108 protein-coding genes (1 of these 108 cut by a window edge) are annotated in these 113,778 nt (G+C 67.5%); 47 read left to right on the top strand and 61 right to left on the bottom strand.

Features of this window, described 5'->3' with window-relative positions; genetic code table 11:
- The 7 genes in view from AB0I19_RS21850 to AB0I19_RS21820 are tightly spaced (at most 7 nt apart) and all read right to left on the bottom strand, a layout consistent with a single transcriptional unit that may run on beyond the window.
- Positions 1-643 carry the 5' end (the start) of a chlorohydrolase family protein gene (locus AB0I19_RS21850; RefSeq protein ID WP_357150757.1) on the bottom strand. Its footprint begins 827 nt before the window's first position, so the window shows 643 of its 1,470 coding nt (coding positions 1-643); its start codon is at positions 641-643; its stop codon lies beyond the left edge, outside the window.
- 2 nt (positions 644-645) lie between these two features.
- On the bottom strand, positions 646-1,899 hold the full coding sequence (locus AB0I19_RS21845; RefSeq protein ID WP_357150756.1) for an amidohydrolase family protein: 1,254 nt from the start codon (positions 1,897-1,899) through the stop codon (positions 646-648).
- A gap of 4 nt (positions 1,900-1,903) precedes the next feature.
- On the bottom strand, positions 1,904-3,433 hold the full coding sequence (locus AB0I19_RS21840) for an ABC transporter substrate-binding protein (RefSeq protein WP_357150755.1): 1,530 nt from the start codon (positions 3,431-3,433) through the stop codon (positions 1,904-1,906).
- 7 nt (positions 3,434-3,440) lie between these two features.
- Entirely contained in the window at positions 3,441-4,433 is a 993-nt protein-coding gene (locus tag AB0I19_RS21835; protein ID WP_357150754.1) for an oligopeptide/dipeptide ABC transporter ATP-binding protein, read from the bottom strand.
- Positions 4,430-5,425 carry an ABC transporter ATP-binding protein gene (locus AB0I19_RS21830; RefSeq protein WP_357150753.1) on the bottom strand — a complete coding sequence of 332 codons (996 nt, stop codon included), beginning with the start codon at positions 5,423-5,425 and terminating at the stop codon, positions 4,430-4,432. The genes AB0I19_RS21835 and AB0I19_RS21830 overlap by 4 nt, the downstream gene beginning before the upstream one ends.
- Complete coding sequence (locus AB0I19_RS21825) at positions 5,422-6,282, bottom strand: ABC transporter permease (RefSeq protein WP_357150752.1); 861 nt, start codon at positions 6,280-6,282, stop codon at positions 5,422-5,424. The genes AB0I19_RS21830 and AB0I19_RS21825 overlap by 4 nt, the downstream gene beginning before the upstream one ends.
- Positions 6,279-7,202, bottom strand: coding sequence for an ABC transporter permease (locus AB0I19_RS21820; RefSeq protein WP_357150751.1), 924 nt, complete (start codon positions 7,200-7,202; stop codon positions 6,279-6,281). The genes AB0I19_RS21825 and AB0I19_RS21820 overlap by 4 nt, the downstream gene beginning before the upstream one ends.
- 280 nt (positions 7,203-7,482) lie before the next feature.
- Here AB0I19_RS21820 and AB0I19_RS21815 point away from each other — a divergent pair, with 280 nt between their 5' ends.
- A complete protein-coding gene (locus tag AB0I19_RS21815; protein WP_357150750.1) occupies positions 7,483-8,163 on the top strand; it encodes a GntR family transcriptional regulator in 681 nt (226 codons plus the stop codon).
- Between the two features lie 16 nt (positions 8,164-8,179).
- Here AB0I19_RS21815 and AB0I19_RS21810 read toward each other — a convergent pair whose 3' ends face one another.
- Complete coding sequence (locus AB0I19_RS21810; RefSeq protein WP_357150749.1) at positions 8,180-10,063, bottom strand: ABC transporter ATP-binding protein; 1,884 nt, start codon at positions 10,061-10,063, stop codon at positions 8,180-8,182.
- A gap of 147 nt (positions 10,064-10,210) precedes the next feature.
- Here AB0I19_RS21810 and AB0I19_RS21805 point away from each other — a divergent pair, with 147 nt between their 5' ends.
- The 5 genes from AB0I19_RS21805 (at position 10,211) to AB0I19_RS21785 (ending at position 15,673) form a co-directional block, all read left to right on the top strand.
- Entirely contained in the window at positions 10,211-13,123 is a 2,913-nt protein-coding gene (locus AB0I19_RS21805; protein ID WP_357150748.1) for an FAD-binding and (Fe-S)-binding domain-containing protein, read from the top strand.
- A 229-nt stretch (positions 13,124-13,352) separates the two neighbouring features.
- Positions 13,353-14,288, top strand: a complete 936-nt coding sequence (locus AB0I19_RS21800; protein WP_357150747.1) for a DNA-3-methyladenine glycosylase 2 family protein — start codon at positions 13,353-13,355, stop codon at positions 14,286-14,288.
- Positions 14,289-14,367: 79 nt separating this feature from the next.
- The gene (locus AB0I19_RS21795) at positions 14,368-15,267 is read left to right on the top strand and encodes a helix-turn-helix transcriptional regulator (RefSeq protein WP_356985431.1); all 900 of its coding nucleotides are present in this window, start codon (positions 14,368-14,370) and stop codon (positions 15,265-15,267) included.
- Positions 15,264-15,464, top strand: coding sequence for a DUF397 domain-containing protein (locus AB0I19_RS21790; RefSeq protein ID WP_067497279.1), 201 nt, complete (start codon positions 15,264-15,266; stop codon positions 15,462-15,464). The genes AB0I19_RS21795 and AB0I19_RS21790 overlap by 4 nt, the downstream gene beginning before the upstream one ends.
- Entirely contained in the window at positions 15,461-15,673 is a 213-nt protein-coding gene (locus AB0I19_RS21785; protein WP_357150746.1) for a DUF397 domain-containing protein, read from the top strand. Before AB0I19_RS21790 ends, AB0I19_RS21785 begins: the two co-directional genes overlap by 4 nt.
- 250 nt (positions 15,674-15,923) lie before the next feature.
- On the opposite strand, the gene AB0I19_RS21780 is transcribed toward AB0I19_RS21785, so the two are convergent.
- From AB0I19_RS21780 to AB0I19_RS21770, 3 genes are read right to left on the bottom strand one after another with little or no spacing between them, the layout of a single operon-like run.
- A complete protein-coding gene (locus tag AB0I19_RS21780) occupies positions 15,924-16,667 on the bottom strand; it encodes a succinate dehydrogenase/fumarate reductase iron-sulfur subunit (protein ID WP_357150745.1) in 744 nt (247 codons plus the stop codon).
- 2 nt (positions 16,668-16,669) lie between these two features.
- Positions 16,670-18,595, bottom strand: coding sequence for a fumarate reductase/succinate dehydrogenase flavoprotein subunit (locus AB0I19_RS21775; RefSeq protein WP_357150744.1), 1,926 nt, complete (start codon positions 18,593-18,595; stop codon positions 16,670-16,672).
- A gap of 29 nt (positions 18,596-18,624) precedes the next feature.
- Positions 18,625-19,455, bottom strand: coding sequence for a hypothetical protein (locus AB0I19_RS21770; protein ID WP_357150787.1), 831 nt, complete (start codon positions 19,453-19,455; stop codon positions 18,625-18,627).
- Between the two features lie 209 nt (positions 19,456-19,664).
- Here AB0I19_RS21770 and AB0I19_RS21765 point away from each other — a divergent pair, with 209 nt between their 5' ends.
- Positions 19,665-20,849, top strand: coding sequence for an acetyl-CoA acetyltransferase (locus AB0I19_RS21765; RefSeq protein WP_357150743.1), 1,185 nt, complete (start codon positions 19,665-19,667; stop codon positions 20,847-20,849).
- 101 nt (positions 20,850-20,950) lie between these two features.
- On the opposite strand, the gene AB0I19_RS21760 is transcribed toward AB0I19_RS21765, so the two are convergent.
- From AB0I19_RS21760 to AB0I19_RS21750, 3 genes are all read right to left on the bottom strand, one after another.
- Positions 20,951-21,241 (bottom strand): hypothetical protein, encoded by a 291-nt coding sequence (locus AB0I19_RS21760; protein ID WP_067497270.1) that lies wholly within the window; start codon positions 21,239-21,241, stop codon positions 20,951-20,953.
- A 192-nt stretch (positions 21,242-21,433) separates the two neighbouring features.
- Positions 21,434-22,357 (bottom strand): alpha/beta hydrolase, encoded by a 924-nt coding sequence (locus tag AB0I19_RS21755; RefSeq protein ID WP_357150742.1) that lies wholly within the window; start codon positions 22,355-22,357, stop codon positions 21,434-21,436.
- 253 nt (positions 22,358-22,610) lie between these two features.
- Positions 22,611-23,792, bottom strand: coding sequence for an AAA family ATPase (locus AB0I19_RS21750; protein ID WP_357150741.1), 1,182 nt, complete (start codon positions 23,790-23,792; stop codon positions 22,611-22,613).
- Between the two features lie 95 nt (positions 23,793-23,887).
- Here AB0I19_RS21750 and AB0I19_RS21745 point away from each other — a divergent pair, with 95 nt between their 5' ends.
- The 4 genes from AB0I19_RS21745 (at position 23,888) to AB0I19_RS21730 (ending at position 26,497) form a co-directional block, all read left to right on the top strand.
- Positions 23,888-24,199 carry a hypothetical protein gene (locus AB0I19_RS21745; protein WP_245655507.1) on the top strand — a complete coding sequence of 104 codons (312 nt, stop codon included), beginning with the start codon at positions 23,888-23,890 and terminating at the stop codon, positions 24,197-24,199.
- 315 nt (positions 24,200-24,514) lie between these two features.
- A complete protein-coding gene (locus AB0I19_RS21740; protein ID WP_067497265.1) occupies positions 24,515-25,078 on the top strand; it encodes a C40 family peptidase in 564 nt (187 codons plus the stop codon).
- A gap of 3 nt (positions 25,079-25,081) precedes the next feature.
- Positions 25,082-25,474 carry an RNA-binding S4 domain-containing protein gene (locus tag AB0I19_RS21735; RefSeq protein WP_357150740.1) on the top strand — a complete coding sequence of 131 codons (393 nt, stop codon included), beginning with the start codon at positions 25,082-25,084 and terminating at the stop codon, positions 25,472-25,474.
- Positions 25,475-25,552: 78 nt separating this feature from the next.
- Positions 25,553-26,497 (top strand): MBL fold metallo-hydrolase, encoded by a 945-nt coding sequence (locus tag AB0I19_RS21730; RefSeq protein ID WP_357150739.1) that lies wholly within the window; start codon positions 25,553-25,555, stop codon positions 26,495-26,497.
- Between the two features lie 13 nt (positions 26,498-26,510).
- Here AB0I19_RS21730 and AB0I19_RS21725 read toward each other — a convergent pair whose 3' ends face one another.
- Positions 26,511-27,437: an NAD(P)-dependent oxidoreductase gene (locus tag AB0I19_RS21725; RefSeq protein ID WP_357150738.1), complete on the bottom strand. Its 927-nt coding sequence runs from the start codon at positions 27,435-27,437 to the stop codon at positions 26,511-26,513.
- Between the two features lie 157 nt (positions 27,438-27,594).
- On the opposite strand from AB0I19_RS21725, the gene AB0I19_RS21720 reads away from it, so the two are divergent.
- Positions 27,595-29,967 (top strand): lysylphosphatidylglycerol synthase transmembrane domain-containing protein, encoded by a 2,373-nt coding sequence (locus AB0I19_RS21720; protein ID WP_357150737.1) that lies wholly within the window; start codon positions 27,595-27,597, stop codon positions 29,965-29,967.
- On the opposite strand, the gene AB0I19_RS21715 is transcribed toward AB0I19_RS21720, so the two are convergent.
- Positions 29,964-30,458 carry a hypothetical protein gene (locus AB0I19_RS21715; protein ID WP_357150736.1) on the bottom strand — a complete coding sequence of 165 codons (495 nt, stop codon included), beginning with the start codon at positions 30,456-30,458 and terminating at the stop codon, positions 29,964-29,966. The genes AB0I19_RS21720 and AB0I19_RS21715 overlap by 4 nt on opposite strands.
- A gap of 274 nt (positions 30,459-30,732) precedes the next feature.
- Here AB0I19_RS21715 and AB0I19_RS21710 point away from each other — a divergent pair, with 274 nt between their 5' ends.
- Positions 30,733-31,500: a GntR family transcriptional regulator gene (locus AB0I19_RS21710; protein ID WP_357150735.1), complete on the top strand. Its 768-nt coding sequence runs from the start codon at positions 30,733-30,735 to the stop codon at positions 31,498-31,500.
- On the opposite strand, the gene AB0I19_RS21705 is transcribed toward AB0I19_RS21710, so the two are convergent.
- The 5 genes from AB0I19_RS21705 to AB0I19_RS21685 form a co-directional block, all read right to left on the bottom strand.
- Positions 31,492-32,937, bottom strand: coding sequence for a threonine/serine exporter family protein (locus AB0I19_RS21705; protein WP_357150734.1), 1,446 nt, complete (start codon positions 32,935-32,937; stop codon positions 31,492-31,494). The genes AB0I19_RS21710 and AB0I19_RS21705 overlap by 9 nt on opposite strands.
- A 114-nt stretch (positions 32,938-33,051) precedes the next feature.
- Complete coding sequence (locus tag AB0I19_RS21700) at positions 33,052-34,170, bottom strand: nitronate monooxygenase family protein (protein ID WP_067497251.1); 1,119 nt, start codon at positions 34,168-34,170, stop codon at positions 33,052-33,054.
- Positions 34,171-34,214: 44 nt separating this feature from the next.
- Positions 34,215-35,564: a wax ester/triacylglycerol synthase family O-acyltransferase gene (locus AB0I19_RS21695; RefSeq protein WP_357150733.1), complete on the bottom strand. Its 1,350-nt coding sequence runs from the start codon at positions 35,562-35,564 to the stop codon at positions 34,215-34,217.
- Between the two features lie 258 nt (positions 35,565-35,822).
- Positions 35,823-36,695 carry a hypothetical protein gene (locus tag AB0I19_RS21690; RefSeq protein ID WP_357150732.1) on the bottom strand — a complete coding sequence of 291 codons (873 nt, stop codon included), beginning with the start codon at positions 36,693-36,695 and terminating at the stop codon, positions 35,823-35,825.
- A gap of 136 nt (positions 36,696-36,831) precedes the next feature.
- Positions 36,832-38,502, bottom strand: coding sequence for a cutinase family protein (locus tag AB0I19_RS21685; protein WP_357150731.1), 1,671 nt, complete (start codon positions 38,500-38,502; stop codon positions 36,832-36,834).
- A gap of 234 nt (positions 38,503-38,736) precedes the next feature.
- Here AB0I19_RS21685 and AB0I19_RS21680 point away from each other — a divergent pair, with 234 nt between their 5' ends.
- A complete protein-coding gene (locus tag AB0I19_RS21680) occupies positions 38,737-39,438 on the top strand; it encodes a VTT domain-containing protein (protein WP_357150730.1) in 702 nt (233 codons plus the stop codon).
- 42 nt (positions 39,439-39,480) lie between these two features.
- On the opposite strand, the gene AB0I19_RS21675 is transcribed toward AB0I19_RS21680, so the two are convergent.
- Entirely contained in the window at positions 39,481-40,236 is a 756-nt protein-coding gene (locus AB0I19_RS21675) for an alpha/beta hydrolase (protein ID WP_357150729.1), read from the bottom strand.
- 259 nt (positions 40,237-40,495) lie between these two features.
- On the opposite strand from AB0I19_RS21675, the gene AB0I19_RS21670 reads away from it, so the two are divergent.
- Positions 40,496-40,972 (top strand): DUF1772 domain-containing protein, encoded by a 477-nt coding sequence (locus AB0I19_RS21670; protein WP_357150728.1) that lies wholly within the window; start codon positions 40,496-40,498, stop codon positions 40,970-40,972.
- Between the two features lie 98 nt (positions 40,973-41,070).
- Entirely contained in the window at positions 41,071-41,535 is a 465-nt protein-coding gene (locus tag AB0I19_RS21665) for a DUF1772 domain-containing protein (RefSeq protein ID WP_357150727.1), read from the top strand.
- A 32-nt stretch (positions 41,536-41,567) separates the two neighbouring features.
- On the opposite strand, the gene dnaB is transcribed toward AB0I19_RS21665, so the two are convergent.
- From dnaB to rpsF, 5 genes are all read right to left on the bottom strand, one after another.
- Positions 41,568-42,950 (bottom strand): replicative DNA helicase, encoded by a 1,383-nt coding sequence (gene dnaB, locus AB0I19_RS21660; protein ID WP_157105125.1) that lies wholly within the window; start codon positions 42,948-42,950, stop codon positions 41,568-41,570.
- 588 nt (positions 42,951-43,538) lie between these two features.
- Complete coding sequence (gene rplI / locus AB0I19_RS21655) at positions 43,539-43,991, bottom strand: 50S ribosomal protein L9 (protein ID WP_067497239.1); 453 nt, start codon at positions 43,989-43,991, stop codon at positions 43,539-43,541.
- Positions 43,992-44,008: 17 nt separating this feature from the next.
- On the bottom strand, positions 44,009-44,260 hold the full coding sequence (gene rpsR, locus AB0I19_RS21650) for a 30S ribosomal protein S18 (protein ID WP_067497238.1): 252 nt from the start codon (positions 44,258-44,260) through the stop codon (positions 44,009-44,011).
- Positions 44,261-44,292: 32 nt separating this feature from the next.
- Positions 44,293-44,850 (bottom strand): single-stranded DNA-binding protein, encoded by a 558-nt coding sequence (locus AB0I19_RS21645; protein WP_067497236.1) that lies wholly within the window; start codon positions 44,848-44,850, stop codon positions 44,293-44,295.
- Positions 44,851-44,933: 83 nt separating this feature from the next.
- Positions 44,934-45,221, bottom strand: a complete 288-nt coding sequence (gene rpsF, locus AB0I19_RS21640) for a 30S ribosomal protein S6 (RefSeq protein ID WP_067497234.1) — start codon at positions 45,219-45,221, stop codon at positions 44,934-44,936.
- Positions 45,222-45,392: 171 nt separating this feature from the next.
- Between rpsF and AB0I19_RS21635 the strand changes: the two genes are divergently transcribed.
- Entirely contained in the window at positions 45,393-46,766 is a 1,374-nt protein-coding gene (locus AB0I19_RS21635; protein ID WP_357150726.1) for a hypothetical protein, read from the top strand.
- 54 nt (positions 46,767-46,820) lie between these two features.
- Here AB0I19_RS21635 and AB0I19_RS21630 read toward each other — a convergent pair whose 3' ends face one another.
- Positions 46,821-47,927 carry a DUF475 domain-containing protein gene (locus AB0I19_RS21630; RefSeq protein WP_357150725.1) on the bottom strand — a complete coding sequence of 369 codons (1,107 nt, stop codon included), beginning with the start codon at positions 47,925-47,927 and terminating at the stop codon, positions 46,821-46,823.
- 69 nt (positions 47,928-47,996) lie between these two features.
- Entirely contained in the window at positions 47,997-48,572 is a 576-nt protein-coding gene (locus AB0I19_RS21625; protein WP_067497229.1) for a TerD family protein, read from the bottom strand.
- A gap of 191 nt (positions 48,573-48,763) precedes the next feature.
- On the opposite strand from AB0I19_RS21625, the gene AB0I19_RS21620 reads away from it, so the two are divergent.
- Genes AB0I19_RS21620 through AB0I19_RS21605 form a run of 4 tightly spaced genes read left to right on the top strand, consistent with a single transcriptional unit; the run spans position 48,764 to position 54,634 of the window.
- Positions 48,764-49,981: a hypothetical protein gene (locus AB0I19_RS21620; RefSeq protein ID WP_357150724.1), complete on the top strand. Its 1,218-nt coding sequence runs from the start codon at positions 48,764-48,766 to the stop codon at positions 49,979-49,981.
- 44 nt (positions 49,982-50,025) lie between these two features.
- A complete protein-coding gene (locus AB0I19_RS21615) occupies positions 50,026-51,237 on the top strand; it encodes an HpcH/HpaI aldolase/citrate lyase family protein (RefSeq protein ID WP_181698600.1) in 1,212 nt (403 codons plus the stop codon).
- Positions 51,234-53,810: a phosphoribosyltransferase gene (locus tag AB0I19_RS21610; RefSeq protein ID WP_357150723.1), complete on the top strand. Its 2,577-nt coding sequence runs from the start codon at positions 51,234-51,236 to the stop codon at positions 53,808-53,810. The genes AB0I19_RS21615 and AB0I19_RS21610 overlap by 4 nt, the downstream gene beginning before the upstream one ends.
- 32 nt (positions 53,811-53,842) lie before the next feature.
- Entirely contained in the window at positions 53,843-54,634 is a 792-nt protein-coding gene (locus AB0I19_RS21605; protein WP_357150786.1) for an HAD family hydrolase, read from the top strand.
- On the opposite strand, the gene AB0I19_RS21600 is transcribed toward AB0I19_RS21605, so the two are convergent.
- From AB0I19_RS21600 to AB0I19_RS21590, 3 genes are read right to left on the bottom strand one after another with little or no spacing between them, the layout of a single operon-like run.
- Positions 54,631-55,392: an AIM24 family protein gene (locus tag AB0I19_RS21600; RefSeq protein ID WP_067643392.1), complete on the bottom strand. Its 762-nt coding sequence runs from the start codon at positions 55,390-55,392 to the stop codon at positions 54,631-54,633. The genes AB0I19_RS21605 and AB0I19_RS21600 overlap by 4 nt on opposite strands.
- A gap of 3 nt (positions 55,393-55,395) precedes the next feature.
- Positions 55,396-56,094 (bottom strand): AIM24 family protein, encoded by a 699-nt coding sequence (locus tag AB0I19_RS21595; protein WP_067643395.1) that lies wholly within the window; start codon positions 56,092-56,094, stop codon positions 55,396-55,398.
- 11 nt (positions 56,095-56,105) lie between these two features.
- Complete coding sequence (locus tag AB0I19_RS21590) at positions 56,106-56,729, bottom strand: AIM24 family protein (RefSeq protein ID WP_067497217.1); 624 nt, start codon at positions 56,727-56,729, stop codon at positions 56,106-56,108.
- A 137-nt stretch (positions 56,730-56,866) separates the two neighbouring features.
- Between AB0I19_RS21590 and AB0I19_RS21585 the strand changes: the two genes are divergently transcribed.
- Complete coding sequence (locus AB0I19_RS21585; RefSeq protein WP_357150722.1) at positions 56,867-58,213, top strand: TerD family protein; 1,347 nt, start codon at positions 56,867-56,869, stop codon at positions 58,211-58,213.
- 30 nt (positions 58,214-58,243) lie between these two features.
- A complete protein-coding gene (locus AB0I19_RS21580; protein WP_357150721.1) occupies positions 58,244-60,025 on the top strand; it encodes a TerD family protein in 1,782 nt (593 codons plus the stop codon).
- A gap of 6 nt (positions 60,026-60,031) precedes the next feature.
- Here the strand turns inward: AB0I19_RS21580 and AB0I19_RS21575 are convergent, their stop codons facing one another.
- The 3 genes from AB0I19_RS21575 to AB0I19_RS21565 form a co-directional block, all read right to left on the bottom strand.
- Positions 60,032-61,729: a glycosyltransferase 87 family protein gene (locus AB0I19_RS21575; protein WP_357150785.1), complete on the bottom strand. Its 1,698-nt coding sequence runs from the start codon at positions 61,727-61,729 to the stop codon at positions 60,032-60,034.
- 90 nt (positions 61,730-61,819) lie between these two features.
- Positions 61,820-63,985 (bottom strand): transglycosylase domain-containing protein, encoded by a 2,166-nt coding sequence (locus AB0I19_RS21570; RefSeq protein WP_357150784.1) that lies wholly within the window; start codon positions 63,983-63,985, stop codon positions 61,820-61,822.
- 801 nt (positions 63,986-64,786) lie between these two features.
- On the bottom strand, positions 64,787-65,206 hold the full coding sequence (locus AB0I19_RS21565) for a DUF5318 domain-containing protein (RefSeq protein ID WP_159372838.1): 420 nt from the start codon (positions 65,204-65,206) through the stop codon (positions 64,787-64,789).
- A gap of 123 nt (positions 65,207-65,329) precedes the next feature.
- On the opposite strand from AB0I19_RS21565, the gene AB0I19_RS21560 reads away from it, so the two are divergent.
- The 4 genes from AB0I19_RS21560 to AB0I19_RS21545 all read left to right on the top strand — a co-directional run bounded on the left by AB0I19_RS21560 (position 65,330) and on the right by AB0I19_RS21545 (position 69,001).
- Positions 65,330-66,394 (top strand): DUF1707 domain-containing protein, encoded by a 1,065-nt coding sequence (locus AB0I19_RS21560; RefSeq protein ID WP_357150720.1) that lies wholly within the window; start codon positions 65,330-65,332, stop codon positions 66,392-66,394.
- 4 nt (positions 66,395-66,398) lie between these two features.
- Positions 66,399-67,187, top strand: coding sequence for a DUF1707 domain-containing protein (locus AB0I19_RS21555; protein WP_357150719.1), 789 nt, complete (start codon positions 66,399-66,401; stop codon positions 67,185-67,187).
- Positions 67,188-67,341: 154 nt separating this feature from the next.
- A complete protein-coding gene (locus AB0I19_RS21550; RefSeq protein ID WP_067497596.1) occupies positions 67,342-67,899 on the top strand; it encodes a PadR family transcriptional regulator in 558 nt (185 codons plus the stop codon).
- Entirely contained in the window at positions 67,892-69,001 is a 1,110-nt protein-coding gene (locus tag AB0I19_RS21545) for an inositol-3-phosphate synthase (RefSeq protein ID WP_181699757.1), read from the top strand. Before AB0I19_RS21550 ends, AB0I19_RS21545 begins: the two co-directional genes overlap by 8 nt.
- 54 nt (positions 69,002-69,055) lie before the next feature.
- Here the strand turns inward: AB0I19_RS21545 and AB0I19_RS21540 are convergent, their stop codons facing one another.
- The 6 genes from AB0I19_RS21540 to AB0I19_RS21515 form a co-directional block, all read right to left on the bottom strand.
- On the bottom strand, positions 69,056-69,487 hold the full coding sequence (locus tag AB0I19_RS21540) for a GyrI-like domain-containing protein (protein WP_067643408.1): 432 nt from the start codon (positions 69,485-69,487) through the stop codon (positions 69,056-69,058).
- Positions 69,484-69,951 carry a GyrI-like domain-containing protein gene (locus tag AB0I19_RS21535; protein WP_357150718.1) on the bottom strand — a complete coding sequence of 156 codons (468 nt, stop codon included), beginning with the start codon at positions 69,949-69,951 and terminating at the stop codon, positions 69,484-69,486. Before AB0I19_RS21535 ends, AB0I19_RS21540 begins: the two co-directional genes overlap by 4 nt.
- A gap of 170 nt (positions 69,952-70,121) precedes the next feature.
- Complete coding sequence (locus AB0I19_RS21530; protein WP_357150717.1) at positions 70,122-72,383, bottom strand: transglycosylase domain-containing protein; 2,262 nt, start codon at positions 72,381-72,383, stop codon at positions 70,122-70,124.
- Positions 72,384-72,448: 65 nt separating this feature from the next.
- A complete protein-coding gene (locus tag AB0I19_RS21525) occupies positions 72,449-73,348 on the bottom strand; it encodes a carbohydrate ABC transporter permease (RefSeq protein WP_357150716.1) in 900 nt (299 codons plus the stop codon).
- Positions 73,348-74,325: a sugar ABC transporter permease gene (locus AB0I19_RS21520; protein WP_067643411.1), complete on the bottom strand. Its 978-nt coding sequence runs from the start codon at positions 74,323-74,325 to the stop codon at positions 73,348-73,350. Before AB0I19_RS21520 ends, AB0I19_RS21525 begins: the two co-directional genes overlap by 1 nt.
- 45 nt (positions 74,326-74,370) lie before the next feature.
- Positions 74,371-75,618 carry an ABC transporter substrate-binding protein gene (locus AB0I19_RS21515; RefSeq protein WP_357150715.1) on the bottom strand — a complete coding sequence of 416 codons (1,248 nt, stop codon included), beginning with the start codon at positions 75,616-75,618 and terminating at the stop codon, positions 74,371-74,373.
- A 227-nt stretch (positions 75,619-75,845) separates the two neighbouring features.
- Here AB0I19_RS21515 and AB0I19_RS21510 point away from each other — a divergent pair, with 227 nt between their 5' ends.
- Both AB0I19_RS21510 and AB0I19_RS21505 read left to right on the top strand, forming a co-directional pair.
- Positions 75,846-76,643 (top strand): DUF2786 domain-containing protein, encoded by a 798-nt coding sequence (locus AB0I19_RS21510; RefSeq protein ID WP_357150783.1) that lies wholly within the window; start codon positions 75,846-75,848, stop codon positions 76,641-76,643.
- A complete protein-coding gene (locus AB0I19_RS21505; protein WP_357150714.1) occupies positions 76,640-77,182 on the top strand; it encodes a TIGR04338 family metallohydrolase in 543 nt (180 codons plus the stop codon). Before AB0I19_RS21510 ends, AB0I19_RS21505 begins: the two co-directional genes overlap by 4 nt.
- 6 nt (positions 77,183-77,188) lie before the next feature.
- Here AB0I19_RS21505 and AB0I19_RS21500 read toward each other — a convergent pair whose 3' ends face one another.
- The 5 genes from AB0I19_RS21500 to AB0I19_RS21480 all read right to left on the bottom strand — a co-directional run bounded on the left by AB0I19_RS21500 (position 77,189) and on the right by AB0I19_RS21480 (position 80,726).
- Positions 77,189-77,434, bottom strand: a complete 246-nt coding sequence (locus AB0I19_RS21500) for a hypothetical protein (RefSeq protein WP_357150713.1) — start codon at positions 77,432-77,434, stop codon at positions 77,189-77,191.
- A gap of 131 nt (positions 77,435-77,565) precedes the next feature.
- The gene (locus AB0I19_RS21495) at positions 77,566-77,988 is read right to left on the bottom strand and encodes an organic hydroperoxide resistance protein (protein ID WP_357150712.1); all 423 of its coding nucleotides are present in this window, start codon (positions 77,986-77,988) and stop codon (positions 77,566-77,568) included.
- 8 nt (positions 77,989-77,996) lie between these two features.
- On the bottom strand, positions 77,997-78,428 hold the full coding sequence (locus AB0I19_RS21490) for a MarR family transcriptional regulator (protein WP_357150711.1): 432 nt from the start codon (positions 78,426-78,428) through the stop codon (positions 77,997-77,999).
- A 102-nt stretch (positions 78,429-78,530) separates the two neighbouring features.
- Entirely contained in the window at positions 78,531-79,517 is a 987-nt protein-coding gene (locus AB0I19_RS21485; protein ID WP_357150710.1) for an o-succinylbenzoate synthase, read from the bottom strand.
- Between the two features lie 39 nt (positions 79,518-79,556).
- Positions 79,557-80,726 carry a thiolase family protein gene (locus AB0I19_RS21480; protein ID WP_357150709.1) on the bottom strand — a complete coding sequence of 390 codons (1,170 nt, stop codon included), beginning with the start codon at positions 80,724-80,726 and terminating at the stop codon, positions 79,557-79,559.
- An 80-nt stretch (positions 80,727-80,806) separates the two neighbouring features.
- On the opposite strand from AB0I19_RS21480, the gene AB0I19_RS21475 reads away from it, so the two are divergent.
- Positions 80,807-81,343, top strand: coding sequence for a helix-turn-helix domain-containing protein (locus AB0I19_RS21475; RefSeq protein ID WP_357150708.1), 537 nt, complete (start codon positions 80,807-80,809; stop codon positions 81,341-81,343).
- 55 nt (positions 81,344-81,398) lie between these two features.
- On the opposite strand, the gene ugpC is transcribed toward AB0I19_RS21475, so the two are convergent.
- Entirely contained in the window at positions 81,399-82,481 is a 1,083-nt protein-coding gene (gene ugpC, locus AB0I19_RS21470; protein ID WP_357150707.1) for a sn-glycerol-3-phosphate ABC transporter ATP-binding protein UgpC, read from the bottom strand.
- A 141-nt stretch (positions 82,482-82,622) separates the two neighbouring features.
- Here ugpC and AB0I19_RS21465 point away from each other — a divergent pair, with 141 nt between their 5' ends.
- The 4 genes from AB0I19_RS21465 (at position 82,623) to AB0I19_RS21450 (ending at position 86,443) form a co-directional block, all read left to right on the top strand.
- On the top strand, positions 82,623-83,417 hold the full coding sequence (locus AB0I19_RS21465; RefSeq protein WP_357150706.1) for an LLM class F420-dependent oxidoreductase: 795 nt from the start codon (positions 82,623-82,625) through the stop codon (positions 83,415-83,417).
- A gap of 79 nt (positions 83,418-83,496) precedes the next feature.
- The gene (locus AB0I19_RS21460) at positions 83,497-85,296 is read left to right on the top strand and encodes an ABC transporter substrate-binding protein/permease (protein WP_357150705.1); all 1,800 of its coding nucleotides are present in this window, start codon (positions 83,497-83,499) and stop codon (positions 85,294-85,296) included.
- A 40-nt stretch (positions 85,297-85,336) separates the two neighbouring features.
- The gene (locus AB0I19_RS21455) at positions 85,337-86,062 is read left to right on the top strand and encodes an amino acid ABC transporter ATP-binding protein (RefSeq protein WP_357150704.1); all 726 of its coding nucleotides are present in this window, start codon (positions 85,337-85,339) and stop codon (positions 86,060-86,062) included.
- Positions 86,063-86,146: 84 nt separating this feature from the next.
- Positions 86,147-86,443, top strand: coding sequence for a hypothetical protein (locus tag AB0I19_RS21450; RefSeq protein WP_067497651.1), 297 nt, complete (start codon positions 86,147-86,149; stop codon positions 86,441-86,443).
- A gap of 74 nt (positions 86,444-86,517) precedes the next feature.
- Here AB0I19_RS21450 and AB0I19_RS21445 read toward each other — a convergent pair whose 3' ends face one another.
- The 4 genes from AB0I19_RS21445 to AB0I19_RS21430 are packed head-to-tail and all read right to left on the bottom strand — an operon-like array spanning position 86,518 to position 91,921.
- On the bottom strand, positions 86,518-87,735 hold the full coding sequence (locus AB0I19_RS21445) for a CHAT domain-containing protein (protein WP_357150782.1): 1,218 nt from the start codon (positions 87,733-87,735) through the stop codon (positions 86,518-86,520).
- A gap of 26 nt (positions 87,736-87,761) precedes the next feature.
- Positions 87,762-89,273 carry a tetratricopeptide repeat protein gene (locus tag AB0I19_RS21440; RefSeq protein ID WP_357150703.1) on the bottom strand — a complete coding sequence of 504 codons (1,512 nt, stop codon included), beginning with the start codon at positions 89,271-89,273 and terminating at the stop codon, positions 87,762-87,764.
- 48 nt (positions 89,274-89,321) lie between these two features.
- Positions 89,322-90,401 (bottom strand): hypothetical protein, encoded by a 1,080-nt coding sequence (locus AB0I19_RS21435; RefSeq protein WP_357150702.1) that lies wholly within the window; start codon positions 90,399-90,401, stop codon positions 89,322-89,324.
- Positions 90,401-91,921 carry a hypothetical protein gene (locus AB0I19_RS21430; RefSeq protein ID WP_357150701.1) on the bottom strand — a complete coding sequence of 507 codons (1,521 nt, stop codon included), beginning with the start codon at positions 91,919-91,921 and terminating at the stop codon, positions 90,401-90,403. Before AB0I19_RS21430 ends, AB0I19_RS21435 begins: the two co-directional genes overlap by 1 nt.
- 129 nt (positions 91,922-92,050) lie before the next feature.
- Between AB0I19_RS21430 and AB0I19_RS21425 the strand changes: the two genes are divergently transcribed.
- The 4 genes from AB0I19_RS21425 to AB0I19_RS21410 all read left to right on the top strand — a co-directional run bounded on the left by AB0I19_RS21425 (position 92,051) and on the right by AB0I19_RS21410 (position 96,372).
- Positions 92,051-92,548, top strand: coding sequence for a lipoprotein LpqH (locus AB0I19_RS21425; RefSeq protein ID WP_357150700.1), 498 nt, complete (start codon positions 92,051-92,053; stop codon positions 92,546-92,548).
- Positions 92,549-92,595: 47 nt separating this feature from the next.
- A complete protein-coding gene (locus AB0I19_RS21420) occupies positions 92,596-93,396 on the top strand; it encodes a hypothetical protein (protein WP_067497666.1) in 801 nt (266 codons plus the stop codon).
- 122 nt (positions 93,397-93,518) lie between these two features.
- A complete protein-coding gene (locus tag AB0I19_RS21415) occupies positions 93,519-95,567 on the top strand; it encodes a PhoX family phosphatase (RefSeq protein WP_067497669.1) in 2,049 nt (682 codons plus the stop codon).
- 151 nt (positions 95,568-95,718) lie between these two features.
- Positions 95,719-96,372 carry a pentapeptide repeat-containing protein gene (locus AB0I19_RS21410; protein ID WP_357150699.1) on the top strand — a complete coding sequence of 218 codons (654 nt, stop codon included), beginning with the start codon at positions 95,719-95,721 and terminating at the stop codon, positions 96,370-96,372.
- On the opposite strand, the gene AB0I19_RS21405 is transcribed toward AB0I19_RS21410, so the two are convergent.
- Entirely contained in the window at positions 96,369-97,709 is a 1,341-nt protein-coding gene (locus AB0I19_RS21405; RefSeq protein ID WP_357150698.1) for a glycogen debranching protein, read from the bottom strand. The genes AB0I19_RS21410 and AB0I19_RS21405 overlap by 4 nt on opposite strands.
- A gap of 54 nt (positions 97,710-97,763) precedes the next feature.
- Positions 97,764-98,309 (bottom strand): DUF6069 family protein, encoded by a 546-nt coding sequence (locus tag AB0I19_RS21400; protein WP_067497675.1) that lies wholly within the window; start codon positions 98,307-98,309, stop codon positions 97,764-97,766.
- Between the two features lie 84 nt (positions 98,310-98,393).
- Between AB0I19_RS21400 and AB0I19_RS21395 the strand changes: the two genes are divergently transcribed.
- On the top strand, positions 98,394-99,083 hold the full coding sequence (locus tag AB0I19_RS21395; protein ID WP_357150697.1) for an SDR family oxidoreductase: 690 nt from the start codon (positions 98,394-98,396) through the stop codon (positions 99,081-99,083).
- A gap of 109 nt (positions 99,084-99,192) precedes the next feature.
- The gene (locus AB0I19_RS21390) at positions 99,193-99,996 is read left to right on the top strand and encodes a polysaccharide deacetylase family protein (protein ID WP_357150696.1); all 804 of its coding nucleotides are present in this window, start codon (positions 99,193-99,195) and stop codon (positions 99,994-99,996) included.
- A gap of 52 nt (positions 99,997-100,048) precedes the next feature.
- On the opposite strand, the gene leuS is transcribed toward AB0I19_RS21390, so the two are convergent.
- Complete coding sequence (gene leuS / locus AB0I19_RS21385; protein WP_357150695.1) at positions 100,049-102,892, bottom strand: leucine--tRNA ligase; 2,844 nt, start codon at positions 102,890-102,892, stop codon at positions 100,049-100,051.
- Between the two features lie 169 nt (positions 102,893-103,061).
- On the opposite strand from leuS, the gene AB0I19_RS21380 reads away from it, so the two are divergent.
- The 3 genes from AB0I19_RS21380 (at position 103,062) to AB0I19_RS21370 (ending at position 104,284) form a co-directional block, all read left to right on the top strand.
- Positions 103,062-103,469: an SdpI family protein gene (locus AB0I19_RS21380; RefSeq protein ID WP_067497689.1), complete on the top strand. Its 408-nt coding sequence runs from the start codon at positions 103,062-103,064 to the stop codon at positions 103,467-103,469.
- Between the two features lie 73 nt (positions 103,470-103,542).
- Positions 103,543-103,839, top strand: a complete 297-nt coding sequence (locus AB0I19_RS21375) for a hypothetical protein (RefSeq protein WP_357150694.1) — start codon at positions 103,543-103,545, stop codon at positions 103,837-103,839.
- A gap of 91 nt (positions 103,840-103,930) precedes the next feature.
- Positions 103,931-104,284: a hypothetical protein gene (locus AB0I19_RS21370; RefSeq protein ID WP_067497695.1), complete on the top strand. Its 354-nt coding sequence runs from the start codon at positions 103,931-103,933 to the stop codon at positions 104,282-104,284.
- 2 nt (positions 104,285-104,286) lie between these two features.
- Here the strand turns inward: AB0I19_RS21370 and AB0I19_RS21365 are convergent, their stop codons facing one another.
- The 5 genes from AB0I19_RS21365 to AB0I19_RS21345 are packed head-to-tail and all read right to left on the bottom strand — an operon-like array spanning position 104,287 to position 109,225.
- A complete protein-coding gene (locus tag AB0I19_RS21365) occupies positions 104,287-104,670 on the bottom strand; it encodes a hypothetical protein (RefSeq protein ID WP_067497697.1) in 384 nt (127 codons plus the stop codon).
- A complete protein-coding gene (locus AB0I19_RS21360; RefSeq protein WP_357150693.1) occupies positions 104,667-105,716 on the bottom strand; it encodes an aminotransferase class I/II-fold pyridoxal phosphate-dependent enzyme in 1,050 nt (349 codons plus the stop codon). Before AB0I19_RS21360 ends, AB0I19_RS21365 begins: the two co-directional genes overlap by 4 nt.
- A complete protein-coding gene (locus AB0I19_RS21355) occupies positions 105,716-106,726 on the bottom strand; it encodes a 3-oxoacyl-[acyl-carrier-protein] synthase III C-terminal domain-containing protein (protein ID WP_357150692.1) in 1,011 nt (336 codons plus the stop codon). Before AB0I19_RS21355 ends, AB0I19_RS21360 begins: the two co-directional genes overlap by 1 nt.
- A gap of 2 nt (positions 106,727-106,728) precedes the next feature.
- The gene (locus AB0I19_RS21350; protein ID WP_067643499.1) at positions 106,729-107,388 is read right to left on the bottom strand and encodes a hypothetical protein; all 660 of its coding nucleotides are present in this window, start codon (positions 107,386-107,388) and stop codon (positions 106,729-106,731) included.
- A gap of 16 nt (positions 107,389-107,404) precedes the next feature.
- Positions 107,405-109,225 (bottom strand): thiamine pyrophosphate-binding protein, encoded by a 1,821-nt coding sequence (locus AB0I19_RS21345; protein ID WP_357150691.1) that lies wholly within the window; start codon positions 109,223-109,225, stop codon positions 107,405-107,407.
- Positions 109,226-109,365: 140 nt separating this feature from the next.
- Here AB0I19_RS21345 and AB0I19_RS21340 point away from each other — a divergent pair, with 140 nt between their 5' ends.
- The 3 genes from AB0I19_RS21340 to AB0I19_RS21330 all read left to right on the top strand — a co-directional run bounded on the left by AB0I19_RS21340 (position 109,366) and on the right by AB0I19_RS21330 (position 111,731).
- Complete coding sequence (locus AB0I19_RS21340) at positions 109,366-109,890, top strand: EXLDI protein (protein WP_357150690.1); 525 nt, start codon at positions 109,366-109,368, stop codon at positions 109,888-109,890.
- A gap of 105 nt (positions 109,891-109,995) precedes the next feature.
- Positions 109,996-110,952 carry an ATP-binding cassette domain-containing protein gene (locus AB0I19_RS21335; RefSeq protein ID WP_357150689.1) on the top strand — a complete coding sequence of 319 codons (957 nt, stop codon included), beginning with the start codon at positions 109,996-109,998 and terminating at the stop codon, positions 110,950-110,952.
- Positions 110,949-111,731, top strand: a complete 783-nt coding sequence (locus AB0I19_RS21330) for an ABC transporter permease (RefSeq protein ID WP_357150688.1) — start codon at positions 110,949-110,951, stop codon at positions 111,729-111,731. Before AB0I19_RS21335 ends, AB0I19_RS21330 begins: the two co-directional genes overlap by 4 nt.
- Before the next feature lie 43 nt (positions 111,732-111,774).
- Here the strand turns inward: AB0I19_RS21330 and AB0I19_RS21325 are convergent, their stop codons facing one another.
- Positions 111,775-112,413 (bottom strand): YqgE/AlgH family protein, encoded by a 639-nt coding sequence (locus AB0I19_RS21325; RefSeq protein WP_357150687.1) that lies wholly within the window; start codon positions 112,411-112,413, stop codon positions 111,775-111,777.
- A 106-nt stretch (positions 112,414-112,519) separates the two neighbouring features.
- On the opposite strand from AB0I19_RS21325, the gene AB0I19_RS21320 reads away from it, so the two are divergent.
- Entirely contained in the window at positions 112,520-113,281 is a 762-nt protein-coding gene (locus tag AB0I19_RS21320) for a 1-acyl-sn-glycerol-3-phosphate acyltransferase (protein ID WP_067643509.1), read from the top strand.
- On the opposite strand, the gene AB0I19_RS21315 is transcribed toward AB0I19_RS21320, so the two are convergent.
- Positions 113,275-113,586, bottom strand: coding sequence for a GNAT family N-acetyltransferase (locus AB0I19_RS21315; RefSeq protein WP_067497724.1), 312 nt, complete (start codon positions 113,584-113,586; stop codon positions 113,275-113,277). The two genes, AB0I19_RS21320 and AB0I19_RS21315, sit on opposite strands and share 7 nt — an antisense overlap.
- Between the last annotated feature and the right edge of the window lie 192 nt (positions 113,587-113,778).

Raw genomic sequence — 113,778 nt, 5'->3', positions numbered from 1 at the left:
GCAGCAGGGTTCCGTGGATCAGATCGGTGTCCTGCGCGGCGGCCCAGTCCAGGAACCGCGCCGCGCCGTCGAACCCGTGGCGGCCGAGGTCGTCGTTCCAGTAGATGGACCGCGTGCCGTCGTCGTCGACCACATTCACCCCGGAGCGGTACGCGGGGCCCAGGTAGACGCGCAGGCCGAGCCGCCGCGCGGCCCCGGCCATGGCCACCGCGTCCTCGTAGGTCTCCGCCCAGTCGCTGTGCACTTCCGAGGCGATCGGCATCGCCGTGGTAACCCCGTGCAACAGCAACTGGACGAACCCGTACTCCCGGATGAACGCCCGCTCCTCGGCATCGAACACCGCCCGCCGCCGGTGCGTCGCGTACTCGCGCGACCACTGCAGCCCGAGCCCCAGCTCCGGTGACTGCCAGGAATCCAGGATCGTGTGGTCGATATCGGTCAGCGCGTCGAGGTCGATGAGACCGGGCATCAGTACCACGTCACCGAGCTCGATCACCTCGTCGGCGGGCTCCGCGCCGCGCGGCCCGACGGCCACGATGCGCGCATCGGCCACCACGACTTCGGCATCGGTGAGCATCACGTGCCTACCGACACCGTCGGATGTGTATGCAAGCACATGGCGCGCGCGAATGCTGCGTCGCATCGTCAATTGTCACTCCGTCCCCAACGACCGGGAATCTCGAAGCCGTCGAGCTCGATGTCGACGGAAACCACTCTGCCCCGGTGGATTACGGTGCGTTCGGCCGGTCGGTCCATCACGGCCGAAGTCGGGCTGACACCGTCGACAAGGAAGAATTCGGCCGGATCACCGACCGCGAATCCCGGATGCGGATCGCTGCGATCGAGCGGGCGCAGATTCCGATCCAGCACGCTCGCCCCACCCCACGTCGCCACGGCGAGGGCGTGTTCCACGTGTTCGTCGGAGCCGTACCCGTTGACGAACGCGAGTTGCCAAGCGCGATCGAGCATGTCGCCGTTTCCGTAGGGCGACCAGTAGTCCCGCTGCCCGTCCATCCCGACCCCGACGCGCACCCCGGCGTCGGCCAGATCGAGCAACGGCAGCGCCCAGCCCTGCGCGCCCGCCGCATGGGTGAGCGCGATATCGAACTCCGCCAGCCGCTCGATCATCGCGGGCACACCGGGCAGCCCGCCGGTCAGGCAGCGAGCGTGCGAGATGGTCGCCGAACCCGACATGCCGAGGGCCTGCACACGTTCGATGATCAGGGACAGGGTGAACAAGCCGAGCTCACCCGCTTCGTGCAGGTGGATATCGACACCGACCTGGTGTTTCTCGGCCAGCCCGAACACCGCGTCGAGATGGCGCACCGGATCGCGATCGAGTTCGCACGGGTCCATCCCGCCGACCAGATCCGCCCCCGCCGACAGCGCCGCGTCCATGAGGTCGACGACACCGGGCTCGAGCAGGATCCCGACCTGCGGAAACGCCACGATCTCCACATCGCACACGTCCGCGTAGCGCTCCCGCGCCGCGAGTTCGCCCTCGAGTTTCGCCAACCCGGTATCGGCGTCGACCTGCGCGTGGCTGCGGATGCGCGTGGCGCCGTTGGCGACCGCCACCGCCAGGGTGAACGAGGCGCGCTCGGTCACCGAGCGTTCCGCCGATCGCCAGTGCCGACGATCGTTCATGATCCGGCCCCAGCGTCCCGGCATCCCGGTCTGCGCGCGGAAGGGCAGCCCGAGCCTGCTCGAGTCGAGGTGCAGGTGCACGTCCGACAGCGCGGGTAGGATCAACCGGCCCGCACCGTCGACGTGCTCACCGGCCTGCACCGACGAGCCGGTGGCAGCGGTCACCGCGGCCACCGTGCCGTTCTCGATCAGCAGATCCACCGGCGCTTCGCCCCAGGGCCGGACGTCGGTGACGATCAGCGAATCACCCACGCGCTCAGTCCTTTCCGAAGGAGGCGTCGTCGACGGTGATCATCCCGTCGGCGCGTGGCTTCCAGTTCAGCGCCGGATCGACCGCGTAGCTCGCGTCGGGGGTGTAGAGGCCGAGCAGCAACGCCTTCGTATCGTTGAGGGTGAACAGTTCGCGGTAGACGTCGATCCTGGCCTGTCCGGCGACGGTCCTGGTCTCGGCGACCAGCGCCTGGGTTTCGGGCAGCATCGCGTAGTCGTTCCACTGCCCGCCGAACATCGAGGCGATCGGCGCGTCACCGTCCATGGTCGAGGGCGCGTAGGTGTTGAGGTAGATGCCGGTGGCGGCCTTCTTGGTGTAGATCATCTGCGAGTGGCTGCTCTGATCGGTGCCGTGCAGGGTGAGGGTGATGCCCACCTCGGCCAGGTTCGCCTGGATGGCCTGGGCGATTTCCGAGCTCAGCGGGATGCGTCCGTTCGTCGCGTACTGGAACGGGATCGGTGTGCCGTTGTAGCCCGCCGCCGCCAGCAACTGCCGTGCCTTGGCGGTATCACGCACGGGGGCCGGGTATTTCGGGTCGTGGCCGCCGACGTTCTCCGACACCAGCTGATTCTCGACCGTCGCGCGACCCGCCAGCAGACTCTTCACGATGCCGTCCCGATCGATCGCGAGCGCGATCGCCTCGCGTACCCGCTGATCGGCAAGCGGACCGGCTTTGGCGTTCATTCCGAGGAAGGTGACGCCGTTGGACACTCGGGACTCCACCCGCACGCTCGGCGAGCCTTCCACGGCCGCGACCTGATTCGGCGCCACCAGGGCCACGTCGAGACTGCCGGACTGGACACCGTTGAGCCGGGCATCGGCATCGGCGACCGTTTTGAAGGTCACCGTCTCGAGTGCGGCCTTCTCACCCCAGTAGTCCGGATTGCGCTGGACGACGTATTCCACCCCGCGGGTGTAGTGGTCGAACTCGAACGGCCCCGAGCCGACCGGTGCGGCCGCGAAGCCCGCCGAACCCAGCTTCGTGTACACCGCCTCGGGCACGATCGAGACGCCGGTGGTGATCGTCGGCCAGGCGGAGAAGGGCGCGTTGAGGGTGAACACGACGGTGTTGCCCGGACCGGGGGCGGCGGAGGTGAACATCTCCATGTAGGTGGCCGGGTCGCCGTTGGGGGTCGCCTTGATCTGGTTGTAGGTGAAGGCGACGTCGGAGGGCTTCAGCGGTTCACCGTTGTGGAATTTCACGTCGTCGCGAATCGTGAACGTCCACTGGGTGAAGTCGGCGTTGTGTTCCCACTTGGTCGCCAGGCGTGGGCCGATCACCCCTTCGCTGTCGAAGCGGGCGAGCTGGTCGAAGACCGCGAAGTAGTAGTTGTAGCCGGCCAATGAACCGTCGCTGATCGGGTCCGCGACATCCGTCGGTTCGGTCACCGCGCCGACGACCAGCGTTTTCGCCGACGCGGCGTCGGTGCCCGCTGGTGCGCACGCGCTCAGGGTGAAGGTGGTGAACGCCAGGATCGCGAGCCCGGTGGACACGCTGCGGGTGAGGGGTCTCATGGGTTTCCTAATCTTTCGTGGAGCGGGGGAGCGGGTGCAGACACGCGGCGACGTGGTCGGGGCCACCGTGTGGTTCCAGTTCCGGGATGCGGGTGGCGCAGTCGGCGCCTACCAGCGGGCAGCGGGTGCGAAAGGTGCAGCCGCTCGGCGGGTTCGCGGCGTCGGGGAGTTCGCCGCGCACCAGCGTCGAGGTGTCGCGTCGGCGTCGATGCGGGTCGGGGACCGGCGCCGAGGCGATCAGGGCGCGCGTGTACGGGTGCCGGGGTGCGGTGAACACCTCTTCGGTCGCGCCGATCTCCACCAGCTTGCCCAGATGCATCACCGCCACCCGGTCCGACAGGTGCCGCACCACCGAAAGGTCGTGCGCGATGAACAGATACGACAGGTCGAGTTCGGCCTGCAGGTCCTGCAACAGGTTGATCACCTGTGCCTGGACCGAGGCGTCGAGCGCGGAGACCGGTTCGTCGAGCACCAGGACTTCCGGGCGCGGGGCGAGCGCTCGGGCGATACCGAGCCGCTGCCGCTGACCGCCGGAGAACTCCGCGGGGCGCCGGTCGAGCGTGTCCCGACCGAGGCCGACCTGCTCGAGCAACTCCAGCACGCGCGCCCGGGAGTACCCACCGGCGATGTGCAACGGTTCGGCGACGATGTCGTGCGCGGTCATGCGCGGATCGAGCGAGGAGTACGGGTCCTGGAAGACCAGTTGCACCCGATTGCGCAGTGCCCGGCGCGCGGCCGGTCGCAAGGTGGCGAGGTCGTGGCCGAGGATCCGCACCGACCCCGCTGTCGGCTTGTTGATCCCGAACAGCGTGCGGACCAGGGTGGACTTTCCGCCGCCGGATTCGCCGACCAGACCGAAGGTCTCACCACGCCGGACTCCGAAACTCACCCCGTCGAGAGCGCGCAGTTTGCGCGTGCCGAAGAGGCCGTGGCGACTGGTGAAGCTCACCTGGAGTCCGTCGACCCGGATCACTTCCTGGGCGATATCGATCGCGGTCATGCCGAAATTTCCTGCCGGAGAGGGGCGGTGAGCGCCGGTGGGCAGGCCAGGGTGCGGCCATCACCGAACTCGGCGAGAACTGGTGTGGCCGTGTCACATTCGCCGGACTTGCCCGCGAACTCGCAGCGCGGTGCGAACCCACAGCCGGGCGGTCGCCTGCTCGGCGACGGTGGCGACCCGGGGATGGCATAGGCGCGACCCGTCCCCGTCTGCCCGAGCAGACTCCGCTGCAGGCCACGGGTGTAGGGATGGGCGGCGTCGTCGAAGATCTGCCACACCGTCCCCGTCTCGACGACCCGGCCCGCGTACATGATCGCCACCCGATCGGCGTGCTGGGCGACCAGCCCGAGATCGTGGGTGATCAGCACCATCGCCGCGCCGCTGCGGGCGCGCGCCTGCGCGAGCACCTCCATGAGCTGGGCCTGAATGGTCACATCGAGTGCGGTGGTCGGCTCGTCGGCGATGAGCACCGCCGGATCGTTGGCCATGGCCATGGCGATCACCGCCCGCTGACGCATCCCACCCGACCATTGATGCGGGTACGCTCGCGCCCGTTCGGCGGGCTGCGGAATGCCCACCGCATCGAGGAGCTCGACGACCCGCCGCGCCCGTGCCTTGGCGTCGAGCCGCTGATGGACCGCCAACGCGCGCCCGATCTGGGCGCCGACCCGGCGCACCGGGTTGAGCGTTGTCATCGGGTCCTGGAAGACCATGCCCAGCTCGGCGCCGCGTAGTCGACGCAGGGTCTCGTCGTCGGCGCCGACGAGTTCCTTTCCGCGAAAACGCACGCTGCCGGAGAAGATCGTCAGCGGTGCGGGCAGCAGGCCGAGCACGGCGAGCATGGTCACCGACTTGCCCGACCCGGATTCGCCTACGAGACACAGCACTTCGCCTTCGTGCAGGCGCAGGCTCACCGAGTCGACCAGTACGGTGCGCGCACCGGCCGACTCGTACCCCACGGTGAGGTCGGTGATTTCCAGGAGAACGCTCATGCCGCAACCTCTTTCACGAGGGCGCCGCGGGGCGCGCGCCGCGTGCGACGCAACCCTTCGCCCTCATCGGTGAATCGCCGACTCGCCAGCAGGGTTCCGCCGATCACCAGCAGCAGCGCGACGGCGGGAACCATGGTCAGATACGGCGCCTGGCGCAGATACTTCTGTCCGTCGGTGATCATCAATCCCCAACTGGGAGTAGGTGCTTGGACGCCGAGCCCCAGATAGTCGAACGACGAGATCATGATCAGCACGTTGCCGAGATCGGCCGTGGCCAGGATCAGCACCGGCCCGGTGACGTGCCCGAGCACGTGCTTGCGCATCACCCACCCCGAACGCGCCCCGAGCAGCTTCGGCGCGATCACGAAATCACGCCCCGACAATCCGAGCGCGACCGAACGGGCCACCCGGGCATAGCCGACCCAGAAGGTGACGGCGAGGATCGTCGCCATCAGCGCGGTACTCGGGCCGCGAATAGCCGAGACGGCCATGATCACCAAGGTCATCGGGACAGCGAGCTGCACGTCGGCCACGCCCATCAGCACGCTGTCGGTGACGCCGCGGAAATAGCCCGACACCGTCCCGATCGCCATCCCAATGAGCGCGTTCACCACCACGATCACCAGCACGAGCCCGAGCGTGATCCGCCCGGCCAGCGCCAGCCTGCTCGCCAGATCGCGACCGAGCGAATCGGTGCCGAGCAGGTAGTCACTGTGGGTGAACGGCGGCGAGAACGCGGCCGAAAGATCCTGTGCGTACGGGTCGTAACCCGGTAGCAGCGGAAACAGCAGGGAGAACAGGACGACCGAGAGGATCATCGCGACACCGACGATCGTGCCGTACTTGCCGCGCCTCATCGCACTCTCGCTCTCGGGTCGATGACGCCGTAGAGCACGTCGATGGCGAAGTTGACGATCACGAAGATGGTGGCGATCACGATGAGACCGGACTGGACCACCGGAAAGTCCCTGTTGAACACCGCGTCCAGCATCAGCTGCCCCAAACCCGGCCAGGCGAAGACGTTTTCGACGATCACCAGCCCACCCAGCAAGGTGCCCAACGTGATTCCCGAAATGGTGAGCACCGGCAACAGCGCGTTGGGCAGCACATCGCGAAGCAGCACCGACGAACGCCGCTCACCGCGCGCGTAGGCGGTGCGCACGTAGTCCTGGGAGCTCTCGGCCACCAGCGAGTTGTCCAGCAGGCGCGAGTAGACGACGAACTGTGCCGTCGCGATGGTCACCGCGGGCATCACGATCGCGAGCGGATCGGCGCCGGCCAGCGACGGCAACCAGCCCAGCGTCACCGAGAACACCAGCACCAGCAGCAAACCGAACAGGAAGTCCGGTACCGCCAGTCGCGCCGCGCCGATGCCGAGCGCCACCCCGCGCAGCGACCAGCGGCCGCTGAGATGGATGGCGAGCACCACGGCGACGGCGAGCGCCAGGCCGATCGCGAAACCGGCCACACCCAATTGCAGTGAGGCGGGCAGGCGCTGCAGGACCAGCGTCATCGACGAGGTGCCGGTCTGCTGATAGGAGTCCCCGAAATCCCCGGTCAGCGTCCCGGTCACGTAGTCGACGTATTGGGTGAGTGGCGGTTTGTCGAAACCGAGCTCGGCTTCGAGCGCCGCGATGTCGGCCTCGCTCGCCGTTTCCGGCAGGAGGGAGGCCACCGGGCTGCCGGTCGATCTGCCGAGTACGAATGCCAGCGAGATGACGGCGAACACGGTGATCACCGCTTGGGCGAGGCGGCGGATCAGGTAGACGGCCAACACCGGTCCTCTCTATGGGCCGAAATTTCATTCGGTATACAGAATTGGATTTGGGTGTATCCCCGTTGTGTTCCCGACGTTTCGGGTCCGTGAATGATTTCGACCCTGACAACCGGCGGTAATGCGATCGTCAAGGCCGGTTTCCGGCCCTGTCGAGAGGCTCACGCGCAGCTCTACCGGATAGCCGAAGATATATTTGGTCGACCGAATGGAAAAATTCATGGTGGCGGCTACACTGCGCGCTCACCGGGGAGTGGACCCCACGGCTTCGTAGACTGACCCGGTGGCCCGAAAACTACGTCCGGCGGCAGAAGCCGTCGACGACACCTCCCAGACGCGCCGGATCTACGACGATCTGCGCCGCGCGATCATCACCGGGGTGTACCGCGAAGGCGAGAAGCTGCCGGAGGCGCGGCTGGCCGCCATGCTCGGAACCTCACGCCTGCCGGTGCGAGAAGCCTTGGCGCTGCTCGAATTCGACGGCATCGTGAGCGCGCTGCCGCGGCGCAGCGCGGTCGTGCGCTCCTGGGACGCCACCGCGGTGGAGGAACTCTTCGACGTCCGCATCGGCCTGGAACCCCTGGCCGCCCGCCTCGCCGCCGCCCGCATCAGGCAGGGGCACGACAGTTCCCCGCTGCGGGCGGCACTGCGAGAAGCGCAGGAGGCCACCGACTCTCGCGATGCGCTGCGCATCGCCGAGACCAACGCGAAGCTGCACGGCGTGATCGTCGAACTGTCCGGCAATTCGTTGCTCACTCAGCTGATGCGCACCATCCTCGCCCGCATGGCCTGGCTGTTCTTCCTCACCACCGAACGCAACACCGAGGAGCAACGCGACGAACACCAGCACCTGATCGACGCGATCTCCTCGGGTGACGAACGCCTGGCCGAGTACGCCATGCTCAGCCACACCGAAGCGGGCCGCACGCCGACCTTGGCGATCGTCACCGCGCTGCGGGAGTGATTCGGCGTCTCGCGGGTCAGGCGATGGCCGGTGCTACCGAGTCGTCGGCGAACTGGGTGCGGTACAGCTCGGCGTAGCGGCCGTCGGCGTTGAGGAGGTCGGCGTGGGTGCCTCGTTCGATGATGCGGCCGTCTTCCAGGACGAGGATCTGGTCGGCGGCGCGGATGGTCGAGAGGCGGTGGGCGATCACCAGGGCGGTGCGACCGGTGAGGGCCTCGGTGAGGGCTTCCTGGACGGCGGCTTCGGAGGTGGAGTCCAGGGACGCGGTCGCCTCGTCGAGGATCACCACGCGCGGCTGCTTGAGCAGCAGGCGGGCGATGGTGAGGCGTTGGCGTTCGCCGCCGGAGAGGCGGTAGCCGCGTTCGCCTACGACGGTGTCGAGGCCGTCGGTGAGCGAGTCGACCAGGTCGCCGAGGCGGGCGCGGCGCAGGGCGTCCCAGAGTTCGTCTTCGGTGGCTTCGGGGCGGGCGAGCAGCAGGTTGGCGCGGATGGTGTCGTGGAACAGGTGCCCGTCCTGGGTGACCAGGCCGACGGCGCGCTGGATCGACTCGGTGGTGAGCTCACGCACGTCGGTGCCGTTGAGCCGGACCGCGCCGGAGTCGACATCGTAGAGTCGCGAAACCAGTTGGGCGATGGTCGATTTGCCCGCACCGGAGGAACCGACGAGCGCGATCAGCTGGCCGGGTTCGGCGCGCAGCGACACATCGTGGAGCACCTCCACCCCGCCGCGCGTGTCGAGCGTGGCGACGTCCTCTAGCGAGGCGAGCGACACCTTGTCGGCCGACGGGTACCCGAAGTGCACGCCGTCCAGTTCCACCGAGACCGGGCCGTCGGGCACCGCGACGGCGCCGGGCGCGTCCTCGATCAGCGGCTTCAGATCCAGCACCTCGAACACCCGCTCGAAGCTGACCAGCGCCGACATGATCTCGAGCCGGGCACTCGCCAGCGCGGTGAGCGGGGTGTAGAGCCTGGTCAGCAGCAGCGACAGCGCGACGACCGACCCCGCGTCGAGGCTGCCTGCCAGCGCGTACCAACCGCCGAGACCGTAGACCAGGGCCAGGGCCAGCGCCGACACCAGCGTGAGCGAGGTGACGAACGTGGTCTGCAGCATCGCCGTGCGCACCCCGATATCGCGCACCCGGGTGGCCCGGACCGCGAATTCCGCCGACTCCTGCTGCGGCCTGCCGAACAGCTTCACCAGGGTGGCACCGGGCGCGGAGAACCGCTCGGTCATCTGCGTGCTCATGGCCGCGTTGAGCTGGGCGGCCTCGCGCTGCATCTCCGCGAGACGATTACCCGCGCGCCGGGCCGGGATGACGAACACCGGGAGCAGCACGAGTGCCAGCAGCGTGATCTGCCAGGAGATGCTGAGCATCACCGCGAGGGTGAGCAGCAACGTCACCAGGTTGGTGATCACGCCGGAGAGGGTGTCGCTGAACGCGCGCTGCGCCCCGATCACATCGGAGTTCAGCCGACTCACCAGCGCACCGGTCCTGGTCCGTGTGAAGAACGCCACCGGCATCTTCTGCACGTGATCGAACACGGCGGTCCGCAGATCGAGGATCAGCCCCTCACCGATCCGCGCCGACAACCAGCGGATCACCAGTCCGAGACCCGCGTCGACGATCGCCAACCCCGCGATGGCGAGCGCCAGAATCACCACCGTGCGCGGCGCCGACCCGTTGACGATGTCGTTGACCACCTTGCCCGCCAGCACCGGCGTCGCGACACCCAGCACGGCGGCGACCACGCTGAGCAGCAGGAACGCCGAAATCCGGCGCCGATGCGCCTGCGCGAACCGCAGGATCCGGCGCGCGGTGGCCATGCTGAACGGCCGCTCCTCCTCCGGCGCGTTCATCCGCCGATACATCTGGCTGTAGGCCACGGACTCGATACTCATGTGTGCTCTCCCTCGGCTCCCCGCCCAGTCAACTCCTGCCCACCGACAGTAGAACCTCAAGTTAGGTTGAGAGCAAGCCGAAGTTCGCCCGGCGTGCGTCCGGGTGGGCGCCCGGGTCGAGGTAACTACCGGGAATAGGCTGGACGAGTGACGAATCGCGTGGATGCGGAGCGGGCGGCCGATGCTTTGCGAGCGCGGGTCGGCTGTGTGGTCGATGTGTCCTCGCGCAGACTGGCCGAGTACTCCTCCGACGCCTCCAACTACCGCGTCCGGCCCACCATGGTCGTGTTCCCGCGCGGCGACGACGATGTGGCGGCGACGCTCGAATTCGCGCGCGAGAACGGCCTGTCCGTGACCCCGCGTGGGGCGGGCACCTCCGTGGCCGGAAACGCGATCGGCCCCGGGATCGTCGTCGACTTCAGCCGCCATATGAATGCCGTTCGTGCGGTCGACGTGGAGTCCGCGACCGCACGGGTTCAACCGGGTCTCGTACTCTCCGACCTCCAAGCCCACCTGCGCCCGCACGGCCTGCGCTTCGGTCCCGATCCCTCCACCCAGGACCGCTGCACCCTCGGCGGCATGATCGGCAACAACGCCTGCGGCCCCCACGCCCTGGCCTGGGGCCGAACCTCCGACACGGTCCGTGGACTGCGCATTCTCGACGGAACGGCCACCGAACGTCGCTTCGGCGACGTCCCTGCGCGGTCACACGCCGACGGCCGACTGTTGGACAGCGGCCTCCGAACATCCAGGCTTTCCGCGATACCAGGCCTGGCGGAATTCACCCGCGACAACCTCGCGGTACTGCGCACAGAACTCGGCCGGTTCGACAGGCAAGCCTCGGGATACAGCCTGGAACACCTCTTGCCGGAACGAGGTTCGTCGATAGCGAAGGCTTTCGTAGGCTCAGAAGGAACGTGCGGCTTGCTGCTCGAGGCCGAAGTCGAGCTTGCTCCCCTGCCGGACGCGACCGTCCTCACTGTGCTCGGCTATCCCGATATCGCCTCGGCCGCAGACGATATCGCGGCCGTCATGCAGTGCGCACCGATCGCGGTGGAGGGGATCGATGCCGGTCTGCTCGACGTCGTGCGCACCCACCGCGGCACGGTCCCCGACCTCCCACGCGGCCGCGGCTGGCTGTTCGTCGAAACCGCAGGCGCCACACCCGCCGAAGCGCTGGCGGTAGCCCGGCAGCTCGTCAGGGAAGCCCACGCCGACGACCACCGCATCGTCACGGATGCCGCTGAGACGAAAGCACTCTGGCGAATCCGGGCCGACGGCGCGGGTCTCGCCGGCCGCTCCCCCGACGGCAAGCCGGCCTGGCCTGGTTGGGAGGACGCCGCCGTCCCACCGGAGAACCTCGGCACCTACTTGCGCGAATTCGCCTCACTCACCGATGAATACGATGTGACCGGGCTCCTCTACGGCCACCTCGGCGACGGCTGCATCCACGTCCGCCTCGACTTCCCCATCGCCGACGCCCCACAGCGCTTCCGCTCCTTCCTCTTCGACGCGGCGCATCTGGTTGTGCGCCACGGTGGTTCACTGTCCGGCGAACACGGTGACGGTCGCGCCCGCTCCGAACTGCTCGAGGTCATGTACTCGCCGGCCGCACGCACTGCTTTCGCCGGCTTCAAATCCCTGTTCGACCCGGACGACATCCTGAACCCGGACGTGTTGGTCGCCCCGCGCCCCGTCGACACCGACCTGCGCGTAGCCGGCCTGAGCCCGGTCCGGGCCGAGGGCTTCGCCCTCCACAACGACGACGGCGATTTATCCACAGCTGTGCACAGATGTGTAGGAATCGGCAAGTGCCGAGCCGACACCGGTGCGTCGGGTGGCTTCATGTGCCCGTCGTACCTGGCGACCGGCGACGAAAAGGACACCACACGTGGTCGCGCGCGGGTCCTCCAAGAAGTGGTCCGTGGGGAACTGGACTGGCGCGCAAAGGAAGTCGAGGAATCCCTCGACCTGTGCCTGTCGTGCAAGGCCTGTTCCTCGGATTGCCCGGCAGGCGTCGACATGGCCACCTACAAATCCGAGACTCTCTACCGCCGCTACTACCGCCGCCCCCGCCCGGTGGACCACTACGTGCTCGGCCAACTCCCCCGCTGGCTGGCTCTGGCTCAACATGCCCCACGCCTGGTCAACACCCTCGCCGCCGCGACCTTTCTGCGCCGAATCGGAATGCGCCTGTCTCGCATAGATACTCGCCGCGAGATGCCGACACTCGCACCGAAGTCGTTCCGCCGAATGTGGTCGGCGCTGGGCGGAAACCAGCGCACCGCGCCACTATCGAGTGCACACCCTTCCTTCGCACGGGTCGCGATCGACCGTGAACACGCCACCCAGCCAGGTGAACGCGGCACCGTCATGCTCTGGATCGACACCTTCACCGACCCTTTCGACCCCGAAAATGCCCTCGCCGCAACCGAACTCCTCGAAAGACTCGGCTACCGGGTCGTCATCCCCGCCACCCGCGTCTGCTGCGGCCTCACCTGGATCAGCACCGGCCAGCTCGACGGCGCACGCACCCGGCTGCGCGCCACCGTCGACGCGCTTGCCGCCCACGTCGCCGAGGGCGGCAAGGTCGTCGGGCTGGAACCGTCCTGCACCGCCACCCTGCGCGCCGACCTCCCGGAACTGCTCCCGGACGACCCACTCGCAGCCCGGGTGGCCGCGTCGGTCCGCACGCTCGCCGAATTCCTCCTCGAGCACCCGGACTGGCGACCACCGGCCCGCGCGGACACGGTCGTCGTCCAGCCGCACTGCCACCAGCACGCCGTCGGCGGCTTCACCGCCGAACGAACCATCCTCGCGGCGATGGGCGTGACGATCCGGGAACTGGCCGGTTGCTGCGGGCTCGCCGGGAACTTCGGCATGCAGCACGGCCACTACGACATCTCCGTAGCGGTCGCGAACAATGCTCTGCTCCCGGCGCTGGAAACGCTGGCGCCGGACGCGATCTTCCTGGCCGACGGCTTCTCCTGCCGCACCCAGGCCGCCCAGCTGGCCCGCAGACCCGGCCTGCATCTGGCCAGGTACCTGCTGGAACGGTGACCGGGGCTCAGCTGCCGAAGGGCAGGGTGCCCGGCGGGATCTGATACCCGGAGCTGCCCGCGAAGATATTGCCCCATGCGGCGAGCAGCCAGTTGAGCGCGTCCGTGATCATCCGTTGCCTCCTGTGACGGGGGGATGCCGACTGTTTGCCGACGAGGGTTTCATCGTCGCGCATGTGGTGGGTATTACGAAATGGCGTCGTCGGGGGAGAAGGGCGCACAATGGGTCGGTGCGTGACCAGACCCTGAACCCGGACCTGGCCGGGCTGTCGCGGACGGTCCGGTCGAGCAGGCCCTTCGACGTGGGGCTCACGGTGGCGCCCCTGCGCCGGGGGATGGGCGATCCCTGCCATCGCACCGACCCGGACGGCTCGCACTGGCATGCCTCACGCCTGCCGAGCGGCCCGGTCACCTACCGGCTCACCCAGGACGGCCGTGACGGCGTGCACGCGCGCGCCTGGGGTCCCGGTGCCGAGGAGTTCCTCAGCGGCCTGGACCGCATGCTGTGTCTCGAGGAGAACGTCGAGGATTTCGCTCCCGAGCACCCCAAGCTGGTCGAGGCGCACCGCCGCGTCCCCGGCCTGCGCATGCTGCGCACCGGCCTCGTGCTCGAATCGCTGATCCCGGCGATTCTCGAACAGAAGGTGCACACCAAGTCCTCGTTCGCGGCGTACCGCACGCTGGTGCGCGAGTTCGGCACCAGGGCCCCGGGACCGGGCGACCTGATGATCGCGCCGGACGCGGACACCTGGCGGCGGATCCCGTCGTGGAAATTCCATCGCGCCAATGTGGGCCCACAGCGTGCGCAGACGATCGTGCGCGCCGCCCGCGTGGCCGACGCCATCGAACGCACGGCCTGCCTCGACCCGCGCGAGGCGGCGACCCGGCTGCGCAGCATCCCCGGCATCGGCGTGTGGACCGTCGCCGAGACCGCACAGCGCGCGTTCGGTGACGCCGACGCCCTCTCCGTCGGCGACTACCACCTGGCCGCGACCGTCGGCTGGAGCCTGCTCGGGCGCCCCATCGACGACGACGCCATGGTCGCCTACCTGGAACCTCTTCGCCCACACCGGTATCGGGCCGTGCGTCTGCTCATGCTCAGCGGCCAGGCCCACAAGCCGAAATTCGGCCCGCGCACACCGATCACCGATCACCGCGACCGCTGATCGATCGGCCCCAATCCACTGCACGGAACCGAAGGGAGAGTGCAGGATTCCCCACAGCGCGAATCGAAGGAGCACGGCTGTGGCCACTGCATCTAACCGAACTCCGGCGGCGTCTACGCTGCCGCGCCGTCAACTCGGCCGCCATCTGCGGGAATGGCGGACCAAGGCGGGCCTGACCATCGCCGAGGCGGCCAAACGCATGGAATGGGGCGCGAGCACCCTGCAACGCCTGGAAAAGGGCCACGCCGACCGCATCCGCACCATCGATATCAACGAACTCTGCCGCATCTACGGCGTCCCACGCGAGGTCACCGACGGATTGGCCGGCCTGGCTCAGCAGGCCGCCGTCAAGAGCTGGTGGCACGCGTACGGCGACCTCATTCCCGAGAACTTCGACATCTACATCGGATTGGAGGCCTCCGCCCGCACCCTGCGCACTTATCAGTCCGAGCTCGTCCCCGGTCTGCTGCAGACCGCAGACTATGTGCGCACCCTGAATCAGCTTGCCTGCCCGAAAGATTCACCCGCCGAACTCGAACGGCGCGTGTCGCTGCGCATGCAACGCCAGACTCTGATCGGGCGTGAACACGAACCGGCCGAACTCGATGTCGTTGTGCACGAGTCGGTCTTGCATCGCGTCGTCGGTAATGCCAAGGTGATGGCTGCGCAGTTGCGCCATCTTGCCGATTTCGGTACCCGGGGCAATGTCGCACTGCGTATTCTGCCGTTTGCCGCCGGTGTTCCACTCGGAGTCTCCACCGGACCTTTCACGGTTCTCGAGTTCGGCACCGATGGCAGCGGTAAACCGGTCGAACCACCGGTGGTGTACGCCGAAGGCTTTACCGGCGACCTCTACCTGGAACGACGCACGGATGTCACACGGTACGACCGGGCTCACGAGTGCCTCCGGCGCCATGCGCTGGATTGTCAACCGAGTAGAGACCTGCTCCGGCGGGTCGCGAAGGAGTATGTGGCATGAGTTTCGATCTCGTCGACGCACACTGGTTCAAGAGCACCCGCAGCAGCGCGAACAAAGATTGCGTGGAAGTTGCCTTTCTGTTCGGCGGTCACGTCGGCGTGCGTGACAGCAAGAATCCGGCCGGGCCCGCACTGGTCTTCGACGGACCGAGCTGGGACGCCTTCACCCGCAGCATCGACACCGGGGTACTGGCGTGAACACCAAACGCGATATCGATCTCACCGGGGCCACCTGGCAGCGCGCCGGCGACGGTGACGACGCGAGCGTCGAGGTGGCGATGCTCGACGAGGGCAACGTGGCTCTGCGTGACGGCAAGAACCCGGACGGCCCGGTGCTCGTCTTCACCCCGAGCGAATGGGCGGCGTTCACGGCGGGCGTGCACGACGGTGAGTTCGACCGCCCGTAAACGTTTGCCGAATGCCCCCGGTGGGTAATCCTTCGCCATGGACCGAGGGTTGAAGAAAACTGCACCCCGGTACCGGAGGCTGGCGCCTGAGGACGGGGTGGAACGCCTGATCGTGATCCTGCTTTTCGCGGTATCGGCGATCGGAATCTACACACTCACCGGATCGTTGCTCGCGGCGCTGTTCATCGGATTACTGGTCGGATCGGTAGCGGTAGGGACCGTGGCTGTCTTGTAGCGGACAGCCACGGTCTCACCGCCGGAACAATTTATTGCCGAGCCAGACAATCGGATCGTATTTACGGTCGACCACCCGTTCCTTGAGCGGAATCAACGCATTGTCGGTGATCTTGATGTGTTCCGGGCACACCTCGGTACAGCATTTGGTGATATTGCAATAGCCCAGGCCCGCGTCCTCCTGAGCGAGTTCGCGCCGGTCGGCGGTGTCGAGCGGGTGCATCTCCAGTTCCGCGATGCGCATCAGGTAGCGCGGCCCGGCGAATTCCTGCTTGTTCTCCTCGTGATCGCGCACCACGTGACAGGTGTTCTGGCACAGGAAACACTCGATGCACTTGCGGAACTCCTGCGAGCGCTCCACATCGACCTGCTTCATCCGGTACTCGCCCGGCGCCAGCTTCGGCGGTGCGAAAGACGGGATCTCCCTGGCCTTCTCGTAGTTGAACGACACGTCGGTGACGAGATCCTTGACCACCGGGAAGGTGCGCATCGGGGTGACCGTGATGACCTCGTCGGGAGCGAACGTCGACATGCGGGTCATGCACAGCAGCCGTGGCCGACCGTTCACCTCCGCCGAACACGAACCGCACTTGCCCGCCTTGCAATTCCAGCGCACCGCCAGATCGGGAGTCTGGGTGGCCTGCAGGCGGTGGATGATGTCGAGCACCACCTCGCCCTCGTTCACCGCGACGGTGTAGTCCTGCAGGTCGCCGCCGTCGATGTCACCGCGCCAGACCCGGAAACGAGCGTCGTATCCCATGGTCACGCCTTTCCTTCGGCCGCCGGATGGGCCGCCAATTCTTGCTCGGTGTAGTACTTTTCGAGCTCGGAGAATTCGAACAGTGCCAGCAGGTCTTCGCGCATGGGAGTCTGTTCCTTGCGGGTCACGGTGACGCCGGGAACCAGTCCGTCCGAGTGCGCCGGATCCAGCGCACAGACCAGCAGCGAATTGCGCCAGGTCGGATCCATGCCCGGGTGGTCGTCGCGGGTGTGTCCACCTCGGCTCTCGGTGCGCAACAGCGCCGCCTGGGCAACGCATTCGCTCACCAGCAGCATGTTGGCCAGGTCGAGCGCCAGGTGCCAGCCGGGGTTGAAGTGTCGGTTGCCGACCACGGTGACCCGCGCGTACCTGGCGCGCAGGTCGGCCAGTTTGTCGATGGCCTCGCGCACCTCGTGTTCCTTGCGGATGATGCCGACGAGGTCGTTCATCGTCTCCTGCAGCTCGGCGTGCAGGGTGTAGGGGTTTTCGCCTGCGCCGTCGGTCGGCGGATCGGACGGTGCGAGAGCGATTTTCGCCGCCGACTCGATATCGGCGTCGGTGGGTGCGGGGCGCTCGGTCAGCCCGCCGACGTAGGCCGCGGCGCCGAGGCCGGCCCTTCTGCCGAATACCAGCAGGTCCGACAGGGAATTTCCGCCGAGCCGATTGGAACCGTGCATGCCGCCGGAACACTCACCGGCAGCGAACAATCCGGGCACCACGGCCGCACCGGTGTCGGGATCGACCTCGATGCCGCCCATCACGTAGTGACAGGTGGGCCCCACCTCCATTGGTTCGGCGGTGATGTCCACATCGGCCAGCTCCTTGAACTGGTGATGCATCGAGGGCAACCGCCGCACGATCTCCTCGGCGGGCATCCGGGACGCGATATCCAGGTACACCCCACCGTGTTCGGTGCCGCGACCCGCCTTCACCTCCTCGTTGATCGCGCGTGCCACTTCGTCGCGGGGGAGCAGGTCGGGAGTGCGGCGCGCGGAGTCGTTGTCGCGCAACCACTGATCGGCCTCGTCCTCGGTCTCGGCGTACTGGCCCTTGAACACCGGCGGGATGTAGTCGAACATGAACCGCTTGCCCTCGGAGTTCTTCAGCACGCCGCCGTCGCCGCGCACACCCTCGGTGACGAGGATCCCCTTCACACTCGGCGGCCACACCATGCCCGTCGGATGGAATTGCAGGAACTCCATATTGATCAGCGTGGCGCCCGCGCGCAGCGCGAGGGCGTGCCCGTCGCCGGTGTACTCCCACGAGTTCGAGGTGACCTTGTAGGACTTGCCGATACCGCCGGTCGCGAGCACCACCGCTGGCGCCCGGAACAGCACGAATTGCCCCGACTCACGGTAGTAGCCGAACGCGCCGGCGATCTTTCCGTCCTCGGTGAGCAGCTCGGTGACGGTGCACTCGGCGAAGACCTTGATCCGCGCCTCGTAATCGCCGGTCGCCGCGTAGTCCTCCTGCTGCAACGACACGATCTTCTGCTGCATGGTCCGGATCAGTTCCAGCCCCGTCCGGTCACCAACATGCGCCAGACGCGGGTAGGTGTGGCCGCCGAAGTTGCGCTGGGAGATGCGGCCGTCGGGCGTCCGATCGAACAGCGCCCCATAGGTTTCCAGCTCCCAGACCCGGTCGGCCGCCTCGCGGGCGTGTAGCTCGGCCATCCGCCAGTTGTTGAGGAACTTGCCGCCGCGCATCGTGTCCTTGAAGTGGGTCTGCCAGTTGTCCTTCTCGTTGGCATTGCCCATCGAGGCCGCGCACCCGCCCTCGGCCATCACGGTGTGCGCCTTGCCGAACAGCGACTTGCACACCACCGCTACCGAAAAGCCTTGCTCGCGTGCCTCGATCACGGCTCGCAGACCCGCGCCGCCCGCCCCGATCACCACGACGTCGTAGTCGTGCCGTTCCACCTCTGGCATCGAAATGAAGCTCCTCGCGTTGTCGCGGTTCAGTTCACGAACCGCAGATCCGAAATGGTCTGGCTCGCCACCAACATCACGTAGAAGTCGGTGAGGACGAGGGTGCCGAGCGTGGTCCAGGCCAGCGCCATGTGGCGGGTGTTGAGTTTGGACACTTGCGTCCAGAACCAGTACCGCACCGGGTGAGCCGAGAAATGCTTGAGCCTGCCGCCCGCGATATGCCTGCACGAATGGCACGACAGCGTGTACGCCCACAGCAGGATGACGTTCACCAGCAACACCACATTGCCCAGGCCGAAGCCGAAACCGCCGCCGCTGCCGTGGAACGCCGACAGGGCGTCGTAGGTGTTGATCAATGAAACGACCAGCGCCACATAGAAGAAGTAGCGGTGCGCGTTCTGGATGATGAGCGGCAACCGCGTCTCGCCGCTGTAGCGCGCGTGCGGTTCGGCCACCGCGCACGCCGGCGGCGACATCCACATCGACCGGTAGTAGGCCTTGCGGTAGTAGTAGCAGGTGAGCCGGAACCCGAGCAGGAACGGCAGCACCACGAACCCGAGCGGAATCCACATCGGCAGCTCGGGAAACGGCGTACCGAAATGACTCGAACCCGGCACACACGAATCGCTCAGGCAGGGGGAGTAGAACGGCGTCAGATAGTGGTACTCCGGCACCCAATAGGCCGTGCGCACAAACGATCTGACCGTCGCGTAGGCGACGAAGGCGGTCAGGCCGAGGGTGGTGAGCAGCGGCGGCAGCCACCAGCGGTCGGTGCGCAACGTGCGCGCGGCGATACGGGCCCTTGTCCGGCTGAAGACGCCGGTCCCCGCGGCGGGGGCGGTGGTCGGTGCGGCACTCACGGTCGATGCCTCGCTGCTCTGCAGGTGTGCGGCGGCAATCATTCCCCACCGCTGTGGACTGTGATGTGGAGCACCATACGCCTGTGTTCCGGCCGCTCGAGTCGGGTCGCACGCACTCACCTGCCCCGCATGGCGGTGATCTCCATCACAGCGTTGCGCCTGTGAAGCCGCGTCATGCCGGTGCAACAAACGTGTGGTGCCCTATGGCCATGAGAAGAGCCGCGATCGTGGCGCCGGTCCGCACCCCGAGCGGGGTGGAGGGCGGGGCGCTGTCGGGAATGCCCGCCGAGTGGCTGGCGACGACGGTCCTTTCGGCGGTGATCGAACGCTCCGGCATCGACCCGCTACGCATCGAAGACGTCGCCATGGCCTGCGTCGACGGTGGCCTGGCGAACGTGCCTGCCGTCGGTGCGCTGGCCGCCCGCGGCGCCGGGCTGCCGTTCGCGGTGCCCGGCTTTCTCACCGACCGGCACGGCGGCAGTGGGCTGCAGGCCGTGATCACCGCGGCCATGATGGTGCAGACCGGCGCCGCCGACGTGGTGGTCGCCGGGGGAGTGGAATGCGTGACCACCCCGGCCGGCCTACCCGGTGGCATCGAGGGCCTGCACAATGCCGAGGGCCTGGCGAGCTACTACGGGATCGACCGCGCCGCGGCCGACGAATTCGCCGTGGCCAGCCATCGCAAAGCCGCGCGGGCCTGGCGTCAGGGCGCGTTCGGCGCGGAAGTGGTTCCCGTGGATGTCGGCCCGCGACACGGTGGTCACCAGATCGGCCGTGACGAAGGCGTGCGCGACGACCTGTCCACCCACACCCTGGCCGGCCTGCGGCCCCTGCTGCCCGACGGTGTGGTGACGGTGGGCAACATGAGCAGCCACCGGCTCGGTGCGTCGGCCTGCCTGGTCGTCGCCGAGGACCGGCTGACCTCGCTCGGCCTGACCCCGATGGCCTTCCTCGCGGGCTGGGCCGCCGCGGGCTGCGACACCTCGGGCCCCGCGCTCGGCGCCGCACCGGCGGTTGCCAAACTGCTCGGCCGCACCGGCCACACGCTCGACGATGTCGACCTGCTCGAGATCAACGAGGGCTACGCGGTGGAGGTGCTCGCCCTGGCCACCGCTTGGGAACTCGATCCGCTCGACCGCCTCAACGTGAACGGTTCCGACATCGCGCTCGGTCACCCCGTCGGCGCCACCGGCCTGCGGATCATGACCACGATGCTGCACGAATTGGGCCGTACCGGTGGACGATTCGGGTTGGAAGCCATCGCCCTCGGCCACGACCACGGCATCGCCGCGCTGTTCGAATCCGCCGAATCCGACGAGCCGGTGGAGACCCCACGCGGGGCTCGCTTCCATGGTGTCCGCGGCAGTCGGCGATTGGGGAGACACCGCGCCTGACCGATCAGCCGGCACCGCGCACGCGGCAGTGTGTCAGGCCCGTGCACCGCTGACAGGGGTCGGCGCGGCAACCCGGAGGCTGCCGCGCCGAGGTCGTGCTCCTACTTGGTCCTCGGCCGCGAGTGGAAGCCGAGACCCTCGTCCTGCGCACCCATCCAGGCCGCCTCGTCGGACTTGCTGTCGGGAACATAGATCGGTTCCGCCCGGCGCGGTACGGCCAGTTCCGGCGGGGGCGCCTGCTCGAAGTCCTCGGCGTCGATGACGAGCCGCTCGAGGTCGTTCTCCAACCGGCGCACGGTGGCCGCGTCGCCGTAGTTGGAGCGCAGTGCGCCGATCGATTGCCGGAGTTGGCCGACCGCGTAGCGCAGTTCCGCGATATCGCTGCGTGTCATCGTTACCTCCTGGGTATATGGCGGGCATGCCGACTCGCCGGATCACGGGCACGCCCGAAAGCTCCCGGGCCGCGCTGCACCGAGCTGTGTGACTCACCACACAACGTGATCTCCACCACAGTAACTGATCTTTTCGGTTTACGCCCGAAGTTGCTGGGGATTCGGCGGTTGCCGTCGGATAACTGTTGGATGTCAGCCCGCGATGGCGTAGCGGTTGTGAATGCTCACACCGGCCCGCTCCACCAGCGCCGCGATGGCGTGGGCCACCTCCTCGGCGTGTTCAAGAATCACGCTGTGACCGGCGCCTTCGATCCGGACCAGCTCGGCACCGGCCAGCTCCGAGGCCAGCGCGATCGAATGGGTGAACGGCACCATCAGGTCGGCCGACCCGGCGAGCACCAGCGCGGGCAGGTCGCCGAAGCGGCGCAGGGTGTGCGCCTCGTCGAAAGTCAGCAGCGAGTTCAGGAAGCCCGCCATGGTGAGCAGCGCTGTCTCGTTGAGGATCGCCGTGGCGATCGCCGTCGTCCGGGTGCGCTCACGTCCCTCACGGATCAGCGGCCCGAACACCCAGCGTGACAGGCGCTTCGAGGCCTGCATCACGCGTGGTGCGTGGACCACCGCGCGCTGCAGGGAGGCGACGGCGTGCCGGTTGAGCAATCTGCCGAGACCCAGCTCGGTGAGCCCGCCCGCCGCGCCCGCGATGAGGCCGACGCCGGTGACCCGCATGCCGATGGTCTCGGGGTAGAGCCGGGCGTAGGCGAGCAGCACCATGGCGCCCATCGAGTGCCCGACCAGCACTACCGGGCCGGCCGGTGCGATGGTGCGCAGCACCGCGTCGAGGTCGGTGGCGAGCTGGTCGATGGTGTAGGTGTCGTGGTGGGCATGGCCGGATTCGCCGTGGCCGCGGTGGTCGTAGAAGACCATCTTGGTGTCGGAACTCCACCGGTTGCGTAGCTGTTCGCGCAGGTGGGCCCACGATTCGGTGTGCAAGCAGTGGCCGTGCACGAAGACGACGGTCATCGGGGCGTCGGGGGAGCCGTAGGTGCGGGTGGCGATCGGCGTGCCGTCGTCGGCGACGACGGTGCAGCGGCGGGCCTCGGCCGTTGTGGTGTCCATGGGCTGGGCCTCCTGGTCGACTGGGTGCGCGGGCTGTGGTGGTGTTTCGACCTAGGTAGCCCTGGCGTTAACCGGGCATGTCTCGCGTTATTCAGCCGATGCGCAAAAGACTCCGGCGTGGCGGTTCCCGTGATCACAGGAATCTCTAAAGGAATCTAGGGTTTCATCTAGAACTACGAAGAGGAGTGTCGAGAGGGCGTTCCTCAGCCATCTATATCGATGTCTAGTGAAACAGCTATAGAGTCAGATATTTCTATACGCTGCGCAGATAGCGCCCGAAATGCGGAACCGTGAAGCCGATCGTCCCGCGCTCGGCGGAGTAGATCAGGCCCTTCTTGATGAGCCCGTCGCGGGCAGGCGAGACCGAGGCGGGTTTACGGCCGAGCTCGGCGGCGACCGCGGCCGTGGCGACCGGGCCGTCGTCCCCGGCCAGATCGGCCATCGCCCGCATGTACTCGCGCTCCGCGGGGGTCGCGCGTTCGTAGCGCGAGCCGAAGAAGCCGACGGCGAGTTCCTCCTCGGCCGCTGGGGAGGCCACGGCCACGTCCTCGGCCGTGATCGGGCTCTCGGGCGCCTGATCCCAGGCCGCCTTCCCGTACGCCTGCACGAAATACGGGTACCCGTCGGCCCTTTGGTACAGCGAGTCGAGCGCCTCGGAGGTGAACTTCACCTCCTCCCGCTCGGCCGGCGCGATCAGTGCCTGATCCGCCGACTCCCGATCGAGCCGATCGATGCGGTGATAGCTGAACAGACGCTCGGAATAGCTCTTCGACGCCGACAGCACCGCGGGCAGGTGCGGCAGACCCGCGCCGACCACGATCAGTGGCGCGGCATCCTGGCTCAATTCGTGGCAGGCGCCGCAGATCGCCGACACATCGGCGGGTCCGAGATCTTGCATCTCGTCGATGAATATGCCGATACCCACCCCGATCGCGGCGGCCAGCGTCGCGGCCTCCTTGAACAACTCGATCAGATCGATCTCGATATCGCCGGAATCGGCCCGGCCGGTCACCGCGGGCACATCGATACCCGGCTGCCAGCGTTCGCGCATGCCCTTGTCGGCGGTGGCGCGCAACGCGAAAGCCTTGAGGATGCCGAGGAAATCGTCGACCTGCTCCGGATTGCGATGCGCCATCGCGACCGCGCGCACCGCCATGTGCAGCGCCGAGGACAGCGGCCTGCGCAGATCCTGATCGGGCCGTGCCTCGATCTTGCCGGTACCCCAGCCGCGCGACACCGCGGCCGACCGAAGCTGATTGAGCAGCACGGTCTTTCCCACTCCGCGCAACCCGGTGAGCATCACGCTGCGCTCCGGCCGCCCGCGCGCCACCCGTTCCAGGACGATGTCGAAGGCGGCGAGTTGCTTGTCGCGCCCGGCCAATTCGGGCGGACGCTGACCGGCGCCGGGAGCATAGGGATTGCGCACGGGGTCCATGCCTGGCAACCGTAGCGCGTGTGCACGGCAGAATCTCGGTAACTCTGTGCCGTGTCCTAGATACTGCTAGCGAACCCGAGAAAGAACGGAGCCCGATGTTCGAGGAGCCAAGCTCGGAGCAACCGTCGCGAGACGAGGACGCCACGTCACCGATCTACCTGACGCCCGCCCAGGTCGTCGCCGGCTGGCGGGTGCCGCCCGGCGCGCACCGTGCCGACACCATCAAGCGTGGCGTGTTGGCCGCCCTCGCGGCGGGAACCGGCGACATGAACCCCGTGGAGGCCGTCGCCCACATCGCCATCGGTCCGGTCGTCGCGGCGCTTGGCCGGCTAGAGGCCGATCTCGCCGATGCCCGCAGCCGCATCGCCGAACTCGAACAGGCGCTGCGCGACCGCGACGGGCAGTGACATCGGGAGACCCCATCGTTATCCCTCTCGACACGCCGTGGCAGCGCGCTGAACAGGGCTTTGGTGGCAGTGAGAAAACAACTTGCGGGCACCGCTGGACACCGTGGATCACAGGCCGTAATCTTCTCGTGACTTAGTGGAGTCTGTCGCTTCGTCAGAGAAGCGGCGCCACGGGTCACCGCCGAATAATCGTGTTGTCCAAGCGAACACGACAGCGCGGCGGGTGAGCAGCAAGATCGGAGACTCGTCTCGGTGGGTAAACACAGCTTGCAGCGGGATTCTCGTCTGCCGAATTCCGTCAAGGGTGCACTCGTCATGGGTGCGGTGGCCGCCACAACCGGTGCGATGCCAGCGATTTCGCAGGCCGCCACGATCAACATTCCGGGCCTCGGCAATTTCGATCTGCCGCCCGAACTCGAGCAGCCCGCCCAGCAGGTGGAAAAGCAGCTGCAGTCCATGGTCGCCCCGCAGGGCCAGGCCGCGCCGCAGCTGCCGAGCGTGCAGTTCGACAACCCCTTCGAGCAGCAGCAGCAGTCGGCGGGCAACATCGCCCTCGACGCCGCGCGCAGCAAGCTCGGTGCCTCCTACAACTGGGGTGCCGCGGGCCCGTCGAGCTTCGACTGCTCCGGTCTCGTGCAGTGGGCCTACCGCCAGGCCGGTGTCGAGCTGCCCCGCACCAGCTTCGAGCAGTCCCACGTGGGTGCGCCCGTGTCCTTCGACAATCTGCAGGCCGGTGACATCGTCATCACCAACGGTGGCGGCCACGTCGGCATCTACGCCGGCAACGGTCAGCTGCTGAACGCCGTGCAGTCGGGCACCCCGGTGTCCTACACCCAGCTCTCCGCCGACGACGTCGTGACGGCACGCCGTATCGTCTAAGGGGTGTCCCCAGCGGAACAACGATCACCCGACCAGGCCCGCGTCGACGCGTGGACCTGGTCGGTTCGTCTGTTCAAGACCCGGTCGGCGGCGGCCGATGCCTGCCGCGCCGGGCACGTGCGCGTCAACGGGGTGACGGTGAAACCCGCCCAGCCGGTGCGTCGCGGTGACGAGATCAGGATCCGGCACGCCGGGACGGAACGCATCGTCGTGGTCGAGCAGATCATCCACAAGCGCGTCGGCCCGCCCGTGGCCGCCCAGTGCCTGATCGACCGCAGTCCGCCGCCCCCACCGAAGGAAATCCTCGCAACCTTGCCACGCCGCGATCGCGGTGCGGGCAGGCCGACGAAACGCGAACGCCGCGAGACGGACCGGCTGATGGGACGCACCGACTGATAGCCCGGCATTCGCTGGATGTGGATGCGGAATCATTGCGGTGGTCGGTCGTCGCCACCATCGCCTACGGTGGCACTCATGGGTGAGCACAGAGCTATGTTGACGACGCTTCTCACCTGTGGTGTCGCCGCGATCTCCTCGGGCCCACGGCTGCTGTGGCCGCGCGGCGCCGACACCCGCTTCCTCGCCGCCCTCGAGCAGGCGCCACTGCCACCGGCGCGCCACACCGTCTCGCTCGCCGCGCTCACCCAAGCCGAGTTGTCGGCACCGACGGCGGCGGTCGTCGAGGGCACGCGGACGTTGCGTTGCACGCCGCTCACCATGTCGGCCTTCCTGATCCGCCACCCCGAGGCCACCTTCCTGGTCGACCCCGCCCTCTGCGCAGGCGTGCACCAGCGGGTGCTGCCCGAACTTCCCTTCCCCATCGCGCGCGTGGTCGCCCTCGACGACCCCGTGCGCGGGCTGAGTGAGGCACTCGCCGACCACGAACTCACCGGCGCCGACATCGACTTCGTGCTGCCCACCCACCTGCACTGGGATCACGTCTCCGGGCTCTACGAGTTGCCCGGCTGGGTGCCTATCCGTGTACCGGGTGCCGAATATCGCTGGGCCATGGGCGATTCCGGTGCGCCGTTCGCCGTGGCGCGTGGCCCGCTGCGTGGACGGGTGTTCGACCTGTACGACCTCGACGGCCCACCGGTACTCACCTTCCGTCGCAGCCACGACCTGTTCGGCGACGGCTCGGTCCTCATCGTCGACCTGGTGGGCCACACGCCGGGCAGCGTCGGCGTGCTCCTGGCGGTCGACGACGGCAGCCGCGTGCTGCTGGCGGGCGACGCGGTGTGGAGCAGGCGGCAGATCGAACTGATTCGCGAAAAGGCGCCGATCCCTGGCGATTTCGTCGACCACGACCGCACCGCCGCGTTCGAGACCATCCACCGCCTGCACGCCCTGCCACCGGAGATCGAAGTGATCCCCGCCCACGACCGCGCCGCCGTCAACGCCCGTGTCGCCGCATCCTGACCCGGCGAGCAGCTCAACCGGCCGTGAGTCCTTCGGCGACGCTGGAATACCTTGGCTGCCAACCCAATTCCGCGTGCGCGAGTTCGCTGGAGATCCGCATCGACGTATCACCCATCAGCGCGGCGATATAGGGCACACCGAGCCGAACCAGCCACAGCGGCAACCGGATCGGCCGTGGCGCCTGCTTGCTGTGCCGCACCAGGCGGAAGAACTCACCCCAGGTGATCGGGGTGTCGTCGGCGAGGTTGTAGGCGCGACCGGCGACCCCACGTTCCAGCGCCGCCACCGTCGCGGCGGCGGCGTCTTCCACATGCAGCCAGCTGTTCACCCCGCCCTCTCCGCGCGGGCCCACCGGCTGACGCTTGCGCATCATGTCGCCGAAGAGGTCGCTGAACGCGCCCGGACCGTAGAACAGCCCGTAGCGCAACGCGATCGCCTCGAGGCCCGCCGCGAACGCCTGCTCCTCCGCCGACACGCACGCCCGCACGACTTCGTCGGCCACGCCGCCGTCGTAGACGCCGAAGGTGTCGCGTTCGGTGAGCGGAACCGTGCCGTGGTCGCGGTAGCCGTAGCCGAGGATCAGCGACTGGGTGAGAAAACGCCGCGCGCCGACGAGCTCGGCCGCCTCGAGCAGATGGGCGGAGCCGACCGTGCGCAACAGGCCGGTCGGATCGTCGGCGGGGATGCGGCGCTGAGGCTTGGCATCGCGCAGCGCGGTGGCCTGGTGGATCACCGCATCGGCGTGCACGCCGTCCAGTGCGCGCAGCAGTCCCTCGCGGTCGAGAACATCGGCGGTGACCGGTTCGGCACCGAGTTCGCGAACCAGCCCGTGGTTGGCCGGGTTGCGCACGATGGCGGTGACGGCGTGCCCGTGGGCGGTGAGTGCGCGGATCAGAGGGCGCCCGATGGCACCGGTCGCCCCGGCGAGCAGAACCTGCATGATCGTTCCTTCCGGTGAGGTGGTTCCTTGCTTCCTGGACGGGACGCGGCGTCGTGATGTGACGGTCTGTGACCCGGTTCACGCTGGTCAAAGGCGACTACGAGATTGGGTGATGTCACGGCGGTTCCACGGCGTGTCGGTGTGTATCGTGCGGCTCATGCGAGTCGACGGGCGGGAGATCCCGGTCACGGGGAGTCTCCTGCAGCCGAGGATCAGGCGGACGAGTGACATCGTCCGGGTGGTCGCGGCGTCGTTGGGCGTCGGCGTCGTGGTGGCGGGTTCGCTCATCACGCGGCCCGAATGGTTGGCGCTGGAACGGTCCGTCGCCAAGATCGTCGACTTCCTCAGTCCCGAGCAGTCGACGCTGGTCTACCTGATCTACGGGATGCTCATCCTGGCGTTGCCGTTCGCCATCTTCATCGAACTCGTGGTGCGCCGACAGTGGAAACTGCTCTTCGGCTACGGCGCGGCGGGACTGCTCGCGGTGCTGGCCCTGTCGATCACCGGGGCTGGCATCTCCACGCCCAAATGGCATCTGCCGGTGCCCGACCGATTCGACACGTTCCTTTCCCAGTTCCTCGACGATCCGCGCTGGATCGCCATGCTCGCCGCCATGCTCACCGTGTCGAGCCCGTGGTTGCCGGTGCGGCCGAGGCGTTGGATGTGGTTTCTGCTGCTGATGTTCGCGCCGATCCACCTGGTGGTGAGTTCGGTGGTGCCCGCGCGGGCGATGCTCGGTCTGGTGGTCGGCTGGCTGGTCGGCGCGGTGATCGTCTGGCTGGTCGGCACACCCGCGCTCGAGGTGCCCCTCGACGCTGCCGTGCGCGTGCTGGCCGAACGCGGATACACGGTGAACTCGTTCCGGGTGGTCCGCCCCGCCGGTCGCGGGCCGCTGCTGCTTGCCACGGCTGTCGACGGGCCCGAATCCGAACTCATCGTCGAGCTGTACGGCAAGAACCAGCGCAGTTTCGGTGCCATCCGCCAGCTGTGGCGCTGGCTCACCTTCCGCTCCAGCGAGACCGCGCCACTGCACGGCTCGCTGCACCGCGCGGTGGAACATCGCGCGCTGCTCGGTATCGCCATCGGCGATCTCGGCATGGCCTCGGCGCATCAGGTCGCGGTGGCGAGCCTGAATCGTGGCTGGATGCTGTACGCGCACACCGTTCCTCGCGGCACACCCTTGCGCAAGCTCTCCGCGCAGGTGCTGCCCGGGGTGTGGCGTTCGCTGGTCCGCCTGCACGACAACCAGATCAGCCACGGCGACCTGCGCCCCGACCATGTGCGAATGTGCCAGGGCGACACCCTCTTCAACGGTTTCGCCGCCGCCGAATTCGGGGCGTCGGACTCCCAGCGCCAAACCGACATCGCGCAGCTGCTCGTGTCGACTACCGCGCTGTTCGGCAAGCACGAGGCCGTGTCGGCGGCCGTCGGCGTACTCGGCGAGAGTGCCGTCGTCACCGCCGCGAGCAGGCTCACCAAGTCGGCCATGCCGGCGGGCATCCGCAAGACGGTGCCGCAGTGGGCCAAGGTGATGGCCACCGCGCGAGAAGAGGTGCGGGAGCAGACCGGTCACGACCGCATCGGCTCCGAACAGCTCACCCGGTTCACCCGCAACCAGGTGATCCAGCTGGTGCTGCTCGTCGCGCTCGTCTATGTGGCCTACCCGTTCTTCAGCCAGGTGCCCACGTTCTTCAGCCAGCTGCGCACCCTGAACTGGTGGTGGGCGCTGCTCGGCCTGGTCATCACCGCGTTCACCTATGTCGGTGCGGCGGCCGCGCTCGGTGCCTGTGCCGACGGGCTGGTCCGGGTCCGCGACCTGTTCCTCGAACAGTTCGCCAACACCTTCGTCGCCACCACCACCCCGGCCGGTGTCGGCGGACTCGCCCTGAGCGTGCGGTTCCTCGTGCAGGCGGGCATGTCGACCGCGCGCGCCACCGGAGCCGTCGCCTTGCAGCAGTCCATGCAGGTGCTCACCCACCTGGTGCTGCTCGTGGTGTTCAGCGTGGTCGCGGGCACCTCGACCAACCTCGCCCACATCGTGCCCGACGCCACCGTGCTGTACCTGGCCGCCGGAGTGGGCGTCGGATTGATCGGCGCGTTCATGTTCGTGCCGAAACTGCGCCGCTGGGTGAACCATTCGGTGTGGCCGCAGATCCGGGAGGTGGTGGGCGAGGTCGTCGCGCTCGCCCGCAACCCGATGCGGTTCTCCGTGATCGTCGGTGGGTCGGCGGTGATCACGCTCGGCAAGGCGTTCGTGCTGTGGGTGAGCGTCGAGGCCTTCGGTGGCGGAACCGATTTCGTCGCCGTCACGATCGTCACCATGATCGGCGGCACGCTCGCCTCGGCCGCGCCGACCCCCGGCGGCGTCGGTGCGGTGGAAGCGGCGCTGATCGGTGGTCTTGCCGCCTTCGGGGTGCCCGCCGAGATCGCGGTACCCGCCGTGCTGCTCTATCGCGTGCTCACCTGCTGGATCCCGGTGGCGCTCGGCTGGCCGATCATGCGCTGGATGGGCGAGAAGAACATGATCTAGTTCGCCCGCAGCGCGATGGTGAGCCCGTCCTTCTCGCAGATCGACGGGACGGCCGGATCGGGCTGGGCGTGGCAGTCCCAGCCGTCGACGTCGAGCTCGTCGGACGGCTGGATCGTCGTCACGTAGGTGGAGGCGACATTGATCGCCTCGGTGCAGCCGGGTCGACCCTCCGGCGAGCCGACGGCGATCACCGTGCGGGTGCCGCCGACGGCGTCGGTGACCGGCCCGCAGTCCACGTCCTCGACGGGCTCGTCGGGGGCAGCGCTGGTGGTCCTCGACGCGGTGGAAGTCGCCCTTGTCGTGCTCGATACCGCTGCGCGGGTCGACTCGACGATCTCACTCGGCGGGGCGACCACCTGGGCCGATGTGGTCGGCGCGACGGTGCTGTTCGGATGTGCGGACTGGTTGCCGGAGTCCTCACCACAGCCGGAGGCTCCGGCGATCACGGTGAGCGCGGCGACCGCACATACGACGAAATGAACCTGCTTCAACGCATCCTCCAGAGTCGGGGGTCCCGCCGATACGTGCGCATTCAATCACGATGCGGCGCAACGCTGTCTGATCCGCGCGCAGCAGAATCGGGAATTCTCGCTGTCCGAATCGTCGGTTGCCTGCCGGTCGCTGAACATGCCGGTCGGTCGGATCGGTTTTCTGATCGGCCGGGGTGGGGAATCAGCGCGAGGATTGCCGACCGTGCCAAGCGTCGTGTCCAGCGCCTAAGCTGTCTGGGACGTAGCCGGATCATGACCGAGAGGTGTTTCTTCGATGGGATCCCGGACGGTGGTCGCCGACGTCGCCGACGAGCTGGCCCGCCGTGTCGCCACCGGCGAGTACCGGCCGGGCGAGCTGATGCCCTCGGTGCGCCAGGTCGCGGACGAATTCGGGATGAACCGGGCCACCGCCCAGCTCACCCTCGGCAGGCTCGAGTCCTACGGCTTCGTCGAGGCGCGCCGCGGCAAGGGCTTCACCATTCGCGATGTGCGCTCCGAAGGCGGGATGGACGCCTACCGGCACCTGTTCCGCTTCTCCCTGTCGGCGCCCGAGATCGCGGCGGAGATGTTCGCCGACATCGTCGAGGTGGAACGCGGCATCGTCCTCGAGGCGCTGCTCACCTACACCGGCGCGGCGAAAACGCTGGACCACCGCGAACTCGCCGCAACCGTCGACGAGCTCGAGGCGCTCGCCCGCCACGCCGTGCCCGACTATCCGCGCATCATCGCCACCGAGATCGCCCTGATCCGGCGGGTGCTCGGTGCGCTCGGGATGAGCATGCAACGCGCGGTGCTCAATACGATCGGTGACATGGTCGCCGAGGTGCCCGAGGCGGTCACCGCCTACTTCGCCGTCGCCGCCGACCTGCACGTGCTCGTCTGGCGTGCGCTGCTCGCGGTGTGGGAGTCGGGATCCGAGCCGACAGAGGCGCAATCGGCCCTGTTCGTCGACCTTTTCGCGCTGTACCACGAGAAGGTGATCGCCCGGTTCGACGATCTGCTCGGCATCACCGGAACCGCGGCCGAGGCCGAATCAGCCTGAGCTGTCTGGGTCGCCGTGGCGGCGGGCCTCGGCGGCGTGCCGCGCGTCGGCCGTGTGATGCCACGGCAGGTGCGCTCTGGGCACGATCGAATCGAGGATCGGTCCGACGTGCGGCGGGTAGGAGGCCCGCAGGCCCGAACCGACCATCACGCCGAGCGCGATCGACATCACCGACAGCAATGCCGAGGCAATCACTTCCAGCCCGCCGCTCGCGGCCCCACCGTGGGTGCGCATCACCAGCTCCGAGATGCCCGTGAGGCTGATGCCGCCGGGCACAAGCATCCAGAACGCGGGCAGGAACGCCACCTGCGTCGGCGGTGCGTTCTTGCGGTTCCGGATCAGGTAGGCCGCGGGCACGGCGACGAGCCCGCCGAGAAACGTGCCGGTCAGCGGACCCGACAGGGCCTTACCGGCGAACTGCGCGAGATAGGTGATGTAGAGGACGAGCAGCAGCCAGCCCACCGAATTCTGCGGTGCGCTCGACCGCCACGAATGCCCGTACCCGATCAGCAGCACCCCGAGCAGCGGTGCCCACCAACCCAATTGGGCCGAACTCACCGGAACCGTCTGCAACTGCCCGAGCAGACTGATGCCGACGAACAGTCCGAAGGCCAGCAGGAACAGCATGTTGATGCCGTAGACGAGCCGACTGGCCCCCGCCACCATCGACCCCGTCGACAGCTCGATCGTGCCGTTGGTGAGCATCGCCCCGGGCAGCAGCGTCGCAACGGCGGGGATCAGCAATTGCTGCGGCTGACCACCGGCCAGCGCCCCGGGAAACCCGAACGACAGCATCGCGACCACGGCCGCCGCGACCACCGGCAGCGACGACTTCAGCAGCCGGAACCGGTCGGCCAGCTGGGTGAGCAACCCGACGATCAGCCCGAGCACCACGTACCCGACCAGTGCCCGCGCCCCGGGATTGAGCATCATGCCGATCCCGACCGTCAGCACCACATGACCGAGCAGGATCACCAACGGCGGACTGCCCGGTTTCGCCGACAGGATCTTGTCGAGGTCGGCCGATGCCTCGGCGGGTGGCGGCGCGTCCTGCTCGATCTTGTCGATGAGCTTGTAGAGCCCGGCGATCTGGTCGAGTGGCAGGGTGCCCACCCGCGCGTCGAGCATGTCGACCGCGGAGCCCTCGTGCGTGCGAACGCGCACGAACACCGCCGTGGGCAGCACCATGAAATGGATGTTGTCGGTGGCGTATCGCTTGGACAGCCGGTCGAGGATCTGCTGCACACCCTGGGAGGTCTCGCCCGAGCCGACCAGCGCCACGCCGAGGCGGCACAGCAGGTTCAGCAGATCGGCCGGTACCGGTGGGTCGTCCACCGGCGCCGGCCGGCCGGGGTACTGGGCGCGGGTGGTCGCCACGGCCTCGGCGACCCGCTTGCGCGCCGCCGCCCACGTGCTGATCCTGTGTTCGGAAGCCATGTCACCGCCGTCCGCAACCGTTGGGCACTGTGCACCTGGGTGAGATACCGCGAGTCTAGGCGAGCAGTGCCGTCGCGACGGTGTGGCGCCGGCAACCCACCGGCATCCGGACGGTCAGGAGTTCAGGGTGCTGAGCCGATCGCACGCGGTGACGTATTCGTTCACCAGTCGCTCGATCACGTCGGCGCTGCGCTCCACCTTGTTCATCATGCCGACCACCTGGCCCACCGGATTGAAGTTCACGTCCTTGGCGGCCTCGGGGTAGCGGTGGCCGCGCTTGACGCCGTCGAGGGCCACCATCATCTGCAGCGGCATCGGCAGCGGGTCGGGAGTGTCGGTCGATTCCCAGGCGTCGGTCCAGTCGTTGCGCAGCATGCGGCACGGCTTGCCCGTCCACGACCGCGAGCGGATGGTGGAGTGGCTGTCGGCCTCGAGGTAGGTCTCCATCTGCGCGGGCGGCACATTGGCCTCCTCGACGGTGAGCCACAGCGAGCCCGTCCACGCCCCCGCCGCGCCCATCGCCAGCGCCGCGGCGACCTGCGCGCCGTTGCCGATACCACCGGCGGCCAGCACCGGCGTGTCGCCGATCGCCTCGATCACCTGCGGCCACAGCACCAGCGAGGACACCTCGCCGCAGTGCCCGCCACCCTCGGTGCCCTGACACACGACGAAGTCGAGGCCCGCGGCCTTGTGGTTCATCGCGTGCTTGACCGAACCGCACAGCGCGCCGATCACCCGGCCGGAGTCCTGGATGCGCTTGATGACGTCGTCGGGCGGGGTGCCGAGCGCGTTGGCGACGAGCTTGGCCTTGGGATGGTTCAGGATGACGTCGACCTGCGGGCCCGCGGTGGTCGCGGTCCAGCCGAGCAGCTCGTTGTGGTGTTCGCCGTCGGGCAGCGGCGGCACATTGTGGTCGGAAAGGATCTGCTGGGCGAAGTCGCGATGGCCCTGCGGAACCATCTGCGCCAGTTGCTTTTCCAGCTGCTCGGGGGTCAGGCCGTCGACACCCTTGCCCTCGTACTTCGAGGGGATCACCAGGTCGACGCCGTAGATGCCGTTGACGTGTTCATCGAGCCAAGCCAGCTCCACCTCGAGCTGTTCGGCGGTGAAGCCGACCGCGCCGAGCACCCCGAGTCCGCCCGCATTGCTCACCGCCGCCACGACGTCGCGGCAGTGGGTGAAGGCGAAGATCGGGAATTCGATGCCGAGCTGTTCGCAGAATTCGGTACGCATACCGAACTGTAACACGTTCTAGTTTGGTGGAGAATGCCCAATTTCTAGAGTGCCGCGTCCTCCAGCGCCGACAGCGAATCCTCCAGGTGGTCGAGCAATCGATGCAGGTCGGGCAGGGTGCGACGGCAGCCGACCAGGCCGAAATCGAGGTTGTCGGCATTGGAGGTGAGGGTGATGTTCACGGCCTGGCTGTCCAGTGGGATGGAGAGCGGGAAGACCGCGTCCAGGCGCGCGCCGTTCCAGTACATCGATTCGCGCGGACCGGGCACATTGGAGATGACGATGTTGAACGGCGGCGCCGTCATCGACGCGAACCCCGGGAGCAGCATCGCCGCCATCGGGCTCACCACCGCCCCGGACACAGCGAGCGTCTGCAGCGGACCGAGGCCGTGATACACCTGCTTGTTGCGCCGCATCGAATCACTCACCACCCGAAGGCGTTCCGCCGGATCCTCGATATCGGTACCGAGATTACACAGCAGCGCAGCCACTTTCACGCCCTGCGTGTCGACATCGTCCTCGTCGCGCAACGACACCGGGACCATCGCGATCAGCGGCTTGTCCGGTAAGGCGTTGTGCTCCAGGAGATATGCGCGCAGCGCGCCCGCCGACATCGCGAGCACCACATCGTTGAGGGTGGTGCCGGTCGCCTTCTTCACCTGCTTGAGCCGGTCCATCGACCAGCTGCGCACCGCGCACTTGCGGGCGCCACCGATCGGCACGTTGAGCAGGGTGCGCGGCGCCTCGAACGGCAGGGTGAGCTGCTGCTCGAGCAGTCCGGTCCTGGTGGCTTTCAGCAGCGCGGCCGCCGAGGAACTCGCCGACGACAGCGCGCCGAGCAGACCCGTCTTCGGCTGCGCGGTCCGCGGTGTGCGCTCCTTACGTGGCAGGTTCCACGGAACCGTCACATCGGTGGCGAACGGGTCGGTGGTGAGGGTGCGCTGCATGATCCGCTGTGCGGAGACGCCGTCGATCAGTGCGTGGTGCATCTTCGCGTACAGCGCGAAGCGGCCGTCGGCCAGACCCTCGATGAAATGCATCTCCCACATCGGGCGGTGCCGGTCGAGCAATGCGCTGTGCAAGCTCGAGACGTGGTCGAGCAACTGGTCCATCCCGCCGGGCGCGGGCAGTGCGCTGTGCTGCACGTGGTAATCCAGGTCGACCTGGTCGTCCTGGGTCCACGCCAGCTGCGGAGCACCCAGCCAGGTGGCCGGCCGCCTGCTGAAGGTGGGCCGAACGGTGTTGTCGGCCAGTAAGGTTTCGCGCAGTTCGCGAAGATAGTCGGGCCCGGCATCCTCGGGCGGTTCGAACAGTTGCAGTGACCCGACGTGCATCGGGTGCTCCCGAGATTCCGCGAGCAAGAACAGCGCATCCAACGGCGCTATGAGATCCATGCGAGATCGCCCCCTGAGGACAGGTGATGGCAAAGACTTCAGAATCGACCACGCTGTCGGGTACGGCACCCCTGCGTGCCGTATATCCACGCTACCCGGTGGTCCGGGGTGCCGTCAGCCGAACGTCGCGACCATGCCGAACTCCACAGCGCACAACTGCTTCGCTTCGTCGTGGGAAACAGCGGTCCGGATGGGCTGGCCTGGGTTCCACCGAGCTGCGAAATCAGCGCGCCCGTCGGTCTCGCATGCGATCGAGGATCAGGCCCTGACCGTTTCGGCTTCGCGTGGGTCGATCGCGTCGCGCGGATCGTTGTCCGGGTTTTCGGCCGGGTGCTGTGATTCCGCGATCGCCTGAGTCTCGGGGGAGTGTTCAGGTTGGGACTGGGTGCCATCGGATTGCTGTGGCACGGACTGCAGTTGCTCCGTCACCTGCTCCGACTCGGGCTCCTCGGAATCTTCTGTCGGCGACGGGGTTTCGGCAACCACCCGCATCGGGGCCGGAGCCGGTTCCGCGCCTACGGTTTTCGAGGCGATCTCGATCCCGAGTTCGATCCGGGTGGTCTCCACCAGCGCCCGCTCCTGCTCGGCCGCATGACGCATCGCCTTCTGCCACAGCGACGCCATCTCCTCGAGCTCCTCCACCGTCGCCTCCACATCGATATGGAGCTTCAGGCGCTGCATGGTGATGTGCTGGGCGGCGGTGAGCGTGCGCAGCAGGTCTTCGCACTTGTTCGGGATGCGGCGATGGGCCACCACCCGCAACCGGGTGAGCATGGCGCTCGGGCGATCCCAGATCACCTTGTGGATCTGCGCGCCCACATTGTCGATCTCGTCGACGGTGAGCAGTTCCCAATCCCCACAGCTGGCCAGATCGGCCCGCACCGACGCCGAGGTCTCCAGGATCGAAGCGACCGCGGCGAGCACTGCCTCGCGCCGCCACGCCTCGTGATCGCGTTGGTCACCGACCATGTTCGACAGCTCGACGTGGCGTTGCGCGGCGTCGAGCGCCTGCCTGCCACGCTCGTCGGCCGCCGCGAGTGCATCGCGGTGGGTTCGGTTGTTGGCGATCACGCCGACCAGAACTGCGCCGGCGACGGGGAGCGAGCCGAGGAGTGGGAGCCACTGAGTCACCCGCCGATCATTGCACCGAGGCCCGTCACAGTCACCATGATCGGCGCGTCGGACCGCGATGTCGGTGCGTTCCCGGTGGGCGCGGACACGAAAAACCCGGTGCGACACGAGGTCACACCGGGTTCTTCGGCGTCGATCAGTTCGTCGCGGTGGTGGACGGCTCGACAGTGGTGCTCGGCGCGACCGTGGTGGTCGGCGCGACCGTTGTGCTCGGCGCGGGCGCCTGGGTGGTGGTTTCCGGGGCGGCGGCCTGGTTGGTCGCCGGTTCTTCGGTGGTGGTCGGCGGGGCCGTCGTGGTGGACGGTGCGACCGTCGACGATTCGACGGTGGTCGTCGGCTTCGACGTGCTGGTCGCCGCCTTCGACGTGCTCGACGTGGGCTCGGCGACCTTGGACGTGCTCGGCGCCGCCGAGGTGGTCGTGGTCGCGGGCTTGGTCGGCGCGGCGAGCGCGGCCGTCACATCGGAGTCCTCCGGAGCCGACTTCGCGTCGACCGTCTCGCCCGCCTGCGCCTGCTTGGCCAGGTGCGTCAGCCAGGCGGCGGCGTACTCCGCCGAGGTCAGCGGCTTACCGTTGGCCGCATCGGAATCGCGCCAGTAGTCGAAGTGATGACCGGTGCCGTTGGGGCCGAGGGTGAGCTGGTACGGATCGCTCAGCGCGACCGGGATGGTGTTCTGGTTCGTCACGATCAGCCCGATGATCTCGTTGAACACCTTCTGCGGCAGGTACGCCAGCGGCGAGACCTTCTCGGCCGCAATCGTGTCCGCCTTCGCGGGCGCCTTGGTCTCGCCCGGCTTGTAATCCGGGTCCGACACCTTCAGCAGCACATCGAGGAAGGTTTCGTCGCTGGCCATCCAGTTCGGGTTCGCGGCGATATCGGAGAAGGCGGCCATCGCGATCCGGCCGAGGGTGAACGCCATGTCCTGGCCCGTCGCCGGGGTGAGACCGTCGCGCTGCAGATCGTCGACATTGATCTGCCTGCCCACGTTGGCGGCCAGTTGCAGCAGCGAAATGTTCTCCGGCGCGGCGCAAGTCAGGTCGCCCTCGGAGCAGAACGAGGCGATCTTGCCGTTGAGGGCGCCGAAGTCGCCGCCCGTGGTCACGCCCTTGCCCGAGATCGGCTTCGTGCCGTCCTGGTACTTCTGGTCGAAACCGTCCGGGTTGGCGAACGGGTCCTCGGCGCCGATGAACGGGCCCTCGCCGGCACCGCGACCGGCATCGGCGAACATGACCACGCCGAGCACGTCGTCGGGGTCGACTACTCCGTAGCCGTCCGCCGGGTCGTCGTTGCCGATGCCCTCGGCGACGCGGCGAACCACGTCGGCACCTTCGCTGTAGCCGACGATGGAGAACTTGGTGTCCGGGCACGCCGCGGAGATCTCCCGCATCACGCGCTGGGTGTTGGCGACACCCGCGTTCACCGCGTCCTCGTAGGTCGACATGTCCGCCGGATAGGCGATGTACACCGCCGCGTACTGGCCTTCGGCCAGATCGTCACGTGGCGCGTTCACCACCGGGTCGACCCACACACTGCTGTGGTCGCCCGACAGCGCGGCGGGCAGCGGGTTGCCGTTGGCGTCGAGCAGCATGGCGGTGGTGCCCTCGACGGGGGTGTCGTTGCGTCCGGCCACCGAGATGGTCACCATCTCGCGGCACTCGGTCACCGATGTGGTGAGGGTGTATTCGGGGGAGGCGGGCTTCGATGTCACCGCGAACGACGCGGCGACGATGGCCGCGACCCCCAACGCCGCAGGCGCGGCAACAGCAGAAGCGATGCGATGTTTCGCGAGAAACGCACGCAGATTCATATGTTGATCCCGTTCGAACGACCTACAGGTGGGCAGGCCCCCCGACGGGCCGCATGTCACGAAACATGTCGCCCCCACCTGCAAGATCGTTACTGCGGCGTACGGGACCGTATGCCCCCATTTCCGTGGTCATGTGGGCTCGCTATCGCCGTGAGGGTGATGGCGCGGGCCGGGTGATAGCGTCCGAATGGAACAATGGCGACGTGAACCGACCCGTCATCCCCAGGTAGGACTATGACCTCGCACCTCCCGGCCGACACCGTGCACCTCGCGCTGCTGCCCGGCTTCCTCGACCCGGTGAACCTGCTCAACTCCTTCGGCACCTGGATGCTCGCCGGGCTCCTGCTGGTGGTGTTCATCGAGTCCGGGTTGCTGTTCCCGCTGCTGCCCGGCGATTCCCTGCTGTTCACCGCCGGGTTGATCGCGGCGTCGAAGTCGACCGAGATCGAACCGTTCGCGCCGATCGGGGTGCTGCTCGTGCTGATCCCCGTCGCCGCGATCCTCGGCGATCAGGTCGGGTACGTGATCGGTGCGCGCGGTGGGACCGCGTTGTTCAAGAGCAACGACGCCCGGTTCTTCAAGAAGCGCTATATCGACGAATCCCACGAATTCTTCGAAAAGCACGGACCGATCACCATCGTGCTCGCCCGCTTCGTCCCCATCGTGCGCACCTTCGCGCCCGTGGTGGCAGGTGCGTCCGGCATGCGGTACCGGACGTTCCTCGTCTACAACGTGGTCGGCGGTATCGCCTGGGGTTCCGGTGTCACCTATCTCGGCTTCCTGCTCGGTCAGATCGCCGTCGTCCGCGACAATGTCGACCTGATCTTCCTGCTCATCGTCGCCGTCTCCGTGCTGCCGATCGTCGTCGAGGTCGTCAAGCGGATGCGGCGCAAGGGTTCTCCCGACGAAGACCCCACCGAGCGCGTCAACTCCTGACCGGCCGGCCGGGAAGTTCGTCGCTTCCCGGCCCCGTCGGCCTCATCCGGCGATTTCGCGCACCGAATCCGCGATCGCCCGGAAATCCTTCCGCAGGATCGCACCGTGATTGCTCGGCACCTTCGCACCGAGCTCGATGTTCTCGTTGCGGGCGACAGCCGAATCCAACCCCTTGCGGATCTTCTCCTGCTCGTCCTTCTTGCTGCCGAACGACGTCCCCGAAGCGATCACGTACCGCACCGGAACTGTGATCGCGTCCAGCACCGGACCCAGCGCACTCTCCCGCGAGAGTTTCCCGAGCTCGATATTGCTCTCGGCCTGCTCGGCCGCTGACAACCGCGGCGTCAACCCCGTCGGCCGCAGCAACAGCATCACCCAGTTCAATCGCTTGAACAGTTTCCGGATCCGCTGCTCCATCGCGTCGTCGAGCCAGTCGTACGGAAACGCGCCGTCCACGAGCACCGCCCCGATGGTGCGCTCCGGATTCCGTTGCGCCCAGTGCGCTCCCACGACCGCGCCATAGGACCACGCCACGACAATGGCCCGCTCCACACCCCTGGCCGCGAGCACGGCATCCACATCCCGCACCGCCGCCTCGAACGAGTAATCCTTGGATGTCTTGGACTTCCGCCCACGCCCCCGCTCGTCGAAGGTGATGTGCCGGAACCCGTCACCCAGTTCGGCAATGGTCTTCTTCCAGTAACCCTGGGTAGCGAACTGCCCGTTCAGGTAGATCACCGGAATCCCGTCGCCACCAGTGTCGGTCACGGCCAGAGCGGTGTCGTCCACCTCGACCATGCCGCTCCACGCATTACCCCGAGTAGTTCCCTGAGCAGTCATCGCTCTTGCCTTTCAGTCGTTCTCGCCGTTACGAGAACCACTGTCACGCCGTCCCCTGATACCGCCCTGACATCCCACCTACACGCCCGCTGACACGCCCGCTGACACGCACGGCGCATGACTAGGTCACCACAGCTGTCCAAGTCGGCTCCTAGTGCCTTCCAAACCTCGGGGAGCATCCTCGGAATACACGAGAAGTCCCAGGAAGGAAGCCGAAATGCTTGTTACGACCGGCCAGATCATCGCCACCATCGCCGTCCTTGCCAATGCCGTCGTCTACGGCACCGATGTCTGTGGAGCGGTGATCATGCGCTCGGTGTACCGGAAGCTCGACGACGCGACGGTCACCGTGAGTGCGGGATGGGGTCACTACTACGGCGACAAGCGCATGCCGGTCATCGGCGCCGGAGGCATAGTGACCGCGGTGCTCACCCTGCTGATCGCGCTACTGGCCGGCCAGCTAGGCGCCGCCGTCGCCGCGGCAATCACGGTGGCCGCTCTATTCACCTGGCTCGCCCTCTACGTGCGCATCGCCAAGCCGATCAATTCCCAGCAGACCGCCGCCGCTCTGTCGGGCATCATTCCGCCGGATGCCCGGGCGCTGCAAAACAAGTGGGACAGCATCCTGAAGTATCGAGTCACCCTGCAGTTCACCGCCATCGCAGGCCTGTGCACCGCACTGATCCTGTTCTGATCCGAATTCACCGAGGCGAAAAGGGACGCAAGAATGTCTTCTGGGTAAGCGCACCGCCGAAAAACGTTGCGTCCCTTCGCTCCGAAAGCCCTGACACCATGAAATCCGCACTACTGCGCGCGCTCGCCTTGCTCGCCACCGGCCTACTCGTCGGCGCCTTCGGTTACGGCGCCGCGAATCTCATCCCGACGTTCCACCGGGTGCCACTACAGATGCGCCTCGAATTCCATACCGAGCTGATGCGCAACAACAGCATCAGCATGCAACTCACCATGGCCGTTGCCGCACTGAGCTGCCTCGCCCTCGCCGTGGTGTCAGCCCATCGTGACCGTCTACTCGCCGCTGCGGCAACGGTATTCGTGATCAGTTCGTTCCTGATCACTCGCCTCGGCAACGTGCCGATCAACCACCGGATCAACGACTGGGCGCGCAACGGCGTCTCCGCCGACTACGCCACCCTGCTCACCCGCTGGGACATCTTCCATTTCCTGCGCACCGGAACAGCATTGGTGGCATTCATGCTGATCATCACGCTGGTGGTGGCAGCGCCGAGGAAGCGGTAGGACGGTGCGCGCGACGACTCCCCGCGCACCGGTCAGCCGCGCGCCATATCCACGAACCGGCTCAAATGCAGCTGGTGCGCAACGGTGATCGTGGCCGTCGGACCATTACGGTGCTTGCCGACGATGAGGTCGGCTTCGCCGCCGCGCGGGTCGTCGCGCTCGAACGCGTCCGGGCGGTGCAGCAGGATGACCATGTCGGCGTCCTGCTCGAGCGAGCCGGACTCGCGGAGGTCGGACACCATGGGGCGCTTGTCGGTTCGCTGTTCCGGACCACGGTTCAGCTGGGAAATCGCGATCACGGGAACTTCGAGTTCCTTCGCGAGCAGCTTGAGGTGACGCGAGAATTCCGAGACTTCCTGCTGCCGCGACTCGACCTTCTTACCCGAGCTCATCAGCTGCAGGTAGTCCACCACAACGAGTTTCAGATCATGACGCTGCTTGAGCCGCCGTGCCTTCGCCCGGATTTCCATCATCGTCAGGTTCGGCGAATCATCCACGAACAGCGGCGCCTCACTGATCTCACTCATCCGCCGAGCCAGCTTCGTCCAGTCGTCATCACTCATCCGCCCGGACCGCATATCGCCCAGCTTGATCTTCGCCTCAGCCGAAAGCAGACGCATCACAATCTCGGTCCGGCTCATTTCGAGCGAGAAAATAACACTGGCCATGCCGTGCTTGATAGAGCAACTGCGCATGAAATCCATTCCAAGGGTCGATTTACCGACACCAGGCCTCGCGGCGACGATGATCATCTGACCCGGGTGCAGACCGTTGGTGAGCTCGTCCAGTTCGGTGAAGCCCGTGGGGACGCCGAGGGAGATTCCGCCTCGGGAGGCGATGGAGTCGATTTCGTCCATCGTCGGCTGGAGGAGTTCTTCGAGGGGGGTGAAGTCCTCGGTGGTGCGGCGTTCGGTGACCTCGTAGATCTCGGCCTGGGCGCGGTCGACGACCTCGGCGACGTCCTGGCCGTCGGCGCCCGCGTAGCCGAACTGGACGATACGGGTGCCCGCTTCGACGAGGCGGCGCAGGATGGCCTTCTCGGCGACGATCTCGGCGTAGAACCCGGCGTTGGCGGCGGTGGGGACGGTCTGGGTGAGCGTCACCAGATAGGCGGGGCCGCCGATGCGTTTGAGCTCGCCACGGCGGTCGAGGCCGGCGGCGACGGTGACGGGGTCGGCGGGTTCGCCGCGACCGTACAGGTCGAGGATGGTGTCGTAGACGGCCTGGTGGGCGGGGCGGTAGAAGTCGCCGGGACGCAGCACCTCCACCACATCGGCGATGGCGTCCTTGCTGAGCAGCATGCCGCCGAGGACGGACTGTTCGGCAGCCATGTCGTGCGGGGGTTGACGGCCGAAGTCCTCGCCCGGGGGCTCGGGTGGAAACTCGGTATGCGCGCGGTCACCGGTGGTAGTCACCAGAATCGACCGTCCTCTCTGCCCGCAGAACCGGGGGTTTCACATCGATGTACTCGTTGTACTCCCGGGCACCGACACGAGTGCCAGCAATCGGTTCCCTGCACGATTCCCGGGGTCACGTGCGAGGCGATGCGATGAACCTAGGCGACGTTTTCGAGCCACGCCAAACCGACATGTGCACACAACTGTGGATAACTTGGGGGTAGTTCACCTGTTGTTGTGCAGCCCCTGTGGAAAACGTGGGGAAAACCCAGGTCAGTGCGGTAGAACGCCCTGATAGATCGCCCTTTACCAGACTTCGGCCCTGTGGATTAAAGAAGTTGCGGCGTGTCGGCGAACGTGAACAACCGGGCGTGTTGGGTAAACAGCGGGCGTTCACGTTATGACCGGAGTCACAATTCTGCCGGTCGGTTTCCTCGGTAATCCACAGGCTGAATAACAGGAGGTCAGGCAGTTGCCGACTGTGGGCTGGGTTACCCGACCACAACGAACCCGAATCTCGGCTACTCGCCAGCTATCGGAGAAGATCCCTCGACAAGGGCAGCAGAAACCACCCCCGTGACAACACGGGGGTGGTTTCCGGCGAAACTAGTTCGCAGTGACCTCGAGGTCGAACTTGGCAACCACATCGGGGTGCAGGTGCACCACGATGCCGTGCTTGCCGGTCGCCTTGATGTGCGACTTCGGCAGCTCGATGCTGCGCTTGTCGACCACGGGGCCACCGGCGGCCTTGATGGCCGAGGCCACGTCGGCGGTGGTGACCGAACCGAACAGCTTGCCGCTGTCGGCGGTCTTCACGGCCAGCGAGACACCCGTCAGGCCCTCGATGGCCTGCTTCAGCTCGTTGGCGTGATCCAGGTCGCGCACCTTGCGGGCGTCCTGGGCGCGGCGGATGCCGTCGACCTGCTTCTGGGCGCCACGGGTGGCCTGGATGGCCAGACCGCGGGGCAGCAGGAAGTTGCGGCCGTAGCCGTCCTTGACCTCGACAAGGTCGCCGGGGGCGCCGAGATTGTCGACATCAGCAGTGAGGATGAGCTTCATCTGTCCGACTCCCTTTCTCAGCGAGCAGTCGACACGTAAGGCAGCAGAGCCACCTCACGCGAGTTCTTGACGGCAACGGCGATGTCACGCTGGTGCTGCACGCAGTTGCCGGTGACGCGGCGGGCGCGGATCTTGCCGCGATCGCTGACGTACTTACGCAGCAGCGTGGTGTCCTTGTAATCGATATTGACGATTCCGGACTTGCTTTCCTTGCAGAAAGCGCAGGCCTTCTTCTTCAGTACCTTTTCGCGCGCGGGCGCTTTAGGCATGGTTTTCTCTCCGTACTATGAGTGCCGTTCGATCAGAACGGCGGTTCGTCATCCATGCGGCCGCCGCCCCCGAAGGAGCCGGCCGCGGGCGCGCTACCCCACGGGTCGTCGTCGCCGGCATTACCTGCCGGGCGTCCACCACCACTGTTGGCGTTGTAGCCGCCTGCGCTTGCACCACCACCGGCATTACCGGAACCACCACCGAAGCCACCGCCTCCGCCACCACGACCGGCCTTGGAGACCTTCGCGGTCGCGTACCGCAGCGACGGGCCGACTTCGTCGACCTCGAGCTCGACGACCGTGCGCTTCTCACCCTCGCGGGTTTCGTAGGAGCGCTGCTTGAGCCGTCCGCTCACGATCACGCGAGCGCCTCGGGTCAGGCTTTCGGCGACGTTCTCCGCTGCTTCGCGCCAGATGTTGCAGCGCAGAAACAGTGCCTCGCCGTCTTTCCATTCGTTCGAATTGCGATCGAACACACGGGGAGTCGAAGCGACGGTGAAATTCGCCACCGCTGCGCCCGCGGGCGTGAAACGAAGCTCGGGGTCTGCCGTCAAGTTTCCGATGACGGTGATGACCGTGTCGCCTGCCATGGGGTTCCTCCTGCTCGGGGGTGCAGTCCACATCCTGGATTTGCGCTGAGCCTAAAGCCAGGCTCCGACACAAAGGAGGTGAACTACTTGTCGTTGCGCAGAACCTTGGTGCGCAGCACCGTCTCGTTCAGGCCCAGCTGGCGGTCGAGCTCGCTCACGGTGGCCGGGGTCGCGGTCAGGTTGACGATCGCGTAGATGCCTTCGGCCTGCTTGGCGATTTCGTAGGCGAGCCGGCGGCGGCCCCAGATGTCGACCTTGTCGAGCTTGCCGCCCTCGGTCTTCACGACCGAGAACAGATTATCCAGGGACTGCCCGACGATGCGCTCGTCCAGGCTGGGGTCGAGGATGACCATCACTTCATATTGACGCACGGACCAATCACCTCCTGTGGACTGGTAAACGGCCACGGACTTTCCGTGGCAGGAGGGTTCGTTGCGTCAGCAACCCGCCAAGGCTACATGAGCAGGTAGTTGCCGACGAAATCGATCTTCGCGGCGGGTATGCACCGGGCGCCGGGGCAACAGCCGCTTAATGTGGTCGACATGACCACGGCCGTACCGCAGCAGCATTCGGCACGCCGTGCGGCGACAGCCACGGCGTTGACCTTCCTGATCGTGCTGTTGTGCGGGCTCACCCTCGCCCTGGCGTATGCGAACAAGGCGCGGTGCGCGGGCGGCGCGATCGACGAGTCGGGCCGCAGCCTGATCTTCGAGGAGCGCAAGGACACCGCTGTCTGTTATTCGGATATCCAGTTCCTCTGGCTTGGCCGCGATATCGACAATCACGTTTTCCCGTATGTCGACGGCGCCATCACCGACGACGGCGCGCTCACCGGCGGCGCCGTGGAGTACCCCGTGCTGAGCGGCCTGCTCATGTGGGCGGGCGCGATCGGCGCGACCAACGACGCCGACTTCCTGTGGCATTCGGCGTTGCTGCTCACCCCGTTCGCCCTGCTCACCGCCTGGATGCTGGCGCGAATGGCCGGTCCGGCCGCACTGCTGTGGGCGATCGGTCCGCCGCTGGTGCTCTACGCCTTCCACAACTGGGAACTGCCGGTGGTGTGCACGGCGGTGGCGGCGGTCTATGTGATGACGATGCTGACCGGTCTGTCCGTGCGGACCCGGGGAATCATCGCGGGAGTACTGCTCGCGCTCGGTTTCTGCCTCAAGATCTATCCCGGGATCTTCGTGCTGCCCTTGGCCTTCTACGTCCTCACCGAGGGTGCGCCGCGCGACGGGCGCCGGTTGCGTGAACTCGATGTGGCAGGCGCGGCGCAGACGTTGCTCGCGGCGATGGCGACGGTGGTCGCGGTGAATCTGCCGTTCGTCCTGGCGGGGGTCGAGGGCTGGCGGGCCTCGATCACCTTCCAGCAGATGCGGCAGGCCGACATCACCACCAATTCGATCTGGTACTGGGGTCATCAAGCCCTGTTCGGCCGGACCGCCGAAACGTCGGCAAGCTGGCACACCATGGTCTCGGTGGTCTCACCGCTGCTGATCTTCGCGTCGTTCGCCTTCGCCCTGTGGCTCGGGTACCGCCGCTGGACCCCGGCCTCGGCGTTCCCCTGGGTGGGCGTGAGCGGCGCGATGCTCGCCGGTTTCCTGCTTTTCCACAAGGTGCACTCACCCCAATACACCCTGTGGATAATTCCGTTCCTCGTGCTGCTCGAGGTGCCGTGGACGCTCGTCGCGGGCTACCTGATCGCCGACATCGCGGTCGGCGTCGGCGTCTTCCGCTACTTCGCGGCGATGGGCGAGGGAAAGAACGTGCACCTCATGGAAGGCATCGTCCAATTCGGTGTCTGGACACGGGTGGTCCTGCTCGTCATCCTGTTCTTCGTGTTCCTGCGGGCTGGTCCACGCCGGACCGGCCGGCGCGTCTCAGGACAGCTCCGGCGCGAACTGCAACCGGCCTGAGAAACGACAACGGCGGCGGATCCGTCGAGGATCCGCCGCCGCAGGTCACCACGTCTAGACCGACGCGGGTTCCTTGGTGTCTTCGATCGCGTCCGGCTCCGCCTTGCGGTTGCGGATGATCGAGCTGATCAGCGCCGCGCCGATGAACGCCACACCGATCAGGCCGGTGATGAGCTCGTCGACGTGCACGCCGATCGAGACCAGCAGGATCGTGGCCAGCGCGCCGATCGCCCAGTGGGCGCCGTGCTCGAGGTACACGTAGTCCGCCAGCGTGCCCTGGCGGACCAGGTACACCGTGATGGACCGGACGAACATCGCGCCGATGAGGCCGAGGCCCAGCGCGATGATGATCGGGTCGGAGGTGATGGCGAACGCGCCGATCACACCGTCGAAGGAGAACGAGGCATCGAGCACCTCGAGGTAGAGGAACAGGAAGAACGCGGCCTTACCGGTCGCCTTGACCAGCGTGGAGGGGCCGCCCTGCGGGCCTTCTTCGAGCTCCTCGGTGTGGAACATCGAGCCGAGGCCGTCGACGAGGATGTAGGTGATCATGCCGAGCAGGCCGGCGATGAGCACGGTCGAACGCTTGTCGTCGGCGGCGAGGAACTCCGCGACCAGCACCAGGCCGGTGCCCGCGACGACGACGGAGAGCATGTCGAGCTTGCCCGCCTTCGCCAGCGGCTTCTCCAGCCAGCTCAGCCAGGTGATCTCGCGCTCTTCGAAGATGAAGTTCAGGAACAGCAGTGCGAGGAACATGCCGCCGAAGGCCGCGATCTGCGGATGCGCGTCGGTGAGCAGCTTCTCGTAGCTGGGGCTGCCGTCGGGGAACTCGAGGGCATCGTTGGCCGGCGGGTTCAGTGCCAGGTCGAAGGCTTCGACCGGGTTCAGTCCGGCGGTGGCCCACACGATGGCGAGCGGGAACACCAGACGCATACCGAACACGGCGATGAGGATGCCGACGGTCAGGAAGATCCGCTGCCAGAATTCGCTCATCCGTTCCAGCACGGTGGCGTTGATGACGGCGTTGTCGAACGACAGCGACACCTCGAGGATGCCGAGGATCGCACACAGTGCGAGGGCGGTCAGACCACCGTAGAGGTAGGCCACGACCAGCGAGAGCACCGTGATGACGATGGACAGGCCGAAGATGCGCGTTATCACGCGGAGGGACCTTTCTGTGTCACACGAGCAGGGGGCCCGAAACCTGGAGCCCCCTGCTCATGATGATGACTAGACGTTGACGCCGTAGTCGCGGGCGATACCGGCCAGACCGGAGGCGTAGCCCTGACCGATGGCGCGGAACTTCCATTCGGCACCGTTACGGTACAGCTCACCGAAGACCATAGCCGTCTCGGTGGAAGCGTCCTCGGACAGGTCGTAGCGGGCCAGCTCGGTGCCGTTGGCGCGGTCGACAACGCGGATGTAGGCGTTGCGCACCTGGCCGAACGACTGCTGACGGGTCTCCGCGTCGTAGATCGAGACCGGGAAGAAGATGCTCTCGATGGTCGGCGGGGTGTTGGCCAGGTCGACGTTGATGACCTCGTCGTCGCCCTCGCCCTCACCGGTGGTGTTGTCGCCGGCGTGCTCGATCGCGCCTTCAGGGGACTTCAGGTTGTTGAAGAACACGAAGTGCTTGTCGGACACGACCTTCTTGTCGGCGCCGGTCGCGATGGCGCTGGCGTCGAGGTCGAAGTCGGTGCCGGTGGTGGTGCGCACGTCCCAGCCGAGGCCGACCGCGACCGCGGTCAGGTTCGGGGCCTCTTTGGTCAGCGAGACATTGCCGCCCTTGGACAGACTGACACCCATGCGGGAATCCCTTCGGTTAGTCCGGTGTGTCGTTTCCCAGCATGTCCGAATCGCCGGGTACCGCTACGACAGTAATAGGTTTCGGCGAACTTGCGTAGGAACAACCGAGAGCCCTGGTAGCGAGGAGGAATCTCCTACGATCGGGTCAGCGGGCGGGTGACCGCTGCGTGGTTCGGAAAGGGGATACGCCGGTGACACCTCGCAGACGCGGCTGGTTCAGGTCCGGGCCGGACAATGCCTGGATCAGTGGGGCGCGGGCCGCGACGGCCGCCGCCTTTCTCGATATGGATCGCAGGCAGACGGCAGCGGAGGCGGGTGTGGCGGCGAGCGAGCAGGTGTTCCCCGAGCGCCACATCGGCGCCGTATGGGAACCGGTGCGCGCGCGGTGCTATGCCGCGTCGGGCGCCTATCTGAGTTTCACCGACGAACTCGACAGCGCCGAGGCCGCGGGGACGGCGATCACCGACGGCCCGGCCAGGGCCGACGCGCTGGTTCGTGAGCTCGCCGACGCCGCGCGCGGGGTCGACGAGTTCTATCACGCGCATCGGGCCGGCCTCGAGCACGCGGTGAGTGTGCGGGCGTCGGTGCCGCAGTTGCTCGCGCAGGTGCGGGCCGAGGCCGAGCGGGAACTCGCCGCGGCCGAGTCGTCGGAGTACGTCTCCTACCCTTCGGTGGCCGCGGGCGTGCGGAAATTGAGTGAGGCACTGGTCACAGCCTCCGGGGTCGACCCGGGTACCGCCGTCGCGGCCGCGCGGGAGGCCGCGACAGAGGTCCGCCAGGCGTGTGTGGAATTGCGGGAAGTGTTGGCGGAGGCACCATCTCGTGCCAACGCGGCGTCCAACGCGATCGCCTCGGTGACCACCCGGCTGGCGGCCGTGCGCAACCGCGCCGACGCGCTCGGCCCCGCGTACTCGGCGTTGTTGCGTGAGTTCAACGCTGCGAGTTCGGCGGATCTGACGAACAATGAACGCGAAAGCCGGCGCGGTATCGAGGCCGCGGACGCGGCGCTGGTACGCGCGCGTGTCGCGGCTGCCGATCGCGACCCGGAGACCGCCCTTGACCTGACAGCGACCGCGCGCGAACACCTCGCCGAGTCCGAACAGCTCGTCGACGCCGTCACCCGGCGGCTCGAACTGTTGCGCGAGGTACGTGCGGACCCCGAAGCGCAGCTGCGCACCGTACGATTCCGGCTGCGGGACGCGCAGATGCTCGCCGTCGATCGAGGGCTGGTCGGCGAGTGGGGTTCGGTGCTCGACGCGCAAGCCGAACGCCTCGATCGCATTACGGCCGGACTGACCGGTCGTCATCCAGACTATTGGGCGTATGTTTCTGAACTGCGAACCGTCGCGGAGTTCATCGCCGGAGTGGTCGATCGCATGCGAAAAACCGTAGGAACCGACAGCACTTAGGACCGCACACGACATGACACGGGTCGACGAATGAGGTGGGGGGAATGACCGCAGGCTACGCCATCGCACCGGAGGTGAACCTGCGAAAGCAGGTGCCGCTGCGCCACTTCCACAATTTGCAGGGCCCGCGCAGCCGTGAGTTGTTCCTGGTGGAACCGGAACCGATACCGGGAACCGCCGACCGTGAACTGCTCGCCACCGCTCTCGGCGCCACGCTGTACGTGCCCGCGACCCGTCCCGACCTGGCCGCGACCATCCTGCGTCGCGCCGCGCGCGGCGTGTGCTCGATGGTGATCGACCTCGAGGACGCCGTGGCCGACCATCAGGTCGACGCCGCGAAGGAACACGCGGTCGCCACGCTCGACCTGCTCGCGGGCGTCGCCGACCCGGTGCCGATGCTGTTCGTCCGGGTGCGCGACGTGCAGACCGTCACCGAATTGGCCGACCGGCTCGGACCGGGCGCCGACATGCTCACCGGTTTCGTCTTCCCCAAGTTCGACGCCGTCACCGGGCCCGCCTACCTGGCCGCGCTCGACGCGGCCGGTGACCGCCTCGGCCGCCCCGTCTACGGCATGCCGGTGCTGGAATCGGCGAACCTCGTGCATCGCCAGACCCGCGACGAACAGCTCTCGCGCATCGCCGAGCTGCTCGCCGAGCATCGGGACCGGTTGCTCGCGGTGCGCATCGGCGCCACCGACATGTGCTCGACCTTCGGCATCCGCCGCGACCGCGACCTCACCATCTACGACGTGCGGGTGATCGCCGACGTGATCGCCGACATCGTCAACTACCTCGGCCGCGCCGACGGCACCGGTTTCATCATCACCGGACCGGTGTGGGAGTACTTCGCCGACCACGAGCGCATGTTTCGCCCGCTGCTGCGCACCGCCCCGTTCGAGGAATCCGACGCGGTGCCGTTCCGCCAGTACCTGGTGAGCCGCGACCTCGACGGGTTGCTGCGCGAGATCACCCTCGACCGCGCCAACGGCATCCAGGGCAAAACGGTGATCCACCCGTCGCACGTGGCCGCCGTGCACGCGCTGTCGGTGGTGACACACGAGGAATACGCCGACGCGCTGCACATCATGGAGGCCGATGTCGGCGGGGTGGCTGCCTCCGAATACCGCAACAAGATGAACGAGATGCGCCCCCACCGCAGTTGGGCCCGCCAGACACTGGTCCGGGCTCGCGCGTTCGGGGTGGCGAACAAGGGAGTGTCCTTCGTGGATCTGCTGACAGCGATGGTCGCGGAATGACCGCGGTGCGCACGATCGAAATGCCTTGGGCCACACGTCATCTCGGAATTCGCCTGCATCACGGACAGGCTTTCGCCACGGGCGCGTCGCAGGAAGTGACCGCGATCGCCGAGTCGGACGTGCTGCCCGGCGCGCTGTCGATCGGTGAATTGGTGCGTCCGGGTCTGCGTCGGAATCCGCGTCGCGCGCATCTGCTGGTCTCGACCGTGCTCGGCAAACACCTGCCGACCGACCCGCACGTGGTGATCGGGGCGGGCAACCGCCTGGCCGACCTGGTCGCGGACAAGCTCGGCGGGCAAGAGGCGGTGGTCCTCGGATTCGCCGAGACAGCAACAGGTCTCGGTCACTGTGTGGCCGCGCGCCTGGACGCGGGGTGCTACCTGCATTCCACCCGTCGACACGAATCGCGGGCCACCACGCTCACCGGTTTCGAGGAGGGGCACTCCCATGCCACCTCGCACCTGCTGCAACCGGCACCGGCCGACATCTTCGCCAACGATCTGCCGCTTGTCCTCGTCGACGACGAAATCTCCACGGGCGATACGGCTATCGACGCCGTGCGCGCCCTGCACGAGTTCGCACCGCGTTCGCACTATGTGCTCGCCTCACTGGTCGATTTGCGGACCGCCGCCGACCGCGACAAGTTCGAGAAGTTCGCTGCCGAACTGGGCGCTCGCATCGACACCGTATGTCTGGCAACAGGTCTGGTCGACCTTCCTGACGACTTGGTCGACGCGGTCGCGGCCCTTCCGGAGCCGCGACTCAATCCCGAAGCGGCGCAGCCCGGTTCGTACGCGCGCCTCGAGGTGTCGTGGCCGAGCGATGCTCCCGAGGGTGGGCGGCACGGGATTCTGCGCACGGACAAGGCAGCTTTCGACGACGCGGTGAACGGTGTCGTCGACGAAGTGCGTGCACGACTGGATGCCGAGTTCAACGGGCGTCCGGTGATCGTGCTCGGTCACGAAGAACTCATGTACCTGCCGGTGCGCCTGGCTGCCGGACTGGCCGACGCGGGCATCCCCGCTCGCTTCCAAACCACCACTCGTTCGCCGGCCTACGTTCTCGACGAACCCGGCTACCCGCTGCGCAGAGGTTTCCGCTTCACCGCCCCCGAACCCGACCCGACCGCACAGCGCTACCTCTACAACGCGCAGTGGGAAGGGGAGAACCCGGTCCTGCTTGTCGTCATCGACCCGCCCGCCGACACCGCGGAACTCGTCGCACCGGGTGGATTGGTGGATGTACTCACGACATCCGGCGCGGATGTGCTGGTCGCCGTTGTCCCGGGGGCCGACCCTCGCGTGCTGAACTCCTCGCGCACTGCGCAGGTATCGGACGAGGGTACGCAATCAGGGGATGGGTTGATCCGGGCCACGAACGGCGCACCGGGCAGTGCCGCCGGCCAAGACGAGCTGGTGGCTCCAGATCACGAGCCCGTGGAGTCGCGGGCGTTCCCGGCGCCACTGCACGGCCCGGAGTTCGGCTCCTACGCGCGCGAAGACGTGTCGTGGCTGCTCAAGGATCTCTCCGATGTCGACCTGGAAGCCGATGTGGCCGAACGGGAACGGCGCATCCAGGCGGGCAAGGCTCATTACGCCGAGTCACTGCCGGTGGAGTATCAGCCCGACGCCGCCTACCGCGAACTCTTCGATCGGGTGCTCGCCGACAGCGCCGAGCGGCTCGCCCTTGCCGTGGCGACGGTGGCCGAACTTGTCGTCGCCGAACGTGGCGAGAACATCGTGCTGGTGTCGCTGGCGCGCGCGGGGACACCGATCGGTGTGCTGATGCGGCGCTGGCTCGCGAGCGGGATCGGGCGTCCGGCCCTCGACGCACCGCATTACGCGGTGTCCATCGTCCGCGACCGCGGCATCGACTCCGTCGCCCTGGATTACCTTGCCCACCACCACGATCCGTCCACGATCGTGTTCGTCGACGGCTGGACCGGCAAGGGTGCCATCACCCACGAACTCACCGCCGCCCTGGACGCCTATCACGCGGCGGGCGGCGCCAGGTTCGACGACGAACTCGTCGTGCTGGCCGACCCGGCCAATTGTGTGCGAACCTTCGGCACCCGTGACGATTTCCTCATCGCGTCGGCCTGCCTGAATTCGACTGTCTCCGGCCTGGTTTCACGCACGGTCCTGAACGAGAAGCTGATCGGTCCGCGCGACTTCCACGGCGCCAAGTTCTATCGCGACCTGGCCTCCGACGACGTGTCGAACAAACTGATCGACACCGTCACCGCCGCCTTCGAAGCCATTCGCGACAAGGTGCCCGCCGCCGTCGCCGCGATCCGGGATTCCGATCGAACACCCGACTGGTCGGGTTGGGCGTCGGTGGAGAAGGTGCGCGCCGAATACGGCATCAGCACAGTGAATTACGTGAAACCCGGCGTCGGCGAGACCACCCGGGTGCTGCTGCGTCGCGTACCGTGGCGGGTGCTGGTGCGGGAAGCCGACGCACCGGAGCACGCCCACATCCGCCTGCTCGCCGCCGCACGCAATGTCCCGGTGGAGGTGGTGCCGGATCTGGCCTACTCCTGCATGGGCCTGATCAAGGAGCTATCGCAGTGAGCGTCCTGTTCGCCACCGACCTGGATCGCACGATGATCTTCTCGCGCAACGCCTTCCACGGCGCGGAAAACGTCGAGAAGGAATGCGTCGAGTACTACGAGGGCGAACCCCTGTCCTACATGACCACCACCGCGATCGCCCGTCTGCGCGAGTTGGCCGCGAACGCGCCGGTGATCCCGACCACCACCCGCACCATCGAACAGTTCCAGCGCATCGAATTACCCGGTGCGCCGTGGCGTTTCGCCATCACGAGCAACGGCGGCAATATCCTCGTCGACGGCATTCCCGACCCGGCGTGGCGGTTGTCGATCGACGATCAGGTCAGCGCGACCGGCGCGACCTTGGCTTCCGTCGGCGCCGAGTTACGTTCGCGGATCAGCGATTCCTGGGTCACCAAGTATCGCGAGGCCGACGAATTGTTCTGCTACCTGGTCGTTCGCCCCGAGGCGGTCCCGGCGGGCTTCCTCGCCGAATGGGACACCTGGTGTCGCGCCAACGGCTGGTCGGCCTCCCAGCAGGGCCGCAAGATCTACACCATGCCCGACGCGGTCTGCAAAAGCCTCGCCGTCGCCGAAGTCCGCCGCCGCCTCACCGAATCCGGTGATTTACCCGACGGCGCGCAACTGTTCGCCGCGGGCGACGGCGCCCTCGACGCGAACATGCTCGAATCCGCCGACGCCGCCATCCGCCCCCGCCACGGCGAACTCGAAGAACTCGCCTACACCGCCCCCAACCTCACCGTCACCACCACCGCGGGCATCCTGGCCGGCGCGGAAATCCTCGACTGGTTCCACGCCGCCCTCCCCGTCGCGGATCCGGTCTAGTACTGCTGCTGGCCTGCGAGTTTCTGGGTGACGACGGCCTGGATGCGTTGCAGGCCGCCCACGCTGACGCCGCTCTGCAGCTGGCCCTCGATGGTGCGGACCAGGGCGTTGTCGCTCATCACCTTCTCCGAGGACTGGATGAGGACGGTGCCGGCGCCGGTGAAGTCGAACTGGCGTTCCTCGCCGGAGGTGGCGCCCATCGCGGCCGCGCCCGCCGACAGGAAACCGGTGATCCAGCCCTGGTCGTAGTGGTGGCTCGGGGACGGGCAGTCGGCCCAGCCGACGAGCGCCTCGGGGTCCACCCGCAGCGGTGGTTCGGCGAACATCACCGGTCCGTTGGACGAGGCGAGGAACTTGCCGGTGCCGATGAGGGTGAGGAAGCCGGGCACGATCGACTGTTTCAGCGCGAGGCCCGGCTCGAACGCGAGCAGGTTGGCGCCGCGGATCGTGAGGTTGCCGTCCTCGAGATCGTAGGAATTGATGTCGTAGCCGCGGTCGCCGATGATGAGCTTGCCGTGGCCCTCGGCCACCACGTACTCACCGGCGAACAGCGGCGCCGAGAACTGACTGCTCACCATTTGGGTGAGATGACCCTGCAGACCGTGCGTGAGCAGCTGGAAATTGATCTGCCCGTAGTAGGCGATCATGGCGCCCTTGCGCATGAACCACGGCCCGGTCAGGTCGATGCAATAGGCGTAGCTGTTACCCGGAATATTGTCGCTGGCACCGAGATTCATGGGGGACAGGATTTCGCTCATGACTCACAACTTCTCTTCGGAGGCCTGCACATACACGACACCCTGACCGTGGCAATGCAATTGCATCGCCTCGCCCGATCCGCGACCCACCGCGTCGCGCCAGCTCATCGCCGCCTTCAATTCGGTCTGCACGTTTCCGTACGCCGCGACGAATGCCTGCGGGTCGACGACCACCGGATTCGGCCCGCCCACTTGCAATTCCAGGAATCCGCCGTGCGCCAGCAGCACCGCCGAACCCTGACCGCTCAGTTGCGTGGTGAACATGCCCTGCCCGGTCGCCACACCCGCGGCGGCCCCGCGCAGCGCACCCATCAGGCCACCACCGCCACCACCACCGGAACTGGCCACCGACACCACCGAGGCCTGCAACCCGGCGGTGTTCGCCAGCAGCCGCGAGGCCTCCACCCGCAGCACCGCACCGGGCTGCATCTGCACCACGTGCACCTCGAGCCCGGCGAATCCGTAATGGACGGAACCGTTTCCGCGCGCAAGCATGGTCCGCTCGTGTTCGCCCGCCATCATGGCGCCCGCCATGCGCATCAGCCCACCGCCGCCGCCCATGCCGCCACCCGCGCCGGGAATCTGGTGGGGGGAGAACTGCACCTGGCCGGTGTAGAACAGCATCGCGCCGGTACGCCCGACCACCCCGCCCGCCTGGGCGACGTCGACCTTGACGACCTTGCTGTTGACCTTCTCGAACATCGTCGCTTCCCTTACCGTTCCGCGGGCTGGATCAGCACAACGCCCTGGCCGTCCCACCGCAGCGAGAACGCCTCGCCCGCGTCCTGGCCGACCATCGTGCGCCAGGAGACATCGGTGACGAACGACTGGTTGAGATTGCCGCGCGCCGCGACGAACGCATCGGGGTCCACGATCAGCGGGTACTGCGGCGACACCTCGAGGTGGATCAGCGGCCCACCGGCCGACAGCAACGCAACCTGGCCCTGACCGCTCACCGTCGTGGTGAAAAGGCCACTGCCCGAAGACATTCCACCCACACCGGCGAACCGCACGTCGGTGCGCAGATTGCCCGCGAAGGCAAGCAACTGCTGCGACTCGACCTGCAACGTGTCGTTGTTCAGGTTCACCACGGTGACGTTCTGGCCGTTGACCGCGAAGAACACCCGGCCGTTGCCGGTGCACTCCATCAGCGACAGCTTCTCGCCGGTGGCGCGGCGCTTGAGACCGTTGAGCACGCCCTCGCCGCCGCCGAAGCCGGCCGATTTGAACTGCACATTGCCCTCGTAGGCAACCATCGAGCCCGCGATCGCGCGGATACTGGTCCCCGCGAGATGTGCCTCGATCACTTTCTTCGATTGTTCGAACAACTGCGCCATTCCTGGCCCCTTTGTAAGGCGGGTGCGACGCCCCGTTCCGACAGCGACGTCACCCTAACCGATCGGGAGGCTGAACGCCCGGGCCCGGTTTCTCGTACAGTGACAACAAGACCGCACCGACAAGCGAAGGGTCGAACTTGTCTGCAACACTCGCCAAAGGCCAGAACGGTCCACTGGCCGTCAGTGACGTGGTGATCTCACTCCAGCTCACGGCACCGGCCGATCTGTCCGCGCTGCTCGTCACCGAGCAGGGCAAGGTCCGCACCGACGCCGATTTCGTGTTCTACAACCAGCCGAGCGGTCCGGGTGTGGACCTGCGACCCGGTCCGGCCGGTCAGCCCGCCTCGCTCGCGGTGTCGCTGCCCGCCGTGCCCGCCGAGATCGACCAGATCCGCGCGGTCATCACCCTCGACGACGCGACCAGCAATTTCGGTCGTTTCGCCCCGCCGACCGCGATCATCTCCGACGCAGCGGGCAACCAGCTGTACTCGTACCTCATCGAGGGCCTCAACGCCGAGTCGATCGTGATCGCGTTGGAGCTTTACCGCCGTCAAGGTGGCTGGAAGGTGCGCGCCGTCGGCCAGGGGTACGCCGGTGGCTTCGCCGCGCTGGTCACCGATCACGGTGTGCAGGTGGATGATTCGCCCGCGCAACCCGCCGCCGCACCGCAGCAGGCCGCACCGCCGCCGCCCCCGGCGCCGAGTTACCAGCAGCCCGCGCCCGCCTACGCGCCGCCCGGTGGGGGTTACCCGCCGCCCGCACCGCCGCAGCAGCCCCCCGCGGGTGGTGGCTATCCGCCGCCGCAGCAGGGTGGTTACCCGCCGCCGCCCGGTGGGGGCTACCCGCCCGCCGCCTCGCCGGCCGCGCCGCCGCAGCCGACCGGGGAGATCAGTCTCAGCAAGGACCGGCCGGTCAGCCTGCAGAAGGGGCAGCGGGTCACCCTCCGCAAGGAAGGCGCCGCGCTCACCTTCGTGAAGATGGGTCTGGGCTGGGACCCGGTGCGCACCCGTGGCATGTTCGGCAACCGCACCGTCGACATCGACCTCGACGCCTCGGTGTGCCTGTTCGCCGACCAGAACCTGGTCGACGTGGCCTACTACGGTCAGCTCTCGTCCAAGGACGGCTCGGTGCGCCATCAGGGCGACAACCTCACCGGTGAGGGCGAAGGCGACGACGAGATGATCCTCGTCGACCTCACCCGCATCCCCGCCCACATCTCCACGCTGCTGTTCATCGTCACCTCCTACAAGGGGCACACCTTCGAACAGGTGCAGAACGCCTTCTGCCGCCTGATCGACGGCACGACCAACGGCGAACTCGCCCGCTACACCCTCGCGGGCGGCATGCCCTTCACCGCGATGGCGATGGCGAAGGTGTACCGCTCCGGTGGTGACTGGAAGATGCAGGCGCTCGGCGAGGGTTTCCAGGCCAAGCACCCCGGCGAGGCCGTCCCGCAGCTCGGCCGTTTCCTCGGCCGCGACTGACCTTCCGCACCACACAGCAAGGCAGACACCGTGATTCACCTGAAGGCAGGGCAGAACACCGCACTGACCGCCGACTCCGTGCGTTTCACCGCCCAGACCACGGGCACCGTCGAACTCGGCGCGCTCGTGGTCGGCGAGGACCTGCGGGTGCGCGACGAACACGATCATGTGTGCGCGTCGCGTCCCTCGGCTCCCGGTGTGCGATTCGGTGGCGGTTCGGTGGAACTGACCCTGTCCCAGGTGCGTTCGGACGCGCACGCCGTGCTGCTGTTCGTCGCCGCCGGGCACGTGCTCGGGCCGGTTACCGCGTCGTTCGCCGAGAACGGCATTCCCACAGCGGAATTCGTCATCTCGCCGACGGCGGGAGAGAGTTCGCTGATCTGTCTCGAAGTGTATCGGCGGGGCTCGGGATGGAAGTTGCGTGCGCTCGGCCAGGGTTATGCCGGTGGCGTGGCTCAGTTGTTGAGCACACATGGTGTTTCCGGCCAAAGTGCTTCGGGTACCGCATCTTTCGGGCACAACGTGGTAGATGGCGTGCCGTCGGCGCCCGGTGGTTTCGGGTCGGGCGCGCAGGGCGATTCGTTCAGCGGTAGTGCCCACGGTGGCGTACCTGGCGGTGCTGCCTTCGGCGGTGTGCCTGGCGGTGCTGCCTTCGGCGGTGTGCCTGGCGGTGCTGCGCAGGGCGGTCACGTTCCGGATGGGACGGTGCCCGTGGCGCCGATTCATGGAGCAGGCGCGTCGGCGGGACCAGCTTCGGGCCATGCTGCTGCCTCGACCGAATCGCTCGCCCAACCGACGCCCGCCCCCGGCATCCCCCTCGAAGTCGACCACGGCCTACAGCGCATGTGGATGATCTTCGAGGACGCCGCACGCTCCGCAGCAGCCCTCGTCTCGGCGCGCGACTACGCCGTCAAGCGCCTGGATCAGGAACTGTCGGAAGCGGTTTCGAATCCGGCAACGCGAAACACCCCCGCCGCTGACGCCGCCCGTCACGCCGCGCAACGCCGTCACGACGAGCTGGTCGGTCGCGCCGATGCCGACCACCGCCGCGACAGCGACATGCTCGCCCGCGAGATCGCCGAAGCCGACTCCGTGATGCCCGCAGCCCTGGCCTCCTGGCTGGCCCCCGCGTGGACCACCCGCGCCGCCGCCAGCGATGGCATCCGCCTCGGCGAGCTCTACGCCCCCGACCGCGGCGACCTGCGCGTCCCGTATTGCGTTCCGGTGCCGCTGAATCGGCCGCTGTGGGTCGACACCGAGTCGAGCGCCGCCGCCTCCCGCGTGGTCGGCGCCCTGCTGGCACGCCTCGTCGCCGCCATCCCCGACCGGCCCACCCGCATCGACCTGATCGACCTCACCGGTGGCCTACGCGGCCTCGCCACACCCCTGTCCCCGCTACTCGCGGGCCCGGTGATCGCCGACCACCTCGACATCTCCCCGCGCCTGGCCGAACTGGCCAACGCCGCCGAACTGGCGGAAATCGCCTACCACGCAGGCGAAGTGGCGCCCCCGAAAGAACACCGCATTCTGGTAGCGGCCGACTTCCCCCACGGCTACCAAGCCGCCGACGTAGTCCGCCTCGGCCAGCTCATGGTCCGCGGCGACCTCATCGGCCTCTCCCTCCTCATCGTCGGCACCGCCACCCCCGACGCCGCCGACGCCCCCGCCACCCTCCTCTCCCAATCCTGCCGCCACCTCCCCACCCTCCCCGGCACCCCCCTCTTCGACCCCTGGACCGGCAACGCCTGGGAACTAGACCTAGACATGCTCCCCCTCGAACCCGAACTCCAGGCCCGCTACCTGCGGATGTAGGACCGCTCAGTAGACGCGGGGCGGTCCCGCATCTACTCGGACGGTGTTCGGATTCGCGGTGTCGGTCCAACTCCTCCGTGGCTGGAGGAAGTGGGGGAGCCAGGGCAGGAGTGGGTCCGGGGCGCGGTCGAGGATGCCGCCTGCGGGGTCGTCTACGTGGTCGCGGCGGACCAGGTCGGCTTCGGGGCGCAGGATTTGGTAGATGATCATGGCGCACAGGCCGATGACAGCCAGGTCACGCAGCACCACCGTGGCGGTGAACCACTGTTCGGGGAGGCCTTTGTTGTCCTCGCCGAGGTAATAGAACATGCGTGGCACCCAGACCAGGGCATCGATTGTCATCCAGGCCAACAGGATTCGGCGGTGGGGGAGCGCGAGGACGGCGAGGGGGACCAACCACAGGGAGTACTGCGGGCTCCACACCTTGTTGGTGAGCAGGAACGCGGCGACGACAAGGAAGCACAGTTGGGCGAGGCGGGGGCGGCGGTTGGCGGTGAGTGCCAGGTAGGCGATGCCCGCGCAGGCCAGGACGAACAGCAGTAGCGAGACCGTGTTCAGGATGGCCGGGGGCTCACCGTGCGACAGCGGACCGTCGAAGCCCTCCCAGCCGGTGAATGAGGAGATCACGTTGTAGATCGAGTCGGGATCGGCGTGACGGGTGGTGTTGAGGCGGAAGAACTCTCGCCACCCGTTCGGGAACAGCACCGCGATCGGCAGGTTCACCGCACCCCACGTACCGAGGGCCGCCGCCACAGCGAGCGTTGCCGAACCGAGCGGACGATGCGCGAAAATCCGTGTGCGCGTCGGTGTTGCACGCAGCCAGGCGCGAGCCGCGGCGAGGCTGTCGATATCGCGTAATCGCAGACCGGCCTGAGCGGCGGGCACACGTTGCATCGGATCGGTGCGCAGACACAACACGATGATCGGCCCGAGCAACAGCAGCGGATACAACTTCGCCGCACCGCCCAGACCGAGCAGCACCCCGGCGAGCACGGGCCGCCGCCGCGCCCATGCCAACAACCCGGTGGCCGCGAAAGCCGTTGCGAGGGCGTCGAAATTGGTGAAGATGTGCACGATCACCAACGGCGACACCGCGATCAACGCGGCATCCCAGACCCGTCGCCCGGCCAGTCGCGACGACGCCCACACCGTGATCAGCCACCCAACGGCCAACCCGAGCGCGACCACATTGAAGTACACGACAACCGACAGCGCGCCGGGCAGCGGCAGGTGATCCCACACATTGCCGATCTGCATGGCCGCGTACTGGTAGAGCCCCGAAAGCACCGGGTACTCCATGTATCTGACCTCGGTGCCACCCTCGGGTGTCGACTCGATCCAGTACTTCTTGTACGGGAACGCGCCCTCGTTGAGCCGTTCGGCACCGTAGAGCGGCACCGTGTCGGAGTAGCACATGGCCGTGTACTGACGGCCGTTGTTCCAGTCGAGCATCAGCCCGCCAGCGCCGTCGTCGGTCTGCTGGATGCAGCCCGCCTTCGTCGCCCAGCCGAGCGCGAGGAAGACGACGGTGAAGGCGAACAGCACCCGCAGCGGCGTCCAGAACCGGACCCGCCCGATCAGCGCGTGCGCGCCGACCGGGCCGCCGATCACCGTCGACAGTTGCGAGGTGAGGGAATCGTTGCGGCTCGGGCGGTCTCGCGCGTCGATCGAACGCAGGTCCGGTGCCAATGGTGCGGGCGACACGTACTGCGGCTCGCGGCCGGGCCAGGTGTCATTCGGCGCCGGCTGGTCCGCGAGTTGCTGATCGGTCACGACATCCGAGGCTACCGGTGGCTATCGGGAGCGCGTCGGTGTGGCTCCCGCGCCGCCGCTCTCCTCGTCGTCGTTGCCGCCACCACCAGGCCTGCCGTTGCCGTTGCCGTTGCCGTTGCCGGGTGACTCGCCCGGCGTCGCGGTCGGCTGACCGGGCAGCGGGCCGGTGGTCGGCTCGGCCTGCTGCGGCGCCTGCACGGCGGGCTGCTGCACACCGGGCACGGGAATGCGGATACCGGGCAGGATCTCCACCTGCGACGGCACGATCACCGGCGGCGCGATGGTCGGCGCGGTGGTCTCCGGCGCCGTGTAGGGCGCCGACCATTCCGGCACACCGGCCTGGCCCTTGATCGCGGCGGGCTTGGGGAACGTCTCGGTGGGGGTCCCCGCCAGGGCGCCGTCCATCGTGGCCTTCCAGATGTCGGACGGCAGGCCGGAACCGTAGATGTGCGAGCCACCGTAGTTCTTCAGCGGGTCACCCTGTTCGGTACCGACCCACACCGCGGTCGACAGCGACGGCGTGTAGCCGACCATCCAGGCGTCGCGGTTGTTGCCGGTGTCGCCGAGCTGGTGGGTACCGGTCTTGGCGGCCGATTCCCGGCCACCGGCCAGGTTGTGGTTGTTGGAGTAGGCCGCGATCGGCTTCATCGCCGCGGTGACGTTGTCGGCGACGGCCGCGCTCACCCGCTGCTCACCGGCCGGTTCGCCGCGATCGAGCAGTACCTGCCCGTCGGCGGTGACGACGCGCTGCACGAAGTGCGGTGCGTGGTACATGCCGGAGGCGGCCAGCGTGGCGTAGGCCGAGGCCATGTCGAGCGGACGCGACTGGTACTGGCCGAGGATGATGCCGTTGTTGGGGCCCGCGCCGTCGGGTTCGGTGAGCGTGGGGCCCACGCCCGGCAGTTCCTTGGCGATGCCGAGCTTGTGACCCATGTCGGCGATCTTCTGCGGACCGTTCTGCATGTCGAGCTGCATCCGGTAGAAGCTGGTGTTCAGCGACCGCTTCAGCGACTCGGCGATCGTGCACATACCGCACGACTGGCCTTCGACATTGTTGATCTCGATGCCGTTGACCTTGAGCGGCGAGCTGTCGTACATCTGCGACAGCGGAATGCCCTGCTCGAGGTTGGCGGCAAGACCGATCACCTTGAACGACGAACCGGTCGGCAGACCCGCGTTGGCGAAGTCGTAGCCCTGGCCGTCCTCACCGCCGTAGTAGGCGCGGACAGCACCGGTGCGTGGGTCGATGGACACCACCGCGGTGCGCAGGTTCTCGGGTTCGCCGTCGAGCTTGTTGCGCGCGGCGTTCACCGCGGCTTCCTGGGCCTTCGGGTCGATGGTCGTGGTGATCTGCAGGCCCTCGGTGTTGAGCTGCTGCTCGCTGATCCCCGCGGCCGACAGCTCCTCGAGCACCCGGTTCTTCACGTGCCCCTCGGGGCCGGAGTCCAGGCTGTTCTCGCCGAGCGACGCGATGGGCACCACGGCCGGGTACTGCATCGACTGACGTTCGGCCGCCGACAGGTTGCCGCCGGAGACCATGCCGTCGAGGACGTAGTTCCAGCGCGACTTCGCGCCGGTGGGGTTCTTCTCCGGGTCCAGCAGCGAGGGCAGCTGGATGGTCGCGGCGAGGACGGCGCCCTCGGACACGGACAGCTCCTGCACCGGCTTGCCGAAGTAGGCCTTGGCGGCGGCGTCGATGCCGTACGCGCCACGACCGAAGTAGATGGTGTTCAGGTAGGCGGCAAGGATTTCCTCCTTGCTCCACTGGCGGGCCATCTTGGCCGAGATCACCAGCTCGTGCATCTTTCGGGTCATCGAGCGCTCGTCACCGACCAGCGCGTTCTTCACGTACTGCTGGGTGATGGTCGAACCACCACCGGCGCTTTCCTTGCCGAGGATGTTGTCGCGGGCGGCGCGCGCGAAGCCCGAGACCGAGAAGCCCGGGTTGGTGTAGAAGTCGCGGTCCTCGGCGGCGATCACGGCATTGCGCACATGCGGCGGGATCTGGTCGATGGAGACCTCGGTGCGGTTGCCCTGCGGCGGGACCACCTTGCTGATCACGCTCGTCCCGTCGGAGGCGTAGATCATGGCGACCTGGTTGGTCTCGAGGTCCTCCGGCTTGGGCACCGAAACGGTGGTGTAGGCGACGAGGAAAACGGCACTCGGCACGACGATGGCCAAGGCCATCAGGACATACAGTGTCCGGCGCACGGCACGCCACGGCGATTTCTTGGTCACCGAACCATCCCTACCCGAGCCGTCGTCGCCCCCGCCACCATCGCGGCGATTGCGTGGCCCGACCGGCGGCGGTGTGCCGCCGGTTCCGGTGGCGCGGCGTTCACCGGTGGTCGGTCCGCCCGGGCGGCGACCCGCGCCGGGTCGCGCGGCGACGGGCGTGCCACCGGTGCGCGGACGACCCGCCTCCTCGCGCGCGGTCCGCGGCGGATGGCTCGCCCGCACCGTCGACTCGTCGACACCGGGACGTGGAAGTTTCTGAGTGGCGCCGACAGCCCCTGCGGCGGGCGCGGCCGCACGACCCGGCGCGGGCCTGCCCTGCGGCGCACCGGGACGGTCCTGCGGCGCACCGGGACGCTGCGGCGGCTGACCCGGCCGACGCGGCGGCATCCCACCCGGCGGCGGCGCGGGCTGACGGTTCTGCGGCTGCGGACCACGCGCACCCGGCGCGGGCCCACGACCGGTCGGTGCGGGCGGACGCCCACCCGGTCCACCCTGCGGGCGCGGCGGTCCGGCGGGCGGCGTCGGCCGACGCGGCGGCCCGACAGGACGATCACCGGACTGCGGACCTGGTTGTGCACCCCGCGACGGGCGGCCGCCGCGCGGATCGTCACCGTAGGGGGAGGGCTCGTAGGGCGAACTCACTGACCAGATCTCCATAACTCGTAAGGTTCGACCGGCACACAACATCCGCGCCGGAGGACCGGCGCGGATATTTTGCACCCCGAACTGCGGCGCGTCACGCGGCCGCTGTCATTCGGCCGCAGAGCGACGTCCCGCTCTCGGTCCCGCCCGGCGACGGGCGGGCGCGGGCGCCGACCCGAGCACGTACGACTGCACCAGGTGGTTCCAGCTGCACGAGCGGCACACCTCGACGACATGCACCGAGAATTCCTCGTTCGACTCTGCCATCCGCGTCAACTCGTCGGGTGTGCGCGCCGACCCGGCCGCCTGGCCGAGCCCGTCGCCGAACACCCACGACACCAACGTCAGCTGCTCTTTCCGGCAGATCGGGCAGGTCACCTCGCTGCCGCGGCCGTGGAACTTCGCGGCCCGCAGCAGGTAGGGATTGGCATCGCACACCTCGGCGACGCCGACCCGCCCCGCGTAGACATCGGCGAGCAGCGACCTGCGCCGGAGCGCATAGTCCACCACCTGCCGCTGAATTCGCACGATCACCAGAGTAGCCGGGATTGATTTCCACCGCCGGTGCCACCGCTTGTTGCCCCCGGCGGCCTTAGACTCCCGATACCGGGTACTTTCCGGGTCTTTTCGCAGGTGAGGCATGGCAAGTAGATGGCAGATTCTCCACAGGCGCGCTCCGTCGCCGATCCCCGGACAAGGGCGCGTGATATCGATCGCGCCGAGGTGTCGACCGTGCTTGACGCGGCCTACGCGGAGGGCCAGCTCGGTGCCGAGGAGTACCACGACCGGGTGAAACGGGCCGGTTCGGCGCGCACACTCGGTGAATTGCGTGGTCTGACCGCCGATCTGCAGTCGCCCGCGGTGTTCGGCCCGACGACCGAACGGAAGCGCCTCGGCCGCAGGCATTCCGGCGAATACCCAGCCAGAACCAAGGCGCGCGACGCCGACCGAGCCCGCACCATCGCCGCCCTCGACACCGCCCGCGCCGACGGTCAGCTCGATGCCGAGGAGCACACGGCGATGACCGAGCTGGCCGCCGAAGCGCGCACGCTCGGTGAGCTGGCCACCCTCGTCGCCGAGCTTCAGCAGCGCCCGGCGACGCCGGTGAAACCCAAGGCGCGCAACACCTTCCGCATCGTGACGATCGCGGCCGTCGTGCTCGCGGCGGTCGGCGGCTTCGCCTGGACGATCGGGGCCGACGAACCTGCGGCGAAGGAGACCGCCGCGTCGGTCGACTACGACGCGGCCCCGCCCCTGGTGATCCCCACCCCGAACCTCAACACCATCGCCGGATTCGTACAGTTCCGCGACGACTACCGCACCAAGTTCGGCGACGCCGTGGTCGATGAGGCAGTGCTGCACGACGAGCACGCCTCAGCGGTCCGCCGCGCACCCGACAACGGTGACTGGACGGTGAGCTACACCTATCGCGGCGGATTCGAACGCTCGAATTCGCAGGTCGCCACCCGTGACCGCAAGGCGGTCGACATCGACCTGGCCCAGGTGAACACCGACGCTCTCGCCGCGGTGCTGAACACCGCCGCCACCACCCTCGGTGTACCCGACGGCGTGGTCACCCACTACCGGATCGCCAACGACACCTGGGTCGGCAGGCCCTCGATCACGGTCTACGTGCGCAACGAGGTCTCCCAGTCCGCACATCTCGTCCTCGCGCTCTCGGGCGAAGTGCTGAAGACCTACCCGTACGAAAGATGACGCCATGAAGACCACCTCCCCGGCGAAGAACCTGCGGGCCCGCGACGCCGACCGCGCCGACGTGTGCGCCCTGCTCGACGCCGCCCTTGCCGACGGCCAACTCACCGAGACCGAACACGGCAAGCGCACCGCCACCGCCATGCGCGCCGAAACCTTCGGCGACCTCGACCGCCTCGTCGACGACCTGCAGATCCCCGACGGCCTGGCAGCCACCCCCGTCGCGCGCGGTATCCCCCGCGCACCACGCCGCTGGTGGATCCCGGTGGGCGCGGTCGTCCTCGCCGGTCTGGTCGGCGCAGGTGCCGGTCTGCTCGGCCGCAGCACCGTCCTCGCGCCGCCGCTGCCCGATCTCACCACCGGTAACGGCTTCGCCCATTTCCTCGCCGACTACCGCGCCGAATACGGAAGCGCGCTCGCCGACGAGTTGACGCTCTACCCGGAGTACGCGCTGGTCGAGCGCGACTCCGGGAAGCCGGGCAAGCAGGACGAGTTGCAATATCGCGGCGATTTCGACCGGTGGGGTTCACCCGGTTCGCGACCGCCGGGCACCCGCTCGTTCGACCTGGCCACGGTCGACCTGGCGAAGTACGCGCGCCTGATGTCAGGCGCCCCGCAGACCACCCGCGTGCCCGGTGGTTGGGTGTCGCACGTGCTCGTCCGGTTTCCACCGGGTGGCGCCAAAGATGCCGAGCCGGAAATCAGCATCTACGTCAAGAACGAGGCCGAGCAGAGCGGCTATCTGAAGATCCGGCTCAGCGGCGAACCGATCGCGGTGTACCCGGCAGACTCCTGACCTGCTGATTCGCTCGGCCCCGACGGTCGGTTCCTCACTCATGTGAGGGATCCGACTACGCCCTGATGTATCGCTCCGATATAGTGGGAAGTCGCATCCATCGGTTAGGTCCGTTCGGCCTGTCAGGCCGTCATAGTCAGGGAGTGAGGTCGGCATGCTCGAGTTGGCGATTCTCGGCCTGCTCCTCGACGCGCCCATGCACGGTTACGAGCTGCGCAAGCGGTTGACGGGCCTGCTCGGGGCGTTCCGGGCCTTCTCCTACGGTTCGCTCTACCCGACGCTGCGCCGGATGCAGGCCGACGGGTTGATCGCCGAGGAGATACCGGAGGGCGCGACCGCGCGCCGTGCGCGCCGCGTCTACCGGCTCACGCCGGTCGGGCGGGAACGGTTCAAAGAACTCCTCGCCGATACCGGTCCGCAGAACTACACCGATGACGGCTTCGGTGTTCATCTGGCCTTTTTCAGCCGCACCCCCGCCGAGGCGAGGATGCGGATCCTGGAGGGCAGGCGACGCCAGGTCGAGGAGCGCCGAGAGGGTCTGCGGGAAGCGATCAAGAAGGCCAGTGGCTCGCTGGATCGCTACACCCGCCAGCTCCACCAGCTCGGATTGGAATCAAGCGAGCGCGAAGTGCGCTGGCTCAACGAGTTGATTGCGGCGGAGCAATCGACGAAGGCGGCACCACAGAAAGAGGGAAAGAGCGGCCATGAGTGATGTCAACAAGGTTGGATCCGGCGAAGTACGCGTCGCGATCGTCGGTGTCGGCAACTGCGCATCGTCGCTGGTGCAGGGCGTGCAGTACTACAAGGACGCCGATGAGAACGCGGTCGTTCCGGGTCTGATGCACGTCCGGTTCGGTCCCTACCACGTCAAGGACGTGAAGTTCGTCGCCGCGTTCGACGTCGACGCCAAGAAGGTCGGCTTCGACCTGGCCGAGGCCATCTTCGCCAGCGAGAACAACACCATCAAGATCTCCGACGTGCCGCCCACCGACGTGACGGTCCTGCGTGGCCCGACCCTCGACGGCATCGGCAAGTACTACGCCGAGACCATCGAGCAGTCCGAGGCCCCCGCGGTCGACGTCGTGAAGGCGCTGAAGGACGCGAATGTCGACGTGCTGGTGTCCTACCTGCCCGTGGGTTCGGAAGAGGCCGACAAGTTCTACGCCCAGTGCGCCATCGACGCGGGTGTCGCGTTCGTCAACGCGCTGCCGGTGTTCATCGCCTCCGACCCGGTGTGGGCCAAGAAGTTCACCGACGCCGGTGTGCCGATCGTCGGCGACGACATCAAGTCCCAGGTCGGCGCGACCATCACCCACCGCGTGATGGCCAAGCTGTTCGAAGACCGTGGCGTGGCGCTCGACCGCACCTACCAGCTCAATGTCGGCGGCAACATGGACTTCAAGAACATGCTCGAGCGTGAGCGTCTGGAGTCCAAGAAGGTGTCCAAGACTCAGGCCGTCACCTCGAACCTGAGCGGTTCGCTGGCGGGCAAGGTGCACGACCGCAACGTCCACATCGGTCCCTCGGACTACGTGGAGTGGCTCGACGACCGCAAGTGGGCATACGTGCGCCTCGAGGGTCGCGCCTTCGGCGATGTGCCGCTGAACCTGGAGTACAAGCTCGAGGTGTGGGACTCGCCGAACTCGGCGGGCATCATCATCGACGCGGTGCGCGCGGCCAAGATCGCCAAGGACCGCGGCATCGGCGGCCCGGTCATCCCGGCCTCGGCCTACCTGATGAAGTCCCCGCCGGAGCAGATCGCCGACGATGTCGCGCGTAAGCAGTTGGAAGCGTTCATCATCGGTGCCGACTAGTCACTGAACAGAAAGGCCGGGCGCACATCGGTGCGCCCGGCCTTTTTCGTCTGCTCAGTCGAGGGAGACGTACACCTCGACGCTGGTCGGGCCGGTGTAGCGCTCCAGTTCCGCGGTGTGGGAGCGGGTGATGGTTCCGGCGTTCTCGGCCTTGATCACCTGGGCCCAGGCGGTGCGCAGCAGGTCGTAGGGCTTGTCGGAGACGACGAATTTGGCGTAGCGGCCCGCGGGGATGCGGGTCAGCACGTCGCCTTCGTCCACGTCGTCGAGGCCGGCGACCTCGTAGCCGAGGACGGCTACCGCGTGGTCGTTCTGGCCGATGTAGGCGGCGGCCCGGGTGACCGGCTTCTCGCGGGACAGGTAGCGGTCCCAGGTGAAGTTCACCAGGTCGAGGTCGCGGGCGGTGACCTCGCGACCGGCCAGCGGGACGGTGAGTCCGGCGATCAGGCTGTTGTCCAGGGTGACGATCTCGAAGTCGGCGGTCATCGGCTGTCCCCGCTCTGCGCGTCGGTCAAGGAAACGAAGATCTCGACGGTGCGTTCGTCGGGGTACTGCTCGCAGTCGCCGGTGTAGGCGCGCACGAACTCGCCCGCGGCCTCGGCGTCCCAGACCTGGCGCCACAGGGCGACGATGGTGTCGCCGATCTCGTCACCGTGCGCCACGAACCGCGCGTAGCGGCCCGCCGGAATCCGCGCGAGCACATCGCCTACCCGCAGGTCGGCGAGGGTTTTGCATTCGTAGCCGACGATGTGGGTGAGGTAGGAGTTGATCTCGGGCGCGAAGTCGACATAGCCCGTCGCGAACGGTCCGGGTAAGTCCTGTCGTGCCCGTAGCCGCTGCCACGCTTCCACCACTTTGGCGCGTCGTGGCCCCTCCACAGCGAGCGCCGGACTGCGCAGCACTGTGCCCGCGATCAGCATCTCGGGACGGTCAACGACATTGAAATCCACCTGCGTAGCCCCTATGTCTAGTCTCGTCGTCGCTCGAGCGCACATCTTCCCGCATGGATACGACAGGTTCCGCGCCGGGATTCCGCCGGCGCCCGATCTCCGGATGCGCACTGGCCAACGATGTTGCCATGTTCGTGCAGATGTGTGGTCACGCCTGTCCAATCCGTGATCTATCGCGGCGCCTCACCACCCAGTCCGGGGAACCATTCGCCGGGTGTACTCGGGCTCGGAGCGGGCGGGATGATGATGATCGGCGCCGGATTGCGTGGTGTGTCGCTCGGTGGGTTGAGGATGTCGAAGCCGCCACCCCCACCACCACCGGACGAGGGTGGTGGGGCAGGTACCAGTGACCCGCTGCCGCCCAGCGGCGGAGTCGGGAATTCCTCCACGGGCGAACCGGCGAGCGCGGTGTCCATCGTCTGCTTCCAGATATCGGCGGGCAGCCCCGAACCCCAGATCGGGTTGCCGCGTCCGTCGCGCAACGGCTGCGGATGCTCGGTGCCCACCCACACCGCCGTGGACAGCGACGGCGTGTACCCGACCATCCAGGCGTCCTTGTTGGCCTTGGTCTCACCCAACTGAGTCGTCCCCGTCTTGCTCGCCGACGGCCTGCCCCCGGCCAGCCCGTGCCCGTTGGAGTAGTTGGCGATCGGCTCCATCGCCCGCGTGGTCGCGTCGGCGATGGCCGGGCTGATGCGCTGCTCCGGTTCCGGAAGTTGTTTGCCCCTACGGGTTTCCGGCGGACCACGATCGAGCAGCACCTGACCGTTGCCGGTGGTCACCCGCTGCACGAAGTACGGCTGCCGGTACACCCCCGACGCGGCGAGGGTGGCATACGCCGACGCCATATCGATCGGCCGAACCAGATACTGCCCCAACACGATTCCGTTGAGCGGTGGCTCGCCGTTCTCGGTGAGCGTCTCGCCATCGACACCCGGAATGTGCTCGGGGATGCCCGCGAGATGCGCCGCCTGGGCCACCGAGCGCGGACCGTCGGCCATCGTCATGGTGAGCCGGTAGAAACTGGTGTTGAGGGAGCGTTTCAGCGCCTCGGCCAGCGAACAACGTCCACACGAATCGCCGTCCACATTGGTGATGGTCGTGCCACGGTCGGTGATGGGCGAACTGTCGATCGCCCGCGTCACCGGGATGCCCTGCATCTGGGCCGCGACGAGCGCGAAAACCTTGAAGGCCGAACCGGTTTGCAGCGGCGCCTGGGCGAAGTCGAAGCCGGTGCCGTCCTCGCCGCCGTAGTAGGCGCGCACCGCACCGCTTCGCGGGTCGATCGACACTACGGCCGCCCGCAATTCCGGTGGCTGCCAGGAGGATCGGGCGCGCACGCTGTCGACGGCGCCAGCCTGCGCGACCGGATCGATGGTCGTGGTGATCTGCAGGGCGCCGGTATTGATGTCGGCGTCGGTGAGTCCGGCGGCGCGCAGTTCTCGCAGCACCATGGTGCGGATGTGGCCCTCGGGCCCCGATGCCTCGGGTTCGGTCGCCACGTCGTCGAGGGCGAGGATCGGCGGGAACACCGTCGCGTCACGGTCGCCCGGAGCGAGTACGCGCATCTCGACCATCCCGTCGAGCACGTACTGCCAGCGGGCGCGCAACTGGTCGAAGTGGGTTTCCGGGTCGAGCACCGAGGGGGAACGGATCACCGCGGCCAGCACCGCGCCTTCGGCCAGTGTCAGTTCCGGCACCGGCTTACCGAAGTAGGCCTTGGCCGCCGCCGCGATGCCGTAGGCGCCGCGACCGTAGTAGATGGTGTTCAGGTACGCGGCGAGGATCTCGTCCTTGCTCCACTGCCGCGACATCTTCGCCGCGATGATGAGCTCACGCATCTTGCGGGTGACGGTGCGTTCGGAACTCAGGAAGGCGTTCTTCACGTACTGCTGGGTGATCGTCGACCCGCCACCGGCGTTGTCGTGCCCGGCCAGGTTGTCCCGTGCCGCGCGCAGGAACCCGCTCGTGGAGTATCCGGCGTTGGTGTAGAAGGTGCGGTCCTCGGCCGCGAGCACCGCCTCCCGCACGTGCATGGGCACCTCGGTCAGCGGGATCGGGATCCGGTTGCCTTGCGGCGGAATGATTTTCGCCAGCACCGTCGTACCGTCGGCGGCCAGTACCGTCGCCGGTTGCTCGACGGCCACCTCGCCCGGTTCGGGGATCTCCGAACTCCAGTACACCGCGAAGAACAGCAGCGCGGGCACACACACGAAGATCACGAACAGCGCGAAGACCAGCCGCCGGATCCGCTGCGCCCTGGTGCGTGGCGGGCGGGGTTCCGGGTCGTCGTCGCCCGCCAGCCGGGCAGCCTGGGCTCGCCGGGCCGCACCCTTGCGCGGCTGCTGCTCGCGCAGAGGATCCCGGAAGCCTGCGATCGACGTATACGGCACGTCCTCGTCGGAACGCCCGCGCCTGCCGGCCACGACCATCTCCTCCCGTCGGTGCAGGCGACTTTACCCGCCTGCACCGGCATAACCCGGGAGGAGCACGCCCGTCAGCTCTTCACGCCACCCGCGGTGAGGCCGGAGATGATGCGGCGCTGGAAGATCAGCACCATGATCACCAGCGGCACGGTGACGATCACACCGGCCGCCATGATCGCCGCGTACGGCTGGACCAGCGGGTCGTTGCCGGAGAAGCTCGCGATGGCGACCGTCACCGGCTTGGTCTGCTCACCGGAGAGCAACCGGGCGAGCAGATATTCGTTGACCGAGGCGATGAACGCCAGGATCGCGGTGGTGAAAACCGCGGGCGCCGCCAGCGGCAACATGACCAACCGGAACGCCTGCAGCTTGCTCGCACCGTCGATGCGCGCGGCTTCTTCGAGCTCCCAGGGCAATTCGGCGAAGAACGACGCAAGGATGTACACCGTCATCGGCAGTACGAACGAGATGTTCGGGATGATCATCGCCTGGTACTGGCCGATCCAGCCGAGGTCGGTGAACAGCTGGAACAGCGGCGTCACCAGCACGACGGCAGGGAACATCGACGCCGAAAGGATCAGCCCCGAAACCAGGTACTTGCCCGCGAAGGTCATCCGGGCGAGCGCGTACGCGGCGAGCACGCCGAGCAACAACGCGACCACCGTCGTCACCGAGCCGATGATCACGCTGTTGAGCAGCGCCTTGCCGAAGTCGTTGCCGCGGCTGGTGTCGAAGGCGTTGCGGAAGTTCTCCAGCGTCACGTGGGTCGGCCACGGAGTGCTGTCGAAGGTGTGGGCCGGGTCGCGGAACGCGACAACGGCCATCCAATAGAACGGTCCGAGCCCCCACACGAGCACGATCGCCACACCGAGGTACAGGCGAACGGTTCCGAGCCGCTTGCGCCACGAAACCGACTGTGTCGCAACAGGTTCGCGTTCGACGGTGGGCTCTTTGGTCATCGAGATGCTCATCAGTTCGCCTTCCGCTGCTCTTCCTGCGTGCGAACGGCGTTGGCGCCCAGCACCTTCACCAGCAGGAACGCGATCGCGAACACCAGCACGAAGGTGATCGTCGACAGGGCGGCCGCGCTGTTGGGACCTTGGCGCACCTGGTCGACCACCAGGATCGACAGGGTGCTGGTGGCCGGGTTCGCGCCGGTCATGATCGCGGGCAGGTCGTACATGCGCAGCGCGTCCATGGTGCGGAACAGCACCGCGACCAGCAGTGCGGGCTTGAGCAGCGGCAGCGTGATGTGCACGAACCGCTGCCAGGCCGAGGCGCCGTCGACCTTGGCCGCCTCGTACACGTCGTTCGGGATCACCTGCAGCCCGGCCAGGATCAGCAGCGCCATGAACGGGGTGGTCTTCCACACGTCGGCCACGATCACCGCGAACCGCGAGGCCCACACATCCGAGGTCCACAGGATCTCGGTGCCGAGCACCCGGTTCACCACGCCGTCGTACTGGAACATGAACTCCCACAGCCGCGCGGTGACAGCGGTGGGGATGGCCCACGGGATCAGCACCGCGGCTCGCAACAGCGCCCGGCCACGGAAGGTCTTGCCCATCACGATGGCCATGCCGAGGCCGAGGGTCGCCTCGATCGTCACGGTCACCACCGTGAAGAACAGGGTGACCCCGACCGCCGCCCAGAACTGCGACCCGAGCGTGCCGGTCGGGCACGACACCGTACCCATCAGCGAATTGCATTGCTGCAGTAGCCAATGGGTGTAGTTGTCGAAACCCGCGCTGCCGCCCTCGACGAACATGCCGGTGGCGGGGTCGATGCCGGCGTCCTTGCGGAACGACATCCACAGCGCCTGGAACACCGGATAACCGATGACCACGGCCAGCGCGACCATCACCGGCGTGACGAACAGCCACGCCCGCCGTGATTGCCTCAGTTGCAGCGCTAGCCCGCGCTGCTTGGCTCCCGAAGGATCCGACACCGTTTCTACTCTCCTACGGTCTGGTCGGGTCCGCTGCGCGTACCGCTACGAACCAGCGGTCTCGATGCCCTTTTGCATGCCTGCGACTGCGTCGTCGACGGACTTCGTGCCGTTCAGCGCAGCATATGCGTTGTCCTGGATGGCCTTTGACACCGCCTCGTAGAACGGCGAGACCGGTCGCGGCACCGCGTTGGCGATCGACTCCTTCAGCGCGGGCAGGTACGGCATCTTCGCGATCAGGGCCGGGTCGTCGTAGAGCGAGGTACGCACCGGCGGGAAGGCGCCCTGGGCGACGATCTGCTGCGCCTCTTCGCTGACCATGAAGCGAACGAAGTCGGCGGCGGTGGCCTTGTTCTTGGAGAACGCGCTGATCGCGACGTTGTAGCCGCCGAGGGTCGAGGCGCCGACATCGGTCTTGCCGGGCAGCGGTGCCACGCCGAAGCGGTCCTTCACCATCGAGCCCTCGCCGTTGGCCTGGCCGTACAGGTACGGCCAGGTGCGCAGGAACAGCAGCTTGCCCGACTCGAACGCGTTCGCGCTCTCGCCTTCCTTGAAGCTGATGGCCTCTTTGGGGATGTCGCCGCGCTGGTAGGCGTCGACCAGAACCTTCAGTCCCTCTTTGGATTCGGGGCTGTTCACGGTGGGGGTCTTGCCGTCGGCGCCGACGAAGCTGCCGCCGTAGGCGTTGATGACCTCGGAGGTGTTCACGGTCAGGCCCTCGTAGGGGAACAGCTGACCGGCGTAGCAGCCGATGTTGTTGTCGCGCGCGATCTGGCACTGGCCGAGCATCTCCGCCCAGGTGCGCGGCGGGTTGGGCACCAGGTCCTTGCGGTAGTACAGCAGGCCGCCGTTGGTGTTGCGCGGTGCCGCGTACAGCTTGCCGTTGTAGGTGGCGCTGGCAACGGTCGGGGCGAGCAGCGGCGCGGTGTCGATGGCGAAGCTGCCTTCCAGCGGCTGGATCCAGCCCTTGGCGGCGAACTCCGCGGTGTAGGGCACGTCGAGGGCGACCACGTCGTAGCCGTCCTGCTTGGAGCGGAAGTGCTCGGCCATGTCGTCGCGCTGCTGGTCGGCGTCGGCCGACTGCTCCTTGAACGTCACCTGCTCGTTCGGGTGTGCGGCGTTCCAGCGGTCGATGAGCTGCTTGACCATCCCGGTCTCGGAGACGTCCTTACCCTCGACGTAGGTGATCGGTCCACGCCCGGTCAGGTTCTGGTCGAGGGCGTTGCCGCCGTTGTCACTCGAGCAGGCGCTGGCGAACGATGCGGTAAGCAACGCAATCGAGGCAGCAGCCATCGTCGCTCTGGGGACAAACTTCAAGGCCATCGCAGACACTCCAGGGTCGAGACAGTGAGCAGCAGCACAGTGCGTCGGTGCAGGGGCAAACATACATGGTGTGGCCCGCCGCGTCCGATCGTCCCGTCACTTCGGCTACTTTGCGGTCAGTTCGGTGTGTGGGCGGTGTCGGTGCGGTGTCCTAGGCTCGATCCGTGACCAGCCCGACGCCGTCCGCACCCGACCGGATGCTCTCCCGGATCGGTGGTTTGCTGCGCAAGGCCGAGGCCACCGACAACGAGCATGAGGCGGAGGCGTTTCTCGCGGCCGCGCAACGGCTGGCGACGAAGTCGTCGATCGATCTGGCGGTGGCACGCTCGCATGTGGCGCGGCGCGAACGCAGGTCCACCCCGGTGCAGCGGATCATCCCGATCGGGGAGCCGGGACGGAAGGGGTTGCGCACCTACGTGCAGCTGTTCGTCGCCATCGCCACGGCCAACGACGTGCGCTGCGATGTCGCGCGCACCTCCACGCAGGTCTACGCCTACGGTTTCGACGCCGATATCGATACCTGCGAGGCGTTGTACGCGAGTCTGCTGGTGCAGATGGTGCGGGCCTCGGATCACTACATCAAGTCGGGTGCGTATCGCGAGGCTACGGTGGTGAAGGTGGTCACCGAGAAGCGGTTCGGCCGAACGGTGCGCCGCAAGGTGCAGGCCCCGGTCGCCGGTGTGACGGCGCGACTGAATTTCCAGATGGCGTTCGCGGCGCGGATCGGCGCGCGACTGGCCGAGGTGAAGGCCGAGGTGGTCGCCGAGGAATCGGCGGTCGAGTCGACCGGAACCGCACTCGCCCTGCGCGACAAGGAACTCGCCCTCACCGACTTCTACACCGCCACCTCGGAAGCGCGCGGCACCTGGCGTGGACCGCAGACCTCCACCGGCCACTCGGCCGCGGCCCGGCAGGCCGGCGACCGGGCGGGCCGCAACGCCCGCCTCGGCACCTCCACCGAACTACCCGCCCCACGCGGCAAACTCACGGGATGAACAGCGAGCCCGACGATGTCTCCGGTCCGGCTCCACGACGCGACACCCAGCGCGCGCGGGTGTACGACGCCGAGCAGTTGGTGCGCGGTGTCTTCGATCGCGCCGAGGAATTCGGGCATCGCACTGTCGATATCTACGGTTCGCAGGTGACCTTGCCCGTCGAGCGGCGATTCGCGTCGGTGGAATCGGTGCAGAGTTATGTCGAGAAGGTGCTCGCGCTGAATTGGGTTCGAGCCCTATGGGATCGGGCGGTGATTCCCGTGCGGGTCCGTGCGCGGGCGGGCACGGCTGCGGCACACTACGAACGCGCCGCTGCCGTGCTTGCCGTCCCACTCCATACCGGCGCCACCGCGTGGGCGCTGCGCGAACTGGTTGTTCTGCACGAACTCGCCCATCATTTGGCGCCGACCCCCGACGAAGTGTCGCACGGACCCGAATTCTGTACTCGCTATGCGGAATTGGCCGACGGCGTGATCGGTCCAGAAGCGGCTCTACTGATCCGGGCGACATTCGCCGGTTGCGGAGTCCGCTTCGGGTGAGTCGCCCTAGCGGTTTCCGGTGCTACCCGGGGCGCTGCCGCGTCCGCTCGACCCCTGTCCGCCCGGGGCGGGCGAGGTGCAGGATTTGCTGCCTGTGCAGGGAGAGCTGCTCGTCGAACCGCCACGCCCGCCCCCGCTCTGCGAGCCGTGAGCCGCCGCGTAACTCGTCTGCTCGAATGTCGCCGCGGCGGCCGCACCGGCCCCCATCAGGCTGAACGCGGCGATCATCGTGGCGGCAATTGCTGTCTTCATTGTTTCCCCTTTGTTCTGAACGACGAGATCATCGTGCAGTCCCGGGGCTAATGAATTCTCAAGGGCCGCTTATGGATAAAGCGCGCGGCCCCGACGCATGAGCACCGGGGCCGCGAGTCGGGATCGTACGATCAGTCCTCGGCGACCTGGACGTCGACGTCGATATTGCCGCGGGTCGCGTTGGAGTACGGGCACACCTGGTGTGCCTGGTCGGCCAGCTGCTGTGCTTCCTCGCGGGTGAGGTGGGGGAGGGTGACCTCGAGGGTGACGGCGAGCTGGAAGCCGCCCTTGTCGTTCGGGCCGATCGAAACCTGGGCGCCCACCGCGGAATCGGCGATATTCGCGCCTGCTTTCTTGCCGACCAGGCGCAGCGCGGAGTGGAAGCACGCGGCGTAACCGGCCGCGAACAGCTGCTCGGGGTTGGTGCCCGCGCCGTCGCCGCCCATTTCCTTCGGCGGAGCGAGCACCACGTCGAGCTTGCCGTCGGTGGTGCGGGCGGAGCCGGTGCGGCCTTCGCCGGTGGCAAGGGCTTCGGCGGTGTAGAGAACCTGCATGGGGAGTCTCATTTCTCGATGAGGGAATCGGTCAGTTTGCGGAGCAGAGTGCGGAGGGCGGCGGCTTCGTCGCCGGTCAGTCCCGCTGCTCGCGCCATTTCCGTGGGGATGGCGCAAGCTCGGGCACGGACGGCCCGCCCGTGATCGGTGAGCACGATGTCGACGCGACGTTCGTCGTCGGCCGCGCGTCTGCGCTGCACGAACCCGGTCGCTTCCAGTCGCTTGAGCAGTGGTGACAGGGTGCCGGAGTCGAGATCGAGCGCCCTGCCGAGTTCGCCGACGCTGCGGCCGTCGCGTTCCCACAGCGCCAGCATCACCAGGTACTGCGGGTAGGTGAGTCCTAGTTGTTCCAGTTTCGGACGGTAGACCGCCGTCATCGCTCGCGAGGCCGCGTAGAGCGGGAAGCACAGCTGCTCGTCGAGGGTGAGTCCGTCGGTCATGCGAGCAACTGTAGCGCACAATTAAGTTGTGCACAACTAATCCGGGTCGAGTGATCGCCGTGCGCAGGTTCGCTCGTCGGTCGTACCGGTGTGGTCGGCGTTCTACGAAACGGAGCCGGACGCTGCCGTGTCGTCGAGCAATGCGCGCACCCGCTCGTACCGTCGCAGCCACCACCGCACCCGCTCGGCATCCGGGTGCCGGTATCGATCCATCGCCGCCGGATCGGGTTCCGGCGCACTGGTCGGCACCGTCAACCACCCGTCGACCGGGCGCAGCGAGTCCGCGACCAGATCACCTTCGAACAGTGCGAGAGTGCCCAGTCCACAGGCGAATTCGAGATCCGGCAGCGTCCCGGCCAGAGCGATCTGGGCTGCCAGCCCCACACTCGTCTCCAGTGCCGACGACACGACCGTCGGGAGTCCGGCGGCCTCGGCAACCGCGAGCGACCGCCGCACCCCACCGAGCGGCGTGCATTTGAGCACCGCCACATCCGCCGCCCCCGCCACCGCGACGCGCAGCGGGTCCTCCGCCCGCCGAATCGACTCGTCGGCCGCGATCGGCACCGAAACCCGCGCCCGCACCTCCGCGAGTTCCTCGATACTCCGGCACGGCTGCTCGACGTACTCCAACCCGCCCGCCGCCGAATCGATTTCCCGAATTCGCCGCACGGCGGTCTCGACATCCCACACCGCATTGGCATCGACCCGGACGGCGCCGGAATCCCCGAGCGCTGCCCGCACCGCCGCCACCCGCGCCAGATCCTCGGCTGACGAATCAGGGTGATCGGCGACCTTCACCTTCGCTGTCGCACATCCGGATTCACGGACGATTCGCGCCGCACGCTCGGGATCTACGGCAGGCACGATGCAATTCACCGGTACCCGTTCCCGCACTGGCGCGGGCCACCCGATCGTCGCCTGCTCGACAGCGGTAGCCAACCACCCCGCCGCCTCCCGATCGTCGTACTCGGGAAACGCGCAGAACTCCCCCCACCCGTTTTCCCCCCGAATCAGCATGCCTTCCCGCACGGTGATCCCCCGAAACCGCGTCCGCAGCGGAATCGCATATACAAAGGTCTCGAAGTCCACGTCGCCGATCGTAAAGGTTCACTTACCCGCGGCTGAGCCTCACAACCTTTCGATGATGGTCGCGTTGGCGAGCCCGCCCGCTTCGCACATGGTCTGCAAGCCGTAACGCGCGCCACGCTGGTGGAGGGCATGGACCAGCGTGGTCATCAGCCGTGCCCCGGAGGCACCCAGCGGGTGGCCGATGGCGATGGCACCGCCGTTGACATTCACCTTGCTCAGGTCGGCGCCGGTTTCCTGCGCCCAGGCCAGGACGACGGGGGAGAACGCCTCGTTGATCTCGATCAGGTCGATGTCGGACAGGTCGAGGCCCGCCCGGCGCAGCACCTTCTCGGTCGCGGGGATCACCGCGGTGAGCATGAGCAACGGGTCGTCGCCCGCGACGGCGAAGCTGTGCAGCCGAGCAAGCGGGCGCAGGCCGAGCTGTTCGGCCCGCTCGCCCGACATGATGAGCACGGCCGAGCTGCCGTCACTGACCTGGCTGGCGGAGGCGGCGGTGATCTCCCAGCCGATCTGCGGGAAGCGCGCCGCCATGGCCGGGTCGTAGTAGGCGGGCTTCAGCTTCGCCAGCGTTTCGAGTGTGGAGCCGACGCGGATGCCCTCGTCGGCGGACAGCCCGTTCAGCGGGGCGAGTTCGCCGGCGAAGAGCCCGTCTTTCGTTGCGCGGGCCGCCTTTTCGTGGCTGCTCAGTGCGAACTCGTCGAGCTGGGTGCGGCTCAGCCCCCACTTGGCGGCGATCAGCTCGGCGCTGATGCCCTGCGGGACCAGGTCCTCCGGATACCGTTGCGCGAAGGCGACCCCGGACAAGTCGGCGGCCCCGAGCGCACTGGAACCCATCGGAACTCGACCCATGGACTCGACGCCCGCCGCGACGACGATGTCGTACGCGCCCGCGATCACGCCCTGCGCGGCGAAGTGGATGGCCTGCTGGCTGCTTCCGCACTGCCGGTCGACGGTGGTCGCCGGCACCGATTCCGGGTATCCGGCGGCCAGTGCGGCCCGCCGGGTCATGTTCACGCCCTGTTCGCCGACCTGGGTGACGATGCCGCCGATCACGTCGTCGACCAGTGCCGGGTCGATGCCGCTGCGCTCGATCACCGCGCGCAGGCTGTGCGCGAGCAGGTCGACGGGATGGACGTCGTGGAGTGCGCCGTCGGGTTTGCCCCGCCCGATGGGGGTGCGTACCGCTTCGACGATGACCGCGTCTCGCATGGGAGTCCTCTTCCCTCTGGCTATATCAGACAATAGCCAGAGTAGACGCTAACTATCATCTGCTCAAGTCAGGGAGGCGTATGATGTCGGCTATGGCAGCGGTGATGGAAGGACCCTTGGCTGATCTGAGCAGGTGGGAGACCGAAGGCTGTTCGATCGCCAGAGCCATGGAGCTCATCGGCACCCGCTCGGCCGTCCTCATCCTGCGCGAGGCCTACTACGGCACCACCCGCTTCGACGGCTTCGCCCGCCGCGTCGGCATCACCGACGCGGCGGCCGCGAGCCAGCTCCGCAAACTCACCGCGGCGGGCATCCTGGAAAAGCGCCCCTACCAGGAGGAAGGCAAGCGCACCCGGCACGAGTACGTCCTCACCCAGATGGGCAGGGACCTACTCCCGGTGGTCGTGGCGCTGTGGCAGTGGGGCGACACCTACCTCCAGCCGGGCCCGGCGCCACTGCTGCGCGTCGACACCAAAACCGGCGAGCCAGTGCGGGCTCGGCTCACCACACCCACCGGGACGCCGGTCGAACTCGAACAGCTCACCGTTCGCGTCAACCCGGACTACCTGCGTGCCCGCAAGAAGGCAGGCCGCCCGCCGAACGACACCGGTGCCTGACGACAGCCGACCGCACCGATGATGCGGTCGGCATGTCAGGCCGGTGAGCGGCCGATCAGCGCAGCCGCCGACCGTTCTCGGTGCTGAAGAAGTAGAGGTTCGCCGGATCGGTGGTGAGCGAAAGCCGCTCGCCCTTGGCCGGTGGGTTGCGCCAATCCACCCGCGCCACAAGGGTTTCCCCGGACGTGCCGCCGGCACCGGTGGACAGTGCCCGGCCGTAGACGTAGGCGTCGGAACCCAGTTCCTCCACCACGTCCACTTCCATCTGCATCCCCTGACCGCCGACCTCGAGATGCTCGGGGCGGATGCCGAGCACCACCGAACCCGCACCCGCGTCGGCCACCGCGCGCGGTACCGGCACGGGGTAGCCGCCGATGGTGACGGTGCCGTCGGTGACGGGCAGGGTGAACAGATTCATCGCAGGCGAGCCCATGAACCCGGCGACGAATACGTTCGCCGGGTCGCGGTACAGGTCGCGCGGCGACGCGCACTGCTGCAGCAGGCCGTCCTTGAGCACGGCGACGCGGTCACCCATGGTCATGGCTTCGACCTGGTCGTGGGTGACGTACACCGTCGTCGTGCCGAGCCGCCGCTGCAGCTGGGCGATCTGGGTGCGGGTCTGCACGCGCAGCTTGGCGTCGAGGTTCGACAGCGGCTCGTCCATCAGGAACACCTGCGGCTGCCGCACGATCGCGCGCCCCATCGCCACGCGCTGGCGCTGACCGCCCGAGAGCGCCTTGGGCTTGCGGTCCAGGTACTCGGTGAGGTCGAGCAGTTCGGCTGCCGCGCGCACCCTTTCGTCGCGTTCGGCCTTGGACACCTTGGCCAGCTTGAGTGCGAAACCCATGTTCTCCGCGACCGACATGTGCGGGTACAGCGCGTAGTTCTGGAACACCATCGCGATGTCGCGATCCTTGGGTTCGGCGTGGGTCACGTCGTTGTCGCCGATCAGGATGCGCCCGCCGTTGACCTCCTCGAGGCCGGCGAGCATGCGCAGCGAGGTCGACTTGCCACAGCCGGAGGGTCCGACGAGAACGAGGAATTCGCCGTCGGCGATTTCGAGGTCGAGGGCGTCGACAGCGGGTTTGCCCGCGCCGGGGTAGAGCCGGGTGGCGCCTTCGAAGGTCACGGTAGCCATGCGTAGATCATTCTTCCCATCCCGGCAGGAACGTGCCGGACGATCCGAGAACAGGGTCGGCTCGGATCGTAGCGGCCCGGTGCTCCGGACGTGCTGCGGTAGCCTCGGTCCCGGAGCCCACCGAGTACCGAGGAGCGCGGTATGAGTCGTCCAGTTCGTATCGGAGTCCAGCTTCAGCCTCAGCACGCACCGGATTACGGACTGATTCGTGACGCGGTGTTGCGGGCCGAGGACGCCGGGGTGGACATCGTCTTCAACTGGGACCATTTCTATCCGCTCACCGGTGATCCGGCGGGCGCGCATTACGAATGCTGGACCATGCTCGGCGCATGGGCCGAGCAGACCGAGCGGGTCGAGTTCGGTGCGCTGGTCACCGGCGGTGGCTACCGCAATCCCGATCTGCTCGCCGATATGGCGCGCACGGTCGACCGGATCAGCGGCGGCCGGTTGATCCTCGGCATCGGTGCGGGCTGGTTCCAGCGCGACTACACCGAGTACGGGTACGAATTCGGTACAGCCGGTAGCAGGCTGAACCTGTTGAAGGACAACATGTCCCGGCTCACCGCCCGCCTGCGCGTGCTCAGCCCACCGCCGGTGCGTGATATCCCGATCCTCATCGGTGGCGGCGGCGAGCGCAAAACGCTGCGCCTGGTCGCCGAGTACGCCGACATCTGGCATTCCTTCGTCGATGTGGAGACGCTGGCGCACAAGAACAAGATCCTGGCCGAGCACGCGGCCGCCGTCGGCACCGACGAGAGCCGGATCGAACGGTCGGTGCAGTGGCAGGGCCGGGCGCAGGCCGAACAGTTGCGCGCGGCGGGTGTGAGCCTGTTCACCATCGGCGTCTCCGGTCCCGACTACGACCTCGCCGAGGTGCGCCGCGCGATCGAGTGGCGCGACGAAGTGAACCCGGAATTACTCGAAGGCCTGGCATAAAATCTTTGACCTGCCCGGATGTACCACACCAGGCGCGGGTGGCGAGTGGGGACACGGGCGGGCACTAGGGTCTATCGGCATGGCAGGTGTGCGTGCTGTGCGAACCCGGGCGCGGATTGCCGCGCTGTTGCTCCTCGTCGGCGTGGCCGCGACCGGATGCGGTGGCTCCGGTGGCGAGACGTCGACGGGGGGCGACCTGTGCTCGCCTCCCGGCCAGAGCGCGGCGGCCGCGGCGCCGACCAACCTCGCCTCCTCCGAGACGGCAGGCACCGACCGCTACACGACCCCGACCACGGTGCCGCTCGAGTCGATCGATACCAGCAAACTCGGCCTGCTGAGTCCGGGCAAGCTCAGCGTCGGCACCCTCTCGGACGCGCCGCCGAGCATCTGCGTGAACGGCGAGGGCGCCTTCACCGGATTCGATAACGAACTGCTGCGCGAGATCGGCGCGAAACTCGGTCTGCAGGTGGAGTTCTCGGGCACCGAGTTCGCCGGGCTGCTCGCCCAGGTGGCGGGCAAACGCTTCGATGTCGGCTCGTCCAACATCACCACCACCGATGCCAGGCGCGAACTCATCGGCTTCACCAACGGCTACGATTTCGGCTATTTCTCGCTGGTCGTGCCGCAGGGTTCGGCGATCAAGGGGTTCGGTGATCTGAACGCCGGTTCGCGGATCGCCGTGGTGCAGGGCACCGTGCAGGACGAGTTCGTGGTGAACCAGCTGCGCCTGGACCCGGTGAAGTTCCCGGACTACAACACCGCGTACGCGAATCTCAAATCCGGCCAGGTCGACGCCTGGGTCGCCCCGTCGGCGCAAGCCGAGGGCGCGATCAAACCGGGCGACGGGATCGTGGTGTCGGAGAACACCTTCAGCCTCGACAACTTCGTCGGCTACGCGGTGGCCAAGAACAACCAGCCGCTCATCGACGCCCTCAACGCGGGCTTGGACGCGGTGATCGCCGACGGCACCTACGCGCGCCTGTACGCCGACTGGGTACCGCGCGAGCTGCCGCCGGGCTGGAAGCCGGGCTCCAAAGCCGCGCCGGCGCCGGATCTTCCGGACTTCGCCGCCATCGCCGCGAGCAAGCAGCCCGGCGAAGCCGAAGTGGCACAGCAGAAATCGACCATCCAGCAGTTGAAGGACACCTTCTTCGACTGGTCGCTCTACACCAAGGCCTTCCCCGACCTCATCAAGACGGGTCTGCCGAATACGCTGATCCTGGCCGTGGTTTCGGGTGTCCTCGGCACCGTGCTGGGCATGCTGCTCGCGGTGATGGGTATCTCGCGCACCCGTTGGTTGCGCTGGCCCGCCCGCGTGTACACCGACATCTTCCGCGGTCTGCCCGCCGTGGTCATCATCCTGCTGATCGGGCTCGGAATCGGCCCGGTGGTTCGCAATGTCACCGGCGGCAACCCGTACTGGCTCGGCGCGGTGGCGTTGGCGCTGTTGGCGGCGGCGTACATCGGTGAGATCTTCCGCTCGGGTATCCAGTCGGTGGAGCCCGGTCAGCTCGAGGCGGCCCGTGCGATCGGGTTCGGGTACCGCCAGGCGATGACCCTTGTCGTGATCCCGCAGGGCGTGCGCCGGGTGCTGCCCGCGCTGATGAACCAGTTCATCGCCCTCATCAAGGACTCCTCGCTCATCTACTTCCTCGGGTTGCTCGCCTCCCAGCGCGAGCTGTTCGCGGTCGGCCGCGACCTCAACGCCCAGACCGGCAACCTGTCCCCGCTGGTCGCGGCGGGTCTGATGTACCTGGTGCTGACCATCCCGCTCACCCACCTGGTGAACTACATCGACCGCCGGATGCGCACCGGAAAACCGGTTCCCCCGGTCGATCCGCTCGAACAGGCCGTCATCACGGAAGGCCGGGGCGCATGACCGCCACGTCCGCCCGCGCTTGCGAAGGAGTTACAGCTCGATGAGTGCATCCCTGACCGGTACCGGCCTGCATCTGACGCTTGGCAACAACCACATCCTGCGCGGCGTCGACATCCACGTCGACGCGGGCCGGACCACCACCGTCATCGGGCCGTCCGGTTCCGGCAAGTCGACCCTGCTGCGGGTGCTCAACCGCCTGCACGAACCCGATTCCGGCGACATCCTGCTCGACGGCGAATCGGTGCTGCGCGAGAACCCCGACCGGTTGCGTCAGCGCATCGGCATGGTGTTCCAGCAGTTCAACCTGTTCCCGCACAAAACGGTCGCCGACAATATCGCCCTGGGGCCGCGCAAACTGCGCGGGCTCTCGGCCGAGCAGGCGCGGGCGCTCGCGGTGGAGCAGCTCGAGATCGTCGGCCTGGCCGACAAGGCCGACGCGCGACCCGGATCGCTCTCGGGTGGGCAGCAGCAGCGCGTCGCCATCGCCCGCGCCCTCGCCATGAAACCGGAACTGATGTTCTTCGACGAGGCAACCTCCGCGCTCGACCCCGAGCTGGTGAAGGGTGTGCTCGCGCTCATGGCCGACCTCGCCGCCGGCGGCATGTCGATGATCGTGGTGACCCACGAGATGGGGTTCGCGCGCAGCGTCTCCGACAGCGTGGTGTTCATGGATCAGGGCCAGGTCGTGGAGACCGGCGCGCCCGCCGAGCTGTTCGACGACGCCAAAACGCCGCGTCTGCGCCGCTTCCTCGATCAGGTCCTCTGACCAGCACGAAGGGCTCGCAGCAACGCATGCGCAACTGCTAATGTCGGAAGAGTTGCAAGCTCGATTCGATCCGGAGGAGAGCAGATGACCACCGCGCACGCCGAACATCCGCAGCACACCCACGTCCACGGCCCCACCTGTGGGCACGTCGCCGTCCCCCACCAGGACCACGTCGACTACGTCCACGACGGGCACTTACACCGCGAACACGAGGGCCACTTCGACGAGTGCGAACCCTCGTCCCACGTCGCCTGCTCCAACCACGACCACGTCCACGGCCCCGGCTGCGGGCACGTCGCCGTCCCGCACAACGACCACGTCGACTACATCCACGACGGGCACCGCCACGCGCCCCACGACGGGCACTACGACGACCACTGACCGCTCATGTCCCCGGCCCTTGGCAGGCCGCCGTGCCGCGGATCCCTATCGGTGCCGCTGGGGTTGCTGAGCCGTCAATCGGTGACCGTGGCGAAGGCTGACCAGAGGAGCGGGGAGTTCTCGGAGGTCGGGGCGGTTTGCCATGCTGCGAGCTGGGTTCGCTGCCAGTTCAAGAGGGTCGATAGCGGGGTGGGGGAGTCATGGGCGGTGTCGACGGCTCGGATGGCGGATTGGAGGGGGTGGCCGATTGTCGCTGTGAGGGTGTGGAAGGCGTGGTCGGTGGGGAGTGGCCAGCGGGTGGCGGTGACGAGCTCGGCGCCTGCCGACAGTGCCGCGGTTGTCAGGCCGAGGGCCTCGGTGAAGCGCAGGTCGCCACCGCTTTCGCAGGCGATGAGCGCTACCCGGCTCGGCATCGGCCACAGGTCGCGGCCGGGGACCGGTGCGGGGTCGAGGGTGTAGGTGCCGAGCAGCAGGTCCTTGGCCGACAGCGGGCGGTGTGAGCGGGTCGGCGCCGCGAAACCGCGGGTGTCGGTGGTGCACGCCAGGTGCAGTTGCGCGTGCTCGCTTTCCCCGGACTCCGGTGCGGGCGCGGTGACATGGCCGACGTAGATCAGGCGGCTCGCACCCGCGCGGAGTGCGTCGGACAGCCAGTCGCGGTCCAGATCGGTACGCCGGAACAGTTCCACCGGATCGGCGACCGTGGGCACGACGCGGTCACCGTAGGTACTGAAATGTTGCGCCACAATGGAATCCGCACTCGGGCGGCCGAGCACGGACCCGAGCTCGGAGTCCGCGCGGAAACCGGGAACTCGCGGATCCAGCACCGCCACCACCGGCAGGTCCTGGGTCTCGCTCCAGCGCCGCACCATTCGATCCGGTGCCCGAACCACCGACACCGGCGCCAGCAGGCTCACATCGGCGATATCGAGCAGCCGGATCGCCGGATCGGGCGCGATGATCTCCCACGGAACCTGGGCGAGCCGAGGTGACGGCTGAATCCGCAGATGCGGCCGGATGCCCCGCTGCGACAGCTCGTACAGCTGCACCGCGAGCCCGTACGGCAGCAGCGCGCGTGACAACGACTGCGCCAGTGCGTTTTCCGCCTCGGGATCGACCAGTGCGCCCTCGGTCATCACCCGGCTCAACTCGTCCGGGCGACCGGGATCGGGCACCGCGGCGGCCAACTGCCGCAACACCGCACGCACATCATCGCGCGGCAGCATCGCCACCCCACGCGCCGAGGTGTCGTCGACCCACCGCCAGGACACATACACGTCGCCCGCGTCGGCCATCCGGATCAGCGCGGTCGGTTGTTCGTTCACAGCGCGATCACTCGGTGGTCGCGGATCAGACGTCCGTATCGCTGCTCGGCGTGGGAGATATAATCCGACAGCAGGATTCGACCGCGTTCGGAGAGACGCGGTGGTGGGGCGACGCGGATTCCCGCTGCGGCCGCTACGTCGGCGAGGGCGGTGCCCAGGTGTAGCGCGGGGGCCGTGTCATCGGACTGCGGTGGGTCGATGAGCTCGAACTCGAGGGTGGTGGTGGTCGGGTGGGTGATCGACTCGACATCGAGCGATGTTCCCGCGCAACGGCTGTCGACCAGGTCCGCGACCAACTGCCCGTCGCCGGTGCGGGCCGCGCACTGAAAGGCCAGGCGGATGGCTGGTTCGGCGACCGTGCGGTGCCAGTGTTCGCGCTGATTCCCGTTGGGCAGAGTGTGGCGAACCGCATCGATGGCCAGCGCGGCGGGGACCGCGAGGGTGAGCGCGCGCGACAGTGTGGCCGGATCAGGAGGAGCGTCGGCCGCGATCGTCCGGTGCAGCAATTCGGCGTGCCAGTAGTCGAGCTGCGCGCAGTGCATTCCGAGACCGTGTTCGGCGTAGACCTCGAACGACATCGCGAGCAGTTCCTCTGCGAGGGCGAGGTCGTCCTCGGCGGCGGCGACGGTGGCCAGCCGCAACCGCACATCCGCCGCGTCGAGGACCGCACCGGCCTTGTCGAAACAGTCGAGCGCATGCCGATATCGGGCCCGCGCGGTGTCGAAGTCACCCCTGCCTTCGGCCAGGTAGCCGTAGGTTTTCGCACCGATACCCGCGCGATGCTCCAGCTCGGCACCCTCGAAGAATCCCTGGCTGGCCCCCAACGGTTCCTCGGCATCGTCGTAGCGGCCCGACCGCACGAACATGATGGCCAGGTTCTGTTGGGTTTCGGCCACGGCCGCGGCATCGCCCGCCGCCTCGAACGCGGCCAGCGCCTGCCTCGCGAAGTCGACGGCCAGTTCACGTCGGCCGATCTCGAACGACGCGGCCGCCAGATTCATCAACGGATGACCGATCAGCTCGGGGGCCAACCGGCGGGTCACGTCGAGCGACTCGGCGGCGAGCTCATTGGCTCGCGCCCACTGCTGGCGGTGCAGCGCGACGGCCGTCAGCGAGAGCAGGCACGCCACCGGCAACAGGCCCTGGTCGGTGCCGTCGGCGAGCAGCGACCGGGCCTCTTCCAGCGTTTCCTGGGCGGAATCGAGCTCACCCAGATGCTGGTAGGCCTGCGAAAGATCGACCAGGGCGGCCGGTCGTTGATGAGCCGCGTCGGCGGGGAGCACGGCAAGCGCGGTCCGCATCAGGCTCACCGACCGCCGGTGTTCACCCAGTTCGTCGGCCATGCTCGCCGCATTGATCAGCGCCGCGCTGCGCAGTCGGGGCGGCGCGTCCTGCGCGGCTCGCTCGAAGATCTCCAGTGCCCCGAGCACGTCACCACGCTGGTAGGCCGCGTAGCCCGCGGCGAGCTGGTCGTCGTCGCCGTCCGATGTTCTACCGGTCGCTGCCATCGCATCGGCTCCTTGTCGTCCGGGCGCGCTCGGCGATCCGTGCGCGCATCAGAAGTCGTCATCGGATTCCGCGGCTGCGGATTCGGCGGCCAACAGGTCACCCGCCTGTCCGGTGAGTCGGCTGCGGGCGAAACCGCGGATGCGTGCACGCATGGCTGACTCGTCCGGGAAACCGGTCGAGGGGCCGACTCCGGGAATGAAAACCGAGAGGGTGGTGATGGTTTCGGTGTGCTCGGGCAGCTGGACCTCGGCGGACCAGCTGTCCGTCCGCAGCTGTAGCTCGGCGGCGGTGGCGGCGGCCTCGGTTCCGTTGTCCACATCGAGGCGGACATGGGGGCGGAGGTGCTCGGGCACGTGGAGCGGGCAGTCCGGCGCAGCAACGACGGTGACCTGTGCCGTCGAAATTCCCGAGGACCGGAAGACCGTCCAGGACAGCGCCTCGGCGCCCGCGTCGAGAATGCCAGGCGGACATCGCCGCCAGTCCCAGTCGCCGCTCCCATGTGCGACGATCAGCCCGTCGCCGGGCTGCTTCCCGCCTGCGGCAAGCGCGTAATCATCGGCACGAGTGGAGGATTCGAAGGCCGGGCGAGGTTGTTGGGAGCTCGCCTCTGGGCCTGCGATACGTCGAGGACTCAGCTCCGCAGAATTGTCGATCGGCCCGTCGCCATCACTCGGGGTAAGTGAGAGAAGCTCCGAATCCGCGAGCACCATTTCACACATCTCGCTGAGCTGCCCGATTTCCTCGTCAAGCAGGAGCGGGTCGAGAGCCGGAATGTCATCGACAGTCGACGCAGGCCACCATCGAGAAGCCCAGTGTGCGTAGGCAAGTCGCCGCAAGGCGGCAACCAGCTCAGGCCGAACCGATTCAGCGGCGATTTCGCCGTCCACTCCGTCTGCCACTGCGATCGCGACATTCTCCCCATAGACCGCCCACAGCCACTCCTGCGCGGCTTCGGGGTCGTCGAGCACCGCGGCAGGCAGCTGCCGATCATCGAGCACGCTCCAGCTGAGGTGCCCACCAACGACTTCGAGAACCATCGCATCCAAGGGAGCCAGGATGTCGGTGACCAGCGGAGTTTCACCAGGAGCGATCGTCAGCAGACCATCGGAGCGACTGTGCCGAATCATCAACTGGCCCTCGCTTCCTCGACCTCGTCCATGGCCACGGTGAGCGCCTGCTTCACTCGCGTCCGATGGTCGAGCATCACCGACCGCGCGATCCCGTCGAGCAGATCCCACAGCTCGACCGGATCGAACACCGCCAGCTCCCGAACGTCACGTCCGTGCAACCGAACCCACAGTCTGCGCAGGTAGGGTCGCCACGGTGTCCGCAGTTCAGCGGCGACCACCGCCAGCGGTCCGCTCACCGCCTCACCGAGGTGCACCGAGTAGCGCCGCGCTTGCAGGACGTACGCTTCCCGCCGCCATCGCGCGTTCACCACCGCGTGCGCCCGTGACCCGGGGCCGGGCTCGCCGGCGTCCGCCCACTGCCCCTTCGAGCCGCACTGTGCAGCCCCGCCATCCGTGCCGCTAGGAGCCTGCACCCCCAGGCTCTTCGCCGCCGAAGGTGTAGTGCCGGTATGTAGTCCCGCTTCCGGCTCATCCTGCTCCGATTCCGCAGATCGTTCGCCACGAGCGTCGGACAACTCTGTCCCGACCAGGGCCCGCATCAGAGGTACCGCGCCCAACGGTGAAAGCCCGAGGGCGAGTTCGCAACCAGCCGCCGCTGTCACGCGAAGAGACTCGTCGAGCAACCCCCACGGCGAACAGCTCCGGCTCACCTCGGTGCTCACCAACGTCGGCAGATCCGGCAGATCGGTCCGGTCGATGCTGCCTTGCAGAACGGTGAAGACACGTTCGTAGATGCTCCGGTCGAACGGGAGCGCGAGGGTGGCGGTCGAGGCGGTGGCGCCGACGGCGGGGCGTGGTGGGCACTCGTGCACGGTCAGGCCCAGGTCGTCGGCTCCGTACCTGGGATGCGGGCGCCACAGCGCGATGCCCCGGTGGGTGCCCACCTTGTCCTCGATCAGCTCGTCGAGCAGCGGGCCGGCGTCGGCGGGATCACCCTCGCGGGCCAGAGTGCTCGCGTCGAGTAGTTCGGTCAGCGCGGAGGCGAGGTCGCGCGCACCGGAGTTCACCAATGGTCGTGCGCGCCAGGCGGACTCGATGAGTGTTGTCAGCTCGGCGAGCCGGTTCGGTTCGGTCACCAGGTTTTTCAGCGCCGTCGTGGTGCGCCCGCCCGTTCCCTCGTGTACCTCGCGCAGCACCGCGGCGGCACGCTCACGGGCATCCGCTCCCGGCTCGCCGTGCAGAGTCGCCAGCTCGAAGCATCGCTGGAAGTAGAGATCCTGCGCGTTGCCCTCGGTGATCCGTAAGGCGCGCCGCGCTTGTTTGAGGACGGTGAACCAGCTCGCGCACGCCCGCAGCGCATCGGAACGCGCGAGTACCAGGGAGGTCAGCAAGGTGACGCCGTCGGCGTCGAGAACGCTGCCCGCGCACAGCGGATGCTGCATCGGCCGGATGACCAGCGGATCGAGGATCAGTTTCACGGTGCGCCGCAACGGCGCACCCTGTGGTCCGCTCAAGGCGTCGACACCGTCGAGCCCGCGCCACACCTCGTCGAGCACCATGGCGCGGGGTCTTCGCATTCGACCAGGGTAACCGCAGGTCAGCCGACTGTCCGAGGGAAAACTTGGGATCGGTAGTCGGCGCGGGATTTCTACCTTTCTCTCAACGGGTTCACCGACCCGCTCACACCGAGAGAGAACGGAAACACCATGAACACCAAGCTGATCGCCACCCTCGCCGCCGCCTCCGCCGCGACCGCCCTGTTCGTCACCGGCTGCAGCGACACCGGCAGCTCCACCAGCACCCCGTCCAGCACCGCCGCAGGCAAGTCCACCGCCACCGTCGACGGCAAGGAACTGACCGCGAAGTTCGACACCACCTGCGCCAAGCAGGGCGGAACCCTGGCGCTCGCCCTCACCGATACGGCCAACGCCACCTACGGCAACCTCTCGGTGAGCGCCTCGATCACCGGCGAAACGGTGCAGGCCGTCGCCATCGCGGGCAGCCAGGGCGGGTCGAGCGGCATGCCGTACGCCGTGGGCTACGGCAACGGCCAGCCCGGCGGCTCGGCCACCCTCGCCAAGGACGGCAACACCTTCCGCGTCACCGGCGAGGGCGTCGGCGCCCCCGACATGACCAACCCGCTGGCCGGCCCGTCGACGGTGAAGTTCGACATCACCTTCGCCTGCTCCACCATCGTCGGCTGACCTGACCCCCTGATCGCGATCCGGTCGCATCCATCCCGAGGAGAATCATGAAATCCAAGCTGCGTGCGGCCGCGGTCGCCTTCGGAATCCTGGCCATCGGCTACTACCTCTACTACGGCCTCACCTACACGCCCGACGAATTCACCGGCACCATGCTCGGCTGGGTCGGCCCGCAGATGGCGTTGCCCATCATCGCGCTGACGATCGTGCCGATGGTCTTCGCCTTCACCGGCGACGGCATCTTCGAGGCCTTCACCGGTCACAACAGCTCGGAGTTCCGCGGCGGTGAGATCGGTATCGGCACCATCACCTCGTTCCGCCAGACCGGGGTGTCGGTCAACGACCAGCCGCAGGTGCGGATCGAATTCCGGGTCGAAGGCGCCGACGGCAAGACCTTCGACTCCCACGCGAAGATGATCGTGCCGCTCACCGAACTGGCCCTGCTGCGCCCCGGCGTGGTCCTGCCGGTGCGGTACCTGCCCGGCCGCACCGACAAGGTGGAGGTCGACCGCTCCGGCGACGCAGGCGCCGCCCAGCGCGCCATGAACGAATCGCTCATCCGCAAGGGCATCACCACCCGCGACAAGCTCGACATCGCCGAACGCGGCATCGCCGCCCAGGCGGTGGTCCGCAGCCTCGATGTGCCCGGACGCATCCGCGGCGGTTACACCGAGGTGGTGCTCGGGCTGGTCGTCACCCGCCCCGACGGCAGCACCTTCCTGACCGGCGCCGCGAAGTACCTGCCACCGACCGCGATCGGATCGGTACAGGTGGGACGCATCATCGGCGTCCACTACCTGCCCGGCGACGAACAGGAGGTGGTGATCTCACTGCCCATCAATGCCTGACCCACCCCCACTCGGCGCGTGCTGCCCACGCGCCGAGTTTTGGTCGTGCGTTCACCTTCACGTTCCCGACGCCTCGCCTGCGCTGCCTACCGTGCCGGAAACCGCACTAATCAGGAGTAATCGTGAGTCTGAAACCGCTCGCCCTTTTCGTCACCCACGACGGTCAGTCGTCACGCTCGGCCATCACCTGCGAATACAAGTGTGGCAACGCCTGCTTCCACGAGGTCCCCAACACCTCCGACGGCGAGTACTTCGGTGACATCGTCGCCCGGCTTAACCGTCGCGGACTCATCAAGGGCGGTGCCGCGGCGGTGCTCGCCGTCGGCGCCGCGAGCATGCTCGCCGCCTGTGGCGACGACAGCTCCGACACCGGTTCGACCGGTTCGCCCGGCACCGGCACCGGCTTCACGCCCGTCGCGCCGAACAAGGAAGACGCCGTCGTCGTCCCCGAGGGCTACGAGCAGTCGGTGCTTATCCGCTGGGGTGACGCGGTGATCGAGGGCGCGCCCGCCTTCGACTTCGAGAAGCAGACCCCGGCCGCCGCCGCTCAGCAGTTCGGCTACAACTGCGACTTCGCCGGTCTGCTGCCCATCGAGGGTGAGGCCGACAAGTACGTGCTGGTCGTGAGCCACGAATACAGCACCGAGCCGATGATGTTCCGCGGCTACAACAAGGACGCGCCGACCCGCGAGCAGTTCGAGATCGCCCTCGCCTCGCACGGCCTGAGTGTCGTCGAGGTGCACGGGCAGGCCGGATCGGGTCAGCTGAAGCCGGTGTTCGGCAAGTACAACCGCCGCATCACCGCGACCACCGAGTTCGAGGTGCGTGGTCCGGCCGCCGGTAGCGCGCTGCTGAAGACCAAGGCCGACCCGACCGGTACCAAGGTACTCGGCACCCTGAACAACTGCTCGGGTGGTGTAACCCCTTGGGGCACGGTGCTTTCCGGTGAAGAGAACTTCAACCAGTACTTCGGAAATGCCGAGAAGGTGACCGACGCCGACGTCGCCAAGAAGCTCAAGCGCTACGGCATCGAGGGCGGCGCGTCGGAGCGTCGCTGGGAGAACTTCGACCCGCGCTTCGACCTCACCCAGGAAGTCAACGAGGTCAACCGCTTCGGTTACGTCGTCGAGGTGAACCCGTGGGATGCGTCCTCGGCGCCGGTGAAGCACACCGCGCTCGGCCGCTTCAAGCACGAGGCCGCCACGATTCACGTCACCGCCGACGGCAGCGTCGTCGCCTACAGCGGTGACGACGAGCGCTTCGACTACATGTACAAGTTCGTCTCCGCCAAGAAGGTGCAGCCGGGCGTCGGTGCGTCGAGCATGCGCCACAACATGACCATCCTCGACGAGGGCACCCTCTACGTCGCCAAGCTCACCGGCGACCACGCCGCCGAGATCGACGGTTCCGGCAAGGTCCCCACCGGCGGTTTCACCGGTAAGGGCGAGTGGATCCGCCTGCTCGAGACCGGCGCCGACGGCAAGGGCAAGTCGTTCGTCGACGGCATGTCGGCCGAAGAGGTCGCCGTGTTCACCCGCCTGGCCGGTGACAAGGTCGGCGCGACCAAGATGGACCGCCCCGAGGACTTCGAGACCAACCCGAAGACCGGCAAGGTGTACGTGGCGCTGACCAACAACACCAAGCGCGGCGAGGAAGGCAAGCCGGGCCCCGACGAGGCCAACCCGCGCAAGCTGAACAAGAACGGCCAGGTCCTCGAGCTCACCGACAACCACACCGGCACCGAGTTCACCTGGACCCTGCTGCTGGTCTGCGGTGACCCCGCCGCCGCCGACACCTACTTCAGCGGCTTCGACAAGTCCAAGGTGAGCCCCATCTCCTGCCCCGACAACCTGGCCTTCGACCCGTACGGCAACCTGTGGATATCCACCGACGGCAACGCCCTGAAGTCCAACGACGGCCTGTTCGCCGTGGTCCTCGACGGCCCCAACCGCGGTGAGACCAAACAGTTCCTCACCGTCCCCCGCGGCGGCGAGACCTGCGGCCCGATCATCACCGAGAAGCAGGTCATCGTCTCCGTCCAGCACCCCGGCGAGTCCGACGACGCCACGGTCGACAAGCCCCTGTCGAACTGGCCCGACGGCGGCACCACCCAACCCCGCCCCTCGGTCGCGGTGGTCTGGAAGAAGAACGGCGGTCGCATCGGCGTCTGATTCCCGCCGACACCCGATCTGCTGACGAAGCCGCTACCCGACTGGGCGGGTAGCGGCTTTGTCATGTCACCGCCGCGTCAGGATTCGTCGGTGGGTGGACGTATGTTGGGCGCACGGCGGCGATGGGAGTGGTGTGAAGGTGGGTAGGCGGGTGCGGTTCGAGCCGGGCGTGGAGGTGCTGGGGGAGCTGCGAGCCGCGGTTTCGCCCGATGACGATCCGGTGGCGGAACGCGAGGTTTCCGGGGTCGAGTATCGGGACATCGATTTCGCCGATGCGCAGGTGTACGGGTTCGGTGCCGAGGGCTGCCGGTTCGTGAGTGTGCGGTTCCCGACTTTGTTGCGGCAGGCCACTATCGCGGAATCGGAATTGCAGGTGTGTGATCTGGCGAATGTGCAGGCCGATGATTCCTCGATGTTCGAAAGTGTGGTCGGCAACGGCCGGATCACCGGGTTGTCATGGACCGCAGGGGTTCTGCGTGACGTGCTCGTGGAGTCGACGCGAGCCGACATGGCGTCGTTCGCCGAATCCCGGTTGAGCAAGGTCGTTTTCCGGGACTGCGATCTGCGCCAGGCCGATTTCCAGCGCACCGACTTCCGCAACGTGCGCTTCGAACGCTGCAATCTCGCGGGTGCCCGGTTCACCGGAGCCCGCATTCACCAGGACCTTCGTTTCGAAGACTGCGATCTCACCGGCATCTACGGGGTCACGGCGTTGCGTGGGGCGACGATCCAGGGCGGTGACCTCGAAACGTTGGCCGCCACACTGGCCCGCGAGCTGGGCATCACGGTGGAGCTCGGAAGCTAGCCCAGCCAGTCGAGGACCGAGGCGGCCGTCCAGGACTGTTGCATGCTGCCGAGCGGGGCGCCGGTGAAGGGCTCGTAGTACTCGGCGAAGGAGCCGTCGGCGGCTTGGCGGAGGCCTTCGGCGCGCAGGAGGTAGGCGCGTTCGGCCCAGCCTCGGCGGGCGAAGGCCCAGGAGAACAGCCAGCTCATGACCGGCCAGACGGGGCCGCGCCAGTATTCGCGGGGACGGAAGTCCTTGGCGACGGGGGAAGTCGACGGTGGCAGGGCGTAGCGCAGGTCGGGGTGGCCGCAGAAGCGTGGCCCCTCGAAGGTGTTGAGCAGGGCGCGTTCGGCGGGCCGGGACAGCCCGCCCGAGATCAGCGGCGCGAACATGGCCAGCGTCTCGGTGCTGATCCACCGGCCCAACCGCACGTCGTAATCCTTTGCGGCACCGGTCCGTTCGTCGGCCGTGGCCGCCACACCCTTGCGGAAGCGCGCCGCCCAGCCGTGCAGTTCACGCACATCGGAATGCGGCTGCTTGTACTCCTCGCCGATATCGGCGAGCACCTCGCAGGCCAGCGCGAAGATCGCGGAGACGAACACGTCCTCCACGGCGAAACTCATCACCGAGGTGAGCTGGAAGTCGTCGTAGTTGGCGCGCCGCATCTGTTCGACCAACCACAGGTACCGGTCGTACTCCCGGTCGCTCGGACGCTGGGTGGGGTCGGAGATGACGACGGTGTCGGCCCGGCGATACGGCGGAAGATCCACGCCGGGAACGACATTGGCGTAGGCGCGGTCCCAGCGCGGCGAGTTGTCCATGCCGGATTCCCACCCGTGGTACAGCGTGATCCGGCCGTTCTCCTTGGGGTCGCGCGCATGGGCGAGCCACCGGTGCCAGCGCACCAGATCCGGCCACCGCCGATTCAGGAACTCCTGCGCCACCGCCCGCGTGGAACGCCCGTGCCTGCGCGAATGGTCGAGAATGCGCTGCACCGCGATGGCATGCACCGGCGGCTGGGTGATGCCGGAGGTGTCGGGTCCCTCGGGGGCGTTGGCGGCCAGCCTGCGGCACTCCCAACGCGCGGGCCCCGGGAAATACCCGTCGACACCATTGGCGAACACGATGTGCGGGATCATCCCGTTCTTCCACTGCGCCGACAGCAGCGTGTCGAGTTCGACGACCGCCCGCTCCACGCTCAACGGCGCGAGCCCGACCGCGACGAACGCCGCGTCCCAGCTCCACATGTGCGGATACAGGCGCGGCGCGGCACTGGTCATGGTGCCCAGGTCGTTGCCGCGCAGAAGGTAGGCGGCGCGTGCCGCGAGCTGCGTGGGGGTGAAACCCGGGTCGGTCATCTCCCTATTCTGCGGCGGAGCAGCACCGATGGCATCCCGACATGACTGTGACGATCAGTACCCGGTCTCGCGGGTGACATTCTGCGACGCCGTGCCGACCGAACTGAGCATGGTGGTGATGCACAACCCGAGCACCAGGTTGATGACCGCGGTCGCGATCTTGGCCTCGATATCGGCGACGAAGGTGAACGGCAGGATCACCGCCACGGCCGTGAGCAACAGGCAGATCCAGGTGAAGAACGTCATCGGACTCGGCATCGCCAGCAGCAGCACCATCAGCAGCGCGGTGGCCAACAGGGCGGCACCCGCGGCGGCGACGGCATACGACGTGGTGGAGACGGTGCCATAGGCGCCCGCACCCTCCGGGGAGAGGATCGCGATGCCGAGCACACCGCGCACGAGCATGATCGCGACGACCGCGAGCAGCGCGGCGACGACGGCCGTCCCGATGCCGCCCGCCCACAGCTTGCCCACATTGACCTTGGGCTCCTGGGGTTCGCCCGGCTGCGGGGCGTACTGGCCCTGGCCGTAGTGCGGCTGGCCCTGCTGCTGCGGATACTGCGGGTCCGAGGGTCCGTAGTTGTACCGGGGATCGGTCATAGTGCGACGGTACTAGTGCACGCCGACATCCGCCCGAGGAACGCACAGGTGTCGGTATCCGTACGCCGGATTAGCGTGGGGCCTATGACGGTGACAAGTACTCCCGCTCCGATTGCCCTCATCACCGGCGCGAGCCGCGGCCTCGGCGCCGCCATCGCCCGCGACCTCGCTCCGACCTACGATCTGCTGCTCGGCGCCCGTTCCGCCGACTCGCTGACACCGATCCTGGACGAGCTGCCGGGCGCGACCGGTTGGCCGGTGCCGCTCACCGACTATCCGGCTGTCGCCGAGGCCGCCGCGCGCATCGAGCGGCTCGACGTGCTCGTACACAACGCGGGCATCGCCGATCTCGGCACCGTCGCAGAATCCTCGCTCGACCAGTGGCGCAACACGCTCGAGGTCAATCTGATCGCCGTCGCCGAGCTCACCAGGCTGCTGCTTCCCGCGCTGCGCGCCGCGAACGGGCATGTGGTGCTGATCAATTCGGGTGCGGGGCTGCGGGCCAACGCGGGGTGGGGTTCGTACGCGGCGAGCAAGTTCGGGTTGCGGGCCTTCGCGGACGCATTGCGGCTGGAGGAGCCGCAGTTGCGCGTCACCTCGATATTCCCCGGTCGCATCGATACGGATATGCAGCAGGCGATCGTGGCTGAGGAGGGGCGGGAGTACCGTCCCGAGGAATTTCTCACCGCCGAAACGGTGGCGCAGGCGGTGCGAAACGCCGTCGACACTCCGCGCGACGCGCATCCGACGGAGATCGTTCTCCGGCCGCGCTGACGGGGACATTGTTCGTCCCAAAGTGGTCCCTGGTTCTTCTCTTCGAGGGAATCTCGGGCTACCGTCCCGCTGAGCTGTGCCGATCGCATCCGGTCATGAGGAGGAGTGGATGGACAGACGTCGAATGCTGACCTTGCTCGCCGCGGGGACGGTCGGGGCACTGGCCGGTTGTGCCAGCGCGGGTGGCGAGACCGCGCCCGTCGGCGAGGCGGTCGTGCCGGTCCCACCGCCGCCCGCACCGACGCCGAAGCAACTGGTGCTGCCTCCGCCGCCGGGCGGTCCGAAGTCGATCATCGGCGCCGAGACGATCACCGCCCTGCCCGGTCAGGGCTCGAGCATGGCCCTCACCGTCGACGACGGCGCGAGCCCGGAGGTGGTCGGCGCCTACATCAAGTGGGCCGAGGACACCGGCGCCCGCTTCACCTTCTTCGTCACCGGTTCGTTCGAGGCCTGGACCATCCATCGAGATGCCCTGCGCCCGCTGGTCGACTCGGGTCAGATCCAGCTCGGCAACCACACCTGGAGCCACGAGGCACTCACCAAGATCGGCGCCGACGGGGTCGTCGACCAGCTGAGCCGCACGAAAACCTTCCTGCACAACAACTTCGGTGTCGACGGCACCCCGTTCTATCGCCCGCCCTTCGGCTACCACAACGCCACGGTCGACAAGATCGCCGCCGACCTCGGCTACACCGTGCCGACCATGTGGTACGGCTCCCTGTCCGACTCGGGTCTCATCACCGAGGAGTACCTGATGGAGTGCGCCCGAAAGTATTTCGCCACGCAGACCATCATCATCGGCCACGCCAACTTCCCGCCGGTCACCCACTGCTACGGACAACTCGTCGACATCATCCGCGAGCGCAACCTGTCGCTGGTCACACTGAACGACGTGCTCGAGGTTCGATCCTGACAAAAATGGGCCGGCGAGAACAGAACTCGCCGGCCCATCGGTAGCTCATCGGCTACGGCACGATATTCACCATCTTGCCCGGCACTACGATCACCTTGCGGGGAGCCGCGCCCTCGAGCAGCGCCAAGACCTTCTCGTCGGCCAGCGCGGCCGCCTCGATCGCGGCCGGGTCGGCGTCGGCGGGCACCTGGATCCGGCTGCGCACCTTGCCCTTCACCTGAATCGGGTACTCCACCGAATCCGCCACGAGCAGCGCCGGATCGGCGGTCGGGAAGGGGCCGTGGGCCAGGGAAGTGTTGTGGCCCAGCCGTTCCCACAGTTCCTCGGCGATGTGAGGCGCCAGCGGAGCGAGCATCAGGACCAGGGGTTCCACGGCCGCGCGCGGTGCGCCGTCGGGGTAGTTCTTGGTCAGGTGGTTGGTCAGCTCGATCAGCTTCGCGCCCGCGGTGTTGTCGCGCAGGGCGGCCAGGTCCTCGTCGACACCGGCGATGGTGCGGTGCACCAGGCGCAGCGTCTCGTCGGACGGTGCGGCATCGGTGGCCTTCACCGCGCCGGTCTCCTCGTCGACCACCAGTCGCCACACCCGCTGCAGGAAGCGGTGCGCGCCGACGACGTCCTTGGTCGCCCACGGACGCGAGGTGTCCAGCGGTCCCATCGACATCTCGTAGAACCGGAAGGTGTCGGCGCCGTACAGGTCGCACATCTCGTCGGGGGAGATGGCGTTCTTCAGCGACTTGCCGATCTTGCCGTATTCCTGGGCCACCTCGATCTCGACGCCGTCGGGACCGGTCCAGAAGAACTTCGAGTCACGCTCCACCACCTCGGCGGCGGGCACGTACGCACCGCGCTCGTCGGTGTAGGCGTAACCCTGCACGTAACCCTGGTTGTAGAGGCGGCGGTAGGGCTCGCTGCCCGACACATCGCCCAGGTCGAACAGCACCTTCTGCCAGAAGCGCGCGTAGAGCAGGTGCAGCACCGCGTGCTCGACACCGCCGACGTACAGGTCGACGCCACCCGGGTCGTTCGGGCCGTGCTTGTCGGTGCGCGGGCCGAGCCAGTACTTCTCGTTCTCCTCGGCGCAGAACGTCTCGGTATTGGTCGGATCGGCGTAGCGCAGCTGGTACCAGGAGCTACCCGCCCAGTTGGGCATGACATTGGTGTCGCGGCGGTACTGCTTGGGCCCGTCGCCCAGGTCGAGTTCCACGTTCACCCAGTCGGTGGCCTTGGCCAGCGGCGGGGACGGCTCGGAGTTCGCGTCGTCGGGATCGAAGGTGACCGGCGCGAAGTCCTCCATCTCCGGAAGTTCCACGGGCAGCATGGATTCCGGCAGGGCGTGTGCGACACCGTCGGCGTCGTAGACGATGGGGAACGGCTCACCCCAGTACCGCTGCCGCGCGAACAGCCAGTCGCGCAGCTTGTACTGGATCTTCCCGGTGCCGTGGCCCTCGGCCTCCAGGCGACCGATCATGGCCGCCTTCGCCTCGTCGACCGAAAGTCCGTTCAGGAAGCCGGAATTCACCAGCTCGCCCTCACCCGACCAGGCCGCCTCGGTGATGTCGCCGCCGGAGATCACCTCGACGATCGGCAGGCCGAGGGTGGAGGCGAAGTCCCAGTCGCGCTGGTCGTGGCCGGGCACGGCCATGATGGCGCCGGTGCCGTACCCGCTCAGCACGTAGTCGGCGATGAAGATCGGCACCTGGCGGCCGTCGGCGGGGTTGGTGGCGTAGGAGCCGAGGAAGACGCCGGTCTTCTCCTTGTTCTCCTGCCGCTCCAGATCCGACTTGGCCGCGATCGACTTGCGGTACGCCGCAACGGCTTCCGCCGGGGTGGCGCTGTCGTTGGTCCAGCGGGCGTCGGTGTCGGCGGGCCAGGCGGTGGCGGTCAGCTTGTCGACCAGCTCGTGCTCCGGCGCGAGCACCACATAGGTGGCGCCGAACAGGGTGTCGGGCCGGGTGGTGAAGACCTCGATGGTCTCGCCCTCGGGGGCGTCGAAACGCACCTGCGCACCGCGCGAACGCCCGATCCAGTTGCGCTGCATGGACTTCACGTTGTCGGGCCAGTCCAGCTCGTCCAGGTCGTCGACGAGGCGGTCGGCGTAGGCGGTGATCCGCATCATCCACTGCCACATGCGCTTACGGAACACCGGGAAGTTGCCGCGTTCGCTTCGCCCGTCGGCGGTGACCTCTTCGTTGGACAGCACCGTGCCGAGGCCCGGGCACCAGTTGACGATCGAATCAGACTGGTAGACCAGGCGATACGAGTCGAGCAGGGCCGTACGCTCGGTGGCGCTCAGCGATGCCCAGTCGCCCTCGGGTACCGGACGCGCACCGCCGGCGAACTGCTCTTCGAGCTCGGCGATCGGCCGGGCGCGACCGGCCTCCTGGTCGTACCAGGCGTTGTAGATGCGCAGGAAGATCCACTGCGTCCACCGGTAGTACTCGGGATCGGTGGTGGCGAAGGAGCGACGCGGGTCGTGGCCGAGGCCGAGCCGGTCCAGCTGACGCTGCATCGTCGCGATGTTCGACTCGGTGGTGACGCGCGGGTGCGCACCGGTCTGCACGGCGTACTGCTCGGCGGGCAGGCCGAAGGCGTCGTAGCCGAGCGCGTGCAGCACATTGCGCCCGCGCATGCGGTGGTAGCGGCCGAACACGTCGGTGGCGATGTAGCCGAGCGGGTGGCCCACGTGCAGGCCAGCGCCCGACGGGAACGGGAACATGTCCTGGATGAACAGCTTGTCGTCGGGGGTGTCGCCCGCGAGCGGCCCGACCGGGTTGGGCGCGTTGAAGGTGCCGCGTTCGGCCCAGTTGCGCTGCCAGCGCTGTTCGATCCGCCCCGCCAGCTCGGCGTTGTACCGGTGCTGAGGTACGTCACTCTCGGTCGCACGAGTGTCCTGCACGGTCCCGCCTTCTTGTTCTCGCCGATCAGGGGTAAACATCGTCTAACAGGGTAGAACGTCGTGGCGAATTCATTTCCGAAGGGCTGCGCAGCGAGGCGCGCTGTGCGGCGGGTCACCTCGGCGGGGAGCACCGGATCGGTACTCGACAAGGGTGCGCTAGCCTGCATGAATGGTCGTCGTCGCTCTTCTGCTCTTCGCGCTGGCCGCGGTCGCCATCACGACCGGTGTGCTCGGGCTGCTCGGCAAGTTGCCCCGCAATCGTTTCCTCGGTGTCACCACCGAGGCGGCCCTGCACAGCGACGACAATTTCCGCATCGCCAACCGCATCGCCGCCCCCACCTCCGTCGGCGCGGGCGCCCTGCTGTTCGCCGGCGGCCTCGTGGTCCTGGTCGCAGGCGGTTTCGCCGCCCTCGGCGTAGCCGCCGCCGTCGCCGTGATCGCGATCTTCACCCTCGGCGCGGGCGCGAACGCCGCCGCCCGCACGGTAGAACCCCTCCTGCCCCCCGCCCCGGCCGGCGGCTGCGGCTCCTCCTGCGGCAGCTGCTCCCTCCGCGACACCTGCGCCCCCGCCAACTGATCCTGGTCTCACCGCCGCCCTTCCGGTACAACGGAAGTAGGTACTTACCGGGGGGTTCATGATGATTTTCGGAGTGGTGGTTCTCGTAGCGTTCGGTGGCGTGGTCGCCGTCAGCTTCGTTCCTTGGCTCGGCATCGCCTTGTTCGTGCTCGCGGGGGTGCTGTTCGTCGTCGGCATCGTGCAGAGCAGGCGTGAGCGGGTCCTGTTGACGAAGCCGCAGGCTCGTCGTGCCGGCGCGGCGGGTGCCACTGGTGGCGGTTGGTCGGCGGCGGGGTTCTTCGACTGGGGCGGTGGCGGTGGTGGTCACTCCGGAGATGGCGGCGGTGGTGGCGGCTGCGGCGGTGGTGGTGGCTGCGGAGGCGGCAGCTGACCGGGTGCCACTGCTAGTTCGCGGTAAGTGAATCGCAAGGTGGCGCACCTAGATTCGGGATCGAGAGGCAGATCCCGAATCAGGAGGAGCCATGAGTTTCGTCGATCTCGTCGGCACGGTTCTCAGTGTTGGCGTCGCTGTTCTGGTTGTGGCGATGGTGGTGTTCGTTCCGCTGGCCATTCTCGCCGCGATTTTGCAGGCGGCACTCGATTCGGGATCTCGGCAGTCTCCGCAGTACCGGCCGGGCCCGCGTCAGCGCCGGAACCGGAACGACCGCTGGTCCAGTGGTAGCGACTGGACCTACAACGGCGGTTATGCGGGCGGCTCGTCCAGCAACTGGTCGGACGGCGGCGGTTCGTCGAGCAGCTGTGACTCCGGTTCGAGCTCGTCGAGCAGCTGCGGTGGGGGCAGCAGTAGTAGTTGCGGTGGAGGCGGCAGCTGCTGAAATCAGCCGCCCGACGGGGCTGGCACCTGACGTGACAGCGGCGCACCCGCCGGGTTCACGTAGAGCACGAGGATGCGGACCTCGGTGGTCCCGTTGTTGCGGGCGACGTGGGCGTTGTGCGGCCCGCTCGGCTCGCGGAACAGCCGGAACCGGCGATATTCGGCGGGTCCGCGAGCAAGGTAGGGATGGTCGAGCACACCGCGGGTGACCAGCACGAACAACGTTCCGTCGTGGAAATGCCAGCCGCTGGTGCCGCCGGGAACGATACGGGTGCGGCGGACGACGATGTCGCGGCCCGCCAGCCGCAGGCGCAGCAGCGTACGGCTGGCGGTGCCGACCGCCGGGGCCGGGTTGGCGACGAACACTCGGGTGCACCTGCGGATCATGTCGTCATGAAACCACCTCCGCGCAGCCAGGCGAGGGCAGCGTGCACGGCGCGTCCCGCCGCCGGATCGCCTACCGCGATGCGGGCGCTGCCGTCGGGATAGGCCTTGGCTTCGATCCCGGCCCGGCGCAGCGCCGTCGCCACGCCGGGCCCCGGCAGGTACAGGAAGTTCGCGTGACTTTCCGGGATGTCGAAACCGCAAGCCCGCAACGACAAGCGCAACACATCGCGTTCCCGGTTGATGCGCTCCACCCGCTCGCGCAGTTCCTCGCCTGCCGCGTAGGCGGCCCGCACCGCGGCGACCGAGGCGGTGGCGACCCCGAACGGCAACTGCTGCGCACGGACCCGCTCGATGAGCGCACCGCGCCCGACGCAGTAGCCGATACGCAGTCCCGCCAGCCCGTACGCCTTGGAGAACGTGCGAAGGACGAGCACGTTCGGATGCCGGGCAAGCAGAGCATGCAGATCGAGCCGATCGCCCGCCGCGAGGAATTCGACGTAGGCCTCGTCGAGCAGCACCGGCACCCGCTGCGGCACCGCCGCGACGAACTTGCGAACGGCGCCCGCGTCGAGCACCGTCCCGGTCGGATTGTGCGGCCTGCACAGCACGACGAGCGCCGTCCGCCGGTTCACCGCACGCCGCATGGCGGTGAGATCCTGGTTGCCGGAGAGATCGAGCGGCACCGGGACGACCGTCATCCCGACCATTTCCGCCATGATCGGATACCCGTCGAATGTCGGTGTGCCCGTGACGAGTTCACCGCCACCCAGGGCGCGCATCACCTGCATCGCGACCCCGGTGGCCCCGGCGCCGACCACCACGTCGGCGGAGGAGACACCGAGATGCGTGGCGATGATCCGAGGCAGTTCCTGCGGAAGAAATTCGGGGTACCGATTGGCGTGAGTGAGTGTCTCTTTCACCGCCGTGAGCACAGAAGGCAAAGGCGGAAAAGGATTCTCGCTCAGTCCGAGGTCGAACGCGGTCGGTACCGGTTCGCTGCCGAACCGCTGTGACGGGATGGTCGGCTCGACCAACCGCACACTCATCACGCCGCTCCCCAGCGCACCGCCGCGGCGCCGGCGAAGTCACCCGCGTGCGCGAACGCCGACAGCAGCACAACCGAACCATTGCGCAATCGTCCGGCCTGGTTCTCCACGTCGAGCGTCACGGGAATGCCTGCGGCGAAAAGGTTTCCGCACCGGTCGAAGGTGTCCGGGTGACGGTCGGCGGGCAATTCCAGCGCGTCGTGCCAATTGCGCAGGAACAGCCGATTGGGCTGATTGGTGACGAAAGTATCGATATCGCGGCTCTTCACCCCGATCCGATCACACACCGCGAGCGCCACTTCCGGAACGAGCCGGTTACCGCGCGCGAACACCTTGGTGATCTTCGATTCGGAGAAACTCACGCACCCCTGGCCCTCACCCGGTTCCCAGTACTTGCGGGTGCCGTTGGTGGTGAAGTCCATATCGCCCGCGAATTCTGGGTAGGTGCGGCATTCGATATCCAGAATCGGCGCCGAATCGTCCTTGCGCAGCAGACCGATTCCGCAACCGTCGCCGGGCACCGGGGCCTGGGCGAGTTTGCGGATGTCGGGCTGGGTGAACACCGGGCCCGCGCAATTCTGGGCCGCGACGATCAGCGCTGTCTTCGCGTCGCTCGTCGCCATCATCATCCGCGCCATCGCCATCATGTGCACGAAGGCCGCGCAGCCGCTGTTGTGCACGTCGAGCACCTGGGTGGGGCGCGCACCGAGCCTGCGGGCCAGCTCGGGTGCGGCGCCGAGCACCGGATTGTCGGGCAGCTGGGTGTGGGTGATGATGATGTCGATCTCGGCGGCGAGGTCGGCGCCGTGGCGTTCGCGCAGCACGTCGAAGGCGCGTTCGGCCATGTCGACGGCGGTTTCGTCGCGCCCCACATGGTGGCGCCCGGTGGGCGAACGGAACATCACGTTCTTGGCCATCCGCTCCGAGCGGGAGAACTGGGTGAAGTATTCGGTCGGCACCGGGTCACCGGGCAGGTAACTCGCGACATCGACCAGACTCACTGACGGCATGCTCACTGCATCCACTCCGGCTTGATCGGCAGCCCGTTGGCCGCGCGGTATTCACAAATGGCCTTGAGGTTGTCCAGCTCCAGCTGGTGACCGGCGGAGAACATGTCCCAGAAATCGCCGACCCACACCGGCCGCTTCGGCGGCGCGGTCTCGGGATAACCGTTCTCGTCGTAGAAGGGGTGCTTGCAGTTCACCCACAGCACCACCGAACCGGGCTTGTGGAACACCACTTGCGCGTCGACCACCCGCATCAGGTAGATCATCCACAGGTGCTCGGATTGGTCCCAGGCGCAGTGATAGTCGACGGTCATCGCGTCGGAATGGGCGACGGTGCGGGTGAAACACTTGGTCTCGTCACCGAGCCGGTCGTAGGAAAGCCACAGCCCCGGTTCGTCGGTTTCGGTGAACCCGCGCAGGCTGTAGGTCCATTCCTCGAGCGAACGGGTGTCGGCGAGATACTCGAAGACCTCGCGTGGCGGTGCGTCGATATAGGTCTGGACCGGGCAGTAGTCGCCGAAGATCTGGTCGTGCGGGTACACCGAACGCAGCATGTCCATGATGATCGGGGTCGTCGCCTCCCGATCCGAGTTCTCGATGCGCAGCACGCCGGGTACCGTCTGGCCGGGAATGTCGCTGAGTGCGGGCAGGGCACTAGTTGTCACGGTGTTCTCCTCGTTGTCAGGAAAGGAAGGGCAGGAACGGCGGAATTTCGTCGGGGTCGCAAAGGATTTCGACGAAGGACGGACCGTCGGTGTTCAGGCAACGGCGCAGCGTCGCGTCGAGTTCGGCGGGTTCGTCGACGATGTGGGCGGGTAGCCCGGGGAACATGGCGGCGATGCCCGCCCCGAGACGTGTGGTGCGGAAACGGTTGAAGCTGTATCGATCTCGGTAATAGATCTGTTCACGGGTGACGCACATGGCGTGCGCGTTGTTGTTGAACACCACGAAGGTGATCGGCAGGTCGTATTCGACGGCGGTGTGGATCTCCATGCCGTGCATGAAGAACGACCCGTCGCCGGCGATCACGACGGTGCGGTGGGCGGCACCGCGGGCGAACGCCGAACCGATTCCGGCGCCGAACGCATAACCCATGCCACCCATGCCGAGCGCGACGACGAATCGTCCACCCTCGGGCACCCGTAGGTAATGCACCACCGAGGCGCCGGTGTTACCCGCATCGGCGAAAATGTCGGCGCCCTCGGGCAGTTCGCGCTGAATCGCCTCCACGACTGTGCGGTAGCGCAGGCCGGGCCCGTCGGCGGCCGGAACCGACATCAGGGTGAGGTCGGTGTTGTGCGGTTCGGTGCGCGGGGTTACGGCTGCGTCGTGGTCGACCACGGAGTGGTGCCGCTCGGGACGTAGGACGGTCAGCGCGGTCGCCAGGTCGATGCTGGTCGCGTGCGTGGCGGGCAGGTAGGGGGCCAGCGCTCCGACGCTGAGCAGGTGTAGCCCGGCGAGGACGTCGTCGAGGCCCGCGCGGGCGGTGACGGGGAGGCGGGTGCCGACCAGCAGGCAGGCACTCGCCGATTCGAGCGCCTCGATCAGGTCGGCGTGACCCATGCTGCCCGCGACACCGCAGAAGCCGGGGCCGGTGTTGGAATACACATCCTTCGCGTCGGGCGCCACGCCGATCGAGGCGTCGAGACTCTCCACCAGCGTCGCCAATTCGGCGCGAGCACTGTCCCGGGCCACCTGGCCGCCTGCGATCACGACGACTTTTCCGGTCCTGCGGGCTGCGGCGAGTTCGGCGGCGACCGCGGCCAGCGCGTCGCGCTGGCCGACGTCGGTGGATGCGGTAGCGGCCACGGCGCGGCCGCAGCGCTCGTCCGCGGCGGAGGGCGAGGCGGCAGGCTCTCCAAGTGGGCTCTGCTCGTAGACGGCGGTGGTCGAGGTGGCCGATCTGGTAGTCGTCCGGACATCCACCATGGGCCGTTGCCCACTCCCGGTTGTGGTGTAGGCCGCGACCGAATCGGGCATCGCGTGCTGCTGAATATCCTTGGGCAGCAATAGAACCGCGGGGCCGCCTTGCTCTGCTGCCGCGAGAGCCTCCGCAAGCTGCCTCGGTACCTCGGCCGCACTGGTGACCCGCGCGCAATATCGGCTCACAGTCGCGAACATTGCTGCCGCGTCGAGAGATTCGGCCAGTCCACTGGAATCCTGGAACGCGCCGCGACCTTCCAGGCTCGTCGGCGGCTGACCGACCAGCGCCAGAACCGGCACCCGCGATGCGAATGACTCCGCCAGCCCGGCAACCAGATTCACCGCACCACCGCCGGACGTGGCCGCGACGACCCCGAGTCCGCCGGTGCTGCGCGCGTACCCGTCGGCCATGGCCGCCGCCGAGAACTCGTGTTTGGCGATGATCCCGGCCGGGTGACCGCCCGCGTCGAAGATCGCGTCGTAGAGGTCTTCGATATTGGCGCCGTCGACGCCGAAGATCTGGCCGATGCCCCGGTCGGCCACCGCCCGCACCAGGTAGTCCACCACTCGGTCCGGCATCGGCACTCCTTCTCCGCCACGCGAAACTCGGCGGTGATCACCGCCGTCACCTCGGATTACGTGGGACACCTACGCCGAGTTCAGAGGGTGGGCGAATACCAACCCTTGTGTGTACGTATACATCTATGTATATTGGGTTCATGCCCAACAAGACGATCTACGTATCCGACGACGATCTGCCGGTGTTCCAGCGGGCTCAGGAGCTCGTCGGCGGCAATCTCTCCAGCACGGTGGTCAGCGCGCTGCGCAAGCTCATCGAGTCGGAGGAGGGTCGTGCGGCCGGGTTCGACGAGGTCGTCCTGAGGGTCGGTCGTGACGGCGTGCGGCAGGTGCGCTTCCAGGGCGTTCTGCTGGGCGAATGGCGTGATATGACCGACAAGCGGACGCTGCACCAGCAGGTGTATCGCAGCCGCAAGGGCAAGTTCGTGCTCGCCACCCACACCGCGAAGTGGAAGGACTACCCGTCCGACGACCTCGGTGACCTGAAGGACTGGAAGAACTGGCGGCGCTTGCTCGGCATCGGCGACCAGGCCACCGACTGGGGCGACTACGAGTACGAGATCCTCGACGATCCGAAGGACCTGAAGGACCGGATCCCCGACAACCTGTACCGCAAGGTCGAAGAGGTCACCGCGCACCCGCGCATCGAAGACCTCGACATCTAGCGCACCACAACAACTCTCATCGACACCGCGGCCCCGAGGGGGCGGTGTGGCTAAAACATGCACTTATTCGCACCAATGAATGCAATCTTCTGGAAAGGGACGACCATGGTTCACCCGGCCATCACCGCCCGCGGCCTGCGCAAGGCGTACGGCGAGCACACGGTTCTCGACGGCATCGACCTCACCGTCGCCGAGGGCACGATCTTCTCCCTGCTCGGGCCCAACGGCGCGGGCAAGACCACCACCGTGCAGATCCTCACCACCCTGATCGGCGCCGACGACGGCGAGATCCGGGTCGGTGGCCACGACGTACGCGCCTCGGTCGACGACGTGCGCGAACTCATCGGCGTGACGGGCCAGTTCGCCGCCGTCGACGAGTTGCTCACCGGCCGCGAGAACCTCGAGCTCATGGGCGCCCTGAACCACCTCCCGAAGCGGAAGATCCGCAGCCTCGCCACCGAACTGCTGGAGCGGTTCGACCTCGTCGAGGCCGCCGACAAACCGGCGAGCACCTACTCCGGCGGCATGACCCGCAGACTCGACCTGGCCATGACCCTCGTCGGCGATCCGCGCATCATCTTCCTCGACGAACCGACGACCGGCCTCGACCCGCGCAGCCGCCGCTCCATCTGGGACATCATCCGCACGCTCGTCGACGACCTCGGCGTCACCGTCTTCCTCACCACCCAGTACCTGGAGGAAGCCGACCAGCTGGCCGACCGCATCGCGGTGCTCGATCAGGGCCGCATCGTCGCCGAAGGCACCGCGGCGGAACTCAAACGACTCATCCCCGGCGGACACATCCGCATCGACTTCGCCGACCGTGCCCGCCTCGACGCGGCGCGTTTCGCCCTCGGTTCCTCGGCGCAGGTGCTCGAAGGCAGCGACGGCCTCACCCTGGCCGTCCCGGGCGACGGCGGCGTGCGTTCACTGCGCGCCGTGCTCGATGTGCTCGACGCCAATCGGATCGAGGCGGGCGGCATCTCGGTGCACACCCCGAACCTCGACGACGTGTTCCTCACCCTCACCGGCAAGCCGACCACTCAGGAGACCGTGCGATGACCACCCAGACCGTCCGGCGCGATCATACGTTCGCCGACACCATGACGATGTTGCGCCGCAACATCACCCACGCCAAGCGCTACCCGAGCATGACGTTCAGCATCATCATCATGCCGATCGTGCTGCTGCTCGTGTTCAACTACGTGTTCGGCGGCGCGCTCGAAAAGTCTTCCGGCGGTGAGTACATCGACTACCTCGCCCCCGGCATGCTGTTGCTGCTGCCCGCGTACATGACGGTGTCGGTGGCGGTCTCGATAGCCACCGACGCCAGCAAGGGCATCGTGAACCGCTTTCGGGTGATGGCGATTTCGCAATCCTCGATGCTCACCGGCCATGTGCTCGGCGCACTCATCCAAGCGATGGCGGGTATCACGGTGATGACCGCCGTGGCGCTGCTCATCGGGTTCCGGCCCAACGCCAACGCTCTGGAATGGGTGGGGGCCTTCGGGTTGCTCGCGCTGGTGACCTTCGCCTTCGTCTGGCTCGCCATCGCCCTCGGCCTGCTGTCGCCGAACGCCGAAAGCGCCAGCAACGCACCGTTTCCCATCGTGATGATGCCGTTCCTCGGCAGCGGCCTGGTCGCCACCGACACCATGCCGGTCGGCCTGCGTCAGTTCGCCGAGTACCAGCCGTTCACACCCATCACCGAAACCCTGCGCGGGCTGCTGATGAGCACCGAGATCGGTGTGAACGGCTGGGTCTCGCTGGCCTGGTGCGCGGTGATCGCCGGTGGCGGGTTCCTCTGGTCGAAGTCGATCTTCCGCAAGCAAACCCGCTGAGAGACAACACGGTCCGGCCACCTCGCCAGGGGTGGCCGGACTTTCAGTTGCGTTCCAGCTCGATCGGGTGGGTGGCCAGCAGCGACAGCGGCAACGGCTGACGCCGCAACACCCCTGCCCACAGGTCGTGGCGATCGGTCGCGACCGGGTCCGACGGCAACGCCGACACCACCACCCAGTCGTCGTTGTCTAGTTCACCCTCGAGCTGACCCATCGACCAGCCCGCGTACCCGGCGAAGATGCGGATGCCCTCCACCAGCGGGGCGATCTCGTCGGGATCGGCGTCCAGGTCCACGAGCACCACGCGCCCGTCCACCCGGCGCAGCCCGCGCACCTCGCCGATCTCGGCGCCGACCCGGAGCACGCCGAGGCACAGCGCGGCGTCGCGTTTCACCGGACCACCGATGTAGAGCTCGGCCGGCTCGGCCACCAAGTCGGCCCACAGCGGCAGCACATCGCGCACCGGGGTCTCGCTCGGGCGGTTGAGCACCACGCCGAGACTGCCCGCGTCGTTGTGCTCGATGACGTACACGACTGTCCGCCGAAAAGTAGGTTCTACCAGGTCGATCGCGGACACCAGCAGGTTACCGGCACGGATGCGGGCACCGAGCTGTCCGCGCCGTCGGTCGTCGCCGTGCCCGTCGCGAGTCCGGCGTTCGTCCGGGTCGTCTCCGCGTGCCACCGGCCCATCATCGCATTGGATGGGTGTCCCGCGCTTCCCTCGACCCGGGGAGAACCGGAAAATATCTCGCCCCGACCGGCCCGGCGCTGCCCGGTAGGGTCGCGTCATGCACACGCCCGAAGTCCTGCTCGACGACAGCGACGCCGTGTACGACTACTACCTGCGACATCGGCAGAACCGGTGGAAGGCGCTGGCTTCCTACGCGGTGCTCGCCCGGCGGTTCCGGCCGAGGATCAGCTACGCCGAGGGCGCCAAGGCGCAGGTCGCCGCGCTGGTGCGCGGCAAGCGGCCGATCATCTACGCCATCAACCACCTGTCCACGAGCGACCCGTACACCGTCGCCGCCGCGGCCTGGCGGTCCCCGCTGCGCGCCAAGATCGGCCGGGTACGTGTGCTGGCCAAGGACGAACTGTTCGCCGATCCCGAACAGCGCCGCAAGGTCGACATGATGGGCGGGATCCCGGTGTTCCGGGGCAAGGACCACGGCATCCGCGCGGTGAACGCGGCTGGTCAGCGCATGATGGACGTGTGCGCCCAGCGCCTCGCCGACGGCGATCACCTCGCGGTCTTCCCCGAGGGCACCTGCAACCTCGTCGACCACAAGACGGTGCAGCCGGTCGGCAGCGGCATCGGCCACATCGCCTTCCGTGCCGCCAAACTCGGCGCACCGCCCGCGTTGGTCGCCATCGGCTTGAGTTACGGGCCGCGCCCCGCCGACGCGATCGAACCCGGCGCCGACGAGGTGGTGTCGTCGAGCTTCTACTTCCGAACGCCCGTGCTGGAGCTACCCGCCCGGCCGGGCGATATCGCCCGTCTTGTCAAGGACGAACTGCAAGCCGCCGTCGACGGCGCCGTCGCCAACTACTGAGGCAGCCCGAACATCTCCCTGGCTCCCTGGGGGACCAGGGAGATGTAGCGGGGGTTTTCGGTGATGAAGTGCAGCACCATCGAACACATCGGCAGCACCTCGAACCCTTCCTTACGGCTGGTCGTCAGCGCGGACTCGACCAGCGTGTTCCCCAATCCGCGACCCTGGAATTCCGGGTAGATCTCGGTGTGGACGAGGGCGCGTTCGGCACCGGTGTCCTGGTATTCGATGTAGCCGGCGGGGGTACCGTCGGAGATGAGTTCGAACCGCTCCAGCGCGGTATTTTCGCGGACCTCGGTCGCCATGTGTAGAAGCTACAGTGTTTGTTGGAGCGCTGGCGCGCTCGAGTTCGCGGCCCCGCCGGTCCCGACGATCAGGCACCGTGGCTTGCTCCTTCGTCGCCTACGCCACGGCACCTGATCGTCGGGACGGCCGCGAACCGCCGCTTCGCGGCGTCCCCTCCTCGAGGTCGGGGAGTGCGGGGCCGGGAAGGCGGG

Origin of the sequence: Nocardia sp. NPDC050413 (genome assembly GCF_040655475.1) — a bacterium.
GTDB lineage: Bacteria > Actinomycetota > Actinomycetes > Mycobacteriales > Mycobacteriaceae > Nocardia > Nocardia coubleae.
This window is presented reverse-complemented; position numbering and strand designations above follow the sequence as displayed.

Coding starts and splice junctions, on each gene's coding strand:
- AB0I19_RS21595 (WP_067643395.1), bottom strand. CDS start 56,094: ATGTTCGAGAAGGTCAACAGCAAGGTCGTCAAGGTCGACGTCGCCCAG.
- AB0I19_RS21505 (WP_357150714.1), top strand. CDS start 76,640: ATGAACAGCGAGCCCGACGATGTCTCCGGTCCGGCTCCACGACGCGAC.
- AB0I19_RS21320 (WP_067643509.1), top strand. CDS start 112,520: ATGCACACGCCCGAAGTCCTGCTCGACGACAGCGACGCCGTGTACGAC.
- AB0I19_RS21475 (WP_357150708.1), top strand. CDS start 80,807: ATGATGTCGGCTATGGCAGCGGTGATGGAAGGACCCTTGGCTGATCTG.
- AB0I19_RS21330 (WP_357150688.1), top strand. CDS start 110,949: ATGACCACCCAGACCGTCCGGCGCGATCATACGTTCGCCGACACCATG.
- AB0I19_RS21360 (WP_357150693.1), bottom strand. CDS start 105,716: ATGAGTGTGCGGTTGGTCGAGCCGACCATCCCGTCACAGCGGTTCGGC.
- AB0I19_RS21615 (WP_181698600.1), top strand. CDS start 50,026: ATGACCGCAGGCTACGCCATCGCACCGGAGGTGAACCTGCGAAAGCAG.
- AB0I19_RS21540 (WP_067643408.1), bottom strand. CDS start 69,487: ATGACCGCCGACTTCGAGATCGTCACCCTGGACAACAGCCTGATCGCC.
- AB0I19_RS21720 (WP_357150737.1), top strand. CDS start 27,595: ATGCGAGTCGACGGGCGGGAGATCCCGGTCACGGGGAGTCTCCTGCAG.
- AB0I19_RS21440 (WP_357150703.1), bottom strand. CDS start 89,273: ATGGCAGCGACCGGTAGAACATCGGACGGCGACGACGACCAGCTCGCC.
- AB0I19_RS21515 (WP_357150715.1), bottom strand. CDS start 75,618: ATGGCTGCTGCCTCGATTGCGTTGCTTACCGCATCGTTCGCCAGCGCC.
- AB0I19_RS21395 (WP_357150697.1), top strand. CDS start 98,394: ATGACGGTGACAAGTACTCCCGCTCCGATTGCCCTCATCACCGGCGCG.
- AB0I19_RS21780 (WP_357150745.1), bottom strand. CDS start 16,667: ATGGGATACGACGCTCGTTTCCGGGTCTGGCGCGGTGACATCGACGGC.
- AB0I19_RS21665 (WP_357150727.1), top strand. CDS start 41,071: ATGAAATCCGCACTACTGCGCGCGCTCGCCTTGCTCGCCACCGGCCTA.
- AB0I19_RS21405 (WP_357150698.1), bottom strand. CDS start 97,709: ATGACCGACCCGGGTTTCACCCCCACGCAGCTCGCGGCACGCGCCGCC.
- AB0I19_RS21435 (WP_357150702.1), bottom strand. CDS start 90,401: ATGATTCGGCACAGTCGCTCCGATGGTCTGCTGACGATCGCTCCTGGT.
- AB0I19_RS21810 (WP_357150749.1), bottom strand. CDS start 10,063: ATGAGTATCGAGTCCGTGGCCTACAGCCAGATGTATCGGCGGATGAAC.
- AB0I19_RS21840 (WP_357150755.1), bottom strand. CDS start 3,433: ATGAGACCCCTCACCCGCAGCGTGTCCACCGGGCTCGCGATCCTGGCG.
- AB0I19_RS21495 (WP_357150712.1), bottom strand. CDS start 77,988: ATGCAGGTTCTCTACACCGCCGAAGCCCTTGCCACCGGCGAAGGCCGC.
- AB0I19_RS21740 (WP_067497265.1), top strand. CDS start 24,515: ATGGGTGCGGTGGCCGCCACAACCGGTGCGATGCCAGCGATTTCGCAG.
- AB0I19_RS21600 (WP_067643392.1), bottom strand. CDS start 55,392: ATGAGCGAAATCCTGTCCCCCATGAATCTCGGTGCCAGCGACAATATT.
- AB0I19_RS21560 (WP_357150720.1), top strand. CDS start 65,330: ATGGCAGATTCTCCACAGGCGCGCTCCGTCGCCGATCCCCGGACAAGG.
- AB0I19_RS21625 (WP_067497229.1), bottom strand. CDS start 48,572: ATGGGTGTCAGTCTGTCCAAGGGCGGCAATGTCTCGCTGACCAAAGAG.
- AB0I19_RS21345 (WP_357150691.1), bottom strand. CDS start 109,225: ATGCCGGACCGAGTGGTGGACTACCTGGTGCGGGCGGTGGCCGACCGG.
- AB0I19_RS21490 (WP_357150711.1), bottom strand. CDS start 78,428: ATGACCGACGGACTCACCCTCGACGAGCAGCTGTGCTTCCCGCTCTAC.
- AB0I19_RS21835 (WP_357150754.1), bottom strand. CDS start 4,433: ATGACCGCGATCGATATCGCCCAGGAAGTGATCCGGGTCGACGGACTC.
- AB0I19_RS21670 (WP_357150728.1), top strand. CDS start 40,496: ATGCTTGTTACGACCGGCCAGATCATCGCCACCATCGCCGTCCTTGCC.
- AB0I19_RS21530 (WP_357150717.1), bottom strand. CDS start 72,383: ATGGTCGTGGCCGGCAGGCGCGGGCGTTCCGACGAGGACGTGCCGTAT.
- rplI (WP_067497239.1), bottom strand. CDS start 43,991: ATGAAGCTCATCCTCACTGCTGATGTCGACAATCTCGGCGCCCCCGGC.
- AB0I19_RS21825 (WP_357150752.1), bottom strand. CDS start 6,282: ATGAGGCGCGGCAAGTACGGCACGATCGTCGGTGTCGCGATGATCCTC.
- AB0I19_RS21605 (WP_357150786.1), top strand. CDS start 53,843: ATGATCTTCTCGCGCAACGCCTTCCACGGCGCGGAAAACGTCGAGAAG.
- AB0I19_RS21425 (WP_357150700.1), top strand. CDS start 92,051: ATGAACACCAAGCTGATCGCCACCCTCGCCGCCGCCTCCGCCGCGACC.
- AB0I19_RS21370 (WP_067497695.1), top strand. CDS start 103,931: ATGAGTTTCGTCGATCTCGTCGGCACGGTTCTCAGTGTTGGCGTCGCT.
- ugpC (WP_357150707.1), bottom strand. CDS start 82,481: ATGGCTACCGTGACCTTCGAAGGCGCCACCCGGCTCTACCCCGGCGCG.
- AB0I19_RS21460 (WP_357150705.1), top strand. CDS start 83,497: ATGGCAGGTGTGCGTGCTGTGCGAACCCGGGCGCGGATTGCCGCGCTG.
- AB0I19_RS21380 (WP_067497689.1), top strand. CDS start 103,062: ATGGTCGTCGTCGCTCTTCTGCTCTTCGCGCTGGCCGCGGTCGCCATC.
- AB0I19_RS21365 (WP_067497697.1), bottom strand. CDS start 104,670: ATGATCCGCAGGTGCACCCGAGTGTTCGTCGCCAACCCGGCCCCGGCG.
- AB0I19_RS21570 (WP_357150784.1), bottom strand. CDS start 63,985: ATGGCCTTGGCCATCGTCGTGCCGAGTGCCGTTTTCCTCGTCGCCTAC.
- AB0I19_RS21790 (WP_067497279.1), top strand. CDS start 15,264: ATGAGTTTCGATCTCGTCGACGCACACTGGTTCAAGAGCACCCGCAGC.
- AB0I19_RS21590 (WP_067497217.1), bottom strand. CDS start 56,729: ATGGCGCAGTTGTTCGAACAATCGAAGAAAGTGATCGAGGCACATCTC.
- AB0I19_RS21355 (WP_357150692.1), bottom strand. CDS start 106,726: ATGCCGTCAGTGAGTCTGGTCGATGTCGCGAGTTACCTGCCCGGTGAC.
- AB0I19_RS21775 (WP_357150744.1), bottom strand. CDS start 18,595: ATGCCAGAGGTGGAACGGCACGACTACGACGTCGTGGTGATCGGGGCG.
- AB0I19_RS21830 (WP_357150753.1), bottom strand. CDS start 5,425: ATGAGCGTTCTCCTGGAAATCACCGACCTCACCGTGGGGTACGAGTCG.
- AB0I19_RS21555 (WP_357150719.1), top strand. CDS start 66,399: ATGAAGACCACCTCCCCGGCGAAGAACCTGCGGGCCCGCGACGCCGAC.
- AB0I19_RS21390 (WP_357150696.1), top strand. CDS start 99,193: ATGGACAGACGTCGAATGCTGACCTTGCTCGCCGCGGGGACGGTCGGG.
- AB0I19_RS21335 (WP_357150689.1), top strand. CDS start 109,996: ATGGTTCACCCGGCCATCACCGCCCGCGGCCTGCGCAAGGCGTACGGC.
- AB0I19_RS21430 (WP_357150701.1), bottom strand. CDS start 91,921: ATGCGAAGACCCCGCGCCATGGTGCTCGACGAGGTGTGGCGCGGGCTC.
- AB0I19_RS21675 (WP_357150729.1), bottom strand. CDS start 40,236: ATGGTCGAGGTGGACGACACCGCTCTGGCCGTGACCGACACTGGTGGC.
- AB0I19_RS21550 (WP_067497596.1), top strand. CDS start 67,342: ATGCTCGAGTTGGCGATTCTCGGCCTGCTCCTCGACGCGCCCATGCAC.
- AB0I19_RS21705 (WP_357150734.1), bottom strand. CDS start 32,937: ATGGCTTCCGAACACAGGATCAGCACGTGGGCGGCGGCGCGCAAGCGG.
- AB0I19_RS21765 (WP_357150743.1), top strand. CDS start 19,665: ATGAGAAGAGCCGCGATCGTGGCGCCGGTCCGCACCCCGAGCGGGGTG.
- AB0I19_RS21445 (WP_357150782.1), bottom strand. CDS start 87,735: ATGGCCGACGCGGGCGACGTGTATGTGTCCTGGCGGTGGGTCGACGAC.
- AB0I19_RS21510 (WP_357150783.1), top strand. CDS start 75,846: ATGCTCTCCCGGATCGGTGGTTTGCTGCGCAAGGCCGAGGCCACCGAC.
- AB0I19_RS21750 (WP_357150741.1), bottom strand. CDS start 23,792: ATGGACCCCGTGCGCAATCCCTATGCTCCCGGCGCCGGTCAGCGTCCG.
- AB0I19_RS21760 (WP_067497270.1), bottom strand. CDS start 21,241: ATGACACGCAGCGATATCGCGGAACTGCGCTACGCGGTCGGCCAACTC.
- rpsR (WP_067497238.1), bottom strand. CDS start 44,260: ATGCCTAAAGCGCCCGCGCGCGAAAAGGTACTGAAGAAGAAGGCCTGC.
- AB0I19_RS21680 (WP_357150730.1), top strand. CDS start 38,737: ATGACCTCGCACCTCCCGGCCGACACCGTGCACCTCGCGCTGCTGCCC.
- AB0I19_RS21700 (WP_067497251.1), bottom strand. CDS start 34,170: ATGCGTACCGAATTCTGCGAACAGCTCGGCATCGAATTCCCGATCTTC.
- AB0I19_RS21645 (WP_067497236.1), bottom strand. CDS start 44,850: ATGGCAGGCGACACGGTCATCACCGTCATCGGAAACTTGACGGCAGAC.
- AB0I19_RS21755 (WP_357150742.1), bottom strand. CDS start 22,357: ATGGACACCACAACGGCCGAGGCCCGCCGCTGCACCGTCGTCGCCGAC.
- AB0I19_RS21465 (WP_357150706.1), top strand. CDS start 82,623: ATGAGTCGTCCAGTTCGTATCGGAGTCCAGCTTCAGCCTCAGCACGCA.
- AB0I19_RS21340 (WP_357150690.1), top strand. CDS start 109,366: ATGCCCAACAAGACGATCTACGTATCCGACGACGATCTGCCGGTGTTC.
- AB0I19_RS21635 (WP_357150726.1), top strand. CDS start 45,393: ATGACCACGGCCGTACCGCAGCAGCATTCGGCACGCCGTGCGGCGACA.
- AB0I19_RS21480 (WP_357150709.1), bottom strand. CDS start 80,726: ATGCGAGACGCGGTCATCGTCGAAGCGGTACGCACCCCCATCGGGCGG.
- AB0I19_RS21450 (WP_067497651.1), top strand. CDS start 86,147: ATGACCACCGCGCACGCCGAACATCCGCAGCACACCCACGTCCACGGC.
- AB0I19_RS21420 (WP_067497666.1), top strand. CDS start 92,596: ATGAAATCCAAGCTGCGTGCGGCCGCGGTCGCCTTCGGAATCCTGGCC.
- AB0I19_RS21455 (WP_357150704.1), top strand. CDS start 85,337: ATGAGTGCATCCCTGACCGGTACCGGCCTGCATCTGACGCTTGGCAAC.
- AB0I19_RS21730 (WP_357150739.1), top strand. CDS start 25,553: ATGGGTGAGCACAGAGCTATGTTGACGACGCTTCTCACCTGTGGTGTC.
- AB0I19_RS21710 (WP_357150735.1), top strand. CDS start 30,733: ATGGGATCCCGGACGGTGGTCGCCGACGTCGCCGACGAGCTGGCCCGC.
- AB0I19_RS21725 (WP_357150738.1), bottom strand. CDS start 27,437: ATGCAGGTTCTGCTCGCCGGGGCGACCGGTGCCATCGGGCGCCCTCTG.
- AB0I19_RS21400 (WP_067497675.1), bottom strand. CDS start 98,309: ATGACCGATCCCCGGTACAACTACGGACCCTCGGACCCGCAGTATCCG.
- AB0I19_RS21525 (WP_357150716.1), bottom strand. CDS start 73,348: ATGAGCATCTCGATGACCAAAGAGCCCACCGTCGAACGCGAACCTGTT.
- AB0I19_RS21695 (WP_357150733.1), bottom strand. CDS start 35,564: ATGGATCTCATAGCGCCGTTGGATGCGCTGTTCTTGCTCGCGGAATCT.
- AB0I19_RS21545 (WP_181699757.1), top strand. CDS start 67,892: ATGAGTGATGTCAACAAGGTTGGATCCGGCGAAGTACGCGTCGCGATC.
- AB0I19_RS21315 (WP_067497724.1), bottom strand. CDS start 113,586: ATGGCGACCGAGGTCCGCGAAAATACCGCGCTGGAGCGGTTCGAACTC.
- AB0I19_RS21500 (WP_357150713.1), bottom strand. CDS start 77,434: ATGAAGACAGCAATTGCCGCCACGATGATCGCCGCGTTCAGCCTGATG.
- AB0I19_RS21610 (WP_357150723.1), top strand. CDS start 51,234: ATGACCGCGGTGCGCACGATCGAAATGCCTTGGGCCACACGTCATCTC.
- AB0I19_RS21745 (WP_245655507.1), top strand. CDS start 23,888: ATGTTCGAGGAGCCAAGCTCGGAGCAACCGTCGCGAGACGAGGACGCC.
- AB0I19_RS21685 (WP_357150731.1), bottom strand. CDS start 38,502: ATGAATCTGCGTGCGTTTCTCGCGAAACATCGCATCGCTTCTGCTGTT.